Below are 115,343 nucleotides of genomic sequence, written 5' to 3'. Positions count from 1 at the left end.
AACAGAATCCGCAAGATCAGGATGTCACGCACCAGATACGCCACCAGCATGATGGCATATGAGAGGCTCACCATTCCGGAATCCAGGAACAATGACTGGCTCAAGAATTCATGCATTCCCTGCCTCGATGACCTGACCGGTCTTGGTTGATTATCCTGACGAAACTCTCGCTACCCTAGCATATTCCGCGTTTCAGCCGATCGTTAAATCGCGTGACGCTGAGATAGCACCACTCGATACACCCGATATCGACGGTCATCGGCCAGTATCTCGCAGTGACCGAATGTCGATTCCAGCAGATCGGGATAGGGCAGGAACGCATTGGCCACCAGTATCAGCTGGCCACCTGGTGTCAGGTGCTGAGGGGCCGCACGAATCAGCCGCGCCGCGGGGCCGTAATCGATCGTTCGCTCCTGATGAAAAGGCGGATTGCTGACGATCATATCGAAGCGGCGCTCATCCAGGGCCGAGTAGACATCGCTGGGCAGGACCTCTCCCGTCAGGCCGTTGGTCTGCAGCGTGCACCGGGTCGCTGCAACGGCGAATAGATTGACATCGACCGCCGTGATATTCGCACGGCGTTCCGACAACCAGGCGCTGATCACGCCATCACCGCACCCCAGATCGAGCACCGTCCCCGGGGCATCGGGAAGATGGGCTTCCAGCGTGGATAACAACAGCCGTGTGCCATCATCTAGCTTGCCATGTCCGAAGACGCCCGGGTGGCTGGCCAGGGTCAGATGCTCCGCCTCGAAGGTCTGCCAGACGGCATCGGCCGCCACGGAAACCCGCTCCAGCCGAGTCTCGAACAGCGTAGAGCGCCGCGCGCTGTCACGCTTGCGACACCCCAATCCCAGTGCCGCCAGGACCTTGAGCACCCGTTTGACACCGCCCTGATTCTCACCCACCACCTGCAGTGGCGTACCGGCCGGTAACCGCTCGCACAGCGACAATAACCACCACTCGCCCAGCGCATGGCTCTTGGGCCAGAACAGCACGGCGCCGGGAATATCCTCCAGTGGTTCCGTGGAGAGAGCCGAACCGGCGGACTTACCGCTGGCTCGCCAGGCATCGAGCACGCTCTGGTCGCCACTGATCACGCCGCCACCGGCCTCCAGCAACCAGTCATCCTGCGGTGGAGCCACCCACCACCACTGCCGATAGTCCATCGCCTGGCGTTCCAGCAACTGGCAGACAGGTGTCTGGGCGTTCATGCATTCCCCTCATCATGCCCCGCATGCGGCTTGCGCAGTGTATAGAGCAGGTAGCGCCCCAGTCGCCAGTGCGGTTCGCACTGACAGTACTGCCGCTCGAGAGCCAAGAGTTGATCGTAGGTCTCAGCAGACGCCGCTGATACGCCACAATAATCGGAAAATACCCGAATCCCCGCGACCGACTCGACCGTCAAGCCCTCCTCGGCCGCCCAGCGAGCGATCTGCGCGTGGCTCAGTGGGGAGATCGGCGTCAATCGCTGACCGCGTCCCTGTCCGGCCAGATCATCCTGTTGCACCTTGTCCCAATTCCCCTTGAGTACATTGGAGAAGCGCAAGGCATCTCTATTGAATACCATCAATGACACTTGACCGCCCGGGGCCAGCAACCCATTCAGCGTCGATAGCGCCGTACGTGGCTCGGCCAGCCACTCCAACACGGCATGGCAGACGATCAGCGGCCAGGGACCCGGCGTGAATTCGGTTAAGCGTTGCAAGGGCGCCTGCACGTAACCCTCCGCCTGTCCGCCCAAATGCTCCCGGGCGCGTGACAGCATCGCTTCAGCCGGTTCGGTGACGGTCACGGCGTGCCCACGTTCGATAAACCACACCGCCATCTGTCCCAGCCCGGCACCGACTTCCAGCACCGGTTGCGACTCGAGCGTCAGCATGCGCGGTAACAGATGATCCAGCATCGCCAGTCGCAGCGCCCCGCGCGTTCTGCCATAGAGGCTATCGGCAAACTTCTCCACCAGGTCGTCGAAATGGCGGTCGCCTTCGGGCGACAACCAATCGGCAGTGGACGGGGGGCGAGCGACCATCAGAACTCCGGCAGGAAAACAGTGGGCTGATCATTCTACCCGTATCAGGGAATGGTGCTAACCGGCAGATGACGCTGCCAGCCAATCTCTTCTTCAAGCTGAGCCGCCAACTGAAACAGACGCATCTCGTCGCCCATCGGCCCCATGGCCTGGACGCCGACCGGCAACCCGCCAGCGGTGATGTGCACCGGTAACGACATGGCCGGCTGACCGGTCAGATTGGCCAATTGCGTGAACGGCGTCTCACGCAGCGCATTCCGAGCGAGAGACGCCAAGGCACCGGCATTGAACGCCAGCCTCGACAGGCCCGGCAGCGCCAGTATCGACATCAAACGCTCCTCGAGCGGCGACGGGTATAACGCGCCCCTGCGTGGCGCCGGCGATGCCGCCACCGGCATCAATAACACATCGAACCGGCGGTGGAACTCACCCATGGTCCGCCCCAGGGTATTCCAGTAACGCTTCGCCAGCACATAGTCGCTGGCCTTGAGGTGCCGTCCCAGGCGGCCGATGGCACGGGTCGACGGCTCGATCGCCAGCCGCGAAATCGGCACACCGGTCTCTTTGGCGATCCAGGCCAGATCAGCCGCCAGATGCCCGAGATATAACGACAGATAACTCTCGGCGATGGCCCGACCGTCCAGGACGGGTTCCGCCCACTCGACGTGATGGCCCAGCGATTCACAGTGCCGGGCGGTCCGTTCCAGGGCCGTTGTGACCTCGTCATCCAATTGCGTGCCGAACGGGGAGCCAAGCGACTCGCCCAGGGATACGCCAATCCGCAACGCAGGCAGTGGACGCTCCAGAGCGGCCAGGTAACCACCTTCGTGACGTATCGGTAAAGGCCCACCTTCATCCATGCCGTTGGTCTCATCGAGCAAGGCCGCGCTGTCACGCACGCTGCGCGTCACGGCATGTTCGACGACCGCCCCCTCCCACACGTCCGCATGCATGGGCCCCAGCGGTACACGGGCACGTGACGGCTTGAAACCGAACAGCCCGCAATGGCTGGCCGGAATACGAATCGAACCGCCCCCGTCACCCGCACCGGCCAGCGGCACCATGCCGGACGCCACGGCGGTGGCCGCGCCGCCACTGGAGCCGCCCGGGGAGCGTGATGGGTCCCAGGGATTACGCGGATGCGGGAAGGCCTTGGGCTCGGTGATGCCCATCAACCCCAGCTCCGGCGTGGTGGTCTGTCCCAGAATCGCCAGCCCGGCACACCGCACCCGTTGTACCAGTGTCGAATCGCTAGCCGGACGCCAATCGGCCAGAGCGGCGCTACCGAAACTCAACGGCTCACCCTCCAAAGCCATCAACAGATCCTTGGTCAGGAACGGGACACCACAGAACGTCGCGTCGGTCGTCACAGCCGCCTGTTCCGCCCTGGCGCGTTGATAGCGTGTCCTGACGACGGCTCCCAGGGAGGGATTGTGCCGATCGATCTGACGACAAGCCGCCTCGAACACCGCCTCACGGCTAACCTCACCGTGACGAATCAGTTCCGCCAACCCCAGGCCGTCATAATCGCGATACTCATCGTCGTCCATAGGCCCTTCCACGCGGTTTCATGTTCCCTGACAGAGAGGATACGAGGGAATGCTTCATGACAGTATGATGTGAATCAAACGAAAGCATCCTGCAGCCTCCGACCGCCGATCAACAGGCCATCGACATCAGCCAGGATGTCTATCAACAAGTCAAGCAGGCGTTCGATGCCGGTCAGATCGGCTGTTCTTATTGACCGTTCACTGTGCGCGTACTACCGACGCTGTATTTACATATGATGTATGACTAATTAGGGTCAAAGTCACGCCCTTAACAGGAGGCGCCCTGATGTCGCATGACACCATCGCCAGCGCCACGTTGTCACATATCCTTCTACCCCTCGACAAACCGATCAGTGACGCCAAGGTGATGACCGGGCGCCAACGCCCCATGACCGAGGTATCGCTGACATTCGTCGAACTGGAAACGCATGAAGGACACCAAGGGCTCGGGTTCGGTTATGTCTTGCGTGCCGGAGGCAAGGCCCAATACGCCCATGCCCTGGAGCTGGCCCCTTTCGTCATCGGCGAGGACCCCAATGACATCGGGAAACTATGGGAGAAACTCGCCTGGCAAAGCGCCTCCGTCGATCGCTGCGGCGTCGCCGTTCAGGCAATCGCCGCTTTCGATACCGCCTTGTGGGACATGAAAGCCAGGCGTGCCGGGCTCTCTCTAGCCAAGCTACTCGGTGCATATCGTGATGCCGTACCGACCTACAACACATCCGGCGGCTATTTCGGCACCGCTATCAAAGAGGTCTGTGCCAATGCCGATCGTTCGCGGGCCAACGGTATTCGCGGCGTCAAAATGAAGGTCGGCCAGCCCGATCTGAATGAAGACATTCGTCGTGTCACCACCTTGCGCAAGCATTTGGGCGATGACGTTCCCATCATGATCGACGCCAATCAGCAATGGGATCGCAACACGGCCATGCGCTTTGGCCGAGGGATCGATGATCTCGGCCTGACCTGGATCGAGGAGCCTGTATCCGCTCATGACCCCGAAGGCCATGCCTGGCTCAATGCGCGACTCGACACGCCCATCGCCACAGGAGAAATGCTCTCCAACCTCCGGGAGTTGCAGCTATTGATCGATCACCGTTCGGTCAGCTTCATTCAGCCCGATGCACCACGTATCGGCGGTGTAACGCCGTTTCTGCAGATAGCTCACCATGCCGCCGATGCCGGCATCAAGATGGCGCCACATTTCGTCATGGAAATCCATCTGCATCTATCGGCAGCGTTTCCCACCGAGCCATGGGTAGAACACTTCGAATGGCTGGAGCCACTGTTTCAAGAACGGATCGAGATTCGCGACGGCTGCATGCAGGTACCGACGCGCCCCGGCCTCGGCCTGACACTGAGTGACCAGGCCCGGCACTGGACAGTGGCTCATGAAACCGTGGGGCGCCACTGACGGGCTACTGGAGAGCGGAGCTCATGACACAAGCATCCGTAGCGGCATCCACACTCCCATCGCCACCATCACCAGGTTTTCGGTCAGCGAGACAAAACCCAGCGGCACATTGCTGTCGCCACCGACACAGGCGCATTTCAACGCGCGTTTATCGATATAGACGGCCTTGAACACGGACACGGCCCCGACGGCACCGATGAAGAGCGCCAACGGCGCGGCAATCCAGATCAGTGCCCCCGCCAGCATCAGTATGCCCGCCAGGGTTTCGGCATAGGGGTAAAAATAACCATACGGAACATAGCGCTGGGCCAGCAGATCGTAATTGAGGAACATCGTACTGAAGCTCTCGACATCCTTGAGCTTTTGCAGTCCCAACAGGCACATGGCGGTGGCAATGGCATACTCCGGCATCCGCACCGTCCAGAACGAGCCGGTAGCGGCCCAACTGATCGCCAGCCCCATCAACAACGCCGTCGCAAACAGAGCGACCACCGGTCGGTACGTAGTCTCCTTCGCATTCGGCACGCTCAGCCCCAGATACGCACGCACCTCTTCATAACCGCCGATCCGCTCCTCGCCGATATAGACCTGGGGCGTGGTATCGACATTGGCGCGCGCCTGAAATGCATCGATCTCATCACGCGAGGTCAATGGATGATCCTCCACCTCATACCCCTTGCGCTTGAGCAGAGCGACGGTTTTCATCCCGAAGGGGCAAAGGTGCTCCGCCGTTTTCATCCGATAGACGCGGGCCACAGAGGCTATGCTCGTGGAGGCTGGTGTCGTTTCACTCATGGCTGAAACCTCCTGTTTCTTTGGCATCAACCCGATCAGGGGTAATGCATCGGATAATGTAACAGTTGGAGCTCCATTAATGCTAAGAGGGGTTGACAACGCCATTAGTTCGCACACGACGTTATCAATTGAAACTGGCAGCTATTCCATAGCGCCCTTAAGAGTCTGAGAACCTGGCCATCCCCCAGGTACCCTGCGTTCATCAACTTTGATGTGGATCAACGGCCAGGTAGTACCTCTGGTCTATGCTAAGAGAACCACTTCCTAACAATTTGTCTGACACCATGGCCAAGAACACTTCGACACCCCGTCTTAGTCTTGCCCACACCTTGCCATGGCGTCGTGTCGATATGACCACACTGATGCTGCTGACTCTTTTTCTGATTGCGACCCAATTCCACGCCCAATACTTCTCCGATTCCCGTCGATCCGCTGACACAAAGGTTCAGACCCTGAACCCTGGTCGTCTTTCCTCACCCCTAATGGTTGTTACATGGCATTGACCTATGTGCAGCACCTAACCGAAATAATGTAAGCAAAAGCCTTGAAAGGGCCCAATAGCTCGCCAGGAGAACGATCATGGAAATGCGCAAGCACACCCTCGTCCTCGGACTCGCCTTGGCACTCGGTGCCAGCGGTACCGGCGTCACCCCCGAGGATCACGAGTCCCATCACTGAGCATTCTCATCCATTGAGGTGGGCGGCCACCGATAGGCCGACCACCTGGCCTTGGCGATCAGGAGGAGAGCAATGGCCGATATGACCGATAACCGCATCACCCTGACGGTCCCCGGTATGGGCAGCGACCACTGTGCCGGCATCGTGCGCACGACGCTCGAGCGCCTTGAAGGTGTGGGCGATATCCACACCAATATCGCCAACCACCAGGTCAAGGTAACGGTCGAGGCTAACGGCCCCGGCGGCGATGCCCTCAAGCGCGCGGTAGAGGGGGCCGGCTACGACGTGGCCGCCGTGCAGGGAGAAGCGGAGGAAGATGACGCCGAGGCCGATGCCGAGATCGAGGAGGGCTACCTCCGCCAGGCGCGCCAACGGCTGATCATCGCCGCGGTACCCACCACCCTGATCATGCTGCTGATGATGCCGCACATGTTCTGGCAGCCGATCCCGGGGTATCTGGCGCTCATCGCCGTACTGGCCTTCCCGGTGGTGTTCCTCTACGGCGGCATCGCCACCCATCGCTCGAGCTGGCGCTCGCTGAAGAACGGCACCTTCAACATGGACGTGCTGATCTCCATGGGCAGCCTGCCGCCCTACCTGATCGGCCTGGTCGGCTTCGTCTATCCCATGACCTCGTTCATCGAGATGGCCGCCACCATCATGACCTTCCACCTGCTGGGGCGCTACCTGGAAGCGCTGGCCAAGGGACGCGCCTCCCAGGCAATCCGCCGCCTGCTGACCCTCGGCGCCAAGACGGCACGGGTCGAGCGCGACGGCGAGGAGGTCGAAGTGCCGGTCAAGGAGCTCGCCCCCGGCGACATCATGATCGTCCGGCCCGGCGACAAGATCCCCACCGACGGCGAAGTGGTCGAGGGCGAGAGCCACCTCGACGAGTCCATCGCCACCGGCGAGTCGGTACCGGTCTACAAGAGCCACGGCGACACCGTGATCGGCGCCACCATCAACAAGGAGGGGCGTCTGCGCGTCAAGGCGACCCGCGTCGGCGGCGACACCTTCCTTTCCCAGGTGGTGCGCCTGATCGACCAGGCGCAGGGCTCGCGAGTGCCGATCCAGGAGTTCGCCGACCGCATGACCGGGCGCTTCGTGCCCGCGGTGCTGGCGATCGCCCTGGCCAGCCTCGTGGCCTGGGCGCTGTTCCCGGAGGCGCTGCGGCCGATCCTGGACTGGGGCGCCACCTTCCTGCCCTGGGTGAATCCGGAGGCGGCCGTGCCGGTGCTGGCAATACTGGCCGCCATCGCCGTGCTGGTCATCGCCTGTCCCTGCGCCCTGGGCCTGGCCACGCCCACCGCACTGATGGTGGGCTCCGGCATCGGTGCCGAGCGCGGCATCCTGATCCGCTCCGGCGAGGCGATCCAGACCTTCAAGGACGTCAAGGTCATGGTGCTCGACAAGACCGGTACCATCACCCGCGGCGAACCCAGGCTGACCGACGTGGTCGCCGCCGAGGGCGTCGAGGAGGACGAACTGCTGCGACTCGCCGCCAGCGTCGAGAACGCCTCCGAGCACCCCATCGCCAGGGCCATCGTCGACGGCGCCCGCGAGCGCGATGTCCCGCCCGAGGATGTCAGCGAGTTCCGCTCCACCGGGGCGCGCGGCGTTTCCGGCAAGGTGGGTGAACAGCGCGTGCTGATCGGCAACCGCCGCCTGCTCGACGAAGAGGGCGTCACCGGCCTCGAGGCCCTGGACGAAGCCATGCAGACCCTCGAGGACAAGGGGCGCACCGTGGTGATCGTCGCCGCCGACGGCCAGGCGCGCGGCCTCGTCGCCGTTGCCGATACCCTCAAGGAGGAATCGCGCGAGGCCATCCGCGGCATGCATGACCTCGGCCTGCACGTGGTGATGATCACCGGCGACAACGAGCGCGCCGCCCATGCCGTGGCCGAGGAGGTGAGCATCGACGAGGTCCAAGCCGGCGTACTGCCGGAAGGCAAGGTCGACGCCATCCGTGCCCTTCAGGCCAAGCACGGCGAGCACGTGGCAATGGTCGGCGATGGCATCAACGACGCCCCGGCACTGACCCAGGCCAACGTGGGCATCGCCATAGGCGCCGGCGCCGACGTGGCCATCGAGGCGGCCGACGTGACCCTGGTCCGCGGCGAGCTGACCGGCGTGGTGGAGGCCATGCACCTCTCGCGTGCCACCTACGGCAAGATCGTGCAGAACCTGATCTGGGCCAGTGGCTACAACCTGGCCGCCATTCCCATCGCCGCCGTGGGGTTGCTGCATCCCATGGTCGGCGTGGTCGCCATGACTGCCAGCTCACTGTCGGTGATCGGCAACTCCCTGCTACTAAAGCGCCGCTATGCCCGCACCCAACCCGCTGGAGAATCTTCATGAACCATTCCGATCCTTCCCATGAGAACCACGAGGAACGCCCCACTTCAGGGGCGAACGGCCACACTGGCCATGGGCTGATGATGCTGATCTGCGTCGCTCTGATGGGCGGCGCCGCAGCGTTTTTGCTGTGGCGAGGAGGATCGCTGGGCAGTAGTGCCTGGCTGCTGCTGCCCATGCTGCTGTGTCTCGGTATGCACTTGCTGATGCACAATCATCTCGGGCTTCATCGGCGTGACCGGGATGAATAACGAGACGCTAAAAAGCGTCCAGCCCGCATCGACGCCAGACAGGTAGCGCATTTGGCCGTGGCCTGCAACACTCTCATCTCCCTAGCCCTGTTCTGAGTTAGCGTTTAAAAATCAGAACATCAGCCTTGGGCGCCCATGGCCTCGATCAGCGATCTTGCGACGCTCGGGAATCTCGGCCGCCATGCCTTTACGTGGCGCGAGGGTGGCCCTGGCGTAGCCGCTGCGATCTATCGACTCGGCGAAGATCGTATAGGCCGTGTCGTCTTCAGGGGCGACCAGCACGTCGTAGGTCTCGGCTACGGCAATGCGGAACTCGTCGACCGGTACTGGCTGGACCGACTGGCCGTCGGCCGCCACCACGGTCATCTTCAGGCCGGGGATGCGCACGTCGAAGTAGCTCATCGCCGAGCCGTTGATCACCCTCAGGCGGATCCGCTCACCCGCCTTGAACAGCGCCGTCCAGTTCTCCTCGGGAGAAAGGCCATTGAGCAGGTAGGTGTAGGTGCTACCGGTGACGTCGGCGATGTCGCGGGAGCTCATGCGCATCCGCACCCACATGCCACGCATCCCCGCCGTCGCCGCGAAGCCCTTTTCCCTGACATCGGCGAAGAAGTCGGCGACGGTACGCTCCTGGAAGTTGTAGTAGCCCTCGGCGGTCTTGAGGTTGCGGAACACCGCCATGGAATCCTCGAAGGTCCAGTCGGTCAGCAGCAACAGAAGCAACAGCTTCCTGGATCAACCCTGGGGATCGATGACCCCATACATGCCTGACTCATAATGCCCCGGGATGTTACACGCGAATTCAAGCTCATCCACATTGTCAGGAGCGGTCCAGACCAGACACTCGGTCTCTCCCGAAGCAATCGTGACAGCAGGCATGTTACCGCCATGTTCCCCCTCTTCCATGTCGTGACTGCTATGGCTTGCGTGATCATCATGATGCCCTTCACTGCCCGTTTCCTGCATCATCTCACGATGCTTCTCCTGAGCTCCGGTATCCCCGATGACGAACTCGTGCTCGACATCTCCGGTATTGTGAATCTCGAACTCGATGGTCTCTCCCGGCTCCACATTCAATGCTTCCGGATCGAACCACATATCACCCGCCACAACGCTGACGGTACGATCGAGTTCAGCCTCCGCCTGACTACTATGATCCCCCTCGTGCTCTCCTGTTGCCATGGCGGTGGAAGCCAGCAACCCAAAGCCCAATGTCAGAAATGATGCTCGCATGGATACCTCCCTTTCATTGTCTTGTTGACAGCAATATTCTACCTCATGAAGCTGAAACCAGCCTGAAACGGGCAAACCCTCTATTTCACACCATTATCATGCATTATTACTGAAAAATCATGTACCTATATGCTGTACCAAGGTTTATTTCAGTATATCGATCTGTTATAAACGAGTAAAATAATACCCCTAGCATAAGGTTCTGCCCCTTCCCCTGATAGAACCACCCGGCACGGGGCCATGCCCCAGAGGAGATAAGCGATGATGGCAGAATGCTTTTCAGTGATGGGCAGTATGGGATGGGTTGGCTGGATCATGCCCCTCGCAATGCTGACACTATTTGGATTGGCAATCGCTGCGCTAGTCAAATACCTGAAAACTTGACTATTGACCAGCCAAGACGGCCGCTCTCCCCCCCCCCCCTCGAGCGGCCGACCGATCCTGATGCCAGGGCATGGGAGTCCGCAGCACAAGGAATCTCAGCGGGTTTATCTCCGCAGTTCAGCCGCCTATAATACGGCGCTTCGCCCTCTTAGCTCAGTAGGATAGAGCAGCCGCCTCCTAAGCGGCAGGTCGCAGGTTCGAATCCTGCAGAGGGCGCCATCCAAGTGCTCAACGGTCCCCGACCCCGCTCCTCGCCCCTGACTCAGCCCCGTCATTGGCGGAGTAAAGGAACTCCAAGAGTAAGCAGGAGGCCCGGGACATCACCAACCACAGCAACGCCGAGTGCCAACACAGGCAAGATGCTGGCATACAGGCCGACGATGACGGATAGAACGTCTAACTGTGCATGGACGATCACCAGGGGAATCAGCCAGCAACCAGTTGCTTCGATCAATGCAGCAAAACCCTGGCGTTACGTGCTCTCTCTGGCTACTAGCCTGACACCTAGATCGAGACGGGTCTCTTGCTCCGTCAAGTCCCCCCCCAAACGCGCAAGCAACATCCGGGCGATATGCTGGCCAATTTCCTGGCTAGGCGGTTCAACGGTTGTCATGGGCGGCACGGTGCTGGCGGTGAAGTCCTGGTTGCCAAAACCCGCTACGGCGAGTCGATCGCGAATCGGCCATCCTTGACGCTGGCATTCGAGCAGGACACCAAGTGCCACTATATCGTTAGCGCAGAAAATGGCTTCCAGGTCAGCGTGATCACTCAATAATTCTCGCACCAGGTCTCCGGTCTCCGCGGTATTGCTACGTCCCTGCAACTCGCGTAGCACAACGGAGCCGCCGGCATTCGTCATATCCTCACGAAACCCTTGATAGCGTTCCTTCGCCCGTATATCACGCTGGAAACTGGTGCTAAGAAAGGCCGCTTTCCGATAGCCTTTAGCAAGAAAATGCTCTGCTACCAATTTTCCGCAGGTGCGATGGGAGAAGCCGACCACCATATCGAGTCCTTTCTGGCCGAAATCCCACATTTCCACGATGGGCGTATCGCTCTTGGTAAGCAGCGAAATCGATTTGCGGCTATGGACAAAGCCCGTCAGCACCAGTCCAGCAGGATTCCAACTCAGGATTGACCGGACCAGCTCTTCCTCGCGTGACTCATCGAATTCGCTGTTGCCGATCAGTAATTGGTAGCCCGCAGGCCGTAAATGCCGCTCCAAGGTTTCTAGCGTGGCTGAGAAGAACGAGTTGGTGATGGTGGGTACAATGACGCCAATCACGTTGGAGCGCGAAGAGGCCAACCCTCCCGCCATGGTATTGGGAAGATAGCCCAACCGATCAATTGCCGTTTGGATGCGTTCGGCTCGCTGGCTGGAAACCTTATCCGGATGGCGTAGATAGAGCGATACCGTACTAGGGGAGACGTCCGCCAATTGGGCAACCTCGCCCATGGTGGCCCGTTGAGAGTTTCGTCTTTGTCTTGCCACTGTTACAGCCCTATTCCGGTGATTCAGAGGGTTATACAAGCATCACTGTGACTACCGAGGCGCTTCGTGACACCTCGGGTGACCATGGCATGTAGTCCAAACCACTGATTGCTTTATAAAAGGTTGCGACGTATTCGTGCCTGAACGAAACGTTGATTCATAAGCGGTATAGCTAGCCATACGACGAAAGCACAACCCGATACACATTGTACCTCAAAAATCGTAGCGCTACGATATACAAGCAATATACCTTAATAAAATATATTAAGTTATTGTTAATAATGATTTTTTATAAATTCATTAAATTTCGTAGCGATACGAGGAAATTAACAATGAAGCCTGTACGTCGTTCTCTGATCCTGCTGATGCTCGCTGGCACCTCGCATTCTGCGTTTGCCCAGGACACTTTAGACATCATCGTGCCCTTTGCTGCAGGTGGTGCAACGGACATCGTCGCACGTAGTTTCGAGCCGCCCTTCTCCGACAATCTCGGTGTCACTTCGGTAGTGCGTAACGTGGCTGGCGCCAGTGCAACGGAAGGAACCGCCGAGGTCGCCAACAGCGAAGGCAACCCCAACATTATCGGCTACGAGCCGGCCGGCGCGCTCAGCATCCAGCCGTCGCTGAAACAGCTCCCCTACGGGCCGGACAGTTTCACCTACATCTGTCGGACCACGTCCAACCCGATGTTCTTGATGGTGTCCCAGTCGTCCGACATCGAAAACTTCGACCAGCTCGTCGCAGCCTCCCAAGAGGAGCCGCTGCTCTATGGCTCCTCGGGGCCTGGCACGCTGCCGCAACTGGCGGTCGCCGCCCTGGTGGGCGAAAGCGACCTCGAGGCCTCACACATTCCCTACAGCGGTTCCGGGCCGGCCATGAATGCGCTAGCGGGCGACGAGATCCAGATCATGGCCGATACCGAGACCATTCTCGCGAACTATGATCTCCGGCCGTTGGCGGTCTTTGCCGACCATCGCATCGAGGGCTACGAGGATGTGCCGACCATCGATGAACTGGGCCTTCCGGAGATGGAATTCGCCGTCTGGCAGGGCTTAGTGGCCCCCAAGGGTATTTCGCAAGAGCGGAAGACCCAGTATTCCGACGCATGCAAGGCCACGCTTGAATCTGATCGATTCAAGTCTTTCGCCGAGAATGCCAAGGCCGGCATCGCCTATCTCGGACCGGAAGACTTCGAAGCCTTCGTGAAGCAGCGTTACGACGCCAACAAGCAAGTATTACGCGATGTCGGCCTGATTGAATAAGCCCGCAACCCCATCATTCAGCGAGGTAAGCGTCATGATTGCGAGATTGGCCAACCCCAGGGTGTTGCTGGGCCTGGCCTTGTTCCTTGTCGGCATCGTGCTGGCGTTCCATGCCTGGCGCGGCCCGACCGATGCCATGCTGGTACCACGTGTCGTACTGACGCTGTGGTGTGGGGTCGCCCTGGCGATCACTCTCGTCGAGTTGTCGCACGCCACGGCGATGAGCAGCAGGTCGCTGTCGCCGTTGCCCGTGCTGATGGCGGCCGTACTCATCGCCGCCATCGCAGTGGCCAGCCTGGGATTTCTGCTTCCCTCGCTGCCACTCGTCGCCTTGACACTGTGGCTGTTTCGCCTGCGCCGCCCACTGCCGTTGGCGGTGGGCACGCTCGTAATCGCCGGTGGCCTGTGGTTCTTGTTCCACCACGTGCTGCTGATTCGGCTGCCGACACTCTTGACCAGTGGAGCGGTGTGACATGGATATCATTCTTGCCGCGGTAGGCAATGCGTTCACCTGGCAGGCGTTGCTCGCCATCGTCGTCGGTACCTGGACCGGTATCATCATCGGAGGGCTGCCGGGCCTCGGGTCAGTGGTGGGGCTAACCATCTTTCTTCCCTTCACCTTCGGCATGGATACCATTACCAGCATGGCGCTGCTGATCGGTGTCTATTGCGGCTCGGTCTACGGTGGCTCGATTACCGCCATTCTCATCAACACGCCCGGCACGCCCCAATCGGCGGCAACCACGTTCGACGGCTACCCCATGACCCAGCAGGGCCGCGTCGACGAAGCGCTGGGCTGGGCAACGTTCGCATCCTTCTTCGGCGGCGTGCTCTCCTGCGTGATACTGATCTTATGCGCGCCGCAGCTCGCCAAGTTCGCCGTCAACTTCGGCTCGATCGAAGTCTTCGCCCTCATCTGCCTGGCGATGATGTGCATCGTGGGCGTTTCCAAGGGCAGTGTCATGAAGGGACTGATATGCGGCATGATCGGCTTCTTTCTCGCCATGGTCGGCTCGGACCCGATCACCGGAGGCGATCGTTTCACCTTTGGTAGCTACACATTATCGTCAGGCTTTACGCTAATTCCGGTCGTCGTCGGTGCCTTCGCACTATCGGAAGTCTTCGTGCGCTTTTCCTCGCGCAACGATCCCGGCGCGACAATACCGGAAGCCAAGTTGCGCTTTCCCGGTCCGGGCGAGTGTTTCAAGCGCCTGATCGAACTGATCCGCGGCTCGTTCATCGGCAGTTTCGTCGGGGCGTTGCCGGGTACCGGGGCAGCGGCTGCAGCGTTCATGAGCTATGCCACTGCGCAGAAGCTATCACCGCGCCGCGATCGCCTTGGCCAGGGCGAGCCGGATGGCCTCATCGCGTCGGAGTCCTCCAACAATGCGGTGACCGGTAGTTCCTTCATCCCTACGCTAGCTCTTGGCATTCCAGGCGATGTCGTGACGGCAATGATGATGGGCGCGATGGTCATCCATGGCATTACCCCGGGTGTGCGCTTGATGGTCGACCAGGCAGAAACGGTCTACTCACTGTTCGTCGTGCTGATCATCGTCAACGTCGCCATGCTGATCTTGAGCAAGCCTTCCATCAGCCTATTTCGCTACTTGTTCCGGCTGCATCAAGGCTATGTGATGGCCGCCATCATCATGTTCAGTTTCATCGGCGCCGCGACGGTGCGCGGCAATCCGCTCGATCTGGTGGTCGCTGCCGTGACTGGCATCTTTGCCTATGCACTGCGCCGCGCGGATTATCCACTGGCGCCGCTGGTGATCGGGATGGTGCTGGGTCCGGAGCTGGAAAGCTCGCTACGTCGCGGCCTGCTGATCGAGCGCGGCGAGTTCCTCGGCTTTTTCACCCATAGCACCATTTCCATGACGCTGTTCTCGTTACTCGTGCTGGTCATCGTCTGGGCCGTGTGGTCGGCCATCGCCCAACGAAGGCGGTCATCAGTGAACACCCGGCACGTCGAAACCGACGCTGCCAAATAATCCCTTTTCCCGCATTCGTTACTGGATACGCGACATCATGATCATTACCGACATCAAGACGCACATTCTGGCCGCACCGCTCGAGCGGGCCTTCGCCTTCTCCCAAGGGTGGGTGCATCAGCGCACCGCCATGCTGGTCGAGGTCCACACAGAGGATGGGCTGATCGGCTGGGGGGAATCGATCAATCATGGCCTTCAGCCACCCCAGGTCGCCCAGGCCGTCGTCGAGTACGCCCTCAAGCCGTTGCTCATCGGCCGCTCGGCATTCGATCGCGAAGTTCTATGGGAGGAGATGTACAACCACACCCGCCCCTACGGCCAGAAAGGTGCAGCACTATTTGGAATAGCAGCGGTAGACATTGCGCTATGGGACCTTTTCGGCAAGGCGCTGGGCCAGCCGATCCATCGGCTCATGGGCGGCGCGTTTCGGCGCGAGATCCGCCCCTATGCAACCGGCTTCTACCGCCGCGAAGACGGGTGCTATCCCGAGGACATCGTGGAAGAGGCACTGCGTCACCAGGCCAACGGCTACCGCGCGATGAAGATCAAGACCGGTTTCGGTGTCGACTCGGACATTCACGACATGCGCGCGGTGAGAGAGGCGGTCGGTGACGACGTGCAGCTAATGATGGACGCCAACTGCGCCTATAGCGTGCCGGCGGCACGGCGGATCCTCATGGAACTGGAAGATACGCGGGTGCACTTCTTCGAGGAGCCACTCAGCCCGGAGAACCATCCCGGTTACCGTGAACTCAAGGGCGTGTCGCGCACTTATGTGGCCGCCGGCGAAAACGAGTATTCCAAGATCGGCTATCGAGGGCTGATCAGCGAAGGGGCGCTGGATATCGTCCAACCCGACCTGGGGGCCGCCGGTGGCTTTACCGAGTGCCGCAGGATCGCCGCACTTGCCCAGGCGTGGCACGTGCCGCTGATTCCCCATGTGTGGGGCACCGGCATCGGACTCGCCGCCGCCGTACAGTTCATTGCCACGCTACCACCGCAACCGCTGTCGCTAAACCCGGACGAGCCGATGCTCGAATACGACCAGTCGGCGCACCCCTTCCGTCAGGAGCTGATCGGCGGGCAGTTCGCGCTCAACGCCCGGGGTTGCGTGGAGGTGCCCGACAAACCGGGGCTGGGCATCGAGATCGACCGCAACGTCATCGACCGTTACCGACTCTGAAGCGCGCACGTACTCATCAAGGGAGCATGATATGCATAATGCGAAAAAGGTATTGGTGCTGGGTGTCGACGGTCTGATCCCCGAGCTGGTCGATCGTTTCTGCCACGAAGGGGTGCTGCCCAATATCGAGCGATTGCGTCATGAGGGGGGAACGACGCGACTGATGCCTTACATCTCGACCTGGGGAGATACCAACTTCGTCAACTTTCTCACCGGGCAGGCACCGGGGAACAGTTGGGTAGGGCAACGCCTCTCGCCCAGCGGGACGCGGCACTTGCTGGAATTAATGGCCGAAGCGGGACAAAAGTGTGCCTTGGTACACTTTCCCGAGTCCCTCAAGCCCAACGGTAGGGACGATCTCTGCCTGGCGCCGTTCTGGAGCGGCAAAGGCCCGGCACCGATGGAAATGGCCTCCGCCAGCCTACACAGCACCGACCTCTCGCAGTGGCCCGACGTCCCTCAGAACGAGGCGTTGGGCTGGCCACCGAGCGGTAGCCTCGCCCATCACCAGAAGCACAATCGCCACGCGATCGAACGCTCGGAGACTCACTATCATACCGCGATCCGGCTCAATGGTGGCGACACCTTGGCGATGACATTGAGTCCGGCAGCCGATGCGCGGCTGCGCCTGACAGTCAGGGAGAGCACAGCGACACTGGGTGTAGGTGAGTGGAGCGACTGGTTGCCCGTCGAGGCGGGAAATGAGCGAGGATACGTGCGCTTCAAGCTGCTGGCCTACGATGCCGAGCGATGGCACGTGGATCTGCTGCAATCGCAGGTCACCATTCCCGAACGGCTGAGTAATCACCCGACCTTGGCCGAAAAGCTGATTCAGCGTCACGGGCCGTTCATTTCCAAGTGGGCCGTGTCGGCGGATCCGGACACTCGCTATTTCGAGACCAGTTTCGAAGAGGGCCGCTATCAACTGGAGTGGCTCGTCGACAGCGCCTTGACCCTGCTCAACGAAGAGAACTTTCGGCTGTTCGCCACGGTGTTCCGTCTCAACGACGAGACCCACCACACCTGCCTGGCCTATTGCGACCCGGAATCCCCCTTTTACACCCCCGAACAGCAGGAACGTTACCTGGACACCATCCGCCGCGGATACCAGGTGCTCGACGACGCGGTAGGCCGCCTGCTGGCCGGGCGACGTGACGATACCGTGATCGTGCTCGCCTCGGACCATGGCGACGTACCGAACCATTACCTGTGCGACATCCATCGACGGCTAGCCGAGTTCGGACTCTGCGCGCTCGACGAGCACGGCCGACCGATACATCAATGCAGCCAGGCCTTTCTCAAGGATGAGCGCGGCGGCCTGGAAATCTTCGTCAATCGAGACACACTGGAAGGTGGCATTGTCCCCGAGACTGACGTGGCTGAGGTGCAGACGCGCATCCACAAGGCCTTGAGCACATGGTACATCGATACCCCGCACGGCGAACGCAACGTGGTCGCTTTCGCCCTCAAGAAGCAGGACGCCAGCGTGCTGGGTTACTGGGGCGACGCCGCCGGCGATGTGCTGTTCGCCTACGCCTCGGGGTTCGTGTGGGGCGTCAACCGGCGTGGCGATACCGTCGCTGCCGTGGAAAGTGCCGGAGCCAACCATGGCCCCCAGGTACCGTCCGCCAGCACTACGTTCGCCTCTAACCATGGCTTGGCGATCCTTCACGGTGAGGGAGTACGGCCCGGCTCCTGGCTGCCATTCGATACTCAACGCGGGATCCAGCGAATGGACAATACCGGGGCCACGTTCGCGCGCCTGCTAGGCTTGGATACCACCACGCTCGACGGCATGCCGCTGAACGCGCTCCTGGAAATAGAAAACACCTGATACTGACCGCTTGGTTGTACACACCCTGGATCGGCCAGGGTGTGTCTGGTTCCAACGAACCGAAGGCGGACCCGTCATAGATAGGCATCAACATCACCGCCGAAGGTGTCGAATACTCGGAACAAATCGACATTCTCAAGCTGGACGGATGTTCACACCTACAGAGGTTCTATTTCGGAAAACCTCGCAAACTTAGCACCTCCAATCACATCAGGACGATGTGACCCGTAAACGACTATCGATACAACGCAAGCCAACCTGTCTTTAATTATCACTGGTCATTATTCACACTCAACTTGCACTTTCACTATACAAACGTCTTTTCTTGTACCTTTTGTATAAAGGAACCAAGATTGAGACCGTCAGTAATGCACATGCAATACCTATCAACGTTGCACTGATTGGCCTTGACATAAATATCGTCATATCGCCCTGAGACATTGCAAGTGAACGACGCAATTCGCTTTCGGCAATCGGCCCAAGAACTAAGCCAAGAATAATCGCGACCAGGGGAAATCTGAGTTTTTCCAACAAGAACCCTAGCACACCGAAACCGAGCATCAACCACACGTCGAACATCGAGTTACGAACCGAATAAGTCCCCACGATGCAGCACATGATGATAATGGGGCCCAAGGCCGAATAAGGGATATTCAACAGTTTGGTAAACAGCGTGATGAAGGGTTTCGAAAATAGCAAGATCATGAAATTGACGATGAACAACCCAGCGAACACGGCATAAATCAGCTCGCTACTACTAGCCATGAACATCGGACCTGGCTGCAGGCCATGCATGATAAAGGCCCCCAGGATGATCGCTGTTGTACCACTACCGGGAATGCCCAAAGCGAATAGCGGTACCAAAGCCCCCATTGCCGCCGCATTGTTCGCTGCTTCAGGAGCCGCGATCCCTTCTGGAATGCCCTTGCCAAAGTCTTCAGGGTGCTTCGACCAGCGAACGGCTTCACTATAGCTCACCATCGCAGCGGTACTGGCCCCAATACCTGGTAATATGCCGATGGCAACCCCCAGGATGGATGACCGGGAAAGCGTGGCAGCTATCTTCCGCATGATGGTGGAATCGAATATCTTCACGTTGACCTTCGTCAATGGCTGATGAACATGCCCACCCGTTGCGCGCTTCATCACCTCGGAAATGGCAAAAAGACCGACGATCATGGGAATCAGCCCGATCCCTTCAGCCAGATTCAAGCTGCCAAACGTATAACGACTCGTCCCCGTCAGCGGATCGATACCGATCGTGGCAATGAACAAGCCCATGCCGGCACCGATCAGGCCATACATCAGCTTGCCACCCAGCGACGCGACCACTGTCAGGCCAAGTATTGCCAGAGCAAAATATTCAGGGGAGGAAAATTTCAATGCCACGGACGCCAGTAAAGGCGTGAACACGATCAACGCAATCGTGCCGACCAATCCGCCAATCGCAGAACTCAACACACCGATTCCCAACGCCTTGCCAGCTTCGCCTCGTTGCGTCATCGGATAACCATCGAACGAGGTCATTACCGCTTCCGGCGTACCCGGCGCGCGATAGAGAATCGCGGTAATCAGCCCTGAGAACACAGTCGATCCATAAATCGCCGTCAGCAGCATGAACGCCGACGTCGCATCCATGCCATAAGTGACGGGTAGCAGAATGACGACAAGGATGACGCCGCTGATCCCTGGCAATGCACCACCGACGAAGCCAATGAACACGGCTGACATCAAAATCAGCAGGTTCATGGGTTGCAGGACAACGGACAGTCCACTCAGGAAACCATCTAGCATCGTTATCTCCAAGAGATACTGGGAAAGAGCCACCGAGTTTCAAGACTGCGGTGGGTCAAGGCAATGGAATACTCAACAGGTAAACGAAGCCGATCTGGACCAGCATCGTTGCAATGACCGTCGTACTCACGATTGCCACCTTCCCTCTGGCACCCAACAGCATGGTGCACAAGAAAGAGAACATGACGGTGGCCACCAGGAATCCGATAATTTGTATCATCACCGTATAGATGACGGTGAGAACCAAGACGATCCAATGGCGGTAAGTAAACAGCAATGACAAAAGACCATTCGACGGTACAGCGTGATCCTCGTATCCCTCATGCGAGGAATCATTCTCTTCTATATCGCCTGGTTCCTGCGCATCCTTGCGTTTCCTATCTTGCACCAATGTGGTAATCATGAGTGAAACGGTCAGTACCAGTAACAGGATCAACAGGACAAGTGGCCATAGGCGAGGGCCAATGAATGTCGAAACTTCTTCAGCACCAGGCAACTGAACCGTTGGTATGAGATAGGCCAGTGATACGGCAATCAATGTGCATGAAAAAATATAGATGTGTCTGCTCATGATTCAGCTCGTTTCAACGCGAGTGAGTCGCTAACCGTCGACACCGCGAAGTATGGTATGGATCATTGCCGATTCGGAGTATAGGCTGGCCCTTCCTGGACCAGCCACATTGGAACAGGTATGACGTGATACCCGATGTTCAGGTCTGTTCGATCAGACGGCTATACAGTTCCAGGTTTTCTTCCAGCTTCTGCTGATATTCCTCACTTCCCATCCAGCCTTCGCGATAATGAAGGTTCACCTTCTCTTCATAAGACTGATACTCATCCGAGTCATAAACCGCCTTCAGTGCCTGTTCAATCTGACTGACGATTTCCGCTGGTGTCTCGGCGTTAACGAACACACCGCGCTCATTGCCATCGGTCAGATCCCAGCCCTTTTCGACGGTGGTCGGAATCTCGGGAAAGTTCTCCAGACGCTCTTCGGCAAACACCAGAATTGGCTTCATATCACCGGATTCAATATAACTGAGCGTCGAGCTGATTTCGCCGAACATACCATCGATGTTTCCGCCCAGCACATTGGATGACACACTGCCCTCTTCATCATAGGGGATGAAGCTGATATCCAATCCGCTCGCATCGCGGAATGAGAGGAAAGCCATCTTGTCAGGGCTCGCGGCGTGCGTGCCACCAATGACCACTTCGCCAGGATTGTTCTCGGCATACGTCTTGAACGCCTCGAAATCCTCGTGCTTATCGGGATTGACGATCAGTGTCATGACATCGGATTGCATGCGCGCCACCGGGGTCAGTTGATCCAGCCCCGTCGGGTTCTGCCCCGCTGCCAAGGATGTCACCAGCGTCGACGATGCAAAATCGAGAGTATGGCCATCCGGCTCGCTGTTGGCCGTACGCTGATGCGCCAACGCGCCTGACGCTGAAGGCAGATTGACGACCTTGATCGACGTATCCAATCGCTCTTCCAGCATCGGCTTGACCGTGCGGGTGAAGTTGTCGGTCCCGCCACCGGCCCCTGCAGCGACCAGAAATTCGAGATCGCCACTCGGGTAGTCCTCAGCTTCATCGCTGGCAGATACCTGAAACGCGCCCATCATCATGGCAACGCCGAGGGACGTAAGGACGACGATGTTGTTCTTGCTAGACATAATGTGCTCCTTTCAATTCATTGTTGTCACTTCACTTTGGCGCCTCGTATCAGCGCCGCAATGTGTTGGCGACTTGTTTTCTTTGCGGTTAACCCCACCTCCTTGCCGTATCGATCAGGTCGTCTCGCACCACAGGGTCTGGAGACAGGCAGCACCGAGATACGACCGACATGCCGCCCATGACATGGGTGTCACGCTAACGTTTGCTCGCATCACATCTCCCGCTGGAACATCCTGTCCTGCTCACGGCGCAAACGCAGCAGCATGGAGTCAGCGACCTCCAGGGCGGAAAACGGGATGACCTCATGCGCTGCAACCGCCCTCGTCAACCGGGCGCCAGGCAGCAGATAAAACGGTGCGGCTCCCCCCCGATCCAGCGGCTGAGCCGAATGCACTTCCGGCCGGAGTCCTTCGATATGACGATGATGTCCTCTCATCTCGAACGTATGCCCGGCAGCAAGCGCGCAGGAGGAACGAGCCACCAAATCGACCCTGGGCGCCGTGGCCTCATCGCCACCGGAGCTCAGCCCATTGATCACGATGTCGAGCAGCGATATGGGCGCTTCCAGGCCCAGCAAGTGTCGGGGCAGATAAATCATCGCGCTTTGCCCGCTACGGCTGAGGATATGCCCCTTGCCGCGCAGCAACTCCCAAGCCTCGGCATCCTTGCAACGCACCACGACGAAGACACCGCCGGCAAAGCTGACCTCATCGGGTTGGCGAAGGCAGTTGAATACCTCGAGTCGCTCACAGCCTTCCAGCAGCCCACCGTTGCCGACGGTGTCCAGTACGGTCGGAACTTCAGGGATGCGCAACACCGCGGCATGGAAATCGGGGCGATCCGGAAGTAGCCCCGTCGCATTGGCCACATTGGTCATTTCGCACAGGTCCGGAACGGAAATCAGCGGTATGGACGCCAGCGACGTCGACCGATCCATGACGCTATCGCTTTCCGCCCCTTCCGGGAGCGACCACAACTCGTCCATGGCCGGTGCGGGATAGCGGCTGCCATTGCACTCGATCTGCCGAGCTCTGGCATCCCAGACGAAGTCGTATTCACTGCTCTTGCCGGCAGCGATGATCTCGAATCCCAGCGTTTTCGCCCATGTCACTAAACCGACCAACAAGCTCGGCTGGTCACCGTCCAACGGCGTGAAGATACGCCCCTTGCTCCTGGCCAGATGGGTCAGGTACGGGCCCACGACGGACTCGGTTTCCTTGGTCGCGATGCCAACATGCTTACCCGCCATGATGGCATCGTATGCGTGCCTCGCTCCCACCTCTGGTATACCAGTAGACTCGACGAGAATATGGAATGGCAGATCAATGACTGCATCAAGCGAGCCGGATGCAATGAAATAGCCGGAATCCCAAGCTTTTTCAGCATCATTCGGCGAATGGCATACCATAATTCGAGAATTCGGCACCCCCGAACGAACCAGTGCCTGGTGTGCGGCATCGGCACTGATGTCGACAGCAACACGCGCAGATAGCGCTTTCATGTCACTCGATTGCCGCAGGATCCCTGTACCGAAATCCCCTGCTCCGGCAACGCAAACCTCAACAACGTCATAGGAATCAAAGTGTTGTAAATAATTCATGTGTCTCGCTTAGTCCCAGGGCGGAAGAGGCGACGTCACGCTCGCTCCGCGTATCCATATTCGTCCGCTGACGAAAGCAGCATGATCCAAAGACTAGTGGTATACCATTTTGACGGTCAATGGAGATATCATTCGACTTTAGTCACCCACCACTCCAGGCCATACGTAATCAGCGAATTTCTGGGACGTAGACATCGGGATACCGGTAACCGAAGATTTGAGTGGACAGTGGTGGTATGCCATTATTACCATCCGGAATACGGCACAACACGAAGACTCCGATGGACGAAGACGATCAACTCTCCCGACCCGGCCTGGTCGAAAAAGTCGCCAATTACCTTCGCGAACATATCGTGATGGATCACTTCCAGCCCGGACAGCGACTGCCCGAGCGTTCGCTCGCCGATGAGCTGCAAGTCTCACGCACCCCGATGCGCGAGGCCTTGAAGATTCTGGCGACCGAGGGGTTAGTGGAGATATTGCCCAATAAAGGGGCCGTGGTTGCCGATGTCAGCCCATCCGATGTCAAGGAAAAGGCCTATGTGCTGAGTATCCTGGAACAGGCCGCCGCCGAGCTGGCCTGTCAATTGGCAACCGACCAGGATATTTCCGAATTGCAGGCGCTCCACTACGAAATGAAAGCGGCATTTCTGCGACGAGACCGCCAGAACTACTTCCGTATCAATCAGGAAATACACAACCGCATCGTCGCCCTTTCCGGCAATGCCTCCTTGATCGAGATGCATGGCTACTTGAGCCGCCAACTCTATCGCGTTCGCTATCTTTCCAACCAGAAGACCGATAAATGGACCACAGCCATGACGGAACACGAAGCCATCATGGCGGCGCTGGAAGCGAGGGATGCCTCACGCATGGGCAGTGAGCTCCGCAATCACCTGGGCAAGACCTGGCTTAAATATGCCAATGGCGATGAAGATGCAGAGACGAATCTTCAGGAAGACAACAGGAGCTCCAGCAGCGTACTCCCGGATGCCTGATCGAGATCCCCATCATTGCATGCAACCAGCCTGAGCAGGACGTATACCCTACTGACTCGGAAGCATGACGATTATATTCACCAGCGTATCGGCTCGACGCTGGGTTGCGTAGCATGGAGGCAAACAGGTAATGACGGTCAACGTTCAAGTTTACGACCCAACCTGACGATAATACGCAAACAACGATCACGTCAGTAGGGAATGCATCATGCAATCGACAGGCCCCCTTCCCGTCACCCAGTTTGACAGTGATTATCTCGACCCCGCGGATCGCTTCAGTGCCTGGCGAGAAAGCGTCATGCCGCTATTCGATGTGGCTCTACCGGACCGGCAGAGTGGTAGCCCGTTCAAGTCTCAAGCCGAGATGTATCAGTTGGACGACATCGTTGCCGGTACCGTCTTCACTCAAGCTCAACGTTTTCGTCAGGCCCATATCTCGGAAAGAACCGACCACATCCTGATACAGCTCCACCTTTCAGGCGGCTATCGAGGCGATATGGACGGCGACAACGTACATGTCATGCCGGGGTGCGTATCGCTCATCGACTTGTCACGCCCACTGAAGACAACCGCCAGCGATACGCATATCGCCAATGTGGTTCTACCTCGCGAACATTTCGATACCCACCCCGACTTTCTGAACAACTTGCATGGCATGGTGTTATCACCGGGACGCGGTGCCTTTCTGGCAGAGTACCTCAAAGCCTTGATGGGCCGCTTGCCACATCTCTCGCAGTGCGAAGCGCCGGATGTCGCTGGGGTAACCCGCGACATGATCCTGAGCTGTGCCTATTGGGACGCTCAGGCGCAGGAACGTATCGGGCCGGACCTGAAAACCGTCGCGAAACAACGAATCCAGCAGATCGTCGAACAGCATCTGACAGCGCCCACGTTAACGCCCGATTGGCTATGTCGCACCGCCGGGGTATCGAGAGCCAACCTTTATCGTCTGTTCCGTAATGAAGGGGGCGTAGTGCGTTACATTCAATATCGGCGCATGGCCGCGATTCGGCGCAGTCTGGAAGATCCCCGGGAATATCGCAGCATTCATGAACTCGCGTTACGTTACGGCTTTGACAGCCCGCCGCACTTCTCGCGGCGTTTCAAACAGCTATACGGTATGTCACCGCGCGACTGGCGGCATATAGCACATCATCAAGCCCAGTTGGGGATGTCCGCCGATACACCGTCACTCAGTCGCTGGGCGCGCCAACTGGGTCGCTGAACCTGTCCAACCGAGACAGCCACGTCATGATCACCCGGATGGCGACATCCGCATCATCGGCAGTGATGGCTTCGTCAGGATGATGGCTCAAGCCGTCTCGGCAGCGCACGAACAGCATGCCGATATCGGTCAAGTCACACATGGCCAGGCCGTCGTGCCCCGCGCCGCTGAACAGCCGCTTCGAGGGCTCGCCGCACTCCCGGCAGGCCCGTTCCAGCGATTCGATCAGCCACGGCGCGCACTCGACGCCTTCGGCTTCGTAGGCCAGCGAGATGTCGCATTGCAGGCCGCGCGCAGCAGCGATCGGTTCGAGAGCCGCCAGGATATGGCGACGTGCGTCATGGCGAGTTACCCGCTGCGGTGAACGCAATTCCAGGGAGAACGTGACTTGTGCGGGAATGACGTTCACGGCATTGGGACGTACCTCGAGTTGCCCGACGACACCGACCATATCGTCGCGCGCGTTGAGCTGACGGTCGATCTCGACGACCATCTCGGCCGCCCCCACCAGGGCGTCGTGGCGTCCTTTCATCGGCGTGGTCCCGGCATGGCCGGCCTTGCCGGTCACCCGTATATGATGGCGCTCGATCCCGGTCAGTGACGTCACCACCCCTACGGCCAGATCCTCTTGTTCCAGTACCGGCCCCTGCTCGATGTGCACTTCGACAAAGCCCAGGACTCGCGCCGGATCGCGGGCCAGCTCGGTGATACGCGTAGGGTCGACCCCCAGGCCGGTCAACGCCTCGCGCAGACTGATGCCATCAGCGTCACGACCATCCAGCATCGCCGGATCGAACGACCCGGCCAGCGCCCGGCTACCCACCAGGGTCGAGGGGAAACGCACGCCCTCCTCGTCGCCGAAGGCCACCACTTCCACTCCGAAGGGCAAGTCGATGTTCCGTTCTCGCAGCGTTTCCAGCGCCAGTAACGGCAAAGCGACCCCCAGCATGCCATCGTACTTGCCGCCTTCGATCACACTATCCTGATGCGACCCGAGTATCAGCGTCGGTTCACCGGCGCGGGCTCTGGGGCAACGGCCGACCAGAGTACCTGCGGCATCCAGAGTGACCTCGAGACCGGCAAGCGTCATCCACTCTTCCAACAATAGCAACAGGCGACGGTGCTCTTCGGAACAGTAAAGACGCGTCACCCCCGGTCCGGGGCGTGAATACGTTGCCGCCTGGTCGAGCCGGGACAGCAGCCGCTCCCCCAGGGAAGCAGTCTCGGCAGAGACGGTCATGGCTTGGCTCCTATGATCAAGACAGTCAATGGCGATGGGGATCGTCGGCCGTAGGCAAGCGCCCCAGAAACGCCTGAAACGCGGTGTCGTCACGAATCCGCCGATGCAGGTCCACCAGCGCGGTGACGGCATCGGCGGCATCGTCGATACGCAGGTCCAGAGGTACGCCTCCAGGGGAGCGCACCTTGAGCGCGGCCGAGAACTCACCGCGCCGGTCGCCACCGGCTCTTTGCCCGTCGCTCAACGCTGCCAGCAACGCATCGGCCAGCGTGGCCGATCGACGCATCGCACGATGAAAAGCCGCAACCATGGCGGGGACGACAGTATCGCTGGCCAACATGTTGCCGGCTACCACCAGCCCCGACTCCAGTTGCATGGCGACTTCCGCTTCATTGGCTTCGCCGCTCCACCCCGCACTGCGTCCATCGATGTCCAGCAGGCCCAATTGGCGCCAAGCCTGCCCGCGATCCTCGTCGCGCAATCGCGCGATGACATCGTCGACCTGCCACCCCTCGGCCAACCAGACCAGCGCACGTTCCGCCGCCGCGACATGAGTACTGTATCCCTGGGTGATGGCCGCGCCGATACCCGGCAGCAAGTGCGGCACGAAGCCACCCAGTGCGGGTCCTCCCGTCGCACAGGCGATGCCCAGCGTGCGGCTACTCGGCTCAAGAGCGATCAGGCTAAAGGTCACCGTATTCTCCTTGGCATCAGCGCTTCCAGACGACTTGCATGGCCAGCGCAGCTGTGCCATATATATAAGGGACAATTTATCATTATAAATAAAACACTCCGTTCAGCTTAGCCGCTCTCGCTCACGAAAGACAACTCAATCCACGACGGCACACCGTCGGGAGTCAACAAGAATCAGGAGAGGCATCATGACATCCACGCTTTCCGGGTCGCCCCGCTGGCTGCTCCCCGTCATTGCCACGGCCACACTGGCTATCAGCCCCGCCGTCTCGGCACAGACGCCCCCCAATGTGCTGGTCGTCGGACAGATTGCGGAGCCCAAGGCCCTCGACCCGGCCCAGGTCACCGCCGTCAACGACTTCCGTATCATGATGAACCTCTACGATGGACTGGTCCGTTACGCCGACGGCAGTCTCGAAGTGGAGCCGTCACTGGCCACCGAGTGGGACATCAGTGATGACGGGACCGTCTACACCTTCACTCTGCGCGACGACGTCACCTTCCACGACGGGAGTGGTTTCGACGCCGAGGCCGTCGTATTCAATTTCGAGCGCATGCTCGACGAAGACCATCCTTACCACGATACGGGGCCCTTCCCGCTGGCCTTTTTCTTCGATGCCATCGATGACGTCGAAGCCACCGGCGAATACGAGGTGACCTTTACACTCGACGAACCCTATGCCCCCTTCCTCTCCAACCTTGCTTACCCGACGGGACTGATGGTCTCGCCCGCCGCCGTGGAAGAACACGGCCAGGACATCGGCCGCCACCCATCCGGCACAGGCCCCTTCACGTTCGAAGAGTGGGAAAGCAATAGCCGCGTCGTCGTCAGTCGCAACGACGACTACTGGGACGGCCCGCCCGCGCTGGAAGCCGTCGTGTTCCGGCCCATTACCGATGCCAATACCCGGGTCGCCGAGATGCTGTCAGGCGGTATCGATCTGATGGTGGAAGTGCCGCCGGACAACGTCGCCGATCTGGCCGAAGACGAGATGTTCGAGGTCTACGAACAGGCCGGTCCACACCTCTGGTTCCTGATCCTCAATACGCGCGAAGGGCCCTTCCAGGACAAGGCCATGCGCCAGGCAGTCAACTATGCGATCGATAAACAGTCGCTGGTCGACGATGTGCTGCAAGGCACCGCAGAAGTCGCCGCAGGACCGATTCCGCCAGCGTTCGAATGGGCCTACAACGACGAACTGGAGCCCTATCCCCACGATCCCGACAAGGCCCGCGAATTGATCGCCGAAGCCGGGCATGAGGGTGCCGAACTGACCTTCTACGTCACGGAAGGCGGCTCCGGCATGCTCGATCCCGTCCCCATGGGTTCCGCCATTCAGGCCGACCTGGCCGAAGTGGGTCTCGAGGTCGAGATCGAAACCTATGAATGGAATACCTTCCTCGATCGCGTGAATCCGGGACTCGAGGGCAAGGCGGACATGGCGCAAATGGCCTGGATGACCAACGATCCCGATACGCTGCCCTTCCTCGCCCTGCGTACTGATGCCATGCCGGATGAAGGCGGTTTCAATTCCGGCTATTACAGCAACGAGGAAGTCGATGAATTGCTCGAGCAAGCGCGCCGGAGCGTCGATCAGGACGAACGCGCCGAGCTGTATCGCCAGATGCAGACCATCGTCCATGAGGAAGCCCCCTGGGCGTTCGTCGCCAACTGGAAGCAGAACGCCGTTGCCGGCGCGAATGTCGAGAATTTCCGACTTCAGCCATCCTTCTTTCTGCTCCTGCATGACGTCGTCAAGAACTGATCCGAAAGGCATCGGCGCGGCCTCAGGGCGGCGCCGAGTCACCACTGCCAACCTGGACGCATCATCATGTTCCGCTATGCATTGCGCCGCCTGCTGCTGACCGTGCCGGTGCTGCTCGGGCTGTCGTTGATCGTCTTCCTGATCATGTCGCTGATCCCTGGCGATCCGGCCCAGGCGATCCTCGGCTCCTACGCGACCCCCGAAAACCTGGAGCGGCTACGCGCCGATCTGGGTCTCGATCTGCCATTGCCCCAGCAGTATCTCGTCTGGCTCGGCAATATCCTGCAGGGCGATCTGGGCCGCTCCTATGCGCTCAACCGTCCCGTTCTTGACGAAGTGCTCGAGCGCTTCGGCGCTACACTGCTGCTGGCCGGTAGCTCACTGGTGATCTGTATTCTGATCGGTGTGGCCGCCGGGATCGTCTCGGCCGTGCGCCAATACGGCTGGAGCGACCGGGTGATCACCCTGCTGGTATTGATCGGCATCTCGGTACCCGCCTTCTGGCTTGGCATGTTGATGATCATGGCATTTTCGGTCGGGCTGCGCTGGTTTCCCGCCAGCGGCATGACAGCCGCCTATGGCGGTGGCGGCCTACTGGACATTCTCAATCATCTCGTCCTGCCCGCCATTGCCCTGGCCGTCGTCGCTGCCGGCGTCATTGCGCGCTTGACCCGTTCCAACATGCTTGAAGTGCTACGCCAGGATTACATCCGTACCGCACGCGCCAAGGGGCTCGGTGAAGGCCGAGTGGTGATGCGACACGCCTTCAAGGTAGCGCTGGTCAATCTCATTCCCGTGATCGGCGTTCAGGCCGGCTTCGTGATCGGCGGCGCCGTCTACATCGAGACCGTCTTCCAATGGCCCGGTATCGGCCGAATGCTGGTCAATGCCATTTCCACCCGCGACCTGATGCTGGTTCAGGGCGGCGTACTGGTGGTCGCCGCCAGCTACGTACTCTTCAACCTGCTTGCTGACCTGCTCCAGCACTGGCTCGACCCGAGGATCCAGGCATGATGACCTTCATCACACTGATCGCTCGCAACCGTCTGGCCGCTTTCGGGGGAGTGATGCTCCTGTTGATCGTGCTGCTGGTGCTGATCACGCCCTGGCTGCCACTGGCCGATCCCAACATCACCGAGACCGCCAACCGATTGATGCCCCCCTTGAGCGACGGCCATCCATTGGGAACCGATGCGCTGGGCCGTGACATCCTATCGCGACTGCTATGGGGCACCCGCATCAGCCTGGCCGTGGGTGTCGCCGCGTCGCTGGTAGCCGCCCTGATCGGCTCCATGATCGGCATCGTTGCCGGCTATTTCGGTGGCCGCACCGACAACACCCTGATGCGCGGCATCGACATGCTCATGGCATTCCCCTATATCCTGCTGGCACTCGCCATCGTTGCCGTGCTGGGCCCGGGACTGATGAATGCGCTGTACGCCATCGCCATCGTCAACATCCCTTTCTTCGCCCGCAACATTCGCGGCGTGACCGTGGGCATCGCGCATCGCGAGTTCATCGATGCCGCGCGTCTTTCCGGTAAGGGCAACCTGCGCATTCTCGCCAGCGAGATACTTCCCAATGTGCTCCCGGTCATCGTCATCACCATGTCCACCACCGTCGGCTGGATGATCCTGGAAACCGCGGGGCTGAGCTTCCTCGGCCTGGGCGCCCAGCCGCCCCAGGCGGATCTGGGATCCATGCTCGGCGAAGGACGCAAGATGATGCTCAACGCACCACACGTCGCCACCGTACCGGGCCTGATGATCTTTCTGGTGGTGATGAGCATCAACCTGCTTGGCGACGGGATTCGTGACGCGCTGGATCCGCGCCTGAAATCCGGTGCCCTGTCGCGACCGGCACCGTTCACCCGCATTCGCCGGCGGCATAAGCCTCTCCCCGACCCCACGAACGATGACGCGCTGCTCTCGGTGGAAAACCTGCAAACCGATTTCGAAGTCGGACATGACACCTATCAAGCCGTGAACGGCGTCAGTTTTGCCATTCAACCCAATGAGTGTCTGGGCCTGGTAGGGGAATCCGGTTCCGGTAAATCGGTCACGGCGCTCTCATTGCTGGGGCTCGTGGCCTCCCCGCCGGGCGTGATCACCGATGGCCGCGTGGCATTGGCAGGGCGTGACCTGCTCGATCTGCCACACGGCGATATCCGTCGCTTACGGGGCCGGGATGTGTCCTACGTTTTCCAGGACCCGCTCGCGACGCTACACCCGCTGTTTCGGGTCGGCGACCAACTCGTGGAAGCGATCCGTCAACACCAACCGATGTCTCGCGCCGATGCCAGAACGCGTGCTGTCTCACTGCTCGGCCAGGTCCGCATCCCCAACCCGGCACACCGTGCCGAACAATACCCCCATGAGCTCTCCGGGGGAATGCGCCAGCGCGTCGGCATCGCCATGGCATTGGCCAACGATCCGCAACTGATCATCGCCGACGAACCGACCACGGCCCTGGATGTCACCGTCCAGGCACAGATCCTGGCATTGATTCAGAACCTGCGTCGGGAGAAAGGCACGGCCGTGCTGTTCATCACGCACGATTTCGGTGTCGTCTCGCAGATTTGCGATCGCGTCGCGGTGATGTACGCTGGACGCATCGTCGAAATCGGCCCCACCAAGACGATCCTCGAGACGCCTCGGCATCCTTATACGCGACGCTTGATCGACTGCGTGCCGCGACTCGGCGAGCCGGACAACGAGCCGGTGGCCATTCCTGGTCTGCCTCCCGCCGCCGATGCTCTGCCCGAGGGTTGTGCCTTTGCCGAGCGGTGCGATCTGGCCGAGGATGCCTGCCGCCAGGGCAATATCGAGCTGATCGCGACCGACACCGACCGCCAGGTGCGCTGCATCAAGCCTCTCGGTATCCCCACGCCCAGTCCGCAAGGAGTCACCCGATGAGTACGCCGCTTCTCGACATCCGCGGGCTCACCCGCACCTTCGGTGGCGGCCGACGCTGGTTCGGCCCCGATCGAGCCGGCGTGCATGCCGTGCAAGGCATCAACCTGGACGTGGCGCGCGGCGATACCCTGGGCATCGTCGGCGAGTCCGGTTGCGGCAAGTCGACACTCGCCCGATTGTTAGTCGGTCTCGACACCCCGTCAGGCGGCACCATTCACTATGCCGGCGACGACCTGCAGCAACTGCGGGCACAGGACCGGCATGCACTGGCCCGACGCATTCAGTACGTTTTCCAGGACCCGTTGAGTTCGCTCAATCCCCGTAAGCGTATCCGCGATATCCTCGCCGCCCCGCTTCGCTACCTGCGCGGCCTGGAAGGCCAGGCACTGGAATACCGGTTGGGCGAGCTCATGGAAGTGGTCAATCTGCGTCCGGAGTTCATCGCTCGGTATCCCCATGAGTTTTCCGGTGGCCAGGCCCAACGCATCGGCATCGCTCGAGCGTTGGCCGCCGATCCCGAACTGCTGGTTCTCGATGAACCAGTATCGGCGCTGGACGTCTCCATTCAGGCACAAGTGCTCCAGCTGCTGCGACGCCTGAAAGCGGAGTTCGACCTTACCTACCTCTTCATCAGCCACGACCTGTCGGTCGTGGAAACCATCAGTAACCGCATTGCGGTGATGTATTTCGGCCGGCTGATCGAACAAGCGCCTACCCGGCAGCTTTTTCACGCCCCGGCACACCCTTACACACGCGTGTTGCTCGACAGTGCGCCGATTCCCGGCGGCCCGCCGATCAAGGCCGAAGAGGGAGAGGCCGAACTGCCCGACCCGTTATCTCCGCCCCCCGGCTGCGCCTTTGCGCCACGCTGTCCACGCGCTCAGGACGACTGTCGACACACGGTACCGCCTCTGGACAACCTGGTTGCCGGCAAGGATCATCTGGCTGCCTGCTTCCATCCCATCGAAGGCCCATGGCAGCGCATCGCCACTCAGTCGGCTCAGGAACGTTAAGGATGACTTCATCGACACCGCGTAATCAGCGCCGTAAGCGGACTGCCGTCATCGGTGACGCGATCAAGGAGTATATTGCCAGTCATGGCCTCGGCCCCGGTGACCGGCTCCCCCAGGAGTCCCACTTGATCGATGTGCTCGACGCCTCTAAAGGCACGATTCGGGAAGCCCTGCGCGGCCTGGAATCGCAAGGACTGATCCATACGCGTACCGGCCCTGGTGGTGGCGCCTTCATTACCGAAGTCACCGATGACCGGGCCATGGAGTTACTGAGCAATTATTTCTTCTTCCGACCGCCGACCATTCACGATATCTACCAGGTCAGGAAACAGCTCGAACCGACACTGGTGGCCAGCCTCGATGGCCGGTTGGACGACGCTGACTTTCAACGTCTGGAATCGGTCATGTCCTTCTATGATCATCCGCCGGCGTCACTCGAGGAAGAGCGTCAACAGCGTATCAAGGAGCTGGAGTTCCACCTGCTGCTGGTCGACCATTGCCCGAATCCCTTGTTGGCACTGATGTGCCGTTTTCCGATTCGTTTGCTGATGAGCCTGACCACCTGCCAGCGCATCTACGACCAACCCTATCCGGAACTACGGCGCCAGGGTCATGACTACCAACGCCGACTCGTCGATGCCCTGCGTCGCGGCCAGGTCGAAACGGCCAGTGACATCATGGCGGAACACATGCAAGCCGCCCAGGCGTTAATGGAAGAGCGCGAAGCGATGCTGGACAAGGCCTTCTTCAAGGCCGACGCCGACGAGGCCGGCCCCAGTCACGAATATCTGGCCCTGAGCGGGCTGTTTACCCGCACCGACGAGAAGAACTAGGCGCCGACGACTCGCCATGTTGCCACCATAGAGCGATCAAGCGTGCCAGCGCGATCAGTGAATCGATGTGCACACGTTCCCAGCCATGGGATGCATCGGCCCCGAAACACGCCAACGCATTGCGTAGGTCGCTCCCCGCCTTCGTGGCCGAATCGCCATCGCAGTAATAGAACGGAAAACAATCACGCGCGTGGGGAATGGCGTGACGCCGGCACAGTTGCAACACGCGTTGTGTCGCCACCGGGTGGAGCGGACCCAGCGAATCCATCATGGCCACGGTCACGCCATCGTGGCACACGTTCTGCCCCTCGCCTTGCGCAGCAATATCGAGATTGAGCACTTCTTCGATTCCTTCGACCATCGGCGCGGTCAATCCCACTCCCAGTTCCTCGGCACACGAGAACAAGAGCCGCGTCCCCGGTGTGGCAGCCCCCGACTGCAACGCCGCCAGCACGCAAGCGATCGCTGCCTTGTTATCGAGATGCCGGGCATTGATGAAGCCGCTGTCGGTGATCACGGTCTGGGATTCGATGCTGACCAGGCTGCCCACGCCAATGCCGAGCGACGCCAGGCCCGTCTGCGACGTATCGTTGACATCGAGTCGCAGCGCGATATGTGCCCAATCCGAGGGCTGGGCGTCCACCGCCTCGTTATAGACATGGCCGGACGCTTTCTCGGGCAACAGGGTACCGACCGCCGTCACACGACCCGTTTCGTCATGAAGCCTCACCCGCGCACCGCCGGCAAAGCGAGCATTCCAATGGCCGATGGGCCGCACGGCCAGACGTCCATCGGCACGCTGCCCGACCACCATGGCGCCCAGGGTATCGAGGTGTGCGGTAATCGCGCGCCGCGGGCCATCATTCGGCAACGCCGCCATCAGGTCGCCACGCACCGTCGTGGTCACCTCCAACCCATACGCTTCCAGCCGTGGCGTCAGCCACTCCGCCATCGCCTCGCCATGCAGCGATGGCGAGGCGATATCCAGCATGGCAGTCAGGCATTCAACGAGATAATCGGTATCGATGGCAGGTGCAGTAGCGGCCATGTCGAACTCCCCGGGAACGGATGCCGCCATCATGCCCCAGACCGGCCCTCAGCGACAGAGGCGGCTGCGGCGTTGACAACGATTCCTTACAAGTGTGGCCTGATCAGGGCCTTCGATGTCGAATTTCCGCCGAACCCATCGACGGAGTGACTCAATGGACGATCATGTTGCGCCCTTGCGCCTTGGCCTTATAGCTCGCCGCATCGGCACGTTCCATGACGGTGTCGATGTCGCAGTCGCCATCGAGAAACTCGGTCATGCCCATACTGAGTGTCACACGATAGGCCTTGCCATTATGGATGACCGTGACGTCGGAGACCGCCCGTTGCAGTTCATGGGCAACACGGTGTGCCAGCTCCAGGGTACAGCCGGGCATTAGAACCGCGAATTCGTCGCCTCCTTGGCGGGCGATGACATCGCTGGTGCGGACCCGCTCGCCCAGCGCCTTGGCGATACGCTGCAACATCTCATCGCCCAGGGCATGGCCGCCTTCGTCATTGATCGGCTTGAAGCGATCGAGATCGAACATCAGTAGCACCGCCGGCGTTGCCGCCTTACGCCAGGCAACCAATGACTCCTCCAGCCGGCGCTCGAAGCCTCGCCGGTTGAGCAGGCCGGTCAAGGGGTCGTGTTCCGCTTCCCAGCGATGCATGGCTTCCTGTTCACGGCGCTGCGTGATGTCTTTGACGGTGCCGACATACCCACGCGGCTGCTCGCCATCGCGCACCAGGCTGACATGCACTTCCACCCATAACATTTCGCCTGCAGCGGTAAAGTAGCGGAACTGGCGCTGGAAATCGCGGCCCGTCGCCAGCGTATCCTGCCATAGATCGCGAATATCGCTCAGTTCATTGGTATGTAAATGCCCAGCGACACCCTCCTGTCGATAGTCATCGAGCTCGCGCCCGGTCAGATGGGCCAGGGCGGGATTGATATAGTCGATGCGCCCGCTCAAATCGCAGACGAACATGCCGACCGGAGACGACGCCAGCACCGCATCCAGGAATGCCTGACGATTCTTGATCAGTGAATCTGCCTGACGTCGCTCGTGCACGAAATAGTTGATCGTGCCGGCGACTTCCTGCAATTCACGCATGCCGGTGTCGAGTGCGATCGACTCGCGTTCACCGCGCCCCAAGCCCGCGATCTGACGTTCCAAGCGCCCCAGCGGCGCCAACAAGCCACGGATCAGCCCCCATAACACGGGAATCATCAAGCCCATGGTGATCATCCCGATCCACCACAGTTCATCGATGAAGGCTCCAATCAGCACATCGAGTTGGCTCTCCGGCAGGAAGACCCCGACGACCCAATCCGCCGACCAAACCTGTTGGTAAGCCTGCATGGCATGTTGCCCATCGAGCAGCGTTCCCTCAGCCGTGCCCGACCAGCCGGACAACGCCAGATCCAGCGCCGGGTGAGTCTCCATGCCCGGCACGCTTTCCATGACCAGCGACGTGTCGGGATGAGCGAGGATGGTGCCTGATGCCGTCATCAATGTGGCGTAACCTTCATCACCAATGCGCATCGCACGTAGCTTGGAGATGAGCTTGCCGCTTTCGATACTGACGACGCCTCCCAGCACCCCATCGAACTCACCGTCGTCCGTTTCCAACGGTACGGCGATCATCACCAAGGGCATGCGGCTCGCTCTGCCGATGAAGGGCTTACTCACGTAGGGCGTGCCGAAATGTCGAAGGTGTTTGAAATACTCCCGATCGGATACATCCAGGCCGACTCTGCCCGGCTTGGCGGGTTCGTCCGACACCACACGCCCCTGGGGCGAAATGACCGCCAGCGCATCGAACAGCTCCAGCATGCCATCCTGACTCGACAATACCTCATGCAGGTCGGGAGCATCCCATTGCACCTCGCTGGACAACCGGCGCAGGGCCCGTTTACGCACATCCACGGCCCGCTCGACATGCTGGGCGATCAGTGTGGCTTCATACTCCAGATGTTCGCGTGTCGCATCAGTCAGCATGCCGGACCCGGACACCAATGCTCCCGCCAAGCCGACAGCGAAAAGCACCAACCAGCCCAGGCCTAGTCCCAGCATCAAACGCGACTGCAGTGTTCCAAGTAACCATTTCATACGACCCGACCTAGGCAGTGCCGCCCGATTTCCATGTCCCATGCAATATCGTCGTCAAACCGATATCTGCTGAAAGACTGCATCAAGTGCCCATCACGCTCCCATCGACGAGCCATCCATTACATCTGTTGAAGAGCCATTGCCAAGATTATCACTTCAGGCCATCGCAGACGTTCATTCACATGGGTCAAAAAACGTCTCTTATTCAACACCTCGAACGCTTGTGACCCCATACACGCACCCGCCTTTTTGGCGGGTGCGCTTTTATGAGCTTATACTTAACCGTTTTGATCATGCTGTCTGCGGGGGATTCAGCACATACCCAAGCCGCAGGTATGATACATGCTGGACACGCTACAATCCCACGATAGCCAGCGAGTTCACAGGCTCGTCAAACAAGGATACTGGGCGAATGCCGACACATTGCAGTATCGACAACCAACAGCTCGCATTGGACCTGGAGAACATCCAGCGAGCCCTGCCCTTCCCCTTGCTGATGCTCGACGCACAACAGCGGCTACGACGCTTCAACCCCGCCGCCCATCAGCAACTGGGTGTCGATCAGACCCATCTGGGACAGCCCGTCGATGCGCTGAATCACATGCTCGCCGTAGGGGATCTGATCAACCGGCTCGATGACGTCAGCCGGGATGGCAACGTCAGAGATATCGTCCTTGAAGGCCACCCGCCCGGCCGACTCATGATCCATCCCTACCTTGACCATGAAGGGCGCACCCAGGGGACGCTCCTGTTCCTGAAACGCGACGCTGCCGAGGAGCACCTGGACTGGTTCGAACAGCGCTTGCTGGAAAGAGCCACACATTTCGATCCCTTGACGGGGCTGGCCAACCGGTTGCTGTTCAACGAGCGGCTCGATAACGCACTAGATTGGTCGCAACGACGCGGTACCCGCCTGGCCGTCCTGTTCATGGATCTCGACAATTTCAAACGCATCAACGAATCCCTGGGTCACGGCATCGGCGATGACTTGCTCAAGGCCGTTGCCGACCGGCTGCGTACCGTGATTCGTCAGGAGGATACCCTGGCGCGTCTCGGCGGCGACGAATTCGTCGTGTTGCTCGAACATGACATCGATATCCAGGGAGCCCGATCCGCCGCACTACGGCTCGGCGCCGCCCTGGAATCGCCCATTGTCGTGCAGGGGCATCAACTGCGTATCAGCATCAGCACCGGCATCGCCCTCTATCCTGATGATGGCACCAATGCCGATACCTTGATGCGCCATGCCGATGGCGCCATGTACGACGCCAAGCGGGTCGGCGTCGGCCAGTTTGCCTTCGTCGATCCCGGACTGTCTCATCGGCTACGCGAACAGTTGGCCATGGAGAGCGCGCTATGCCGCGCGCTGGAAACCCATACCCACGAACTGCTTCTCGAGTATCAGCCACAGATCGATCTGCGCAACGGTCAAGTCACCAGTTTCGAGGCGCTGGTGCGCTGGCAACATCCGACATTGGGGCGTTTGCCTCCTGCTCGCTTCCTGCCGTTGGTCAGGACCATGGGCCTGGGGCAGCAACTGGACCGTTGGGCACTGGATACCGCCATCGCTCAGCACCACCGATGGCATGAACAAGGCTCACCATTGGCCCGCTACGGTATCGCCGTCAACATCATGCCCGAGCAACTGCAGCCCGAACAGTGCCGGCAGACACCGCTGGATGCCTTCCTCACCGCCTACCACACCCCGCTCGATTGGTTGACTCTGGAAATCACGGAAGAAGGGTTGATCTCGGAGTCCGACATCACGTTAGCGATGCTCAAACGGCTGCGCCGGCTCGGTATCGGGCTCGCGATCGATGACTTCGGGGTCGGCTACGCCAATTTCGCCTATATAGCGCGGCTTCCTATCAACAAGGTCAAGCTGGATATGACCCTGGTTCAGGGTGTCGCCAATGAACGACGCAGTGAAATTCTGGTCGAAGGTCTCAACCGTTTGCTTTGCGGGCTGGATATGTCCTGTATCGCCGAGGGAGTGGAGGATGCGGCCCTGGCTGCCAAACTCGCCCAGCTCGGCGTGGCATCGGCCCAGGGGTTTCATTATTCCAGGGCCCTCAGTGTCGATGCATTACCTATCTGGCTCGAACGGTATCAAATGCCTACGAGTTGACGAATGCCGACACTCAAACAATAGTGAGAGGCTCAGGTAGGTAAAACGCATAACGACGGGAAAGCGTGAGATTCGCTGGCGGCCCCCTCGCACACGGAACCTTGACCGATGGAACAGCCACGTGCCTATGTCTGACGATCTGCAATCCATCTCCGATATCCTCGCCTCCCTGCCCCCGTGCCTGATGGCTCAAGGGCGCATCGACGGAGAGGGCCAGCATTCGCAGACATTGGCGCTCATGGCATTCAGCCACAGCCGTGTCGGCATTCTCGTCACCGATGCCGACCACCGGGTCCTGATCGCCAACCATGCGTTCTCGAAGATTACCGGCTATGGTTGCGAGGAAGTGCTGGGCTGGGATATCGCCCGTTTTCATAGCCGCGAACAGAAACCGGAATACTATCAGCAACGCGAACAGCTCACCCGCGACCATCACTGGCGAGGTGAAGTGCTGTGCCAACGCAAGACCGGCGAGTTCTACCCCGAGCTACTCAATATCGACGCCGTGATCGATGACGAGGGGCAGGTCACCCACTACGTCCGCACCTTCATCGATATCTCCGAACTCAAGGAAGACCAGACACGGCTGCAGATCAAGGCTCACCATGACCCGCTGACCGGGCTAGCCAATCGCTTGTTGTTCAGTGATCGGCTCGAGCATGCGCTCAAGCACGCGGAACGGCATGACACGATGCTGGCCCTGCTATTCATCGATCTCGATCATTTCAAGGCCATCAATGATTCGAAGGGGCATGCCGTCGGCGACAACTTGCTCAAGCAAGCCAGTCGGCGGCTTTCTCAGGTGCTGCGCGCCAACGACACGCTGGCCCGCTTCGGCGGCGACGAATTCGTCGCCCTGTTGGATCATGACGTCAGCGTCGAGTCGGCGCAGACCGTAGCCATGCGTCTGCTGGAAGCGCTCGAGGCGCCTTTCCAGGTACATGACGGCACCATGCCGTTATCGGCCAGTATCGGCATCGCGCTGTATCCCAGTGACGGCGACAGTCAGGAAGAGTTGCTGCGCAACGCCGATGCGGCAATGTACCGCGCCAAGCGTGCCGGTGCATCGCGTCACGCCTTCGTCGATAAGCGCCTGAGCCGTCAGATGCAGTCGCAACTCAGCGATGAACTGACATTGCGTCAGGCGCTGACGGACCCGTCGCAACACTTCAGTGTGGTCTATCAGCCACAGATGGATATTCATACGCAACAGCCGCTCGGCCTCGAAGCGCTGGTACGCCGGCAGTCGCCGAACGACCAGCACGGCCCGCGGGAATTCATGGCCCTGGCTCGCAGCCTGGGGCTGGCCGTACCGCTCGACCGCTGGATCATCCGCCAGGTGATCGAGCAGCATCGCCGCTGGCGAGAGCAAGGCTCGCCCCTGGGCGACTTGCCTATCGCGGTGAATATCGTCGCCGATCATCTCTTCGATCACCCGGACCACCACGCCTCCCTCGACCGCTTTCTCGAAGAGCAGCTCGACGATGCCCAGTGGCTGACCCTGGAAATCGCCAGCGACAGCCTGACCCATGAACCCAGCACGACACCGGATCTGCTCCATCGACTCAAGCGTCTGGGCGTCAACCTGGCGATCGACGAACTCGGCGAGGGCCATGTCAATTTTTCCTACCTGGCGCGGCTACCGATCACCCAGGCGAAGATCAACGGTGCATTGATTGCCGGGGTCGGCGAAGACGCACGCGGCCAGCAGTTGCTTTCCGGCATCGCTCAGTTGCTGACCAACCTCGGCATCGACTGCATGGTCGTCGGCGTGGAGAATCAAGCCGGGCTCACCGCCCTCACCGATCAGGGCATCCAGCATGCCCAGGGCTACCACTTCGCTCATCCGATGGCGGCCGATGAACTGGAGCGTTGGCTGGCTTCGCGCGAGTAAGGCCCGCGGTCATCAATAAGTAGGGGAAGGAAACATGCCAGACACGACAAAGCCGGCCCGAAGGCCGGCTTCTTTACGAGCGTGTCGTATAGTTCGTGAGTCGGGCTCGACTTAGAAGTCGTAGCGGACACCCACGGTAGTGATCAACTCATCGTCGATTTCGTTGATCTGTTCATCGGTGTCGAAGTCACCGTCATAAACTTCGGCGAAACCGTACATCTGGTCGCTGAAGAAGTAGTTGGTACCGAGCATCCAACGATTCATGGTCTCGTCTTCGTCGCCCTGCTCCATATCGATATGGGAATACTGGCCATAGATACCGGCGTTATCCATGTAGTCGAAGGAGAAGCCAACGCTGGCGATGTCCTGACCGATGGTACCCAGCTCTTCGTTCTGATCCTGGGTTTCATAGCCGGCGCGCAGGCTCAGCGCTGGCAGCACCTGATAGCTGGCGAAAGCGCCGATGATGTCTTCGTCGGTACCTTCGTACTCAGCGACAGTACGCTGATTCCCGCTAGTGACACGCTCTTCAGAAGTACCGTCGAAGGCACGCTTGTCCTGATCCCAGACCAGGGCGCCGTAGAATGGCCCTTGCTCGTAGGAAACGGCCGCCTGGGCACTCAGAGTCGAGGATTCGCGACCGACGGAGGTGTCTTCCATTCCATCGCCGTCAGTATCAACCATCTGGTCACTGCCGTTGCCGGAATGGTGCTTGGCCTGCAGCCAGGTGGTGAAGCCAGCGAATTCCGGCGACTTGTAGGCGATGGAATCGCCGTGAGACTGGTTACTCACGCTGCCGATCGATTCCCAACCGAGGTTTTCCGGCACATCGAACAATACGGAGCCGGCCTGGTAATAGATGGAATCGAAGTTACCGGCCCAGACTTGACCGTAGGTTTCGCTACGCACACCCGCATAGGTATTGCGGACGTTGAATTCCTGGAAGGACTGCTCGTCCATCGGGGCACGGAACTCCATGCGGCCGAAGACGGAGAAGTCCTGGCTGACCTGCTCTTCGGCGATAAAGCCGAAACGTGAACCAAGATCGACAAACTCAGAGCCATCAGACTTGGCAGCGCCTTCGACTTGCTCACCGCCAGTAGTGACAGCGAGTGCCAGACGGCCATAGACGTCCAGCTTGGTGCCGTCCTGGTCGTAAACGGTTGTTGCGGCCTGAGCAGCGGAGGCGCCCAGGGCACCGGCAATAGCAGTGGCTAACAGCGTCTTTTTCATCGCGATTGTTCCTTTCACTAGCTTTCTGTTTCGATCGTTTCTGCAGTATGCAGTTGGCTTGCCTGGCATCGAGGGCTTGAGCAACCCAAGTGAACAAACACTGTTCGACAGTTGCCCGACACCTTCTGCCGCTGCGAAGCCTTGTTATAATCCAATGCTCGCAGGGAAACCATATACCGGGATTTTCGAGAGTGCAAGAAGAAAAAACACCGTTTTCAATCTCGATACGCAAAAACCCGGGAACTTTCCCTTGGCCCCAAGGTCGTGCCACCACCCTGGCAACGCCGTGAAGCTTGCCAGCACCTTGTGACAGGCACATGACCGACATTGGCGTACGATATAATGATTCAACGCAAGGTGTTAATGCAAGACCTGCTTATCAACGCTCGTGCTTGGCCAGCAGTTCGCCGATCTTGCGCTCCAGGCGGTCCGCCCTGTCCTGCTGTTGTTGGCGCTGCTGCTGGCGGGCCTGGCGGCTCCGATCCTGGGCGCGCAGTTCCTCGAGCTGGCGGCGCGCGTACTTGGCCTCGCCTTCCGTCACCTGCCCGGCATTGTTGCCATCGAGATCGACCCGTTCCGCACCGGTACGCACGGCCTTGAGATAACGCGGCAGATGGACATAACACGCCAGCGCCCGCCTCACCAGTTTTTCCGGCCACGGCTCACGCGCCATCAGATCCTTGTGGATACCGACCTTGAGTGGCCGGGTATGGCCCTTGAAGAACGTCTCGGTATAGCGCTGGTACCACTGATCGAGCAGCGCCTGCGGCCCGGGGGCCTCACCGATCGGCAGGCGGCTCTGGGCATCGTCGGTATCGTCTGCATGGCTGGGCGCCTGCTCGGCGCGCGTTTCACTGTCTTGCTCGGCACCGGCGGGTTCCCGCTCGGGCGCCTCATCACTGGCGGACGCCACGGGCGTATCGTCAGATGTGTCGTTCGTTGCCACGCGCGGATGACCACGCCGCGCCATCAAGGCGGCCAGGCCTTGGCTGCGATGTTTCGGTGCCGACTCCGGCGCGGCCTTCGCAGCGTCGAGTTGCGTCTGCAGTTCGCTCTGGCTGGCTTGCAGCTCGCGGTTGCGGGCGGCGAGTTCCGCCAACCGCTCCTGCACCGCCAGCCATTCATGACGATGACGCTCGAGTTGCTGTTCCAGCGCTTCAAATAGCGCATTGACGCGTTGTTCGAGCATGGACCAAGCCCCTCCCTGACTAGGCATTTTCGAAAACCGGCACCCGCCGCCGACGTTTCCGACTGAGCCGAGAACCCGCGCTATGAAGATGTTGATAAATCAGTGTGTGCCAGGTTGGCCGTTCTGACAAATTCAGGCCGCCCATTCTCCGCCACCACGCCCTCATCGGCTGGGCCGGCGATCACCCTGCACGCCGCTGATAGGCAACGAAATCGTAAGCCGGCTGCCCTTCCCGTGGGGTGCCCGCCACGCGCTGCACTTCCTGCCACTCGGCATCCGAACGCTGCGGGAAGTAGGTATCCCCGGTCAACTCGGTGTCGACCTCGGTCAGATACAGCCGCTCGGCATACGGCAGGGCCTGGGTGTAGATCTGGGCACCGCCCATCACCATGATCTCTTCCGTATCATCGATGATCGCCTGTGCATCGGCCAGCTTTAGGGCACTGGGCAGGTCATGGCAGACGCTCACGCCGTCATGGCTGAACGACTCGTCACGGGTGACGACGATATTGAGCCGCCCCGGTAGCGGCCGGCCGATCGAGGCGAACGTCTTGCGCCCCATCACCAGTGGCTTGCCCAGGGTAATGGCCTTGAAGAACTTCAGGTCTTCGGGCAGGTACCAGGGCAACTTGCCGTCGATGCCGATCACGCGGTTGCGCGACATGGCGGCGATCATGGCGATGGGGGTCTGCAGAGAGCTCTCTAACATGAGTTTTCCAGCTATCATTGCGAACAAGCGCATCCTAGCGCAATCGACAGCCGAGAAACAGGACCGAGCATGGCCGAGCCTACGGTTTGCCACCTCTCAAATGACGCGTTTCCTGATCGCGGAAGAGAGTTGTTCAAAGCCGATCACGACGACCAGTATGACCAGTATGATCATCAACGCTTCGTCATAATTGAATAGCCGCATCGCGGCCGCCAATTCGACACCTACGCCTCCGGCGCCGACTAGACCCAGGGTGACGGCGGAGCGTATGGACTTTTCCACGCTATAGAGGCTGGTGGCCGTCATCGAGGCCAGCGTCTCCGGCAGAATGGCGCCACCGATGACGGATAGCCGCCCGGCGCCCGTCGCCGTAAGCGCATCGGAGGGACCTGGGTGCACTTCTTCGATACGCTCGGAGAAAAAGCGAGCGGCGAAACCGATCGTGTCCATGATGATCGCCAGAACGCCTGCCATGGGCCCGAGCCCGACGGCAACGACGAAGATCAAGGCCCAGATCAGGTCGGGCACTGTCCGCATGGCGGCAATCATCAGTCGGCTCATTACGCGTACCCAGGGCCAGGGAGTGGTATTACGCGCCGACAGCAGTGCGAACGGGATGCTCAGCAATACGCCGACCGTTACACCAACGACAGCAATATTCATGGTCTCGAGCATGGCCCAACCGATGGTGTTGATATCCGTGGGGTCCGGCGGAAAGGCTCTGCCGATGAAATGAACGAGATTGACCGCCCCCCTCAACAACCGCTCCACACTGATCTCGGTCGCGACGACACCCTGCAGAAAGAGGGCAAGAAACGTCACTATCAAGAGCCAGGCGAAGACGGGCGGTGATTTGAAACGGGTAGGTGGAGGTGTCGTTGGTGCTGCAGGACGTTTCACTTGACTCATCAGGATGGCACTCGCTTTATACGCTGGCTGTCACTGGGCGTTCGTGGTGTGTGGTCGGTACGTGATCTACTCTGACGTCACCTTGATACAGCGATGCCATACGCTGATGGTCGACAGTGTCGCGACTGGCATCCAATTCGATCCGGCCGGCTTTCATGCCGATCAGCCGATCGCCATACTCGCTAGCCAGTTCCAATTGATGCAACGAGCACAGCACGGTCATGCGTTGCTCTTCCACAATGGCCATCAACAGATTCATGACATTGCGTCCGGCGCTCGGGTCGAGGCTGGCAACAGGTTCATCGGCGATCAGCACGGATGGCTCTTGCATCAACGTACGTGCGATAGCAACCCGCTGCTGTTGACCACCTGAGATCTCACGACATTTATGTTTCGCTTTATCCGCCAGCGATACCCGCTCCAGACAGTACATGGCACGCTCGCGCAGGGCGTCGTTAGCCAGAGGGGACAGTGTGGCGAGCAGGCCGAAACGCTGCTCCCCCATCGCGCCATAGAGAACGTTCTGAAAGACACTAAGATTTTGCACCAGATTGAATTGCTGGAAGACGACACCAACCTGTCTACGTAGCTGACATAGTTGCCTGGCGTCGGCAGTCGCAATGTCAGTGCCATGCATGTACGCATTCCCCCGGTCGGGCCGCTCCAATCCGTTGAGGCAACGCATCAGTGTCGACTTGCCACACCCGTTGGCCCCCAACAGGATGACGCATTCGCCCTGAGCGATCTCGAAATCGATACCACGCAGTACATGAAGAGAATCGAACGACTTGTGAAGGTCCTGGACCTGAATGGCTGTCACTTGAGAACTCCGGGAAAAAGGAAACAACGTGAGGCGCACCGCCACGTACTTTCCCGTGACCTTGATCAAAGAATATGAATGGATAATGACAAAACAGGAAACAGGCACGTCCTTGTGCCGAATTCCACGTCCACTATGGCAAGAAAGAAACGATCAGCGATGAAGGTGATTACTCGAGCTCGATGCCTGCCGCATCGTAGGCCTGCTCGATGACTTCATAGTCTTCGGCAGTGCGATCGAAGCCCATGGACGAGTCACGATTGAGGAACTTGTCCTCATTGCGATCAGTCGCTACCAGGGCTTCCCATAGCGCATCGTCATTGGCCCGGAGCGAGTCACGCAAACCGCTCTTGCAGTCTTCCGGGAGATTGCCGCGCATGATCACGGGGTCGCCGGGCAGTACATCGCTCTTGGCAATCACTCGATAGTCGCCATCGGGATCCGAGGCTTCGATCTCTTCGATATCGCGATTGCCACCACCCATGGCGTCGACATCACCATTGACGAGCGCCGCTACCCGAGCATCACCGGCCATGGTGATCTCGAGGTCCTTATCGAGGTCAAGACCGGCTTCCACCAGCATCTTGCTAGGAATGATATGGCCACTGGTCGAGCCGGTATCCTTCAGCGCCACATGCTTGCCTTCCAGATCCTCGAGAGACTCGATATCACTGTCTTCCGGCACGAAGAAGCTGCTGCCGTAATGAGGACGCTCAATGGCAAACAGAATCTCGATATCACTGAGCCCGTCGAAAAGCACGAACTCGGAGGGACCGGCAAACACCAGGTCGACATCATCGTATTGCAGGGCATTGCCGGCTGCCGTGCGGTTACTCAGGCTGAACATTTCCAATTCCAGCCCGGTCGTGGCCTCGAATTCCTCGGCAAACGGGCCGAATGCCTCATCCAGCGGCCCCATGCCTTCGATACCGGTGTCGGCCATTTTGATGGGTGACGGACAGACATCGGTCAAGTCGTCATTGGCGGAAACGCCGGCCGTCATCATCAAGGTACTTGCAGCCACCATCGCGGCAGGCAGTCGTTTCATGGACATATGCATCTTGCATTCCTTCCAACAAGTTTCTGTAAAGCCGTGTCCCTGGCGTGGTAGGGGCGGATCGCCTCCGTGAGCGCCTGGGTCAGGATCAGAATTCGTAGACGGCACCCACTTCGTATTGGGTGTCGATCTCACCGACCTCGCTATCGGCCGGGTCATAACTGCCGTACTCGCTGTAGACGTACAGGTTGTCGACGATGGAGTAGTTCACCCCGGCGGCGAACTGAGTGTCGCTATCCCCTTGATCGGGATCGACTTCCTGTACCGCGCCGTAAACGGTGCCTTGGCCATAATCATAGCTGAGCGATGCACCATAGAATGCCGTTTCATCGCCATCGCTGGAGCCTTCGAGATTTTCCTGCACGGAATAGCGGGCAGCCAGGCCGAGATCATCGGTCAGGCTGACCAGGCCACCTACCCCATACACCGGGTCTTGCGTCGTAAACTCACCATTAGGCCCCTCGACTGCGTTGGCGCCACGATCATCGAAACCGGCATGGATCGCCCAGGTATCGGCGGCGTACTTGACGACCCCGGCGATGCCCTGATCGTTATCCCCGGTTTCCGACTCTTTGTCGCCCTTGATACGCGCCATCAGCTCGAAACTGAAACCATCGAAACTCGGGCTGTAATAGGCGATCTGGTTGTCCTCTTCGCTGACGACCTCCTCACCCAGGCTAGCCGTCTCGAACGGATCGATCAGGTCGTAAATGGCTGCGGTATAGATGTTGTCGAAAGACCCTGCACGCACCTCACCAAAATCACCACGAAGCCCTGCAAAGGCGACATCTTCTTTGACCGAGCCATCGGACTCGTTGGCATCGTGCTCGAACTCGGCAATTGCGTAACCCGTAAGGCCATTATCAAAGCGGTGCTCAACGCCCGCACCGATGCTGGAGCCATTATCTTCGTAACCGGACTCGCTTTCTGTGTCACCCTGATTATTGTCAATAACATGACTGGTATTGTATTTCAGCTCGATCGTGCCGAAGAGAGACATCGTGGTGTTCTCACCGACCTCAAAGTCTTCAGCCTGAGCGGAAGCAGCAACCAAAGTGGCCCCCAATGCCACCGCCGTTTTCATCGTCACCCTGCTCATAAAAGTCACCAAAAATAGATTCTGAAAATATTGCCAAAGGCAACCGAAGAACCCCATGGATTCGGCGGTAACTTTGCAGGGAAAATATGACGATGCAGTTAATAATTTCTTATGAAATCATAACATTAATGTTACATTAGATTTAATTAAATAATAAAAATCATGTAATAAAACTTAAAAAACCGCCTCAAAGGGCGGCTTATTGATGCAGATGCAATTCTATACACCGTGAAAAGCATACACGTGCTACACGATCAAAAGATCATACTGCCACCTTTGCCTTGATCGCCGGATGCGGGTCATACCCTTCGATGCGGATATCGTCGAAGCGGAAGGCGAACAGGTCGTTCACCGCGGGATTCAGCCAGAGCCGAGGCTGCGACTGCGGCGTACGCGAGAGTTGCAGCTCGGCCTGCTCCAGATGATTGGCGTACAGATGGGCATCGCCCAGCGTGTGGATGAACTCGCCCGGCGCCAGGCCGCAGACCTGGGCGATCATGCGCGTCAACAACGCATAGCTGGCGATGTTGAACGGCACGCCCAGGAAGATATCGGCACTGCGCTGGTAAAGCTGACAGGACAGGCGCCCCTCGGCCACATAGAACTGGAACAGGCAGTGGCACGGTGGCAGGGCCATGTTCTCGACCAGCGCCGGGTTCCAGGCAGAGACGATCAGCCGCCGCGAATCCGGGTTCGTCTTGATCTGCGCGACGACATTGGCGATCTGATCGACATGACCGCCATCCGGGCGTGGCCAGCTACGCCACTGATAGCCGTAGACCGGGCCGAGGTCACCGTTCTCATCGGCCCACTCGTTCCAGATCGACACCCCGTTATCCTGCAGATAACGGATGTTGGTATCGCCGGAGAGAAACCATAGCAATTCGTGGATGATCGAGCGCAAGTGCAGTTTCTTGGTGGTCACCAGCGGAAAACCGCGCGCCAGGTCGAAACGCATCTGATGGCCGAAAATGCTGCGCGTACCGACGCCGGTACGATCGTGCTTTGCAACGCCCTGCGCCAATACCTGGCGCATCAGGTCGAGATAAGGCTGTTCGAGTGCTGGAGAATCCATTGCGGTCAGGTCGTTTCCGGTCTAGGAAAATGGAGAGGTAGTGTACTTTTCACCAACGGCACAAGCCAGGACTGGCCATTGTTCATCCGTCTCATCACAGGTTGTTCGCATCGTCACTCCTCCCCAACACTTTACGCTAATTGGTCATCGGCTGACGACGTGACCAGGCCAGCAGCACGATGCCGAAGCCAAGCATGGGCAGTGAGAGCAGCATGCCCATGGTCAACCACCCCCCGGCCAGGAAGCCGATGTGCGCATCGGGCATGCGCACGAACTCCACGGCGAAGCGGAACACTCCATAGAGTGTCAGAAACAGCCCCGAGATCATGCCACGCCGACGCGGCGTCGCCGATACCCACCACAGGATGATGAACAGCACGACGCCTTCGAGCAGGAATTCATACAGCGACGACGGGTGGCGGGGCTGCGGCCCCATACCGGGAAACGGCATGCCCCAGGGCAGGTCGGTGACCCGCCCCGGCAGTTCATGATTGATGAAATTGCCGATACGCCCCGCCCCCAGTCCGATAGGCACCAGCGGTGCGATGAAATCGGTCAGTGTGAAGAACGCCAGGCCGTGCCGTCGGGCGAAGAACAGTGCCGCCAGCAACACCCCGAGCAAGCCGCCATGGAAACTCATGCCGCCATCCCAGACCTGAAACAGCCAAAGCGGATTTTCCAGGAATCGGCCCATGCCGTAGAACAGCACGTAACCGACACGCCCGCCGACGACGACCCCCAAGGCACCGTAAAAGAGCAGATCACCAATCGCATCCTGGCTCACACCGAGGCGATCAGCACGGCGACGGCCCAACCACCACGCCGCCACGAAGCCGATGACGTACATCAGGCCATACCAGTGGATAGTCAACGGCCCCAGAGAAAAGGCCACAGGATCGATATTGGGGTAAGCAAGCATGGAGAATCCTTATGACAACAAGAACTTGGTCCCGACCACCGCCAGCAGTGTGGCAAACCCCAGGCGCAGGACTCGTGCCGGCAGACGATGCGCCAGGCGCGCTCCCAAACGGGCAAAAGGCACGCTGGTGATGGCAATGCAGAGTACCACGGGCCACATCACGAATCCGGTCGCGATGGCAGGCAGACGGGCCTCGCCCCAGCCGATTGCCATGAATGTCAGGGTACCGAACAGGGCAATTGGCAAGCCGCAGGTTGCGGATGTTCCAACCGCCCGGGTCATGGAGGCGCCGGCACGTGACAACCAGGGCACGGTCAGCGCCCCGCCGCCGATACCGAACAGCGATGAGATAGCCCCGATCACGACGCCGGCCAGTACCATGACGGCCCGCCCCGGGGCACGGTGACCGACGCGCGGCGTGAATCCCACGGCCAACCGTATGGCCATCAGCCAGACGAACACGCCGAACAGGGTGCCCAACAAGCCACTGGATAATGCCCCAGCGATGAAGACACCGGCAATCGCCCCGAGTATCAACCCCGGCAATAACGCCAGAAACCAGGGCCAGTGCAGACTCCCTCGCCGGTAGTGGCTCCAGGCGGAAGAGGCGCCCGTGATCATGATGGTCGCCAACGACGTGCCCACGGCCAGGTGCATGATCACCGCTTCGTCGATCCCTTGCAGGCCAAAGCCCATGACGAGAACGGGCACGATGATCAGGCCACCCCCGACACCGAACAGACCGGCCATGGTACCCGCCAATGCGCCCAGCACCAGGTATGCACCCCATATGACCACGGCCGTCATCATGTCGAGCGAGCCTGCAGTGCCTGCGGTAACCAGCGCTGGATCATGTCGACGAGTTCACTCGGCCGATACGGTTTGGCGATGCAGTCATCCATACCGACATCGGCGAAGCGCCGACGGTCCTCGTCAGTGGCACTGGCGGTCAGTGCCACCAGCACACTGCGCCTCGTCTGCTCGCCCGTCGCTTCTCTGGCACGCCAGAGGCGGCTCGTTTCAATGCCATCGGGGTCGGGCATGAAGATATCCATGAACACCAGGTCATAATGCATCTGGCGCGCTTTTTCCAGCGCAATGCGACCATTATCGGCCGTGTCGACGGTCAATCCCTGTGATTCGAGCACGTTGTGCGCCAGCATGGTATTCACTGGCCCGTCATCGACGACCAGAATCCGGTACTCGACCGGCTTTGGTTCGGGCTCTACCGTCGGCGACTGGCTCTCCGGCGTATCGACCAGATTGGCAACCAGCACTGCGATATCCGCCAGACGTTCGCGCACCAGCAAGTTTTCATCGGCCATGTCGAGCCGGGCAAAGAGCTCGTTGAGCTCGACCACCAAAGGGTTCAGCTCACGCTGCAACAGTTCCAGATAATTCGATTTCAGCCGCGACTCCTCGCGCGCATGGTCACGCGAGAGGGTCAATTGAGAGATGCGCTGACGAATCTCCTGCACGTCTTCAAGCACACCGAGCTGGTAGTCCTCCCCGTCCTTCAAGGTCACCAGACGGAAAACGTGCCACTGTCCCTGGGCATCGTGAATCCGCACGATATTGGCATCTTCATCACGCTCGTCATGGCGCAACAGATAATGCGGCCCGATACCCCGCAGGTCGCTTCGGGTGCGTCCGACCAATTGCTCGAATGCTGTGTTGGTTTCTACCAGCGTATCGTGACGCACGATAAAGGCGGGTTGACTCGCCGCAGACAGCATCTGCTCGAGCCGAGGGCGTTTGCCAAGGCGGTCCAGCAGCGTTTCGAGTCCATCCAGCAAGGTCTCGAAACGGGACAAGGGGCCCTGAGGTTCGGTTTTGACCGGCAGCAACCGCTGGGGTTTCAGCCAGAAAGGGAGATCCTTCTGTACCTCGCGCAGCAGATGTTCAAGGCGATCACAAGGGGTATCGATAGCGGCTTCCCAGTGCCTCAGGCGTTGGCGTAGCATCACGAAAAAGATGGCAACGATGGTCCCGGTGCCCGACAACAGGGCCAGAACCAGCCAGGTGTGCGCCTGCCAGACCAGCGCCGGAGGCATAGAAGCAATCCAGATCGCTCCCCACCCGATGACGCATAACGTGATCAGCACCCCTTCAGCTAGCAGCAACCGCCACAGTATCGGCCATACCAGCCGGTGCCAGAGGCTTTCCGTGCGTGCCTCGACGCGCATATGCTTCCCTGTTATCGGTCGAATCGAATCCCTGAGTGTACTTGGCGACGACGATGATGTCATGGCATGGCAGCGCCTTTGACGCTATGGTTCCCTCATGTGCTTGATCGCTTTTGACTTCCGCCCCGAGGCCGCCATCAGGCTGCGTCTCATCGCCAATCGGGATGAATTCCATGCCCGTGACACGGCACCGTTGTCACCCTGGCAAGAGACACCCGATATCGTCGGTGGCCGGGACCTGGTTGCCGGCGGTGGGTGGTTGGCCGTTCACCGTCGTGGACGCTTGGCGGCAGTCACCAATGTTCGCGACACGGCACTCGTCCCCCCGGCCGACCCACCCAGCCGCGGCCAACTCGTCCGCGACGCACTCGAATGCGACGACCTGCCGGCCTGGCTGGATCAGTTAGCCACCCGCCGGGCGGCGGCATATGCGGGATTCAACCTGCTGACCAGCGACGGTGAGCATGTCTGGCACTTACACCATGGACACGGCACTCCCCAACTCTTGCGAGTGCCCCCCGGCCAACACGCCATCTCCAATGCCTCGCTCGATACGCCCTGGCCGAAGACCGAACGCGCCAGACGCGGTCTGGCTTGGTGTCTGACATCGGGCCGCTGGCCCGACGATGCCCTGGACGTCATGGGTGACAGCCACCAGGAGAGTGATGACTCACGACTCCCCGAGACGGGCATCGGCCTTGCACGGGAACGGGAGTTGTCCCCCCTCTTTATCGTCGGTGACGATTACGGGACACGCGCAATGACTTGGCTTACATGGCATGCCGACGGCCATATCGATATGGCCGAGCGCCGTTATGGGCCGGGCGGTCAATGGCTGGGGGAAACCGCACTCTCGCTGGACATGAATAACCGCGCATGACACCGCCTTATCGCGGTTGAAACCGCTCCCACGCCCCTCACAACCTCACCATCCCGGTGGCACGGGTTCCATGTGGGAGCGACGTCAGTCGCGATGGGCGTCGTCAGGCGCCCGGCGGTGGAACATCCAGCAGGGCTCAACGCCCTGCATCGCGGTTGAAACCGCTCCTACGACCCCCACAATCTTACCACCCAGGTGGCACGGGTTCATGTGGGAGCGACTTCAGTCGCGATTGGCGCCGTCAGGCACCCGGCGGTGGCACATCCGGCAGGTAACGATTGAGAACGTGCCTACAACTCCGACAATCCTGCATAATCAATCCTTCGGCGGTAGCAGGTGGGTCAACTGCCATTCTCCGAGGCGGGTTTCCAGATGTTCCCTGACGGCTTTCGGGGTGGGCAAACACAAGGTTTCCTCCACCAGCGACTTGGCAGCACTCATGGGAACGCGTCGAATGGCGGCGCGTACGCGTGGCAGGCTGGGGGCGTTCATCGATAGCGTTTCGAACCCCATTCCCATCAACAGCAAGGCGCCGGCAGGATCGCCTGCCAGTTCGCCACACACCGATGTGGGGACGTTCAATGCCGAGGCTTCATCGGCCAGACGCGCCAAAGCGGCAAGCACCGCCGGGTGGCAGGCATCGTAGAGTTCGGCGACACGCGGATTGTTGCGGTCCACCGCCAGCAGATACTGGGTCAAGTCATTGCTGCCCACTGAAAAGAAGTCGGATCGTTGCGCCAGCGCTTCCAGCTGGTATAGCGTCGCCGGCACTTCGAGCATGATCCCGACCTTGGGCCGATCGACGTTGACGCCGTCTTCGGCGAGTTCGACACGCGCCCTGTCCATCAGCTTGAGTGCGTCATCGACCTCATCCACGTTGGTGACCATGGGCAGCATGACCTGGAGGTTATCCAGCCCTTGTGAGGCGCGCAGCATGGCGCGCAACTGGACCATCAGCACTTCCGGATGGTCCCGCGTGACGCGGATGCCGCGCCAGCCGAGGAAGGGGTTGGCCTCCTCGATGGGGAAATAGGGCAAATCCTTGTCGCCACCGATGTCCAGGGTGCGCATGATCACCGGTAGTGGCGCGAAGCTTTCGAGCTGTTCGCGATATAGCCGTGTCTGCTCCTGTTCGCCGGGAAAGCGATCGGTGATCATGAACGGCACTTCGGTACGGTAGAGACCGACACCGCTGATACGTGTCTTCAACGACGCGACAGCATCCACCGCCAGACCGGTATTGACCATGAGCGGCATGTCATGACCATCCGGGGTGCGGCAGGGCAGATCCTGCTCGTGCTCGAGCACTTCCGCCAGGGCCTGCTCCTCGTCGATCAGCATCTGATAATGATTTTCCAGCTCATTGCTGGGCCGTACGAACAAGCGGCCACGGTGGCCATCCAGAATCACCGGAGCCCCATTGAGACGCGGCAGCGGCAGATCGACCATGCCGAGCACGGTGGGGATGCCCATGGCACGCGCCAGGATTGCCACATGCGAGGTGCTGGAGCCACGTATCGCGACCAGGCCGGCCAGCTTGCCACGCGGCACTTCGCCCAACGTGGCGACACTCAACTCATCGCCGACCAGAATCGCCCGGTCAGGGAAGGTATCCGGTGTCTGAGGCGCTTCCTCCTGAAGGTGGGCGAGTACGCGGCGCCCCAAATCGCGAACGTCGGCCGCGCGTTCACGCAAGTAGCTGTCATCGACCCGTTCCAGATACTGAACGTGGCGGCGCACGACATCGGCAAGCGCCCCTGGAGCCCACTGCCCTTCGCGGATACGTTTCTCGACCTCCTGGCCCAGTGCCGCCTCGCTGAGCATCTGTTGATAAACTTCGAACAGCGCCAGTTCCTGGGCACTGATACGGCTCGCCAAACGCTCACCGGTGGCGCGAATCTCGTCACGCACACGATAGATGGCTTCCTTGAGGCGCTGTATCTCGTAATCGATATCGGTGGGAATCAAATCGGGGACATTGTCGAGATCAGCAGGCGGCGCGATCACCAAGGCCTCCCCGATCGCCATCCCCGGCGAGGCTGCCACCCCTGTGAAGACCGCCTGACCGTCGGTCTGCATCGGCCGGCTCAAGGTGCCTGTGGCCAGGGCATGGGCCAGCACCCCGGCCAACTGTGCCGCCATGGTCACCAGAAAGGCTTCGTCGCCTTCGTCGAAACGTCGCTTGTCCTGTTGCTGCACGACCAGCACGCCAAGCATGCGTCGCTGATGAATGATGGGCACCCCGAGAAAGCTCGAGAATCGCTCTTCGCCGGTTTCCTCGAAGTAGCGGAAATGCGAGTGAGCCGGCGCATCCTCGAGGTTGAGCGGTTCTCCGCGTTCGGCGACCAAACCGACCAGCCCCTCGCCGAGCGCCATGGTCACATGCCCTACGGCCTGGGTCCGCAACCCGATCGTCTCCATCAACACCAGGCAATCCTGTTCGGTGTCATACAGATAGAAGGAGCAGACATCGGTACGCATCGCCTTGCGAATGCGGCGAACCATGGTCGCCAACGCCGCATTCAGCGTGCGCGCGCTATTGACCTCCTGGACGATGCGGCGAAGAACCTCAAGCATAGATTGTCTTCTTGTCGTTACATTATTGTCGGTGTCTAACCATTTCGCTCAAGCGCCAAGCGTTGTGCCCGAGGCGCCAATTCACGCAACGCGCGACGATATACCTCGCGTTTGAAGGGCACCACCTGGCCAAGGGGATACCAGTAACTCACCCATCGCCAGCCATCGAACTCCGGCTTGGGTGTCGTATCCACGCAAATCCGGCTCTCCTGACACCGGATACTGAGCAGAAACCATTTCTGCTTCTGGCCGATACAAACCGGCCGCGAATGCGTTCTTATCATGCGTCTCGGTAGACGGTAGCGCAGCCATCCCCGGGTACAGGCGAGCACCTCGACATCGGCCTCGGTCAGACCGATCTCTTCTTCAAGCTCGCGGAACAGCGCCTGTTGCGGTGTCTCGTCAGACTTGATGCCTCCCTGAGGAAATTGCCACGCATTCTGTCCTACCCGACGCGCCCATAGCAGCTGGCCCTCGCAGTTGGCAATAATGATGCCAACGTTGGGGCGAAAGCCGTCAGCGTCGATCACGGACATCACCTTTGAATCCAGTATTGCAGCCATTCTTCCACAAAGCTCGAAAGGGCATCAATACGAGCTTCGAGCGACTCGCCGCTGTCCACCGTTTCTGCCATACTCCGCGGCGTTGCAACATAACCATGCGATGCAGGGAGGTAGCGTGAGTCTGGCCATTTTTGATCTGGATAATACGTTGATCGATATCGATAGCGATCATGCCTGGGGAGAGTTCCTGCTCGAGCAGGGAGCCGTGGATCCCGTGGCTTATCGTGAGGCCAATGAGCGTTTCCTGCGTGACTATGAAAACGGCACCTTGGATATCCATGCGTTTCTGGAAGTGGCCTTGAAGCCGCTGGCGGAAAACTCGCCGGAACAGTTGGCGGCCTGGCACCAGCAATTCATGGCCGACAAGATCGAGCCTCATATTCTGGCCAAGGGAGAGGAGTTGCTGGCCCGTCACCGTATCCAGGGGGATACGCTATTGATCGTGACTGCCACCAACCGTTTCATCACCGGCCCCATCGCACGTCGGCTGGGTGTCGATGACCTGATTGCCGTCGAGCCGGAGATCGTCGACGGACGTTATACCGGCCATGTGTCCGGTACACCGAGCTATCGCGAGGGCAAGGTGGAGCGTGTCAACGAGTGGTTGAAGCATCGGGAACAGACGCTGGATGAGGCCTGGTTCTACAGCGACTCCCATAACGACTTGCCGCTGCTGGAACAAGTCGCTCACCCCGTTGCCGTCGACCCTGACGAGAGACTGCGGGAGACGGCACAAGCCAGAGACTGGCGCATCATGAGCTTGCGATAGCGCCTGGACCGATGCAGGCAATGCGTGGGCTATCGGTAAAATCGCTTTTTTTCATATTGCAACGCACCACGGCAGACCGGCCAACATGGCTCATTAATTCATTGATCATAAAGGTATTTTCCGCCAATCATTGGCCCAAGGTTTTCCTTATGGTCAAGTGCTTAGACATAAAGTATAGCTTTTGCATGGATTTTATTTATCGCTAAAGCGTCTATAATGCAGCTATTCGACAAATGACGAGGACCCCAACGGCGATCGATCATTGCCGACAGGTCCGGGCCTCCGGGCACGCCTCGGAGACAGGTTCGTACAGCATAGTGAGAGCATCTCCATGTCCACATCATCACCGACCTATGACGTCCTGATCGTGGGAGGCGGCGTTTCCGGCACTGCGCTTCTCTACGAACTGGCCCGCTATACCGACCTCAAGGCCATCGGCTTGATCGAGAAATACGATCATGTGGCCATCGTGAATTCGCATGGGCGCAACAACAGCCAGACCATCCATTGTGGTGATATAGAGACCAACTACACGCTGGAGAAGGCCAAGGTCACCAAGCGTACGGCCGGCATGGTGGTCAATTTTGCCTCCAAGCTGGCGCCGGAGATTCGTGACCGGATCATCTACAAGTATCCCAAGATGGTACTTGGCGTGGGAGAACATGAATGCGATTTCCTGCGTAACCGCTTCACGAGATTCCAGGAACTGTACCCGAAGATGCGGCTCCTCGAACGCGACGACATCGCCGAACTCGAACCCAAGTTGGTCGAGGGACGTCGTCCGGAAGAGCCCATCGTCGCCCTCGGCTCCACCGACGAATACTCCGCGGTCAACTACACCACGCTATCGGAAGCGTTCGTCGACCAGGCCCAGAAGAACGCTGAAGAGAAAGATGCCACGTGCGATCTGCACCTCTCGACGGCGGTGGAAAAGATCGAGAAAGAGGGCGATCTGTTCAAGATCAAGACCCCCAACAAGGGCACTCTCAGCGCACGTTACGTCGTGGTCAGTGCCGGTGGTCACTCGCTGCTATTCGCCCACCAGATGGGCTATGGACTGGACAAGTCCTGCCTGCCGATGGCCGGCTCCTTCTATTTCACCCCCAAGGTGCTCAATGGCAAGGTCTATACCGTGCAGAACGAGAACCTGCCATTCGCTGCCGTACACGGTGACCCCGATGTACTGGTCGAGGACAAGACCCGTTTCGGCCCGACCGCCCTGATGTTGCCGTTGCTGGAGCGCTACAACATGCGCACCTTCGGTGAGTTCCTGCGTGTACTGCGCCTGGATAAGCGTGTCATCAAGGCACTGTGGGATCTGATGAAGGTCCGTGACATTCGCCGTTACATCATCAAGAACTTCATGTTCGAGGTGCCCTGGTTGCGCGAGCGACTCTTCCTCAAGGACATCAAGAAGATCGTTCCGAGCCTGACGGTCAAGGATGTCAGCTTCGCCAAAGGGTTCGGCGGCGTGCGTCCGCAGTTGATCGATAAGGAAAAGCAGAAGCTGGTCATGGGCGAGGCCAAGATCAATCCCGGCACAGGCATCGTATTCAACATGACGCCATCGCCCGGTGGCACCAGTTGCCTGGGCAATGCCGAGAAGGACATGTATCTGGCGCAGGAATTCCTTGGCTTCACGATTGACGAGGAAACCTTTGCAGAGGATCTGCTGACGGGCGAGATTCCCCTGACCGAGCTGGAACGGCCAGAAGCCAGTTCACTCATGTAAGCCGAGCCGCTTACCATTTTCCGTCATGCTCGCATCGCCGCTTCGGTTTTCGCCGGGCGGCGTTTTTCGTTTCGCGGCCAGCGTGGCAAGATGCATGACGTGCGTTATGCTGTCGACTGACCTGGTAATGCTTGATTAGCGACTAGCCCAAGGAAGGCTTCTCATGTCCATCAAACGCCCTTCGACGCCTGTGTTGCTGGCCTTGGTGCTAGCGCTGCTGCTGGCCTTGTGGTTGGCGTTTGGCGATCTCCAGCGGTTTCGTAGCGAGGCCCCCGACGCAACGCGCGCCCCCAGCGATTCATTGACCCGTGTGGAAGTCGTCACCAGTCAGGCAGACGCCTATGCCCCCCGCTTGGTTACCCAAGGACAACTGGTCGCTAGCCGGGAAGTCGAACTACGTGCCCGGGAAGCCGGTACCGTGGAATCGCTGTCCGTTGCCGAAGGCGACGTCGTCGAGGCCGGCAGCGAACTCTTGCGGCTCGACCAGGAGGACCTTCCCGCGCAACTCGAACGCGCTCAGGCAGAGCTGGAGAGTGCCCAGGCGGAGCTGGACGGCGCCGAACGCCTGCGCGAACGCGAGCTGATATCACGCAATGAGCAACTCAACCTGGCAGCTGCGCTGGCACAGGCCGTAGCGGAAGTCGCCAGCCTCGAGCAAGCGCTGTCCCATACACGACCCAAGGCGCCGTTCGCGGGCACCGTCGACCGCCTGGATGTCGAAGTAGGCGACCTGTTGCAGGTGGGTGAAACCTACGCGTTGATGATCGATAACCGTCAGCTCGAGGCACAGGCGCATGTCGCCCAGCGGGATGTACTGTCGTTGGAACCAGGGCTGCCGGTCACCGTGACGCTACTCAACGGCAACCGATTGGAGGGCGAGCTCAGTCATGTGTCGAGCCGTGCCGATGAGAGCACGCGCAGTTTCGCGATCGAGGCCCGACTCGATAACCCTGACGACCTGCGCATTGCCGGCGCGAGCGCCACCTTATCCATTGCCCTTCCCGAGCGTCAGGCCCATGCAATCTCGCCGGCACTGCTGGCCCTCAACGACGAGGGCCGGCTGGGTGTCAAAGCCGTCGATGATGACGATCGCGTCGTCTTCCAGCCCGTCACGCGCCTGGCGACCAACAGTGACCGCGCCTGGGTCACCGGGCTGCCCGAGCAGGTACGGCTGATTACCCTGGGCGGCGGGCTCGTCGACCCCGGAGAGCGCGTCGACGCCGTGACGCTGGACGACTCGCCGTCATCCGCCGACGATCTCGACAGTTTCTCAGCCAACATTCGGGACTCGTGATATGCGGGCGCTGATCGAAGCAGCACTGGATCGTTCCCGGACCACCCTGCTGCTGCTGATATTCCTGCTGCTGGCCGGCGCCATGGCATACCAGGCGATTCCCAAGGAAGCCAATCCCGACGTGCCGATCCCGATGATCTATGTCTCGATGAGCCTCGAGGGAGTCAGCCCGGAGGATGCGGAACGCTTGCTAGTGCGCCCGATGGAACAGGAACTGCGCACGATCGTCGGGGTCGATCGCATGACCTCGCAATCCAGTGAGGGGCACGCCTCGGTGACGCTGGAATTCGATGCCGGGTTCGATCCCCGTCAGGCGCTCGCCGACGTTCGCGAACGTGTCGATATCGCGCGGACCGACCTGCCGGATGAAGCCGAGGATCCACGCGTCATCGAGGTCAATGTGTCGGAGTTTCCCGTGTTGTCCATCGGCTTGTCGGGAGAACTGGAACAGAGCCAACTGCAAACCATTGCTCGACGGCTCCAGCAGGAAATCGAAGGGATCCCCGAAGTGCTGGAAGCGGAGATCGGCGGCGAGCGCGAGGAGTTGCTCGAAATCATCGTCGACCCGGTGGTGCTCGACAGCTACAGCGTGGACTTCGAAACGCTATTCAATCGGGTCTCCCGCAACAATCGGTTGGTCGCTGCCGGAAGTCTGGATACCGGCGCCGGCCGCCAGGCACTCAAGGTGCCGGGGGTCATCGAAGACCTCAATGACGTCATGAGCATGCCGGTCAAGGTCGATGGCGACCAGGTCGTGACGTTCGGCGATGTGGCGTACATCCGCCCTACCTTCAAGGATCCCACCGGCTTCGCCCGGATCAATGAAGCTCCAGCGGTCGTTCTGGAGATTTCCAAGCGGGCCGGCGCCAATATCATCGAGACCATCGATTCCATCGAGGCCCTGTTCGAAGAGGCCGGCGCCATGTTGCCGGAGGAACTCGATACCACCACCATCATGGATCAGTCCGAAACCGTCGAGGACATGCTGTCGGAGTTGTTGAACAATGTGCTGACGGCAGTGGTGCTGGTCCTGATCGTGATTCTGGCCAGCATGGGACCGAGATCGGCGTTAATGGTGGGCCTGACGATTCCCGGTGCGTTCCTGACCGGTATTCTGCTGATCTGGTCGTTTGGCTACACCCTCAATATCGTCGTGTTGTTTGCACTGATTCTGGTGGCCGGCATGCTGGTGGATGGCGCCATTGTGGTCAGCGAACTGGCCGACCGCCATTTGCGTGAGGGCCGTTCAGCTCGCCAGGCCTGGATCGATGCAGCATCACGCATGTCCTGGCCGATCATCGCTTCGACGGCGACCACCGTATCGGTGTTCGTCCCGCTGCTGTTCTGGCCAGGTGTGGTCGGCGAGTTCATGAAATACCTCCCGGCCACCGTCATTCTGTGCCTGTTGGCATCGTTGGCCATGGCCTTGATCTTTCTTCCCACGCTGGGCGGTGTCTTCAGCCGTAGTGCGCCGCGTCATGCAGTACTCACCTCGGCCGGCGGGCGTCTCTATCGTCGTCTACTGGCCACGCTGCTGACTCGTCCCGGCCTGACGTTGCTCGGTGCACTGGTCGTCATGGGACTGATCTATGGTAGCTATGCCCGCTTCAATCACGGTGTGGAATTCTTCCCGAGCGTCGAACCGGACAACGCTCAGGTACTGGTTCGCTCGCGTGGCGACTTCTCCGCCGCAGAGCGTGATGCCATTGTTCGGCGCGTCGAAAAGCGTCTGATCGGCATGAGTGAGGTGAACAACCTCTACGCCCGTTCGTTCGCGATCAGCAGTGAGCAGCTCGGGGCGGACGTCATCGGGCAACTGAGTTTCCGCTTGGATGATTGGCAGACCCGACGCCCCGCCTCGACGATTCTGAACGAGATGCGAGAGCGCACCAGCGACCTGCCAGGGATCGACCTGGAATTTCGCGAACAGGAACAAGGCCCCGTAACCGGCAAACCCGTCCAACTGGAACTCAGTTCCACGGACCCATCAGCGACCCACCAGGCTGTCGAGCAGATACGCCGCCAGATGACCGAACTGGGCGGTTTCCGGGATATCGAAGACAACCGGAGCCTGCCCGGCGTCGAGTGGCGAGTTCATGTCGATCGCGAGGCCGCCGCCCGCTTCGGTGCCGACGTTGCCAGCGTCGGCAACGCCGTACAACTGACGACGAATGGTTTGCTTGTCGCCGAATACCGGCCGGAACGGGCCAATGACGAGGTCGATATACGAGTCCGCTTACCGGAGGCTTGGCGCAATCTCGACCAACTCGGCCGGCTGACGCTGGCCAGTGAGCGCGGCCAGGTTCCGATCAGCCACTTCGTGGAACTGGAATCGGCGCACAAGGTCGGTACCCTGCATCGTATCGATGGCCGGCGCGCCATTACCGTCGAGTCGGACGTCGCTAGCGGCTATCAAGCCAATGAGCGTATTCAGACGCTGCTGACATCGCTCGACGACCTCCCCGAGGGGGTGCAGCTGGAGGTGGCCGGTGAACAGGAGGACCAACAGGAAACCGCCGACTTCCTGGTCACCGCCTTCATGGTGGCCATTTTCCTGATGGCAATGATTCTGGTGACTCAATTCAACAGCCTGTACCAGGCCATGCTGGTGTTATCGGCCATCGTCTTCTCGACCGCCGGCATCCTGTTGGGTCTGCTGATCAATGCTCAGCCATTCGGTATCGTCATGGTGGGCATGGGCATCATTGCCCTGGCGGGCATCGTGGTCAACAACAATATCGTTCTGATCGATACCTACAATCAGCTACGCGGCGACGGCATGGCACCACGGGATGCGGCTCTGGAAGCGGGTGGGCTGCGTTTGCGCCCCGTTCTGCTTACCGCCATCACCACGGTGCTTGGATTGATGCCGATGGTGTTGGGCGTCAACGTCAACCTGCTGGCACCAAGTCTCGGTATCGGCGCGCCCTCGACTCAGTGGTGGACGCAATTGTCGAGCGCTATCGCCGGCGGGCTCACGTTCGCCACCCTGCTGACACTGCTCTTGACGCCCTGCATGCTGGTACTTGGCAGAGGGCGCGCTCGCTAGGGTAACGGGTTAGCCCGCCTCAAGATGCCGGCGATGCCCGGGGGGTCTGCGCGGCTCCCGGCGGTGGTGAATGTGCGGCATGGAGCCTACCGATCAGTTGATCTTCCAGCGCAAAACGTTCGTTCAGCCCTTTCGACAAACGATCCAGCCAGGCCGGGAGCCGTGCGATGTAATGCTGGCAGCGACTGGATGTCGCGTAATCGGCATCGAACGACAGAACGAGTTCGGTGGACATATCCAACCGCTCCAACAGCCTGTCGGCCAGGACCAGAGCTTCGGCATCATCGAACGCCTTGGCTTCTTCGCGAAGTTGAGGGTAGATCTCGAAATGACCGGCGCTGATGTAATCCATCAATAGCTCACTGAATGCGTCGATACGCGCTTTCTCGACCGCCTCCAGTTCGGACTCGCATGCTTCCTGCAACTCGACGAAATTCACCAGCATCTCACGACGTTGGCCGAGCCAACGGTCGATCAGCTCGTGCACGCCACCCCAGCGTTCCAACGCTGACTTGCAATCTTCCAGCATGGGCACCTCCTCGCTCAACCGCATACCCCGAACACGATGCCCGGTTTCCATTGCGGACTGTCAGACTCACGCTACCAGGAGTCGCTGTCAATCCCACTCATGGTTGATTCTTCGCTGGTGCTACCAACGCACGTGTTGCCATGCCTAACGGTACGAGCAAAAGTATGAGGAATCCCAGCAAGGTCCACCCCGGCAGGGAGACGCCGAGAAACAGAAAATCGATCTCGGCGCATTCACCGGAACTGGTCAACACCTGAGAGAGCACCTCACGCAAAGGCATGACATCCATCATGTAGTCAAGACCAGGGCCGCAAGTCGGCACCTGATCGGCAGGCAGCGATTGTAACCAGATATGACGACCGGCAAGACCGATTCCGACCAGGACGGCCAGGGCAGACACACCGGCATAGACCAGGCCGCCTCGGCCACGCGGATTGTGTAGCGCCGCCAGCACGAACACGGCCGCCGCCGACATCACCGCAACCCGCTGAAAGATGCACAACGGGCAGGGATCGAGGCCAACGACATGCTCCAGCCCGAGGGCGACTCCCATCATCGCAATGCAGAAGGCCAGGCCCGCCAGACTCCAGTGACGCAACGTCCCTTGCTTGAATACGGCCATCATTGGCGATTCTCCACTCACATTGCCTTGGCGGCGCGCTGTTCGCGGGCGCGCGCGAAATAGGTTTCCAGAAAGGCGTCGAACGATTCCCTATCGGCTTCCTCGATTTCACGCTGCTGCTGATGCGAGGTTGACGATAATTCATCGAAAAGCGTCTCACGTGCCCGACTGATCGGGGTTTCCCCCAGCTCGGCGGCTTGCCGGCGAGCCAATTCGAGCGTGGATTCAACGAACTCCTGACCCGACTCCCGCAGCAGGGCCTCGACCTGCCCCGCCGGCGTCATACCGGGGTTGTCCAGACGTGGCTCGAGTTCCGTCAACGCCTGCTGATGCAGGTCGTCGCCCTCGATGATATCCAGCAGCTCGGCCACACGACGCAGTTCGGCAAAGATTTCCCGACCACGTTCGGCCAGGGGGCGCTGACCGTCGTCAAACATCAGCTTGAGTGCCGGATCGCGTCCATGTTCGACCACCAGGGCACGATTGTCATCGAGACGGTCGCACTCGTCATCGGGAATCCATGGACTGTCGGCCAGCAGGCACCACATCAGGAAGGTATCGAGGAAGCGCATCTGGGTTTCGTCGATGCCCAGCGGCAAGAATGGATTCAGGTCCAGACAGCGCACTTCGATATACTCGACGCCACGCGCCTCCAGTGCCTGGCTGGGCGTCTCGTCATGACGCGCGACCCGCTTGGGACGAATGTCACTATAGTACTCGTTCTCGATCTGCAGGATATTGGCATTGAGCTGACGCCATTCATTGTCCTCGTTGACTCCCATGGTCTGATAGGCGGGCCAGGGTGTCGAAATGGCATGACGCAGGGTGCCGACATAGTTCGACAAGGAGTTGAAACAGATCTTGAGTTGGGCCTGTACCTTGTTCTGATAGCCGAGATCGGACATGCGTAATGTCGTGGCATGTGGTGATAACAGGGTACGCCGACCATGCGTCTCCAGCTTGTCGGGAGTGGATTTGCCCTCCAGAAAGCTGTCATCGAGTGCCGGCGAGGCTCCGAAAAGGTACATCAACAACCAGCTATTGCGACGGAAATGGCGAATCAGACCGAAATAGCGCGACGAGCGATAGTCATTCAACGAGATATTGCCCTGCCCGTCCAATTCATGCAGCAACCGCCACAGGTCGTCCGGAAGGGAAACATTGTAGTGGACACCGGCAATCGCCTGCATGATGCGCCCATAGCGCACATCCAGTCCCTTACGATAGACATGCTTCATGGTGCCCACATTCGAGTGGCCATAATCGGCGATCGGTATGCTGTCGTTGCCGTTCAGACGAGACGGCATACTGGCGGGCCAGAGCAACTCGTCGCCGAGACGCTGATTGCTGAAGCGATGCAGATCACCGAGAAACGCCATGGCATCCTGAGGACGGCAGTACACTGGCGTGATGTATTCCAACAGTGCTTCCGAATAGTCGGTCGTGATATGCGGATGCGTCAGTTTGGACCCCAGGCTACGCGGATGCGGCGTCTGAGCGATATGCCCGCGTGGATCGACACGCAGTCCCTCTTTCTCGATGCCGCGCCGCAAGCGGCCTATCAATCCCTTTCGGGCCGGCCCCTTGAGCCGATCGATGACGCTTTCGAGTTGCTCGGACAAGGTCAACACCCCATGTCGTGGAGACAGCCACTGGTGCGGCGTCTCGATCTTGATTAGCGAGCGCAAGGCGCTGGCGCGAATGTGGTCAGATTATGGTGCTTATGACCGGGGTTTCAAGGTATAAGCGGCGAGCTCCGAGCAGGTCACTGCCAGATTGCTGCCGTTGCTCGTCACCGTCATTTCCCCTTACGAGCCTGCTTCAAGGCTTCACCGAGTGCCCCCATAGGCTTGTCATCCTGCTGACGCTGCTCCCCCTTGCCGGATTTGGAACGCGCCTTGCGAGCTCCCGTGTCGTGTCGTTCCGCCCGTTGGCTAGCGCCGGAACGTTCTGCATCGGGGTCGTCGGTCAGGCGCATGGAAAGGCCGATGCGAGACCGCTCCCGGTCCACGTTCATCACCTTGACCTTGACGATATCGCCGGCCTTGACCACGGTTCGCGGGTCCTTGACGAAGCTGTCCGACAGCGCCGAGATATGTACCAGCCCATCCTGATGGACACCGATATCGACGAAGGCGCCGAAGTGCGTCACGTTCGTGACCGACCCTTCCAGGATCATCGAGGGTTCGAGGTCCTTGATGTCCTCCACGCCTTCGCGGAATTCAGCCGCCTGAAAGGCCGGACGGGGGTCGCGCCCCGGTTTGTCGAGCTCCGCGAGGATATCCTTGATCGTGGGGACACCGAAGCGATCATCGGCGAAATCCGCTGGATCCAGCGCCTTGAGTGTGCCGCTATCCCCGATCAAGCTGGCAAGATCACGTTCACTGCGTGCGGCGATCCGCTCGACGACGGGATAGGCTTCAGGGTGTACGGCACTGGCATCGAGCGGATTGCCACCGTTCATGATGCGCAGGAAGCCCGCACACTGCTCGTAGGTCCGCGGCCCCAACCGGCTGACCTCAAGCAACGCCCGCCGATTGTTGAACGGCCCTTCGCTGTTACGACGCGCCACGATGTTGTCCGCCAGGCCCGGATTCAGCCCCGCGACACGTGACAGCAATGCCGGCGATGCCGTATTGAGATCGACACCTACCGCGTTGACACAATCCTCGATGACCGTTTCCAGACTCTTGGAAAGCTGCAACTGGGAGACGTCATGCTGATACTGGCCAACGCCGATCGACTTGGGTTCGATCTTGACCAGCTCGGCCAGCGGATCCTGCAGACGGCGAGCGATGGATACCGCGCCACGCAACGTCACATCGAGATCGGGAAATTCACGCGCGGCATACTCCGACGCCGAATAGACGGAGGCGCCCGCCTCGCTGACCATGACCTTGGATAGCCGCCGTTTGCCGGACAGTGCTTTGACCAGCTCGCCGGCCAGCTTGTCGGTTTCCCGACTCGCCGTGCCGTTACCCACCGCGATCAATTCGACCGCGTGCGTCTCGACCAGTCTGGCCAGCACGCCCAGCGCATCGTCCCAGCGTTTCTGGGGCGCATGCGGGTATATGGTGTCATGATCCAGGAACTGACCGGTCGCATCGATCACCACTACCTTGCAGCCGGTGCGCAGACCGGGATCGATGGCCAGGGTCGGTTTGGCGCCGGCGGGAGCGGCCAGCAAAAGGTCCTTCAGATTGGCGGCGAAGACGCCGATGGCTTCGGTTTCGGCACGCTCGCGCAGCCGAGCCATCAATTCGGTCTCCAGGTGAGTATAGAGCTTGACCCGCCAGGACCAGCGCACGACTTCGGCGAGCCAGCGATCAGCGGGGCGGCCTGCATCGTGAATCCCGAAATGCTTGGCGATGGCCGACTCCATCGGATGCATTGGCGCCTCATCCTCGCCCGGCAGTCTCAAGCTCAGTGCCAGTACGCCTTCGTTACGCCCACGGAACATCGCCAGCGCCCGATGAGAGGGAACGCGTGCCAGTCGTTCGTCGTGCTCGAAATAGTCGGCGAACTTGGCGCCTTCCTGCTGTTTGCCGTCGGTGACGCGTGACCTGAGCTCGCCCTCTTGCCAGAGCCGTTCGCGCAAGCGGCCGACCAATTCGGCATCTTCGGCAAACCGTTCCATGAGAATCTGCTTGGCACCATCGAGCGCTGCCTTGGCATCGTCGATGGCCGGAGTGTCGCCCTCTGCAGCACGCAAGTACTGCTCGGCTTCGCTCTCAGGATCGAGCCCCGGGTCAGTCAGCAGTGCGTCAGCCAACGGCTCCAGCCCTGCTTCACGAGCAATCTGGGCTTTGGTGCGACGCTTCTTCTTGTAGGGACGATACAGATCCTCCAGACGCTGCTTGGTATCGGCCTCACGTAATTGCGCCGCCAGCGATTCGGTCAGCTTGCCCTGCTCGTCGATGGTGGCAATGACCATCGCACGGCGCTCTTCGAGTTCGCGGAGATAGCGCAACCGCTCTTCGAGCCGGCGTAGTTGCGTATCATCGAGACCACCGGTCACTTCCTTACGGTAGCGGGAGATGAAAGGCACGGTAGCACCGTCATCGAGCAATGCTACCGTGGCGTTCACTTGCTGGGGACGAACCTCGAGTTCTGCAGCGAGGCGAGCGGTAATTTGGGCGTGTGCGTCCATGAAATCCTTGACGTTAGACCGACATAAGATCGCGACAAGGTATCACAAATGGCGCGGCGAGCCACGAGCTACGAGTGGCAGGGCGACTGCCGTTGCCCAGCGCTATGCTGCCGGCACGAACGTCAGCGCCAGCCCGTTATTGCACCAACGCAGCCCTGTCGGCTCAGGGCCATCGTCGAACACATGCCCCTGGTGACCACCGCAGCGGGCGCAGTGATATTCGGTACGCGGCCAGATCATCTTGTAGTCCGCTTCGGTCAACAGGTGGCCATGGATATGATCGAAGAAGCTCGGCCAGCCGGTGCCGGAGTCGTATTTCATGGCGCTGGTGAACAGGGGCAGATCGCAACCGGCGCAGCGATATTCGCCCTCTCGGGTTTCCTGGTTGAGTTCGCTGGAAGACGCTGGTTCGGTCCCATTGTCACGCAGGATGCGATACTGCTTTTCGTCCAGACGCTCACGCCATTCCTCTTCCGATAACTCCAGCACTTCGATATTACTGGCCCGCTCCACATCCGGCTTCGGGCGCGCGCTGACCATGCTCGGCAGCACGCCAATCACCCCACCGACCCCAAGCAGACTCAGAAAATAGCGTCGTTTCATGCCAACCACCTCCATACGCCAGCGGCATAGGAACCCGTTCGTCATGCCGTTCTTGTTTGGACCGCACTGGCGCACTCCAGTTCTCGGCGCTGTCAGTTGAGTCTCGGTCCCGCTGCAACGATGGCCGGATCGACGCCGGAGAATTTCTTGAAGTTGTCGACGAACTTGGCCACCAGCGACTGCATCTGCCGATCGTAGGCCAGCCTGTCCTCCCAGGTCTGGCGGGGGTCCAGCAAGCTGGAATCGACACCGGGAACGGCGACGGGCACGTCGAGATTGAGACCATCGATACGCCGAGTTTCCACATCACGCAGCACACCGGACTGAATGGCACTGATGATCGCCCGGGTAGTGGGAATCGAAAAACGTGACCCACCTTCGCCATAGGCACCGCCCGTCCAGCCGGTGTTGACCAGATAGACCCGAGATCCATAGGCCGTTACACGCTTGATCAGCAAGTCAGCGTATTCGCTGGCGGGCCGCGGAAAGAAGGGAGCGCCGAAGCAGGTCGAGAAGGTAGCTTCCAGGCCGCTGGAAGCCCCCATTTCCGTCGACCCGACCTTGGCGGTGTAGCCGGAGAGAAAATGATAAGCTGCCGCCTCCTTGGACAGCACCGACACTGGGGGCAGCACGCCGTTCATGTCGCAGGTCAGGAAAATGATCGCATTGGGCTCACCGGCACGGTTTTCCAGTACGCGCTTGTCGACATGCTCCAGGGGATAAGCCGCACGCGAATTCTGAGTCAGGCTGCCATCGGCATAGTCCGGCTCCCGGCGATCATCGAGTACCACATTCTCGAGCACCGCACCGAAACGAATGGCGTTCCAGATCACCGGCTCATTCTTTTCCGACAGATCGATGCATTTGGCATAGCAGCCTCCCTCGATGTTGAAGACGGTGCCTTCTCCCCATCCATGTTCATCATCACCGATCAGGTAACGCGCCGGGTCGGCGGACAGCGTCGTCTTGCCGGTCCCGGAGAGCCCAAAGAACAACGTGGTTTCGCCATCTTCACCGACATTGGCACTGCAGTGCATGGGAAGCACATCGACGTCCGGCAGCAGGAAGTTCTGTACCGAGAACATGGCCTTTTTCATCTCGCCGGCATAGTGCAATCCGGCAAGCAGGACTCGGCGGCCGGCAAAGTCGATGATCACAGCCGCTTCCGAGTGCGTGCCATCCCGTTCGGGATCGCAAACGAAATGTGGCGCGTTGAGTATCCGCCACTCGTCGTTGCGTGCGCTGTTGTAGACACTGGGACGCACGAACATGGTGCGCCCGAAGAGATTGTGCCAGGCCATTTCCGTCGTGACACGAATCGGCAGATAGTGAGTCGGATCCGCTCCGACATGCAGCTCGGAAACGAAACGATCGCGTGCCTCCAGATAGGCATCGACTCGTGACCACAAGGCATCGAACCTGTCGGCATCGAAGGGGCGATTGACGCTGCCCCAATCGATGCTGCCACTGGTCGTAGGTTCATCGACAATGAAGCGATCTGCGGTGGAGCGCCCCGTACGCCTGCCTGTTTTCACCACGAGCGCCCCGTTGGAGGCCAGGCGGCCTTCGCCGCGCAGCACGGCATGTTCGATCAGTTCTGCCTGGGTGAGATTGGTGAAGCATGGGGCGGCGCCGGTATCGGCAACTGCCGGTTGAGTCGTAGTCATGTCGGTGTCCTAAGGCCTTGCGGCCGATTCTCTCGTTAGCCCGTAGATCGTCGTCCAAGCAACGCGACAGCGATGCTGGTACGACACACTCCATGGATTGCAGGCCGAGCCGCGGGTGAGTGAACTCACTTCTGTTGTCTTGGCGGATACGACTCGGCCCCTGTCTGGGGCCGACATTATTACAAAAAGAATAGCAGGGGGAAACGCCGTAATTCACCGATTTTCTTGTAGTTTTACTACTACATGGAATCATTTGGCGACGAATGGCGTCATCAATGAATCGTCGGGGACGGCGAATCCGGTGACTCGATGAGCGACTCGATCTCGGCCGCGCTGAAGTGGTAAGCGGTGTGACAGAAATGGCACTGGGTCTCTATGGCCCGCTGTTCTTCAAGGATATCGCGCAGTTCCTCGGCCCCCAGGCCAAGCAAGGCAGACGCAATGCGTTCACGCGAACAGGTACAGCCGAAACGGAGCGGTTTGGGGTCAAAGACACGAGTCGTTTCCTCGTGATAGAGCCGGAAGAGCAACTCACGCTGCTCCAGCGTCAGCAACTCCTCATCGCTCAGCGTCTCCGCCAACTTGACGCATCGATTCCAGGCATCGGCATCCTGTTGATAACGCTCGTCATGTGGCAGCCGTTGCAACAGCAAGCCACCCGCCATTTGGCCATCGGCCGCCAGCCACAAACGGGTCGGTAACTGTTCGGAGCGAGCGAAATACGCTTCGAGGCAACCGGCCAGGGTATCGGCATCCAACGCCACGATGCCCTGATAGCGATTGCCTTCACGGGGGTCGAGAGTGATGACGATCTGGCCGTCGCCGACCAGATGGCGAAAGTCGGTATTGTCGGCAGGCAGGGCCTGTTCATCGGCAAGCCGCGCGATAGCGCGTAGTTCACCACCGGGATTGGACTCCGCCATGAGCAACGATAGCGCTCCCTGACCTCTGACTTCGATGCTCAGGGTGCCATCAAGCTTGACGGTTTCCGTCAGCAAGGCCACTGCCGCCAGCAACTCGCCCAACAGCCGGGTAACGGGCTCCGGGTGCGCCTGCCTTGTCAGGACTTCCTTGTAGGCAGACTCCAAAGTCACGAGTTCGCCGCGCACATCCGTGTTATCGAAAAGAAAACGTTGAATCTGATCCGTCATGGTTCTCACTCTTCACCACCGCTATCCATGCCGCCACCGCGCATGAATTGCTTGATTTCACGTCGCTGCTTGCGATCCGGGCGCTTCAATGGATGCTGCATTGCCTGATTGGCGAGCCGGCGGTTTTCCGCCTCGCGTTGGCGATTTGTCGCGCTACGTTGGGTTTCGCGATACAACTCGCGAGCTTGGGGGGCACCACGGCGCTGCCCAGAGAGCGCCAGCACCTCGACTTCCCAGGTGTCCCACCCCTGGGGCACCTTGATCAAGGCACCGACTTCGACATTCTTGCTGGTCTTGGCACGCGCCCCATTGTAGTGAACCTTGCCGCCTTCGATAGCTTTCTTGGCGACTTGGCGGGTCTTGAAGAAGCGCGCGGCCCACAGCCACTTGTCGAGCCTGACTGTCTCCATGTTTACCTCGATGAATATCCCGAGTGAAAAATGGCGTTACACCGGTGGATGCTCCCCCGGCAGGATGCTGGCGAAATGATCGAGCGCGATGAACTCCTCCAATTCACGCTCGGGGCGCTGGCTATCGGGCTGCTTGATACCGAGCAGATAGCGGATACCATATTCGCGGGCGCTTTCCAGCACCGCCGGGTTGTCATCGATGAACAGGGTACGCTGCGGATCGAAACGCTCGACTTCCTGCAACGCGAACCAGAACTCAGGCGCCTCTTTGGGAGTGCCGACATCCGCCGAGGAGACGATGGCATCCAAATAATCCTCGAGACCGGTCAGCGGCAATTTCAATGCCAGGCTCTCGCGATCCGCATTGGTCGCCAACACGACACGTGGGTGGGAACGCTTGAGCCATTGCAGGAAATCCAGTGCATCACTCCGCAGTCCAATCAAGTGCTGAACTTCACGCTTCAGCGCGACGACGTCGATACCCAGTTCCCGGCTCCAATAGGCCAAGCTGTACCAGTTCAGCGTGCCTTGCTCGCGTATGATGCGCGCACGAATTTCATGCTGGGTCGAATCGTCGAGACGATGCAGTTCGACATAGCGACGTGGCAAGTGTTCAAGCCAGAAATGGCTGTCGAAATGCAAATCCAGCAGGGTACCGTCCATATCCAACAGTACGGTATCGATCGCTCGCCAATCGATCATTGGCCCAAGCTCCACAGTAAAGGTCGATGACATGCTATTGTACGGGATCGAATGATCCGACGACATAAGCTGCAGGAGGCTGCATGGGGCACTCATCCCACGACAAACCGCGCATACTGGCTCAACGGGAGGTCGCCAGAAGCCGCCTGTTCGCCATCGAAGAGCTGGAACTTCGTTTCTCCAACGGCGCCGAGCGCACATTCGAGCGGCTGATGGGAAGCGATCACGGTGCGGTAATGATTGTCGCCATGCCCGATCCGGAGCATGTCCTCCTGATCAGGGAATACGCCGCCGGCTTCGATGACTATGTGCTCACCCTGCCCAAAGGACTGGTCGACCCAGGCGAGGATATCGTCGGCGCCGCCAACCGCGAGCTCATGGAGGAGTGCGGTTTCGGCGCTCACAACATCGAACCGCTGGTCGAACTCTCGTTGGCACCCAACTACATGCGGCATCGCATGCAGGTGATGCTGGCCAGCGAGCTGTACGAACAACGGCTCCCGGGCGACGAGCCGGAATCATTGATCGTCGAGACGCATGCCATCGACGACCTCCCTGCCCTGTTGGCACGCAACGACTTCCATGAGGCCAGAGCCATCGCCGCGCTCTACATCGCGCGTGACAAACTGCGCGATGAGTATCAACGACTCTCGCTCTGGTGACCAGGCATCGCGTCGACGAATCCGCTATCCCTTGGCGGAGCGTCGATGGCTGTTACCTTCTTTCAAGCGCACCCAACGCCCTTGACGATAGCTATCCAGGCCGGCCTCGATCAGTACCATGACATCCAGGGCCTCATCCACGGGCACCGGGACGTCGGCCTCGCCACGCAAAGCGGCCACTATTCCTTGATAATAAGCCAGATAATCGCCGGGAATCGTCGGGTGAGTACGCACCTCGAGTTCGGCGCCGTTCTCGCTCACGGTCAAGGTGCCATCGCGATTATCGACGCCCCATTGGGGTGCCGGTGCCTCGCCGTCCTTGAGCCTATCTTCCTGCGGATCCAGACCGTACTTGACATAGCTGCCATGCGTGCCGTGCACGGCGAAGCGTGGCGTAGGCTCAGCCACCAGCGTACTGGCCTGTAACGACACGCGCATGCCTTCGTAATCAAGCAGCGCGAGGAAATCATCATCGACCTTCGCACCCTCGCGACGCACGCCGAGATCGAGCAGAATGGAACGCGGCATACCGAACAACTCGCGGGCCTGATCCAGCAGATGCGGCCCCAGGTCGTACCAGATGCCGCCTCCGGGTTTGGGTTGTTCACGCCAGCGATCCCGCACATCGGGACGGAAACGGTCGAAACGGGACTCGATATTGGTCACCCGCCCCAGCGTTCCATCCTGGAGCACGCCGCGTAGTGTCAGGAAGTCGCTGTCCCAGCGACGATTATGAAACACCGACAGCAGCCGTTCAGCATCATCGGCATGCTGCTTGAGCATCCGGGCCTCGGACATCGTTACCGTGAATGGCTTGTCCAGCACCACATGCTTGCCGGCCGCCAAGGCCGCCTTGGCCAACGGGAAATGCGTATCATTGGGCGTCGGAATGACCACCAGATCGATATCCTGGCGCGCGAAAAGCGTCTGTGCCTTGGCCTCCACATCCATGTCCGGCAGATCCGCCTGTACTCTGGCCGCATCACTGGACACGATGGCTCGCAGTTCGAATCCCTCGGTCGCTTGAATCAATGGAATGTGAAATGTCTTGCTGGCGAAGCCGTAACCGACCACGCCTACAGTGAATACTTCCTTCATGATGATCCTTGACTATCCCGGATGTAATCTCGTCGTCTCTTTAACCGTCCAGGACGACGTGGTTTCCACGACGGTGGTGCCAGATGGCCAACATCAACGCTGCATTGGCTCTGGCAACGATGCCCTTAGTCGAGTTTCGACAAGTCGCGAACGGCGCCCTTGTCCGCCGAAGTGGCCAACGACGCATACGCCCTTAGCGCACCCGACACCTTGCGCACTCGCTCGATGCCCGGTTTCCAGGCAGCGGCACCACGCGCTTCCATTATTTCACGCCGGCGCGCAAGCGCGTCGTCAGAGAGTTGGACGTCGATACGCCGATTGGGGATATCGATGCGTATGCTATCTCCGGTCTCGATCAGACCAATCGCTCCCCCGGCAGCAGCTTCCGGTGACACATGACCGATCGAGAGTCCCGACGTTCCCCCGGAAAACCGGCCATCGGTCATCAATGCACACGCCTTGCCCAACCCCTTGGATTTCAGATAGGACGTCGGATACAGCATCTCCTGCATGCCCGGTCCGCCCTTCGGTCCTTCATAGCGAATGACGACGACATCGCCTTCGTTCACCTGGCCCGCCAGAATGTGCTCCACGGCCTGGTCCTGGGATTCGACCACATGAGCCGGCCCTTCGAACACCAGAATCGACTCGTCGACACCGGCAGTTTTGACCACGCACCCATCAAGCGCGATATTGCCATGCAGCACGGCCAATCCCCCCTCGCGAGAGAAGGCATGGGTCAGGTCACGAATGCACCCTGTGGCGCGATCACCATCGAGACTCGGCCAGCGGGCACTCTGCGAAAATGCCTCCTGAGTAGGAGTGCCGCCCGGCCCGGCCTTATAGAACTCGATGACTTCGGGACTCGGCGAACGCATGATGTCCCATTCATCGAGCGCCTGTCCCAGTGTGTCGCCATAGACAGTGGGTACGGAGGTATTGAGCACGCCGGCGCGGTCGAGTTCGCCGAGGATAGCCATGATGCCGCCCGCCCGATGACAGTCCTCGATGTGATACTGCTGGGTATTGGGCGCCAGCTTGCATAGCTGCGGCACTTCGCGTGACATGGCATCGATATCGCTCATGCGAAAATCGATGTCACCTTCCTGTGCCGCTGCCAGCAAATGGAGAATCGTATTGGTCGATCCGCCCATGGCAATATCCAGCGTCATGGCATTCTTGAAGGCATCTTTCGAGCCGATCGCCCGTGGCAGCAGATGTGCTTCGTCACCCTCGTAATAGCGTCTGGCCAATTCGACGATGCGTGCCCCTGCACTTTCGAACAGCCGACGGCGGTCGGCATGAGTGGCCAGCATGGTGCCATTACCCGGTAGAGCCAGCCCCAACGCTTCGGTGAGACAGTTCATGGAGTTGGCGGTGAACATGCCTGAGCAGCTGCCGCAGGTAGGACAAGCACTGCGCTCGATCTCGTCGATCTCTTCGTCACTGTACTTGTCGTCGGCGGCGGAAATCATGGCATCGATCAAGTCGATGCCGTGATCGAGCAGCTTGGTCTTGCCCGCTTCCATGGGGCCGCCGGATACGAAGATGGTGGGTACGTTGAGCCGCATGGCGGCCATCAGCATGCCCGGGGTGATCTTGTCGCAATTGGAGATACAGACCAGCGCATCGGCACAGTGGGCATTGACCATGTACTCGACGCTATCAGCGATGATATCGCGACTCGGCAGCGAATAGAGCATGCCGTCGTGACCCATGGCAATCCCGTCGTCTACTGCAATGGTATTGAATTCCTTGGCCACCCCGCCAGCCTGCTCGATCTCTCGCGCGACCAGCTGCCCCATATCCTTGAGATGGACATGGCCCGGAACGAATTGCGTGAACGAATTGGCCACGGCGATGATCGGCTTGTGGAAATCGTCATCCTTCATGCCGGTGGCACGCCACAAGGCGCGTGCGCCGGCCATGTTACGGCCGGCGGTGGTAGTGCGGGAACGGTACTCGGGCATGGGCGTCCTCAATGCTCAGTCACACCGCCATGGCCGCCTTTCTAGACGGCTCGGCGAACTCGGTCTCCAGGTCGAGACTAGATTCTGGCACGGCTGGCACAACCTTGCCACAGGGCAAGAGTGCAACAGACTGATCATTCGAGGAAGCGCCACGCCCCTTCCCTGGGCGCTACGGCCTACCCCGACCACGGCTCGACATGTCCGACGACGAAAGCGCAACTCGCTCCTTGCTGTCGAGCGGCTCTTACAGCTTCAAGCTCATGGCTGACCGCTCCAGCGCAGCCGATCACCCAAACACCACCTTGGCGACATCCTTATATCGCTTGGCGAAGTGCACTTTCATCCCTGCTTTCAAGTAGTCCGGCAGTTCTTCGAAATCACGCCGGTTGGCATCGGGTAGTATCACTTCAAAGATATCGCTGCGACGCGCGGCAATGATCTTCTCACGGATACCCCCCACCGGCAGCACCTGGCCGGTCAGGGTCAATTCCCCCGTCATTGCGAGTGGACGGTCGACCGCCTGATGCTTGGCCAGCGACAACAGCGCGGTCGTCATGGTGACACCGGCCGATGGACCATCCTTGGGCGTAGCGCCTTCCGGGACGTGCAAGTGGATGAAGGCATCGTTGAAGAAGTCGGCATCGGCACCATACTCGCCAAGGTGACCTTGCACATAGCTATAGGCAATGTTGGCGGATTCCTTCATGACATCGCCGAGCTTGCCGGTCAGCCGGAAGCCACGATCCAGGGCATGCACCTTGCCCGCTTCGACCGGCAAGGTAGCTCCCCCCATCGCGGTCCAGGCCAATCCTGTCACCACCCCTTCGCCTTCCAGGACATGTTCCTTGCGGAACAACGGTGCGCCGAGAAACTCTTCGAGATTCTTGACCGATACTTTCACGCTCTGCTGATCGTTTTCCAGCATCTTGACCGCCGCCTTGCGCACGATACGGTGCAGCTGTTTCTCCAGTTGACGTACACCGGCTTCACGCGCATACCCTTCGATGATCTGCTTCAGGGCCGCGTCGGTCAGGTTGATCCGCTTCTTGGGAATCTTGTCGCGCTTGAGCAGCTTGGGCCAGAGGTAATGCTTGGCAATCGCCATTTTCTCTTCGGCGATGTATCCCGACAGACGGATCTGCTCCATGCGATCGAGTAGTGCACTGGGTATCGAGTCCAGCGTGTTGGCGGTGCAGACGAAGAGCACCTTGGACAAGTCGAGGCGCACGTCCAGATAATGGTCGAGGAAATCGACGTTCTGCTCTGGGTCGAGCACTTCGAGCAACGCCGATGCCGGGTCGCCCTGGAAGGACTGCCCCATCTTGTCGACTTCATCGAGCATGATCACCGGATTCTCGACCTCGACCTCCTTGAGCGCCTGCACCAGCTTGCCGGGCATGGCGCCGATGTAGGTACGGCGATGCCCCTTGATCTCGGCTTCATCGCGTATACCGCCTACCGAGAAGCGGTAGAACTCACGCCCCAACGCTTCCGCGATGGAACGCCCCACCGAGGTCTTGCCGACACCGGGAGGCCCCACCAGCAGAAGGATGGAACCGCCGACATCGCCTTTGAACGTGCCTTCGGCGAGGAATTCGATGATCCGATCCTTGACGTCCTTCAATCCGTCATGATCGCGATCAAGAATCTGACGCGCATGCTTGAGATCGAGCTGGTCGTCGCTGGTGATGCCCCACGGCAGTGAGGTCAGCCAATCCAGGTAGTTGCGAGTGGTGCCATATTCAGGCGAACCGGTCTCCAGGACGGATAATTTATCGAGCTCATCGTCGATGCGCTCCATGACCCGTTCCGGGACATGCAGTTCGGTGAGCCGCTTCCTGAAGGTATCGACATCGTTCTCACGATCGTCCTTCGATATGCCCAGTTCACGCTGGATGACCTTGAGTTGTTCGCGCAGGAAGAATTCGCGTTGACGCTCCTGCATCTGGGCATTGACCTGCTCGCTGATCTCGCTCTGCAGCTGGGCGACCTCGATTTCCTTGTGTAGCAGCGGCAGCACCTTCTGCAACCGCGCCATGACCGGCAGAGTCTCGAGAATTTCCTGCAGTTCATGCCCTTTCGCCGAGGTGATCGCTGCCGCGAAATCGGCCAACGGCCCTGGTTCGTGCGGACTGAAGCGATTGAGATAATGCTTGAGTTCCTCGCCGTAGAGAGGATTGATCGGCAACAAGTCCTTGATGCCATTGATCAACGCCATCGCATAGGCGCGCGCTTCATCTTCCTCGGCATCGACCGGTTCATGGGGATAACTGACTTCTACCAGATAGGGAGGTTGCTTCGAAAGCCAGCGCTGGATCTTGAAACGGCGCATGCCTTGAGCGATGAACTGAATCTGCTCGTCCTCACCCTGCACCTTGTGCATGCGAACCGCCGTGCCAATCGCCGGAAAATCCTGCCGATCCAGTTCTTCGACACTGGCATCGCCGACATACGCCAAGCCAACGGTATGGTGAGGCGTATTGCCGACGCGCTGGATCGTTTCTTCCCAACGTTCCCGGTGGATGACCAGAGGTTGGACCTGCGCTGGAAAAAAGGGCCGATTATGAATCGGCAACAGATAAAGGCGTTCCGGTAGATAGTCGTGGGTCGGGACAACGGCCCCTGAATGGCTCTGCTGTTGTTCGCCCTCTTGAGAGCCGGCATCCCCACCGACAGACAACACATCCTGAAGATCGTCACGTTCGCTCATCATGCATCCTTTGGCTGAGGGGGCAGTCTGGCCCTTTGCCAACAGGAATGCGGGCGAGCAACAGAAACTTCAAGTCATGCGACAAAGAGTCGTATCGCCATTGCCGACGACAAAGCGCCTTTACCAGGCAACCGATCGGCCATTCAAGGAGATCTCGCCGCTGTCGATCTCGAGATTGAGGTCGTCGCTATCTCCGGGCAGCCCCAACTGGAAGAGCAATAGCGTCGGTACGTCCCGCCAGATGACATGTCCATCGAGTCTCGCTCGCCAGGCTGCCACCCCTTCTGAAGACGACCAGTCATCCAGTGACAGTGTTTCGACGTCCTCGCCATCGAACACCAGTTCCCCTTCAATATCCACGAGCATATCGAGCATGGCACTCTTCAGATCCACCGTGTCGAGCGTCAGGCGTGGAGAGTCGGCCAGCATGGCATGAACGTCTGGCTCGAGGCGTTGAAGGAATTCACGACGTTGAGACGCATCCCAACGGTCCCCCTGTTCGAGGCTATCGCGAATGAGCATCGAGACTTCCCGGGCGGCGTCGGCATCCAACCGGGACAACGTCATTTTCACACCGCCACCGACCAGCGACTGATCGCCCATGCTGGCGTCGTCGAGCGAGAGGCTGACAGCATAGCGCAGTTGATCGTCATCCATTTGCATATCTCCCTGATAACGCCAGCGCTCGATCGCGATGTCGGGCATCAGGGGGCCACTGTAGGCTAACGAGGCGAGTCTGACGTCATCCTGCTGCTCGACGTTTCCCGACTCACTATCGACCCGGTAATGACTGTCGAAGGCCAATACGCCGCTTTCCAACTCGCCACGTCGCGCATTGAGGGTCCAGGGTGAGACTTCTCCAACCATGGTGATGTCATCACGTCGACCACTGATATCCCACTCGGCGCCTTGCGTTTCCAGTTTCCACCCGGCGTCATCGTCCTCCATAGTGAATGATGCCAAGGTGAGTTGGGCATCGAACTCGCCGGAAAATGACGCGTAGCTGGCATTCCAGCGAGGCGGCGCGACTGGCAGGTGGTCGCCGAACAAGCGTTCCTGAGCTTCTCCCAGGGCAATGTCCAGATCCCCTTCGGCGTGGGTATTCACAATACCGTGGCGAGCGGTATAGGGGATGGTGACCTGCCATTCCTCGCCCTGGGCCGACAACAACTTCACCCGCCCCCGGGAAACGAACCAGCCGCGTTGGATATCCTCGCGTTCGACACGCAGATTGTCGTCGTTTTCCAGATCATCCAGCGTTCGCGTCAACTCGCGTTCGAACAGCATACTGGACCACGCCTGGGCTCCCAGATACCCCCCACCGGCAAGCATCAGGACAATCACGATGAGCCATCCCTTGCGCATGATTGATCTCCGTCACTGTCCGGCCGGCTCAATGCAGCCAAAGCCAGAGATGAATGGTTCCCCAGGCATAGAGACCCGCCATGACATCATCGATCATGATGCCGAAGCCTCCCGCCACATGGCGATCGGCCCAGCGAATCGGCCAGGGTTTGAAGACATCGAAGATTCGGAAAACCAGGAACCCCCAGAGGGCGGCTTCCCAGGAGAAAGGCACGGCAGCCATGGTCAACCAGTACCCCACGAATTCATCCCAGACGATCCCGGAGTGATCGTGAACGCCGAGATCGTGAGACGTCTTGTCGCACAACCAGATGCCGATCACCATCGTCACAGCAACCAGACTGAGATACCAGGTCAGCGGAAGGTCCGACATCAGCCAGTAGAACGGAATGGCCCCCAACGTGCCGAACGTACCCGGCGCCCAGGGAACGGCGCCACTCCCCAGGCCAAATGCCAGGAAGTGGGTCGGGCGATGCCAGACGGTTGCCGGAGCGCGTTTCATGGCGCCGCTCCCGGAAAATGCTGCCAACCGCCCGGGCCGTCGCAAGGTACGCCTCGAATGCCCGGTCGTCGGGAAAAGCGACCGATCGGGGTAAGAGGTACATCGATACTGGCCAACGCCGCGCGTGCCTCCTCCAGCCGTTCGGCCGGCAGGGCAATCAGCAACTCATAGTCGTCGCCACCGGCGAGCGCCGACTGTAACGCTTGCGTGTCGCCCAGCCGCTCGATGAGTGCATCGTCCCGCGGTATCGCCTCCTGCTCGATGTCTGCGCCGACGCCACTGGCCGCGCACACATGTCCAAGATCGGCCAGCAAACCATCGGAGATGTCGATAGCCGCAGTCGCCAGCTCACGAAGCCTATACCCGGCTTCGATACGTGGCTGCGGCAACAGGTAGGCGGCAAGCAGCGGATCCGCGAGATCACGCAGTCCCGCCTGCCAAGCTGCAAGCCCGCCATTCGCGCTGCCCAACGCCCCTGTCACGGCTATCAGGTCGCCGGGGCTGGCACCACCACGAGTCAGTGCCTGTCCCGTCGGCAACTCACCGTGCACGGTCACCCCGATGGCCAGAGTTCCACGTGTGACATCCCCACCTGCCAAGCTCACACCATGCGTGTCAGCCAAGGCATGAAAACCACGCGCAAACTCGGCGAGCCACTCATCATCCGTCTCGGTCAGCATCAGGGCCATCAGACACCAGCGAGGCCAGGCCCCCATGGCAGCGAGATCACTGAGACTCACCGCCAGTGCCCGGTGACCAATGGCATGAGCCGGCGCATCCGGCGGAAAGTGGACACCGGCCACGGAGGTATCGACACTCACGACCAACTGATGTCCAGGCGTCGGCAGTAGCAGTGCACTGTCGTCACCGATGCCCAGATCAACCCCATCGCCTGCCACAGGGCGGGCAAAATAACGGGCGATCAGCTCGAATTCGCTGGTCATGGGAGCCGACATATCAACGACGGGCATTGACCTCGGCATAGCGCAGGCGGGCTGCCAGCTTGTCGAGAATGCCGTTGACGTATTTGTGACCGTCGGTGGCACCGAACGATTTCGCGAGTTCGACGCCTTCGTTGATCACTGCGCGGTAGGGCACATTCAGGCGGTGTGATAATTCATACGCCCCCAAGCGCAGGATCGACAGTTCGACCGGGTCCAGATCCACAATGCGACGGTCGAGCACTGGAGCAATCGACTCATCTAGCTCGTCCCGATGCTGTATCACGTTGTGCAGCAGCTCATGGAACAGCGCCAGATCCGCAATTTCCATGATCTTCGACCAGTTTTCATGGTCTTCCAGATCATCGTCCGCCGTCTGGGTTCGGAATTCGGATTCAATGGCAGCGGCCGATTTGGCAGTCAGGTGCCACTGATACAATGCCTGTATTGCCAATTCCCTGGCCGCATGACGAGACTCCTGCGCCGCGGAACCGCGGTGGGAACCACTCATGCCTCACCTCCGAACTGCCTGAGCAGCGAGACCATTTCCATGGCGGCCATCGCTGCCTCGGCCCCTTTGTTGCCGGCCTTGGTTCCCGAACGCTCGATGGCCTGCTCGATGGAATTCACCGTCAGGACGCCATTGGCGACCGGGGTATCGTAGTCGAGTTGCAAACTGTTCATGGCCGAATTGCAGTTACCTGCCACATGCTCGAAATGCGGCGTCCCACCTCGGATTACCGCACCCAACGCGATTACTGCATCCGGTTGAACGACCTTGAGCACTCGCTTGACTGCCAGGGGCAGTTCCCAGGCACCCGGCACATGCACGAGATCGATGTGCTCGGCATCCACACCATGGCGCACCAGACAGTCGACTGCGCCTTCTACCAGGCTATCGACCACATGGTGATTGAAGCGCCCTACCACGATCACATAACGGCCGCCGACGTCGGTGAAGTTGCCTTCGAGTTGGGATATGGGTTGCATTATCTCTCATCCTGCTGATGGCGCGCCGTGTCGCTGATACGGCGGCGTATGGTCTTAGGACTCGACTCAGGGACTCAGCCGTTCGACGACTTCCAGATCAAAGCCTGACAATGCCGAGAATCTCCATGGCGAACTCAAGAGTCGCATCTTGCCCACGCCAAGATGACGCAAAATCTGCGAACCGGTACCGATGGTAAGATAGTTGCCGGCACCATCGGATTCACTGCTGCGAGGCGCACGACGACGTTCCAGCACGAGATCGAGCTGGTCCTTGAAATCCTGCTGCGGATGACCGTCATCCAACAGCACGAACACCCCGCTTTCGGCTTTGGCGATAGCCGACAACGCCGCTTGAGCCGTCCAGCTCTGACTGTCGCTGCGCGAGAGCGTCAGCAGATCACGTAACGTGTCAGCCAGGTGGACACGTACCGTGGTCAGGGAATCCGGGGCGGGCTGCCCTTTGACCAGCGCCAGGTGATGGGCCCCTTGAATGCTGTCACGGAAGACATGCAGCATCAGTTCGCCATGTGCCGTGGACACGGGCGTCGCCTCGACATGTTCAACGGTCTGTTCGTTATGTATGCGGTAATGAATCAGATCGGCAATCGTGCCCATTTTCAAGTCGTGCTCGGCGGCAAAGCGCTCGAGCTCGGGACGGCGGGCCATACTGCCGTCATCGCTCATCACTTCACAGATCACACCGCTGGGTTCGAAGCCGGCCATCGCCGCCAGATCACAGGCCGCTTCCGTATGTCCCGCGCGACGCAATACGCCACCGGGTTCAGCCATCAGCGGAAAGATATGTCCCGGTTGCACGATGTCTTCGGCTCGCGCATCTCGCGCCACGGCGGCTTGAATCGTACGCGCTCGGTCGGCAGCGGAAATGCCGGTCGAAACGCCTTCTGCCGCTTCGATGGACAGTGTGAACTTGGTCCCGAAACCCGAACCATTATCACTGACCATCAATGGCAGGCGCAGCCGTTCGCAACGATCACGCGTCATCGGCAGGCAAATAAGCCCACGCGCATGCCTCGCCATGAAGTTGATGTGTTCCGCCTCGACCATTTCGGCGGCCATGATCACATCCCCTTCATTCTCACGATCCTCGTCATCCATGAGGATCACCATCTTACCGCGACGGATATCGTCAATCAGTGCTTCGACAGGGGCCAGGCCCGAAGGCGAATCCGTGGATGTTGCCACCATGGGTTCTCCCAAATGATATTGCGTGCCTGTCGTCGTTGAATCGCGACGAATGCGTTACTGTCATGCCGGATTCAAACGACAACGTCTGCACCGAATCGGCGCTCAGGGTACCTTGGTGGAAGGCTGTGCGCCAGTCTCCTTCGCGACTGTCGCCTGGGTGCGACGATTGCGAGGGGTTGCAACGATTCGCCAATCATTCCCCAAGGCACGAATGTCACTGATGTCCAGCGGCTTCTGTTCCGCCATGCGGGTCAACCCCGGCAGCTCGAACAGTGGCCGTGCCGCTCCCCCCAGCAAGGTCGGTGCCACGAACAATACCATGTCATCGACCCACCCGGCATCGAGCATCGCTCCCGCCAGCGTGGCGCCCGTTTCCAGCAAGACATCATTGATCTCTTCCACTTCGGCCAGATGACGCAGTAACCGTTCCGGTTCGACACGACCATCCGGACCGGGAGGCAATACCAAGACGTCGGCCCCCTGGCTTTCAAGGTGCTGGCGACGTTCTTCGTCCTGTGAACAGGTCGCTACCACCGTGCGCCCCGGCTGACGCAGACAGGCTGCGGCCAGCGGCATACGTAGACGGGAATCGACGACGACGCGCAACGGTTGTCGTGTGGCGATCGTCTCCGCCTCAGCCAGGTCGAGCTGTTCGGCACGTACCGTCAAGCGGGAGTCATCGGCGATGATCGAGTCGATACCACTGATCACTGCACCGGCTCGCGCGCGTAAACGCTGGACGTCGTTACGCGCAGAGGGACCCGTGATCCACTGCGACTCCCCCGATGCCATGGCCGTACGGCCATCGAGGCTCATGGCCATTTTCAACCTGACGAAGGGACGACCCAGACTCATGCGCGAGACGAAACCGCGATTCAGGGTGTGAGCATCGGCTGCCAGCACACCACATTCGACATCGACCCCGGCATCACGCAGCATGGCCAGGCCCCGGCCAGCGACTTGCGGGTTGGGATCCCGCATGGCGGCAACGACACGTACCACGCCGGCATCGATCAACGCCTGAGAACAGGGGCCCGTGCGTCCGTGGTGGGAACAGGGTTCCAGCGTGACATAGGCCGTCGCCCCCCTGGCAGCGTCTCCGGCAGCCTCAAGTGCGTGGATTTCGGCATGGGGTTCGCCGGCACGGGCATGAAAGCCTTCGCCCACCACTTGCTCGTCCTTGACCAGCACACAACCGACACAAGGGTTGGGGTGGGCGGTGTAGAAGCCGCGATGTGCCAATCGCAGCGCACGTGCCATCCAGACTTCAGGGGTCACGTTCGCCATGGGGTCTTCAGCTCATCTCACTGATCGTCATTGGGAGGAATCGTCGGTTCTTGCGCCAAACGATCGATTTCAGCACGGAATTCATCAAGGTCCTGAAAACGCCGATATACCGAAGCGAAGCGAATATAGGCGACCTGATCGAGCCGTTTGAGCGCCCGCATGACTTCCTCGCCCACTTCACGCGCTTCGACTTCTCGCTCACCACGAGCCCGCAGGCGCTGACGGATGCGTTCTACCGCCGCCTCAATCGCCTCGGCGCTGACAGGACGCTTTTCCAGCGCACGCAACATGCCGGCCCGCAGTTTGATCTCGTCGAACGTTTCACGCGACCCATCCCCTTTTATCACGCGGGGCATGACCAATTCAGCCGTTTCATAGGTCGTGAAACGTTCACTGCAAACATTGCATTGACGCCGGCGCCTAACCTGGTCGCCATCTGCGACCAGACGAGAGTCGGTCACCTTGGTATCCTGCGTACCGCAAAAGGGACAATGCATCAGATGGTGTCCAGGTGCCTCGGTTGGATCGACATTGCGTGTCAGTATTCGCTGCTACCGCGATGTTGTCACGACATTACCGATATTGTAACGAATCACCAGATAGTGTAACGGCTTGGCTCCGGAGTAAACAGCCTTGACCGAGAATCCGGCTTGCCCGACTGGCATGGCTTCTGCATCTTGAAAGTATGCGTTCGTCACCAAACGGCGCATGCCGTCACTGCCGGAGATCGATCATGACAACGCCTACGTCTTCCGACCCCATCAAGGCGCTCGATGAGGCGAGCTTTCAGGCTATCGCCCATAGCCGCTTGCAAGAGGTCTATGGCCCGCGTGCCGATGAGGTCATGCGACGCCTGTCGACACTTCTCATGCACCGTCGTGACGCACTCGAATCTGTCTCGTCGACCCATGAGGGACCACTCTGGAACGAACGTGATCAATGGTTGATCACCTATGGAGACACGCTCATCGATGGCGATCGCACGCCGCTCGCCGTGCTGGACGACTTCCTCGAAGCACGCTTGGGGAAGACATTCAGTGGCGTACACATTCTGCCCTTCTTCCCCTGGAGCAGCGATGACGGCTTCTCCGTCATCCACTACCGCGAAGTCGATCCCGCTCTGGGCGATTGGCCCAATGTGCAACGACTGGCAGCGCATCGTGACTTGATGGTCGACCTGGTAATCAACCATGTATCACGCGAGTCCCTGTGGTTCACCGATTATCTCGCCGGTACCCAGCCGGGACGCGATTACTTCATCGAGATGGATCCGACGACCGACCTGTCCCAGGTCGTCCGACCGCGTAATTCCCCCTTGTTGATCCCCGTGCCCACACGCCGCGGCACTCGTCATCTGTGGGCCACGTTTTCCGAGGACCAGATCGATCTCAATTTCGCCAACCCCGATGTCCTGCTCGAGTTCATCGGGATTCTGCTGTTCTATGTGGAACAGGGAGCGCGCATCATTCGTCTGGATGCCATCGCTTACTTATGGAAAGAAGTCGGTACCGCCTGCATTCACCTACCGCAGACCCATGCCATCGTACGACTGCTTCGGGCCATACTCGATCACATGGCGCCCGGCACCCTATTGATCACGGAAACCAATGTCCCTCATCACGAAAATCTGAGCTATCTGGGACTAGAGCGGGCATCGAGCGAACGGCACGAGCCTGATGAAGCTCACTTGATCTATCAGTTCACTCTGCCCCCACTGCTGGTACATACCTTGACCAGCGGAGAAGCGATGACCCTGGCGGGATGGTTACGTACACTGCCCGATCTGCCGCCCGGATGCAGCTACCTGAATTTCACCGCCAGCCATGACGGCATCGGAGTCAGGGCCCTGGAAGGCCTGCTTCCGGATCATGAAGTCGAAGCTCTGCTCGAATTGATGCATCGCTTCGGCGGATTCGTGAGCATGAAGGCCAATGCGGATGGCCAGGATTCCCCCTATGAGATCAACATCACCTACTTCGAGGCGCTGAAAGGAACTCGGCGCGGCCCCGATCCCTGGCAGGTCGAACGCTTTCTCTGCAGTCAGAATCTGATGATGGCGCTGCAGGGCATTCCGGCCTTGTACCTGCACTCTCTTACGGCGACCCTCAACGACCATGAAGGGGTCGAACGAAGTGGGCGACTCCGTTCGATCAATCGACACCAATGGGACATGAAAGAGCTCGACGAGCTACTCGACAGTCGCAACACGCCGACCCGGGAAGTCTTCCTGGCACTCAAGCGCCGCCTGGACATTCGTCGCCGCGAACCCTGCTTTCATCCCGATGCGTCCCAGCAAGTGATCGATGCCCCGTCAGAACTGCTCGCCATCCAGAGAGGGCCCCTCGCGGACGGACGACGCTTGCTCGCTATCTACAACGTGACCGACAAACGCCAGCCCCTGGCCCTCGATGCGCTCGATGACACCGAGTGGTTCGATCTGCTCGACGATACACCTTGGCAACCCCAGGCTACCTTGGCTCCTTACCGCAGCTTATGGTTAGTCACCAGCACATGACGGCATCGCTGAATGACGCTACAGTACCTGCCGATCGAATGATCACCGGCGTCATCCATCCGTGGTGGGGAGTCTTCATGCGAGTACGAGCACGGCACGTTACGGGGGCCCTGGTGGGGTTACTCTTGCCCCTGACGACCATGGCGCAAGAGTGGCCGGCCCCGATCCAGGCATTGGAGGCGCAAGGCCTGACGATTCATGACGCCTTCGACGCACCGGCAGGCATGACGGGCTACGCCGCCAGTGCGCAAGGCAGGGAGGTGGCAATCTACCTGACTGAAGATGGCGAACATGCGATTGTCGGCAACATGGTCGATGCGGAAGGCAACAACCTGTCAGAAGATCCGCTGCAGGAGATTGTCCGCGGCCCCCAGGAAGAGCGGATTTGGCAGGACTTGCATGATAGCGCCTGGGTCGCCGACGGTAGCGACGACGCCGACCGTGTCATTTACATGTTTTCCGATACCCATTGTCCCTACTGCCAGGAATTCTGGGAAGCCTCGCGCGCCTGGGTCGAGGCGGGCCATGTCCAGATTCGCCACATCCTGGTAGGCATCCTCGATCGCGAGAGCCCGCGTCAAGCCATGACGATTCTGGAAGCCGACGAGCCCGCCGAGCTGCTCGACAGGCACCATCGAGGCAAACCGATCGACTGGTTGGAGACCATCCGTCCTGCCATGGAGGACAGGGTCTACGGCAACCAGCAACTGATGGAGAGTCTTGGGCTGGTAGCGACCCCGGGCCTCATCTACCACGTCGACGGACAGCTCGAGATGACTCAGGGTATCCCTGAGGACATGGCGACCGTCATGGGCTCACCGCAGCCCGCCGGTGGGCTTGACGACGACTGATCAGAAACCCCCTTCACGAGTCATGGGCAAGCGTACCCGATCCCTCGCGACGCTATGCGTCCAAGGAATGTAACAAACTCCTGATATAACCCTGTCATCCGGCGACCAACCCGACCTTGGCCGCCTGTTATCACGGCAGAGACAGGATTTGATCTTCCATGCGACTTCTCGATCGAATGACGGTACGACTCAGCAGCTTTCTGGTGCTGGCTGTCTTCACGACACTAATACTGGGTATCGGTGCCTTTGGGCTTTTCGCCAACCAGAATGGGCGTGATGCTTTCGAGCAATTGCGGCAGATCCAGGTAGCGCAGTCACGAGCACTCAATCAGGCCTATATCGCCAGCCTCAGAGCGCAAGTCACCATGGATCGTGCGGCCCAACTGATCCGCACCCCCTCCTTCGATCGGCCAGGGCCGGTGATCGAGCAGGCCGACGCTCACATGCAACAGGCCCGTGACGCCTTCGAGACTTTCCTGTCCATCCCGCCACTGGCGGCACAGGCCGAAGCCATCGACGTCCTGTCGTCTCGCTTTCAGTCGCTGGTGGATACCGGCCTCAACCTGCAGTTGCTAATGCTGCAGGAAGGCGATGTGAGCGGTTATGCGTCCGGCCAGTCACGTGTCAGCAACATGAGCGAAGCCTTCATGGAGAGTGCCGATGCGTTCTCCTCGCAGACGGCAAAGCAGGGCGATGCCTGGGCGGCACGTTTCGATACCCTGACGGATTGGCTCAACGTGGCACTGGGCGGTGCCCTGGTACTGGCTCTCGTCACCGTGCTGGTCGTGGTTTGGGGCATCCAGACCAAAATCCTGCACCCCCTGCGCCGCATCGTGAATCACTTCCGCCGTATTGCTGACGGCGATCTATCAACCCCGGTGGACAACCCCGGCCACAACGAAATCGCACGTCTATTTCAAGAAGTGGAGGTCATGCGCCGCTCCCTGGCAGATATCGTTCGTCAATTACGCAACAGCAGCACCTGTGTGGGGCAAGGGATGCAAGCGATGAGCACCAGCAACCAGCAACTGGCAGAACGCACCCACCAACAAGCCGCTTCGCTGCAGCAGACGGCTGCCAATTTCGACGATTTGACGACTACCGTGTCCGATAACGCCGGCCATGTTCATCAGGCCGATTCTCTCTCTAGCGAAGCCACCGGCAAGGCACATCACGGCAGCCAGGGGGTCACCGCGTTCGCCGACACCATGGAGGAGATCCATCAACGTGCAGCGCGTATCGGTGAGATCGTCGGAGCGATCGACGCAATCGCCTTCCAGACCACCCTCCTGGCACTCAATGCGTCCGTGGAAGCAGCGCGTGCCGGCCAATCAGGCCGCGGTTTTGCCGTGGTTGCCGGCGAAGTGCGCACACTCGCCGCGCGTTCAGCTAGTGCAGCCCGCGAGATTCGCGAATTGAGCGAGTCGGCACAGGAAAGTGTGACTCGAGGCCATGCCCTGTCCGATCAAGCCCGACAGGACATGCAGGCCATTGTCGAGGCGATTCAGGGCGTCAGTGGCTTGGTCAATGAAGTGGCCAGGGCTTCGGCAGAACAGCAACAAGGCTTGGAACAGGTCAACCAAGCCATGCACCAGATAAAGACCGTGACGCAAAACAACAACGCCATGGTGGAGCAAGTCAGTCACACTGCGGACGACCTCGACAAGGAAGCCGAGGCAATGCAGGACTTTGCCAGGCGTTTCATCCTGCCTACCGACGTGGAGCCGACCGCATGAGTGATCCTTTGACTCAGGAACTGGATGGCATTCTGTCCACCGAAACACTGACTCCACTGTTCCAGCCCATCGTGGCAGCCGACGACCAGTCGATCTACGGCTATGAAGCCCTGATCCGCGGCCCTTCCGATTCGCCGTTGCATTCGCCACTCACCCTCTTCGATACCGCCCACCGCGCGGGACGGCTGGTGGAACTGGACTTGCTGTGTCGACGGCTATCCATCGAGGCATTCAGTACACTGGCATTGTCGGGGCATCTCTTTCTTAACGTGATGCCGACCTCGCTGCTGGAAGATGACTTCCGCGAAGGGCTGACGAGCCGTTTTCTTGCCGGCGTGGAACTGTCACCGAAGCGGGTCGTGATCGAGCTCACCGAGTACATGCCCATCCATGACTATGCACTGATGCGCCAAGCCGTAGCCCACTACCGCGAGATGGGGTTTCGAGTAGCACTGGACGACCTTGGCGCGGGCTATTCGAGTCTCCGCCACTGGACGGAGCTACGCCCCGACTTCGTCAAGGTGGATCGTCATTTCGTCCAGGAACTGGACCGCGACCCCGGGAAACGTCAGTTTTTAGGCCATTTGCTGGACGTTTCGCAAAGCCTGGGCTGTCAGTTGATAGCCGAAGGCATTGAGACGGCCGGAGAACAGCACTCGCTTCAGGACCTGAATTGCCGGTTGCTACAAGGTTACCATTTCGCGCGCCCCTCGCAGGAGCCACCACGCCACCTGCACACATCACCCCCTGGTACGACACCGTTACGCTCGTCCACAGGGGCACTGGGAACCAATGCCGCCATGCTGTGCCGGCACCTGGATCCCGTGCTGACAGGCACCCTGGTTCCTGACGTGCTGCAGCGCTTCAAGCATGAACCGGGCCTTCGCTGCCTGGTCGTACTGGATAGGCAACAGATCCCGCTGGGGCTGGTGCATCAACAAGACCTGCTGGGTCAATTCGCCAATCCCTTCAGCCATGCTCTCTATGCACGTCGGCCCATCGACGAACTCATGAATACCCGTATGCTGGTGGCTGACGCCGCCTTGCCACTGGACATTCTCAGCGAGCGCATTACGGGGGCCCCCGAATCTCTGCAGGAAGACTTCGTGATCGTCGACGATACCGGTCGCTATCGTGGCATGGGGAACATCATCGACCTGCTGCGGGAAATCACGGCCCTGCAGGTTCGCAGCGCCCGTCAGGCCAACCCGTTGACGGGACTACCGGGCAACCTGGTCATCAATCAGACTATCGCTGCACGCCTGGAGAAGAGCGAAGCCTTTATCGCCGTCTACTGTGACCTGGACAATTTCAAGGCCTACAACGATGTATACGGCTATGCTCAGGGTGATCAGGTGATTCTGGCTGTCGCCCGCCTGCTCCAGGAGCGCTGTCGCGAGGAAGACTTCGTGGGTCATGTAGGCGGCGACGATTTCATGCTCATTCTCGGCGGCGATCTGACGGCGGCTCAGCATCTATGTGAAACGATATTGGACCGCTTCGCCCGCTTCGTGCCCCGCTTCTATCATGACGAGCACCGACAGGCGGGCGGGCTGAACGTGACGAGTCGGCGTGGCGAGAACGTCTTTTTCCCGCTGATGAGCCTCTCGATGGCGCTACATCCCGTAGGTACCGATACCGAATTCAATGCCCTGGACATCGCCAATGTATTGGCCGAACTGAAGCATCAGGCCAAGCAAAAGCCCGGTAACAGCCTGTTCGTCGATCGACGCCACCATGACCACACTGCCCGGCTCGCCGAGCGAGACGTCGAGCCCATGATCGCCCGCGCTGCGAGGCGATAGATCGAGGATACACAGCCTGGCATCCCTATTGCGCTCACCCGCCCAACCGGTCGATCGGCACCTTGAGATAGATCTGTCCATTATCCTCGGCCGGGGGCAGGTGCCCGGCGCGCATGTTGACCTGTACCGAAGGAATGATCAGTTTTGGCATGCCCAAAGTGGCATCGCGTTCGGTTCGCATCCTGACGAATTCGTCTTCTCCGATTCCCTCATGGATATGCACATTATGAGCCCGTTGTTTTGCGACGGTCGTCTCATGCTGATACTCGTCTCTCCCCGGCGCCTTGTAGTCATGGCACAAGAACAACCGTGTCTGATCAGGAAGCTCCAGAACTTTCTGGATCGACTGATACAACGCCCTAGCATCCCCGCCGGGGAAATCGCAACGTGCCGTGCCGTAATCCGGCATGAACAAGGTATCGCCGACGAAGGCAGCATCGCCGACCACATACGTCAGGCATGCTGGCGTATGGCCCGGAGTGTGTAAAACGCGCCCTTCGAGATTGCCGATGTGGAACGTATCGCCTTCCTCGAATAGCCGGTCGAACTGACTGCCATCACGCGCAAATTCGGTACCGGCGTTGAAGACCTTGCCGAAAATCGCCTGGACGTCGGTAATCTTGGCACCGATACCGGTCTGTCCCCCCAGTTGCTCATGCAGGTAAGGGGCAGCAGATAAATGGTCGGCATGCACATGGGTTTCGAGAATCCACTCGACCTCAAGGTCTTCACTATCGATAAAGTTCAGGATTTGGTCGGCTGAACGGACATCGGTACGACCGGCGGCATAGTCGAAATCCAGTACCGAGTCGATGATCGCACAGGTGCGACTATCAGGATCGCGCACGACATAGCTGAATGTGTTGGTAGGTTCGTCGAAAAAATAAGTGACCAATGGGGAGCCCATGACCGTACCTCCTGACTCGGTGACGTCTCCGATATCTGGAGGCAGTGTAGTGTCAATTAAAGTTATCGATATATATTAATTTTTCATAAGTTGATCGGTGTCATGATCGCCTGCTATGCCTTCAACGTGGCAAACCTCATTATACCTTGCCTTTATTATCCAGCTCGACGGCGGCATGCATACGTTCCAGGAAGTCGGGAATCGCCGCTTGTACGCGATTCCAGCTGGGGATGAAGGGCTTGTCGCGGGGCTTCTCGAGAAAGGCATCTCCGGCCTCCATGATATTCGTCGCGAACAGTTCCACCGCCTGCTCTTCACTGTGCCGGTCGAGCTTGAGCCCGTTCATCACCGCATCGTTATCGTAGGTCTCTATCAGATCCAGAGCGATTCGGTAGTAGGTCGCCTTGATGGTACGGAAACTCTCGGCATTGATCTGAACGCCCAACGTTGCCAGCTTGCGGTACAACGCCTTGGCAATGTCCAGGCTCATTCGATTGAGGCCGGCGTCGGGATCGCCTTCGGATACCGGTTGGTGCTTGTGATCATAGATATCGGCGATGTCCACCTGGCACAAGCGCTTGGTGGAGTAGTTGCGATGCACCTCGGAGAGCACGCCGATCTCGAGCCCCCAGTCACTGGGAATGCGAATACCGTCGAGCACATCGGCCCGCATCGAGAATTCGCCTGAGAGCGGGTAGCGATAACTATCGAGGTAGTCGAGATACGGTAAAGGACCGTAAATCTTTTTCAATGCCCGAATCAGTGGCGTTACCATCAGGCGCGCCACACGGCCATTGAGCTTGTTGTCGGCGATACGGGAATAATAGCCCTTGCAGAACTCGTAATTGAACTGGGGATGGGCAACCGGGTAAATGAGGCGCGCCAGCAGCGAGCGATCGTAGGTGACGATATCGCAATCATGCAGCGCTACCGCCTCGGCACGGCGAGACGCTTGTATATAGCCGCCACAGAACCAGACGTTGCGTCCCTTGCCGGGTTCCTGAGGTGAGATGCCCTCCTTCGCCAGCTCGTCATCCAGCGCTTGCAGGCGTGGGCCATCGTTCCAGAGGATACGGTGGTGCTGAGGCAAATGGGAAAAGAATTCGCGGGCATGCAGAAACTGATCACGATCGGCTCTATCGAGCCCGATCACTATTTCGGACAGATACGGCACCTCCGCCAACTCTGCGACGATACGAGACAGGGCTGGTCCTTCGAGTTCAGCGTACAGAGAAGGCAGGATCAAACCCATGGGGCGACGCATGGAGAATTTCACCAAGTCGGCTTCGAGTGCCTCGACAGGGCGTCGGGTCAAATTATGGAAGTTGGTGATGATGCCATTCTGGTAAAAATCGCTCATGCCGGGTTCTCCTTTCCACCGCTGTGATCGGGGAGTTCCTGCCCCCACCAATGTTCCATACCCTCGGCCCAACCGGTAGGCCCGGGTGAACGTGCTCGATATACATGCTCGCTCTGCACAGCGATCGGCTGGCCGTGATAGCCGGGAATCAGTACGGCACGATCGACTCGCTCGAACATCGAGACATCGTTGGGTCCATCACCCAGCGCCAGCGTATGTGGTGCCTGCCCGCGCAACGCCCGAAATCGATCGATCAGCCAACCGACCGCATCTCCCTTGTGACTATGCCCCATGACGTGCCAGAAACGTCCGCCTCGCGTCAGCAGCAGGCCATCGCCCTCCAACGCCTGCCGAAAGCGGGATAGCCACGCCTCGTCATCTCGCCAGAGCAGCGGCTCGCTGCCTTCGCGAATCCGCGCTTGCCGTGCCGCGGGTTCGGCAAGCCCCGTCATCGCCATGATCTCGTCGAGATTCATCTCCCCCATGCACCGATAAGAGAGCCCCAGACGTTCACGGATCACGTCCAGGCGTTTGCGTATGAAGCCAATATCAAGCCCCGGCGTCTTGATGCACAGCCCGTTGATGTTCTCGGGATTACGATCCAGACGGGCATGCTGCCAGTCGGGAGGCAGGCCAATGATGGCCCCGTTTTCTGCGATGAAAGGGCTACGTTCGAGACCCAACTGGACGCGCAGCGCAAGCAATTCGGCGCGGGTCTTGCTGGATACCGGAATGACCGGCACATTGACGTGGCGCAGGCGCTCCAGCCAGCGGCGTGCCGGCTGCCAATCGTAACTGACGTGGTCGAGAAGTGAGCCGTCAAGGTCGGTGAATACCAAGCGTGCACTAAACGGTATCGGCTGTGTCATAGGGCCCACCGGATGCAATTGACTGTCTACATCCTGAAGCTAGCACGTTGCATGCCATCCCACCTACACCGGTGCCTGGACCGATGCCGACGGCATACGAGGCGACGAGTTGGCACCAGTATTGCCCATCGCCCTACCCTGCGCACGGGCTACCGATTCATCGTGGTGCGTATGGCATCGATCTGGCTCAAACCGGCCATACTGGCCGCATCGCTATCGATACGCGTCGATGGCATGCCTAACGCGTCCAGAGCCAGTTGATACGGCTCGTTGAGGGTGTGGGAACCGACCAGCAGCAAGTTCTGCCAATCAGCGGCCTGACGATGTGCAACGCGTACTTCACTCCCTATCAGCACCCCCGAAAGAAAGCTGGCGATCCGATGGGCGGCCAGTCCGGCATACAGATGCCGACTGCGTCCCTCGAACAGGGCATGCAGGAGACCTGCCTCATGACCCGATGCCACTACCCCTTGATGGAATGCGGCCGTGTCGAACTCGGCATCCTCGACAGCCGGTCTACCGGGCAAGGTATGAAAGCGGACGGCATGGTAGAGTTCCCCCGTCATCATGGTGGTAAACGTACGCATCGCGCCTCCTTCCAGACGCGCCCACTTGCTGTGTGTGCCCGGTAGACAACAGGCACCGCTGTCGCGCCCGGCCAACGCCAGTGCACCAAACGCCTGAACTTCCTCACCTCGCATGACATCGACGTGCTCGGACGTCACCATTTTGACACCGGGAACGATCCAGGCATTGGCCAGACCGGGTGCCGCCATCAGGTTCTCGGTCAGGGCGTCGGGACCGACAGGCAACTCCAACTGTGCCGCTTCACACCACCCATTGCGCGAACCGACCATACCGGCCAGATACACCGGCACGGCCTGGTCGCCACCAGCGGTTTCACGCCAATCGCCGATTTGAGCCCGGCAATAATGAGGAAACTCGTCGGTACTCAGCGCCTTGAGACCGGCGTCCGAACGTCGGCTTTCCAGACACTCACCGGAGACGGCATCGACGAGAAAGGCGCGAAAATTGCTCGTGCCCCAGTCGACGGCGATGAAATGGCGACTCATGCATCTTCCTCGCGTTCGGAACGATCGATCTCGGCAGCCAGCATTTCCAGTCGTTGCCACTCAGCGACCAGTGCCTTCGCCATGGTGCCGACCTCCTCGGGATGGCGACCAGGCTTGTAAAGATTGCTACCGAAACCGAAACCGCGTACGCCGGCCGCATGCCAATCCGCCATGGTGTCCCGGTTGACACCGCCCACAGCAAACACTGGCAGCTCGGGAGGCAGGATTGTCGAGACATCATTGAAATAACCGACCCCGAGTCGCGCGGCCGGGAACAATTTCAGCGCCGTCGCCCCGGACCGGGCAGCCACCAACGCTTCGCTGGGTGTCATACAGCCAATGAACGAAGCCAACCCCTGTGCCTCACCCGCCGCGATGACATCGGTATCGGTATTGGGTGTGATCAGCAACGACGCACCGAGCGACGCCAACCGCTCGACATTCGCTGTATCGAGCACGGTACCGGCACCAACCAGCACATCGTCGGGCATTCTGGCGACCAAGCGTTCGAGACTCTGCCATGGCCGCGGAGAATTCAGCGGCACCTCGATCATCTTGAAACCGGCATCGACCAGTGCATCGCCAACGGCTTCTACCTCTTCGGGGCTGATTCCCCGCAGGATGGCCACCAGGGGGCAGTCCCGCATGGCTGATTCCAACGCGGCCTTCTGTTGCGCATTCATGGACTCGTACTCCTCATGTTCACCACTCGGTTGACCGACTCACCATTCGGCAATGGAGCCATCCTCATGCTGCCAGACAGGATTGCGCCAACGGTGACCGACCTTGGCACGTTCCTCGACGAACGCTTCGTCGATTTCCACACCCAGCCCCGGTCCATTGGGAATGGCACAGAAACCATCCTCGATAGTCAGTGCGGATTTATCGACCAGGTAATCCAGGACGTCATTATCACGATTGTAGTGAATGCCCATGCTCTGCTCCTGGATGAACGCATTGTGACTGACAGCATCCACATGCAGCGACGTCGCCAGCGTCAACGGCCCTAGCGGGCAATGGGGAGCCAGCGCCACATCATAGCAGGATGCCAGACCAGCGATTTTCATCCCCTCGCTGATGCCACCACAGTGGGATAGATCGGGCTGAATGATATCGACCATGCCATCGGCGAGCAGGTCGCGGAACTGATAGCGGGTATGCAGCCGCTCACCGGTGGCAATGGGATAGCCGAGGCCCGCAGCGATATGCTTGAGGCAAGGTAGATGCTCGGGCAGAACCGGTTCCTCGACGAACATTGGATGATAGGGCTCCAGTTCCCGCAGCAACGACTTGGCCATCGGGCGATGCACCCGACCGTGAAAATCGATGGCGATGCCGACTGTCGGTCCAACGGCTTCACGCGCTTCCGCGACCCGAGCCACGGCCTCATCCACCTTGGCATGCGAGTCGACGATCTGCATCTCGGGAGTCCCGTTCATCTTGAACGCAGTAAAGCCCTGGTCGACCAATGCCTTGGCCCCGACACCGACATCACCGGGACGGTCACCGCCGGTCCAGGCGTACATTCGCATCCTGTCGCGTACGGCGCCACCCAGCAATTGATGCACCGGAACCCCGAGATCGCGTCCCTTGAGATCCCATAGCGCCTGGTCGATCCCTGCAATGGCCGACATCAGAATCGGGCCGCCACGGTAAAAACCGGCTCGATAGAGGGTATTCCAGAGATGTTCGATGCGACGAGGATCCTCACCGATCAGGTAATCCGAGAGTTCGTGTACAGCCGCTTCAACAGTGGCGGCACGTCCTTCCACGACAGGTTCACCCCACCCATAGACCCCGTCATCCGTCTCGATTTTCAGGAATAGCCAGCGGGGCGGGACCTGCCATGTCTTGAGTCGAGTAATTTTCATCGTTTGCCTCTGGTCAACTATCGGGTTCCTGGGTACATGAGTACGACATGGCATTGGGCCCACGCATCACCGCCAGCCCGGCGGTCGGACATGCCATACCCAAATCACGCCCTGTGCGTTCCAATACCGAGAGCGCAGCCGTTTCAGCCTCGTCGGGTTGCCGCAGCCGAATGGCATCCATCAGGCGACGGTGACGCTCCATGCTGTCATTGAGTTCATCGGCACTCTGATTGGAGGTTTCCACCAACAGGGCAATGGCCGGTTTGAGTACATGACTTATCTGCAGCCACAGCACATTGTGGGTCGCGGCGAAGATCGCTTCGTGGAATGTCACGTCATAGTCATCGTAGCTGATACCCTGATACTGTTTATCGGGTTGCTCCAATGCCGCGAGCATGCCGTGATAGGCTGTCTCGATAGCCAGCAGGTCGGCCGCAGCGGCATTGTCGGCGGCAAGGCGGGCCATGAAAGGCTCTACCGCCACCCTGAACGCGAAGATATCGCGCTGGAAGCGAGGATTAGGGCGGGCGAAACGGGCCATCCAGTCGCTGACGCGTGGATTCAGCAGGTGCCATTGAGGCAGTTCCGTAACACGACTTCCCTGCCCGGAAATGCGCGTAATCATGCCAGCGGATACCAGTGTCTGAAGCGCACTGCGAACGGTACTGCGGCTGACGCCATAGTGTTCGCAAAGGTCCAATTCCTTGGGGACGAAATCACCCGGCCCGTAGTGACCACTAAAAATGGCCTCTGCCAGGTGTTCGGCAATATCGGGTCTTGGCTGTCGGGAGGGCGTCGTTGCCATACTCATGCATCTCATATCGACATAGCGAGTTATCTTTGTAGGACTTAACATAATCTATGTATGACATAGTCTCAAAGCATAACGGCTATTTGAAAACTAGACCATCGTCTAGAGACATCGACGCCCGGCCATAAAAAAACCGGCGGCCCCGTTCCCGAGGCCGCCGGTCGCTTACCGACTACGGCAGCGAGTTTCAGTCACGATACACGGGAAGCCGTGCACATACCGCCTCGACTTTCGCCTTGACGTCAGCCTCGATAGCACTCGTGTCTTCGCCTTTCGCCATGACATCGAGGATATCGCAGATCCAGCTCGCCAGCTCACGGCATTCGGCTTCCCCGAAACCGCGTGTCGTTACCGCAGGCGTGCCGATACGCAAACCGGACGTCACGAAGGGACTCTGCGGGTCATTCGGTACGGCGTTTTTATTGACGGTGATGTGGGCACGCCCCAGGGCAGCATCGGCATCCTTCCCGGTCAACTCCTGCTTGATCAATGACAGCAGGAACAAGTGATCCTCGGTACCACCGGATACGATGTCGAAGCCACGTTCCATGAAAACGCTCGCCATGGCCTTGGCATTTTGTACCACTTGGCGCTGATAAGCCTGGAACTCGGGTTCCATCGCCTCCTTGAAACAGATCGCCTTGGCGGCAATCACATGTTCCAAGGGACCGCCCTGGCCACCGGGGAATACCGCCGACTGAAGTTTCTTCTCGATATCGGCATCGTTCTCACTGGACAGGATCAAGCCGCCACGCGGCCCGCGTAGGGTCTTGTGCGTCGTGGTGGTCACGACATGGGCATGCGGCAACGGACTGGGATAGACACCGGCGGCCACAAGGCCGGCGATATGAGCCATATCGACGAGCAGATAGGCACCGACATCATCGGCAATCTTACGGAAGCGGGCCCAGTCGATGATCTGGGAGTAGGCCGAGAAGCCTGCAATGATCATTTTCGGCTGGTGTTCTCGAGCCAGTCGAGCAACTTCATCGTAATCGATCTGGCCCGTGTCATCGATGCCGTACTGGATGGCATTGTAGTGCTTGCCCGAAAAGTTCGGCTTGGCACCATGCGTCAAGTGACCACCGGCATCCAGACTCATCCCCAACACGGTATCGCCGGGTTTGATCAAGGCCTGAAATACGGCGCCGTTGGCCTGCGAGCCGGAATGGGGCTGCACGTTGGCATAACTGGCATCGAACACCTGCTTGGCATAATCGATGGCAAGTTGCTCAACGACATCGACATACTCGCAACCACCGTAGTAGCGCTTGCCGGGATAGCCCTCGGCATACTTGTTGGTCAGCTGGCTCCCCTGAGCCTCCAGCACACGAGGGCTGGCATAGTTTTCCGAAGCGATCAGTTCGATGTGCGCCTCCTGACGAGCGACTTCCTTTTGCATCGCATCGAGCAGGGCATCATCAAAACCGGCAATCTGCATTTCACGGCTGAACATCGTCGAACATCCTCGAATCAAGAGAAAAACGAACGGCCGCCATCATAGCGCAGGGTCGCTACGCTTTCATATGAAACCCAGTCATTCCCTCCCCTACAATTTCTCACGTTGGGTTTAGGAATACTCAAGCTTCACCCAGTAACCCCAGGCTTGCCATGGGGGTTTGACGGCGTACGCTACGTGACAGCGCATGTCCGATCACACCGATCAGCACGGCCCCTCCCAGGGGCAGAACTCCCCATAACGCCCAATGGATACGCGGTGGCAAATCGAGCCAGCCCATGTAGAGCCCCGCTGCTGCCAACTCCGCCAGCAACGCTCCCATCACGCCACTGACCAGCCCCAGCAGAGCGAACTCGGCGCCCTGGATACGGGAGATCAAGCGATCTCCCGCGCCGAAAACGCGCAACAACCCGCTTTCATGGGCTCGCATCGGTCGGCTGGCGATCAACGCCGCGTACAGGACACTGATGCCAGCCAGCAAGACCAGCAACAACACCAGTTCCACGGCTCGCGTCACCTGACCAAGCAGGTCACGGACCCGTTCGAGGATTGCCTCGACATTGATCAGCGATACCCCCGGAAATGCTTCGGCCAAACGGTTTTGCAGCTCTCTCTCGTCACTGCCGAGATGGAAGGCGGTGATATAGCTGTGACCGAAACGCTCCAGCACATCGGGCGGGAAGATCACGTAGAAATTGGGACGAAAGCTATCCCAGTCCAGGTCACGCAGGCTAGTGATCTCACCGGAAATGTCAGCACTGCCGATAGTGAAAGTCAGAATGTCGCCCACCCCGAGTCCGAAGCGGTCGGCGAGCCCATCTTCCATGGAAATAGGTACGACCTTGTCCGAGCCTGAGCTGCTTGATTCCACGGCGCTCAACCAGTCGCCAGCGCTGTTCTCGCCGAACCAGTCACCGGCCACGATCCGGTTTCCCTGCGGCAGTTCGCGTCGCCAAGTCAGGTTCAGCTCTCGCTGCAGTGCGTTATCTCCTCGCGCCTCTTCGGGCACTGCCTGTTGCGGCTCATTACCGTTGATGGCGCTAATACGCCCTCGAACCATAGGATACAGAGAGCTGCGTGAGTCAGCGGCACCCTCCAGCATCGACGTGAAATCATTCCGTTCGTCAGGTTGAATGTTGATAGCGAAATAGTTGGGGGTATCTGCCGGTAACTGCGCCTGCCAAGTGGTCAGCAAGTCGCCCCGTACCAGAGCGATCATCGCCATGGCGGAAAATGTAACGGCAAACGCCAATAGCTGGCCGAGGCTGGCCTGACGGCGGCGTGCCAACTGACGGGCACCAAGCCGAATCGCTCGCCCCTTGCCGTAGGCACCACCGGGTAGCCGCGATGCGAGATGCAGGACGCCATTCAATAGCAGGCCCCCTACTGCCCACAGCAGGATCAACATGACCAGCCCGCCGGCAAGCAACGCCATCGACAACAGCAGATCCCCGGAATAGAGCCATAACAGGCTACCGAAGACCAGACTGGCCATTAGAACCACGATCCAGGCCGAGGCTGGCATGGGATCCAGTTCCCGACGCAGTACCTTGAGGGCACTGACGCGCTTCAGTCGTAACAGTGTCGGTCCGGCGAATCCGACCAGAACCGCCATGGCGGTCAGGATACCGAGCAGTAACGGTACCGGTCCCGGTGGCGGCAACTCCATGGGCAGGAAGTTGCCCAACAACATCAAGAGACCCGCTTGGCCTGCCAGCCCGAGCCCTGCACCCACCATTGAGGCGACCAGGGCCAACCAGAGCAATTGTAGCGTGAACAGCCGGGTCAATTGACGCTGAGTGGCACCGAAACAACGCAATAGCGCCGCCGTGTCCAGGTGACGATCCACGTAACGGCGGGTCGCCATGGCGACGGCAACTCCGGCCAGCAGCACGGCTGCCAGGCCCGCCAGACTCAGATACTGTTCGGCCCGGGCCAGGGCATTGCCGAGTTGTGGCCGATCGCGACGCACATCCTGCACCTCGACGCCCTCGGCCGCGAGCGACGCCAGCCAATCCTGCAACGTGGCCACCGCCTCCGGCGGGCCCTTGGCCAGAAGCTCGAATTCAACACGCGAGCCTTCCTGAACCAGTCCGGTTGCCTCGAGATCATCGAGATGCATCATCAGGCGCGGGTTGAAGCTGCCAAAACCGCCTTGTTGATCCGGCTCTCGTTCAATCAAACCAGTCACGTCGAGAGACGTTTCACCGAGTCGCAACGAATCGCCCACGTCGATATCGAGCAGTTGCGCCAAGCGTGGGGCAATCCAGGCACTGCCCGGTGCAGGACCTCGCTCCAGCCGCTCGACCCGTCCCTGTCGTGCTACGTGGACCTCACCATAATGAGGGTAGGTGTCGTCGACGACCTTGACGCTCGTCGGTTGGAACGAGCCATCGCGACTGGCCATCGAGACCATGTCGACTTGTTCACCGACCGTCAGGCCGGCCTCGATCAGACGCTGACGAATATCGTCATCAAAGGGGCGGCTTTGTTCGAGCACCAGATCGCCCCCCAGTAACTGGCCTGCCTGTCGCTCGAGACCACGTTCCAACCGATCCAGGAAAAAACCGATCATGGTCGAAGCGGCCACGGCCAATGCCAGTGCCACGAACAGCGCCCTGACATCAGGGGCTCTCAAGTCACGCTTGAGGCCGCGCCAGGAAAGTCGTAACCAGTGCATCCTACGACTCCCGACGCTTGCGGTGGCCAAACTGTCCGTCGTCGCTGTCATGCCTTCACCTCATCGAGGTCCAGCGGCGCAAGCCGACCGTCGTCGAGTTGCAGGCAGCGCTGGCAACGACCGGCCAACGCATGATCATGCGTTACCAGCACCAGCGTGGTACCCGATTCATGGTTCAAATCGAATAACAGGTCGATGACCCGTTTGCCGGTCGCCGGATCGAGATTGCCGGTCGGCTCATCCGCGAACACCAATGACGGCGAGGTGACGAATGCCCTCGCCAGCGCGACCCGCTGTTGCTCTCCCCCCGATAGTTGCTTGGGCAGATGATCGAGCCGCTCTCCCAGGCCGACTCGCTCCAACCATTCCCGCCCTCGTGATTCGGCCTCCACGGTCGGTGACAACTCCAGAGGCAGCAGCACGTTCTCCAGTGCCGTCAACGTGGGCAGCAGTTGGAAGTTCTGGAATACGAACCCGACACGACCGGCACGCAATTGTGCGCGACCGTCCTCGTCGAGCTTGCCGAGTGAGTGTCCGAACATCGACAGTTCGCCCGCTGTCGGTGTATCGAGCCCGGCCAAAAGACCCAGTAGCGTCGATTTCCCCGCCCCACTGGCGCCCAGGATCGCGACGCTTTCACCGGCAGCGATCGACAACGCCAGATCACGCAGAATGGTCAAAGGACGGTCGCCGCTGACGACCTGCTTGCCGAGCCCTTGCGCATGTAGTATCGGTGTCGCATTGGATCGAGAGGAAGATGACATGTTGCTGGACGAACGATTCGGAACGGGCTCGCTGTATGACATACGTCACAAACTCCCTGGATTGTATTGGCCTGCCGGGGTCATGGTTACATTGTTCCTATGGCTGCTGCTGTCCGCACCGGTTGCCGCCAACGAGCCCACTCGCCTACTGGTCGTCGGTGACAGCCTGAGCGCAGCCTACGGCATCGACAAGGAAGATGGCTGGGTCAGTCTGCTGGCGGAACGGCTGGGAGACCAAGCCAGCGTGATCAACGCCAGTATCAGTGGCGAAACCACCAGTGGTGGCGCTGAACGACTTCCCGACCTGTTACGACAACATGAACCGGAGATCGTGCTGCTGGAACTGGGTGGCAACGACGGCCTGCGCGGTCTTCCCCCGGGCCAGATGCGCAGTAACCTGGCAGACATGATCGAACGCAGCCAATCGTTCGGTGCCGAGGTTCTCCTGCTGGGTATCGACATTCCTCCCAATTACGGTCAAGCCTACCGCGATGCCTTTCAGACCGTATATAGCGAACTGTCCGACGAGTATGACGTCCCGCTGGTCCCTTTCCTACTGCAAGACATCGCGACGCAGGAAGCCTTGATGCAAGAGGACGGCATTCATCCTACCGCCAAAGCGCAACCGACCATCATCGACAATGTCTGGCCGACGCTCGAACCTCTGCTGGAAGACGAACTCCAGGTCTCTCAGGATCAGGAATGATCGACAGCGACATCGGGGGCTTGCTGGGATTGCTGGAGCGCAAGCCCCCCGAGAATCAATACCAGGCCAATCAGGGTCGATGGCAGAATAGGCTCCCCCACCACCAGATTGAGCAGCAGTAACGACACAGGTGGCGACAGGAATATCAGATTCGCCACCCGTGCCGTGCGAGAAATCCGTTGAACGGCGAACTGCCACAGCACGAATGCCACCCCCATCTCGAACAGCCCGACGTAGATGCCGGCACCAAGCGCCATGAAACCGTGCCATTGAATGCCGGGCCCCCATAGCAGCAGCAGTATCAAGACCGGCAATCCGATGCTGAAATTCTGCCACTGAGCAATCAGTGGCGGACGAGGGTCACGAGCATTGAGTAGCCAGTACAGTGCCCAGACCAGCGTAGACGCCAGGGCGCAAGCCACCCCGAGTGGATCGGCAAAAGCCACATCCATGACGGCACCGCGCGTCGCAATGACCCAGACCCCAGCATAGGCAATCACACCCGCCAGAATATCGGTGCGAGTCAGCCGCTGGCCCAGGATCGGTACGGCAAGGAAGGCCATCGCCAAGGCCCACGTATAATTGAGTGCCATCGCCTCTTGTCCCGGCAGGCGATCATAAGCGGCAAACAGTATCAGGTAATAAGCGGCCGGATTCATCAGCCCGGCCCACGCTGCCGTTCGCCACCCTTGGCGGAGAGCCTGCGTCATACCGCCATCGCGATAGACCAGCACCCCCATCAGCAGCCAGGACACCAGTGCCGCCAGACACATCAATTCCAGCGGGGACATGTATGCCAAGGCGACCTTGAAAGCCGTCGCCACGGTCGACCATAACGCGACGGCGCCCAGGCCGCACAGCATCGCCTGACGTTCCACTGTCATGCTCACTCCCAACTCTGTCTCTCGAACCGCACTGCCGGGCTACCGGTGAAGTCTCCTATATCGAGGCTCGTCGTCAGGTCAGCGATCGATATGCCCCAGATCCCGGTCGGGATCCAGACGGTCACGTACCTGTTGCTTGAGCCACTTGATATCCGGAAACCCCTGATCACGCTTCCGCTCCCATAGTGCGTCATCGGCATAGCGAATCTCGAAGTGCCCACCATGGCTGGGAATCAACGCCACTTCATCGAGCTGTTCGCCAAACGTCGACAACAACTCCTGAGCATACCAGCCGGCGCGCAGCAGCCACTGGCACTGTGTGCAGTAATGAATCTGGATTCGCGCCATTAACGTCATCACCTGTCTTCACTCACGGATTCAGGCATCATATCAGTTAGCCACTCTCGCCTCATCCAGACGACCGGGATGTCGCATGCCCCGACACGGCATCAGGCTCAAGCGACTTGTTCGAGCGGCTTACCGGATGTCGAATCCAGCGAGTAAGGCGTTCAACACGTTGAAATCCATTCCCTGGCTGGTCATTATGTGTCATGAAGGGTATCGACAGGGATATGCAGCACATGAAAAGACCGTCCATGATTAGTCCGGCCCTGCTGGAGCGTATCGTCGATGCCTCCGAAGATGGCATCGTAGTGGCCGAACAGGAAGGCGACGAAAACATCCTCATCTACGTCAATCGGGGGTTCGAGCGCCTGACCGGCTATCATGCCGATGAAATCCTCTATCGCGACTGTCGGTTCCTACAGAATGACGACCGCGATCAGCCTGCACTGGCGTGCATTCGTGAAGCGTTAACGGAAGGACGCGCTTGCCGAGAAGTTCTGCGCAATTACCGTAAGGATGGCTCCCTCTTTTACAACGAGCTGTCGATTACTCCCGTCTACGACGACGCCGATCAACTGACCTATTTCATCGGCGTGCAGAAGGATGTCACTCAGCGAATCGAAGCACAGCAGGAAGTCGAACGGTTGAAAGCCCGCCAAGGCGACATCTAGCCAACGGACAACGCTGGCCTTTCCCTCGACCTGAGACTATCATCGGGGTCCATCGACACATTTTCCAACCAAGTGGATTTTCATGGCGCAATACGTCTATACCATGAATCGGGTGGGCAAGGTCGTACCGCCCAAACATCAGATTCTCAAGGATATCTCCTTATCCTTTTTCCCTGGCGCCAAAATCGGCGTTCTGGGTCTCAATGGTGCGGGTAAATCGACTCTGCTGCGCATCATGGCCGGGGTCGACACTGAGTATGAGGGTGAAGCACGCCCCATGCCGGGCCTCAACGTCGGTTACCTGCCTCAGGAACCTGAACTCGACGATGAGAAGAATGTCCGGGATACCATCGAAGAAGCGTTGTCCGACCTCAAGGATGCCCAGGCCAAGCTGGACGAAGTCTACGCCGCCTATGCCGAACCGGATGCCGACTTCGATGCACTGGCTTCGGAACAGGCGCGTCTGGAAAACTTTATCGAAGCGGCAGACGCGCACAACATCGATCGCAAATTGAACGTTGCCGCCGAAGCCCTGAGGCTGCCTCCCTGGGAAGCCAAGGTAGGCAATCTGTCCGGTGGTGAACGACGCCGCGTCGCACTTTGCCGGCTTCTGCTCTCCAACCCCGACATGCTGTTGCTCGATGAACCGACCAACCATCTCGATGCCGAATCGGTGGCTTGGCTCGAGCGTTACCTGCATGACTACAGCGGTACGGTCGTCGCCATCACTCACGACCGTTACTTCCTGGACAATGTGGCAGGCTGGATTCTGGAACTGGACCGTGGCCAGGGCATTCCGTTCGAAGGCAACTACTCTCAGTGGCTCGAAGCCAAGGATAAACGCCTGGAACAGGAAGCCAAACAGGAAGCCTCACGCCAGAAGGCGATCAAGCAGGAGCTCGAGTGGGTTCGCAGCAACGCCAAAGGACAGCAGTCCAAGAGCAAGGCGCGTCTCGCCCGCTTCGAAGAGATGCAGTCCGGTGATTTCCAGAAACGTAACGAGACCAACGAAATCTATATCCCTCCCGGCCCGCGCCTGGGTGACAAGGTCATAGAGTTCCACGACGTCAGCAAGAGTTTCGATGGGCAACTGCTCTACGAAGACCTCTCCTTCAAGGTACCCAAAGGGGCCATCGTTGGTCTGGTCGGTGGCAATGGTGCCGGTAAGTCGACACTATTCAAGCTGATCACTGGCAAGGAGCAGCCGGACAGCGGTGACGTCGTTCTGGGTGACACCGTGGACATCGCCTATGTCGAACAGCTGCGCGATGCCCTGGACAACAAGCAGACCGTCTGGGAAGCCGTTTCCGATGGCCAGGACATGCTCAACATCAACGGCTATGAAGTCTCGTCGCGTGCCTACGTCGGCCGCTTCAACTTCAAGGGCAACGACCAGCAAAAACGTCTGTCCGAACTGTCCGGTGGCGAACGGGGGCGGTTACAACTCGCCCAGACACTGAAACAGGGCGCCAACGTCCTATTGCTGGACGAACCCTCCAACGACCTCGATGTGGAAACCCTGCGCGCCCTGGAAGAAGCGCTACTCGCCTTCCCCGGCTGCGCCCTGGTCATCTCGCACGACCGCTGGTTTCTTGACCGTATCGCCACGCATATCCTCGGTTTCGAGGGCGATTCCAACGTGGTGTTCTTCGAAGGTAACTACACCGAGTACGAAGAGGATCACAAGAAACGGGTCGGCGACGACACACCGCATAGAATGAAGTACAAGCGCATCGACGCTTGAGTGCATCCAAGGGCCTTCGCTCGTCACCTTCCGTGACTCGAGTGCCCTGTTCGAACCGGCAACCCCGCTGACCTGACAAGCAGCGGGGTTTTCTCATGGCTGACAGCTTATGGCCCCGTCTACCGACGCTTCGCATCAGTAGACGCCGGGTTCTCCCTCGGGACGCGTCTTGAAGCGGCGATGCAGCCACAGGTACTGCGAGGGTTGCTTGCGAATCGCTTGCTCGATGAACGCATTGATCCGTGTCGCGTCGGCGACTTCATCGTCACTGGGGAAATCCGTCAATGGCGGTAGGTACTCGAGTGTATAGGTGCGATCATCAGGGTTACGATGGAACATCAACGGCATCACCGGTGCGCCCGTCATGCGTGCGATCTTGGCCGTCAACTTGACCGTGGCCGCCTCGATTCCGAAGAACGGGGCGAAGACACTGGCGTGACGTCCGAAGTCCTGATCCGGTGAATACCAGACCGCATGGCCGGCTTTGATCCGACGTATGACACCGCGCAGATCGTGACGATCGATAGCGGTCCCGAATATGCGGTTGCGCGCCCGGGTCATGAATCGTTCGAACAGCGGGTTATCGTGTGGCCGGTAAACCGCATCCGCAGGAAAGAAGAGCGAGTGCAGTGCTCCGCCTAGATCTAAGGTCGAAAAATGTACGCCGACGATCAACGCCCCATTGCCTTCCGCCAGGGCACGATGCATGTGTTCCTGCCCCTTGAAGGTAACCCGGTGTCGGAGATGCTCCGGGTCACGACACCAGCCAGTCGCGGTTTCCAGGATTCCGATTCCATTATCCACAAAGGTTTGCCGCACTAAATGACGGCGCTCTGCCGTGCTTTTTTCAGGGAAACACAATCGCAAATTGGTTTCGGTGATGTGGCGTCGACGTCGTGCCAACCGCCAGGTGAGCAGTCCCAGCCCTTTACCGATGAGCAACTTGATGCGCCAGGGTAACCAGGCCGCCACACGCATCGCGGCAATGGCCAGCCAAGTGGGCCAATAACGGGGATGGGCGAAGGACGACGGATAGACGGTCTTTGCCATAACGGGTAACGGCATCTCCAATGACAGGTTAGAAGTCGGCTATTGTAGACCGCTCGAATACGTCCGTCAGGCACGATTGCCGTGATATCGTCGAGGCACGCGCGGCAATACTCCGGTCAGCAGGGTATAGCTGATGGTATCGCAGTAGCGTGCGACGTCATCGATCGACAATACCGCGCCATTGTCAGCGCGCCCCCATAACACCACCGGGCTTCCGATAGCCGCGTTGGGGATGTCCGTAACATCCACGGTGAGCATGTCCATCGATACCTTGCCGGCAATGCAGGTTGGTTGGCCCTCGACAAGTACCGGCGTGCCATCAATGGCGTGCCGGTCGTATCCATCGCCATACCCGCACGCCACGACACCGACACGGGACGGCCGTGGCGCCCGCCAGCGACCGCCATAGCCCACGGGTTCGCCAGTCGCCAGTTCCTGAACCGCAATGATCCGCGAACGTAATGTCATGACCGGCTTGAGCGCGCGACTGGCACCATTGGCGGCTTCCAACGGGTCGCTACCATAGAGCATGACACCGGGCCGGTTCCAGGCACCATGCGCCTGAGGCCACGCCAAGGTGGCGGGAGAATTGGCTAGACAGGTAGGCGCTCCCAAACGCTCCGACAGCATCTTCATGAGCTGCATCTGCCGATGGAAGTATTCGGGTTGCAGCGAGTCGGCCGTCGCAAAATGGCTCATGAGATGCAGGTCGGTGACCTGGGCCGTGGCGGATTGCAAGCGTCTCCAGAGAGTCTCCACCCGATCCGGCGAAAAGCCCAGGCGGTGCATGCCGGAATCCACCTTGAGCCAAGTCGGAATCGGCTGTCGTGGTCGAAACGAGAGCAGTGCCTCGATCTGCCACTCGCTATGGACGGTAAGCCATAGCCCATGTCTGTCGACCAGTTCCAGTTCGCTGGTTTCGAAGATACCTTCCAGGAGCAGAACCGGGGTGGCGATGCCAGCCTCGCGCAGCGTGACGGCTTCTTCAATGCTGGCCACCGCCAGTGCCGGCGCCAGATCCTCGAGTGCCCGTGCACAAGGTATCGCCCCGTGCCCGTAAGCATCGGCCTTGAGTACGGCAACGGCTTGACTGTCAGGGGCGAGATCTCGCGCCAGCATGTAGTTGTGACGCAGTGCATCGAGATCAATATCGGCGACTAGCGGACGGGACATCACGCGCTCCAGGAAGCAGAATCAATAGAGAAAAGGAGACACGATTATTTTCCATTCGGCACGCAATATCACGCCATGAAACGCTAAATATACCCACTATCGCAAAATAATAACCTGGGAATACGGGCGATATCCCGGACGAAAGACTATGTGACTGTCGACAGGCCGCCTCCGGTGTTCCGCGATCCCCCGAAGGCGTGCCTGCCGCGCGTAGCCCGTTCACTCAAAAATGGCGTCGAGCGATAATCCCTGCTTTTCCAGCACACGGCGCAGTTTCTTGAGCGCTTCGACCTGGATCTGACGGACTCGCTCACGAGTCAGTCCGATCTCTTCGCCGACCTCCTCCAGCGTGGCCGCTTCATGGCCTCGCAGCCCAAAACGCCGCACGACGACTTCCATCTGCTTCTCGGTCAGTTCGGCGAGCCATTCATCGACATGCTGCTTGACATCGACATCCACCAACGACGACTCGGGACCCAAGTCGTTATCGTCGGTCAACGTCTCGATCAGTGGCTTGTCACTTTCGTTACCCATCGGGTAATCCACCGATGAGACGCGTTCATTGAGCCCAAGCATTTTCTTGACCGTGCCCACAGGCTTGTCGAGGAACTCGGCAATTTCTTCGGGTGTCGCTTCGTGGTCGAGCTTTTGCGTCAACTCACGAGCCGCACGCAGATAAATATTGAGTTCCTTGACGACATGGATCGGTAGTCGAATGGTCCGCGTCTGATTCATCAAAGCGCGTTCGATGGTCTGCCGAATCCACCAAGTGGCATAGGTCGAGAAACGGAAACCACGCTCAGGGTCGAATTTCTCCACGGCGCGGATCAAGCCAAGGTTCCCCTCTTCGATCAAGTCGAGCAGGGATAGGCCGCGATTGAGATAGCGCCGTGCGATCTTGACGACCAGACGCAGGTTGGACTCGATCATCCGGGCGCGTCCTGCCGGATCGCCCTGCTGCGCCAGACGGCCGTAGTGAACCTCTTCTTCAGGGGTCAGCAACGGCGAAAACCCGATTTCATTCAGGTAGATCTGTGTCGCATCCAGACTGTGATGGTAGTTGTTCTCCTCACGGTTGAGCGCCTTCTCGAACTCCTCGTCATCCTTGGTGGGGGTGTTATCGTCATTGTCGAGGATCTCCTCGACTTCCAGATCCATTTCTTGCAGGTCTCGTTCGAGTATGCTCATGTCGCTACCCCATCCTGTGCTGCTCAGACATATCACCAATGCCAAGAAAGATTGACACGGCAAGCAGCCAACGGCTCATGGTTGTTATTGTGTCTCGCCGTCGCTAACGCGACGGCAGAAAGTCCAGGGGATCCTGCGGTTGGCCATTCTGTCGTACCTCGAAATGCAGCATGACCTCGTCAGCGTCGGTATCACCCATCCGAGCAATGACATCACCGGCTTCAACCACATCGTTTTCTCCAACCTGCAGACTATCGTTGTGGGCATAGGCACTCAGGAATTCATCATTATGCTTGAGAAGAATCAAGTTCCCATATCCACGTACGCCATCGCCTGCATAGACCACGATGCCCGGCCCGGCCGCCTTGACAGGTTGCCCCTTTTGGCCACCGATATCAATCCCGGCGGTGAGTGACGAATCATCCTCGAAGCGTCCAGTCAGTTCCCCATCGGCAGGCCACTGCCAAGGCACCTCGTCGACGGGAGTATACGTTCTCTGACCACTTTCCCGAGTGTCGTCATCTTCACCAGCCACGGACGTCCCTTCATCGTTGTTGGCGACTTCCGTACGCTCAGTATCACCCGAAGTTGATGACGATGTCGTGTCATCTGACGATTCGTCACTACGACTTTCGTTCAATTCCGTTTCGTCACGTTCGGCTTCCTGACTGGACGCGCGAGATTCTTCAGACGCCGCCTGCTCCTGGCGAGCCAGACGAGCAGCGCGTTCCTCTCGATCCCGTTCGCTCAAGGAACCATCGGCGCCGGGCGTGTCATACTCGAAGATCGGTCCCGGCGCCTCACTGCCGCCGGCGACAGCCGCCGAACCCAAGGCTTCGTTGCGTGTACCGGAATCATCGACATCCCCTCGCGGCAAGGCTTCCAAACGGCGGTTGCGCTCGATCGCCTCCTCGTCAGGAGCCAGCCAATCGGGATTGGCGCCCTCCCGTTGCGCCTCGGCCGCGCCACTCACACCGGCCGAGGCCGACGTGCCGCCGGTCGCACTGTCAGCGGAAGCCTGACCGTCAGCGCCCCCTCCCGGCGTCAGCTGCAATGTCTGCCCCGGCTCGATGTGATACGGCGGAGACAGGCCATTGCGCCGAGCCAATTCACGGAAGTCCATATCATGCCGCCAGGCTATCCCATACAGCGTATCGCCCGGCTCAACGGTGTGAGTACTGGCCGGCGACGCATCACGACTGACCGAAAGATCACGGATCTGAGCGCGCGAATTTCCATCCTGCTGGGCAGCACAACCGACCATTGATAGCGCCACGGCAGACACCAACAACGTCTTACGCATGGGAATCATCCTCCTTGTGGGAGTGGCCCGGCGACTCGGCATAACGACCAATCGCCAGAACCAGAATCAAACCGACCAGCATCAATGCCAGTGCGGGATACACTTGTGCCGACTCACCAGTCAATACGGCATAGTCGTGCGGTAGTAAATAACGGTATTCCAACGGAATCATCTGCTTGTCAGGTCCCAACTGATAACTCAACAATTCACGCCAGGGCCAGAGCGCAGGCAACGACCCCAGTATGAAACCGATCAACAGCTGCAGTGTTGCCGAATGATACCGCACCAGTAGCCACGACAGTATACGGGAGAAACACAGCACACCGAGCAGGCAACCTAGCCCGAACGGCACCAGCAACGCCAGATCGCCTCCTTTAATGCCTTCCATGACCGTGCCATACAGCCCCATGGTCAACAACAGGAAGCTCCCCGACACACCGGGTAACAACATGGCGCTGATAGCGATAGCTCCTGCTGCTGCCATCACCAGGGACGGCGTACCCAGCATCGCCACGCTGGGCATCAGAGCCGGCAGCCACTGCGCCAGGACCACGCCCGCCAGCAGTGCCGGAATGTGTCGCCATTGCCACGAATCCAGGCGATTCCTGACGACGAAGACCGACGCCAGTACCAGGCCGAAGAAGAAAGCGTTGAGTAGAATGACTTGAGTGTCCAGCAACCAGGTGACCAGATGCGCGACACTGACCAGACTGACCAGAATCCCGGCGACGAGCGGTAACAGGAATGACAGATTGAGATAGGCGGCAAGTGCCCGCCACCCATCACGACGCCAGACAATGATGGCTCCGGGCCCGAACTGCTTGATGGTATGAATCAGGTCTTCGTAAATCGCGGTGACGATGGCGATCGTCCCACCGGAAACGCCCGGCACCGCATCCGCGGCCCCCATTCCGGCTCCCTTGGCGAAGGTCGAATAAGAGAACTTCAACGAATGACTCCTTGCAGCAATGGCACGAAGCGAACTTCCTCGAGCCGCTCACGCGTATACCCCGACCCTTGACGCCGGACTCGCGTCAGCCATTGCTGTCCATCGTCATCGGCAACGGGAGCGATCAGAACACCTTCCTCGGCCAACTGTTCCATCAGTCCTTCAGGAAGCTCGCTGGCACACGCCGTCAACAGGATGACATCGAATGGCGCCGCTTCCGGCCAACCTTCACCGCCATCGGCCAGACGCAGGCTGATATTGTAGGCCTTGAGCCGACGCAGGCACTGCGCAGCACGGCGATGGAGCGCAGAAATCCGTTCCAGGGACCAGACGTGAGGCACCAAACGCGAGAGGATCAACGTCTGATACCCCGAACCGGTACCGACTTCCAGGACACGCTGCGGGGACTCTGCAATCACCAGTTCGGTCATGCGCGCCACGATGGCCGGTTGCGATAAGGTCTGTCCCGACCCGATAGGCAATGAGGTATCCTCGTAGGCGCGATGCGATAACGCTTCATCGAGAAACAAGTGGCGTGGTTCACGACCAATGGTGTCCAGCACTCTGGGATCCCGAATGCCGCTCTCCATCAGACGCGCAATCAATCTGTCACGGGTGCGCTGCG

At 59.5% G+C, this 115,343-nt stretch carries 97 protein-coding genes and 1 tRNA gene (2 of these 98 cut by a window edge); 31 read left to right on the top strand and 67 right to left on the bottom strand.

The window, feature by feature from the left end:
* The 4 genes from FVV99_RS06140 to FVV99_RS06125 all read right to left on the bottom strand — a co-directional run.
* Positions 1 to 116, bottom strand: the 5' portion of a protein-coding gene (locus tag FVV99_RS06140) for a cyclic nucleotide-binding domain-containing protein (RefSeq protein WP_148253140.1). The gene continues 538 nt to the left of window position 1, outside the view; 116 of the gene's 654 nt are visible here — the first part of the coding sequence; the start codon lies at positions 114 to 116; its stop codon lies off the left edge, out of view.
* Positions 117 to 203: 87 nt separating this feature from the next.
* On the bottom strand, positions 204 to 1,214 hold the full coding sequence (locus tag FVV99_RS06135) for a methyltransferase (protein ID WP_148253139.1): 1,011 nt from the start codon (positions 1,212 to 1,214) through the stop codon (positions 204 to 206).
* Positions 1,211 to 2,032 (bottom strand): methyltransferase domain-containing protein, encoded by an 822-nt coding sequence (locus tag FVV99_RS06130; RefSeq protein ID WP_148253138.1) that lies wholly within the window; start codon positions 2,030 to 2,032, stop codon positions 1,211 to 1,213. Before FVV99_RS06130 ends, FVV99_RS06135 begins: the two co-directional genes overlap by 4 nt.
* A gap of 44 nt (positions 2,033 to 2,076) precedes the next feature.
* Positions 2,077 to 3,582: an amidase gene (locus tag FVV99_RS06125; RefSeq protein WP_148253137.1), complete on the bottom strand. Its 1,506-nt coding sequence runs from the start codon at positions 3,580 to 3,582 to the stop codon at positions 2,077 to 2,079.
* A gap of 286 nt (positions 3,583 to 3,868) precedes the next feature.
* Here FVV99_RS06125 and FVV99_RS06120 point away from each other — a divergent pair, with 286 nt between their 5' ends.
* Positions 3,869 to 4,996: an L-talarate/galactarate dehydratase gene (locus tag FVV99_RS06120; protein ID WP_148253136.1), complete on the top strand. Its 1,128-nt coding sequence runs from the start codon at positions 3,869 to 3,871 to the stop codon at positions 4,994 to 4,996.
* Positions 4,997 to 5,017: 21 nt separating this feature from the next.
* Here the strand turns inward: FVV99_RS06120 and FVV99_RS06115 are convergent, their stop codons facing one another.
* Positions 5,018 to 5,791 (bottom strand): MauE/DoxX family redox-associated membrane protein, encoded by a 774-nt coding sequence (locus FVV99_RS06115; RefSeq protein WP_148253135.1) that lies wholly within the window; start codon positions 5,789 to 5,791, stop codon positions 5,018 to 5,020.
* A gap of 750 nt (positions 5,792 to 6,541) precedes the next feature.
* Here FVV99_RS06115 and FVV99_RS06110 point away from each other — a divergent pair.
* Together FVV99_RS06110 and FVV99_RS06105 are read left to right on the top strand one after the other, a co-directional pair.
* Entirely contained in the window at positions 6,542 to 8,827 is a 2,286-nt protein-coding gene (locus tag FVV99_RS06110; RefSeq protein ID WP_148253134.1) for a heavy metal translocating P-type ATPase, read from the top strand.
* On the top strand, positions 8,824 to 9,075 hold the full coding sequence (locus tag FVV99_RS06105) for a hypothetical protein (RefSeq protein ID WP_148253133.1): 252 nt from the start codon (positions 8,824 to 8,826) through the stop codon (positions 9,073 to 9,075). Before FVV99_RS06110 ends, FVV99_RS06105 begins: the two co-directional genes overlap by 4 nt.
* Positions 9,076 to 9,186: 111 nt before the next feature.
* Here the strand turns inward: FVV99_RS06105 and FVV99_RS06100 are convergent, their stop codons facing one another.
* Both FVV99_RS06100 and FVV99_RS06095 read right to left on the bottom strand, forming a co-directional pair.
* Positions 9,187 to 9,798 (bottom strand): hypothetical protein, encoded by a 612-nt coding sequence (locus tag FVV99_RS06100; protein WP_456236713.1) that lies wholly within the window; start codon positions 9,796 to 9,798, stop codon positions 9,187 to 9,189.
* 12 nt (positions 9,799 to 9,810) lie between these two features.
* The gene (locus FVV99_RS06095) at positions 9,811 to 10,308 is read right to left on the bottom strand and encodes a cupredoxin domain-containing protein (protein ID WP_148253132.1); all 498 of its coding nucleotides are present in this window, start codon (positions 10,306 to 10,308) and stop codon (positions 9,811 to 9,813) included.
* A gap of 526 nt (positions 10,309 to 10,834) precedes the next feature.
* On the opposite strand from FVV99_RS06095, the gene FVV99_RS06090 reads away from it, so the two are divergent.
* Positions 10,835 to 10,911, top strand: a tRNA-Arg gene (locus tag FVV99_RS06090).
* 253 nt (positions 10,912 to 11,164) lie between these two features.
* On the opposite strand, the gene FVV99_RS06085 is transcribed toward FVV99_RS06090, so the two are convergent.
* Positions 11,165 to 12,148, bottom strand: a complete 984-nt coding sequence (locus tag FVV99_RS06085) for a LacI family DNA-binding transcriptional regulator (RefSeq protein ID WP_148253131.1) — start codon at positions 12,146 to 12,148, stop codon at positions 11,165 to 11,167.
* 368 nt (positions 12,149 to 12,516) lie between these two features.
* On the opposite strand from FVV99_RS06085, the gene FVV99_RS06080 reads away from it, so the two are divergent.
* From FVV99_RS06080 to FVV99_RS06060, 5 genes are read left to right on the top strand one after another with little or no spacing between them, the layout of a single operon-like run.
* On the top strand, positions 12,517 to 13,446 hold the full coding sequence (locus tag FVV99_RS06080) for a Bug family tripartite tricarboxylate transporter substrate binding protein (RefSeq protein ID WP_161598968.1): 930 nt from the start codon (positions 12,517 to 12,519) through the stop codon (positions 13,444 to 13,446).
* A 34-nt stretch (positions 13,447 to 13,480) separates the two neighbouring features.
* Positions 13,481 to 13,918 (top strand): tripartite tricarboxylate transporter TctB family protein, encoded by a 438-nt coding sequence (locus FVV99_RS06075; protein ID WP_148253129.1) that lies wholly within the window; start codon positions 13,481 to 13,483, stop codon positions 13,916 to 13,918.
* A 1-nt stretch (position 13,919) separates the two neighbouring features.
* Positions 13,920 to 15,440, top strand: a complete 1,521-nt coding sequence (locus tag FVV99_RS06070) for a tripartite tricarboxylate transporter permease (RefSeq protein ID WP_148253128.1) — start codon at positions 13,920 to 13,922, stop codon at positions 15,438 to 15,440.
* A gap of 37 nt (positions 15,441 to 15,477) precedes the next feature.
* Positions 15,478 to 16,623 carry a mandelate racemase/muconate lactonizing enzyme family protein gene (locus FVV99_RS06065; protein WP_148253127.1) on the top strand — a complete coding sequence of 382 codons (1,146 nt, stop codon included), beginning with the start codon at positions 15,478 to 15,480 and terminating at the stop codon, positions 16,621 to 16,623.
* Positions 16,624 to 16,654: 31 nt separating this feature from the next.
* On the top strand, positions 16,655 to 18,457 hold the full coding sequence (locus FVV99_RS06060; RefSeq protein ID WP_148253126.1) for an alkaline phosphatase family protein: 1,803 nt from the start codon (positions 16,655 to 16,657) through the stop codon (positions 18,455 to 18,457).
* A gap of 291 nt (positions 18,458 to 18,748) precedes the next feature.
* On the opposite strand, the gene FVV99_RS06055 is transcribed toward FVV99_RS06060, so the two are convergent.
* The 4 genes from FVV99_RS06055 to FVV99_RS06040 all read right to left on the bottom strand — a co-directional run bounded on the left by FVV99_RS06055 (position 18,749) and on the right by FVV99_RS06040 (position 23,531).
* Positions 18,749 to 20,251, bottom strand: a complete 1,503-nt coding sequence (locus tag FVV99_RS06055; protein ID WP_148253125.1) for a tripartite tricarboxylate transporter permease — start codon at positions 20,249 to 20,251, stop codon at positions 18,749 to 18,751.
* A gap of 55 nt (positions 20,252 to 20,306) precedes the next feature.
* Positions 20,307 to 20,822 (bottom strand): tripartite tricarboxylate transporter TctB family protein, encoded by a 516-nt coding sequence (locus FVV99_RS06050; protein WP_148253124.1) that lies wholly within the window; start codon positions 20,820 to 20,822, stop codon positions 20,307 to 20,309.
* Positions 20,823 to 20,961: 139 nt separating this feature from the next.
* Positions 20,962 to 21,930 (bottom strand): Bug family tripartite tricarboxylate transporter substrate binding protein, encoded by a 969-nt coding sequence (locus tag FVV99_RS06045; protein WP_148253123.1) that lies wholly within the window; start codon positions 21,928 to 21,930, stop codon positions 20,962 to 20,964.
* 212 nt (positions 21,931 to 22,142) lie between these two features.
* Positions 22,143 to 23,531, bottom strand: coding sequence for a flagellar biosynthesis protein FlgA (locus FVV99_RS06040; protein WP_148253122.1), 1,389 nt, complete (start codon positions 23,529 to 23,531; stop codon positions 22,143 to 22,145).
* 281 nt (positions 23,532 to 23,812) lie between these two features.
* Between FVV99_RS06040 and FVV99_RS06035 the strand changes: the two genes are divergently transcribed.
* Positions 23,813 to 24,529, top strand: a complete 717-nt coding sequence (locus FVV99_RS06035; RefSeq protein WP_148253121.1) for a GntR family transcriptional regulator — start codon at positions 23,813 to 23,815, stop codon at positions 24,527 to 24,529.
* Between the two features lie 208 nt (positions 24,530 to 24,737).
* Positions 24,738 to 25,754 carry a helix-turn-helix domain-containing protein gene (locus FVV99_RS06030; protein ID WP_148253120.1) on the top strand — a complete coding sequence of 339 codons (1,017 nt, stop codon included), beginning with the start codon at positions 24,738 to 24,740 and terminating at the stop codon, positions 25,752 to 25,754.
* Here the strand turns inward: FVV99_RS06030 and FVV99_RS06025 are convergent.
* Together FVV99_RS06025 and FVV99_RS06020 are read right to left on the bottom strand one after the other, a co-directional pair.
* On the bottom strand, positions 25,723 to 26,994 hold the full coding sequence (locus FVV99_RS06025; RefSeq protein WP_148253119.1) for an allantoate amidohydrolase: 1,272 nt from the start codon (positions 26,992 to 26,994) through the stop codon (positions 25,723 to 25,725). The genes FVV99_RS06030 and FVV99_RS06025 overlap by 32 nt on opposite strands.
* A 25-nt stretch (positions 26,995 to 27,019) precedes the next feature.
* A complete protein-coding gene (locus FVV99_RS06020; RefSeq protein WP_161598967.1) occupies positions 27,020 to 27,688 on the bottom strand; it encodes a DUF1028 domain-containing protein in 669 nt (222 codons plus the stop codon).
* Positions 27,689 to 27,875: 187 nt separating this feature from the next.
* On the opposite strand from FVV99_RS06020, the gene FVV99_RS06015 reads away from it, so the two are divergent.
* The 5 genes from FVV99_RS06015 to FVV99_RS05995 all read left to right on the top strand — a co-directional run bounded on the left by FVV99_RS06015 (position 27,876) and on the right by FVV99_RS05995 (position 34,214).
* Positions 27,876 to 29,453, top strand: coding sequence for an ABC transporter substrate-binding protein (locus FVV99_RS06015; protein WP_148253117.1), 1,578 nt, complete (start codon positions 27,876 to 27,878; stop codon positions 29,451 to 29,453).
* Positions 29,454 to 29,519: 66 nt separating this feature from the next.
* Positions 29,520 to 30,467, top strand: a complete 948-nt coding sequence (locus tag FVV99_RS06010) for an ABC transporter permease (RefSeq protein ID WP_148253116.1) — start codon at positions 29,520 to 29,522, stop codon at positions 30,465 to 30,467.
* Positions 30,464 to 32,368, top strand: a complete 1,905-nt coding sequence (locus FVV99_RS06005) for a dipeptide/oligopeptide/nickel ABC transporter permease/ATP-binding protein (RefSeq protein ID WP_201745031.1) — start codon at positions 30,464 to 30,466, stop codon at positions 32,366 to 32,368. Before FVV99_RS06010 ends, FVV99_RS06005 begins: the two co-directional genes overlap by 4 nt.
* Positions 32,365 to 33,381: an ABC transporter ATP-binding protein gene (locus FVV99_RS06000; protein WP_148253115.1), complete on the top strand. Its 1,017-nt coding sequence runs from the start codon at positions 32,365 to 32,367 to the stop codon at positions 33,379 to 33,381. Before FVV99_RS06005 ends, FVV99_RS06000 begins: the two co-directional genes overlap by 4 nt.
* A 2-nt stretch (positions 33,382 to 33,383) precedes the next feature.
* Positions 33,384 to 34,214 (top strand): FadR/GntR family transcriptional regulator, encoded by an 831-nt coding sequence (locus tag FVV99_RS05995; protein ID WP_148253114.1) that lies wholly within the window; start codon positions 33,384 to 33,386, stop codon positions 34,212 to 34,214.
* On the opposite strand, the gene FVV99_RS05990 is transcribed toward FVV99_RS05995, so the two are convergent.
* Positions 34,189 to 35,262, bottom strand: a complete 1,074-nt coding sequence (locus FVV99_RS05990; RefSeq protein ID WP_161598966.1) for a zinc-binding metallopeptidase family protein — start codon at positions 35,260 to 35,262, stop codon at positions 34,189 to 34,191. The genes FVV99_RS05995 and FVV99_RS05990 overlap by 26 nt on opposite strands.
* Before the next feature lie 151 nt (positions 35,263 to 35,413).
* Positions 35,414 to 37,357, bottom strand: a complete 1,944-nt coding sequence (locus FVV99_RS05985) for a sensor domain-containing diguanylate cyclase (protein WP_236645315.1) — start codon at positions 37,355 to 37,357, stop codon at positions 35,414 to 35,416.
* A gap of 412 nt (positions 37,358 to 37,769) precedes the next feature.
* Between FVV99_RS05985 and FVV99_RS05980 the strand changes: the two genes are divergently transcribed.
* Both FVV99_RS05980 and FVV99_RS05975 read left to right on the top strand, forming a co-directional pair.
* Positions 37,770 to 39,485 carry a putative bifunctional diguanylate cyclase/phosphodiesterase gene (locus tag FVV99_RS05980; RefSeq protein WP_148253111.1) on the top strand — a complete coding sequence of 572 codons (1,716 nt, stop codon included), beginning with the start codon at positions 37,770 to 37,772 and terminating at the stop codon, positions 39,483 to 39,485.
* 127 nt (positions 39,486 to 39,612) lie between these two features.
* Positions 39,613 to 41,379, top strand: coding sequence for a putative bifunctional diguanylate cyclase/phosphodiesterase (locus tag FVV99_RS05975; protein ID WP_236645323.1), 1,767 nt, complete (start codon positions 39,613 to 39,615; stop codon positions 41,377 to 41,379).
* A gap of 111 nt (positions 41,380 to 41,490) precedes the next feature.
* Here the strand turns inward: FVV99_RS05975 and FVV99_RS05970 are convergent, their stop codons facing one another.
* The 11 genes from FVV99_RS05970 to FVV99_RS05920 all read right to left on the bottom strand — a co-directional run bounded on the left by FVV99_RS05970 (position 41,491) and on the right by FVV99_RS05920 (position 52,575).
* Positions 41,491 to 42,612: a porin gene (locus FVV99_RS05970; RefSeq protein ID WP_161598965.1), complete on the bottom strand. Its 1,122-nt coding sequence runs from the start codon at positions 42,610 to 42,612 to the stop codon at positions 41,491 to 41,493.
* Positions 42,613 to 42,991: 379 nt separating this feature from the next.
* Positions 42,992 to 43,801, bottom strand: coding sequence for a ProQ/FINO family protein (locus tag FVV99_RS05965; protein WP_236645314.1), 810 nt, complete (start codon positions 43,799 to 43,801; stop codon positions 42,992 to 42,994).
* A gap of 181 nt (positions 43,802 to 43,982) precedes the next feature.
* Positions 43,983 to 44,510, bottom strand: coding sequence for a dihydrofolate reductase (locus FVV99_RS05960; RefSeq protein ID WP_148253108.1), 528 nt, complete (start codon positions 44,508 to 44,510; stop codon positions 43,983 to 43,985).
* 96 nt (positions 44,511 to 44,606) lie between these two features.
* Positions 44,607 to 45,419, bottom strand: coding sequence for a phosphonate ABC transporter, permease protein PhnE (gene phnE / locus FVV99_RS05955; protein WP_148253107.1), 813 nt, complete (start codon positions 45,417 to 45,419; stop codon positions 44,607 to 44,609).
* 16 nt (positions 45,420 to 45,435) lie between these two features.
* On the bottom strand, positions 45,436 to 46,239 hold the full coding sequence (locus FVV99_RS05950) for a phosphonate ABC transporter ATP-binding protein (RefSeq protein WP_148253106.1): 804 nt from the start codon (positions 46,237 to 46,239) through the stop codon (positions 45,436 to 45,438).
* Positions 46,240 to 46,408: 169 nt separating this feature from the next.
* Entirely contained in the window at positions 46,409 to 47,299 is an 891-nt protein-coding gene (gene phnD, locus FVV99_RS05945) for a phosphate/phosphite/phosphonate ABC transporter substrate-binding protein (protein ID WP_148253105.1), read from the bottom strand.
* Positions 47,300 to 47,384: 85 nt separating this feature from the next.
* A complete protein-coding gene (locus FVV99_RS05940; RefSeq protein WP_161598964.1) occupies positions 47,385 to 48,395 on the bottom strand; it encodes a porin in 1,011 nt (336 codons plus the stop codon).
* Between the two features lie 262 nt (positions 48,396 to 48,657).
* Positions 48,658 to 49,470, bottom strand: coding sequence for a thymidylate synthase (locus tag FVV99_RS05935; RefSeq protein ID WP_201745030.1), 813 nt, complete (start codon positions 49,468 to 49,470; stop codon positions 48,658 to 48,660).
* 136 nt (positions 49,471 to 49,606) lie between these two features.
* Positions 49,607 to 50,389, bottom strand: a complete 783-nt coding sequence (gene lgt / locus FVV99_RS05930) for a prolipoprotein diacylglyceryl transferase (RefSeq protein ID WP_148253102.1) — start codon at positions 50,387 to 50,389, stop codon at positions 49,607 to 49,609.
* A 9-nt stretch (positions 50,390 to 50,398) separates the two neighbouring features.
* Entirely contained in the window at positions 50,399 to 51,196 is a 798-nt protein-coding gene (locus FVV99_RS05925; protein WP_148253199.1) for a sulfite exporter TauE/SafE family protein, read from the bottom strand.
* Positions 51,196 to 52,575, bottom strand: coding sequence for a response regulator (locus FVV99_RS05920; protein WP_161598963.1), 1,380 nt, complete (start codon positions 52,573 to 52,575; stop codon positions 51,196 to 51,198). The genes FVV99_RS05925 and FVV99_RS05920 overlap by 1 nt, the downstream gene beginning before the upstream one ends.
* 97 nt (positions 52,576 to 52,672) lie before the next feature.
* Between FVV99_RS05920 and FVV99_RS05915 the strand changes: the two genes are divergently transcribed.
* Positions 52,673 to 53,455 (top strand): NRDE family protein, encoded by a 783-nt coding sequence (locus tag FVV99_RS05915; RefSeq protein ID WP_148253100.1) that lies wholly within the window; start codon positions 52,673 to 52,675, stop codon positions 53,453 to 53,455.
* Between the two features lie 315 nt (positions 53,456 to 53,770).
* Here FVV99_RS05915 and ptsP read toward each other — a convergent pair whose 3' ends face one another.
* Positions 53,771 to 56,032, bottom strand: coding sequence for a phosphoenolpyruvate--protein phosphotransferase (ptsP, locus tag FVV99_RS05910; RefSeq protein ID WP_148253099.1), 2,262 nt, complete (start codon positions 56,030 to 56,032; stop codon positions 53,771 to 53,773).
* 35 nt (positions 56,033 to 56,067) lie between these two features.
* Positions 56,068 to 56,562, bottom strand: coding sequence for an RNA pyrophosphohydrolase (locus tag FVV99_RS05905; protein ID WP_148253198.1), 495 nt, complete (start codon positions 56,560 to 56,562; stop codon positions 56,068 to 56,070).
* 148 nt (positions 56,563 to 56,710) lie between these two features.
* Between FVV99_RS05905 and FVV99_RS05900 the strand changes: the two genes are divergently transcribed.
* The 4 genes from FVV99_RS05900 (at position 56,711) to FVV99_RS05885 (ending at position 63,439) form a co-directional block, all read left to right on the top strand.
* Positions 56,711 to 57,364 carry a histidinol-phosphatase gene (locus FVV99_RS05900; protein ID WP_148253098.1) on the top strand — a complete coding sequence of 218 codons (654 nt, stop codon included), beginning with the start codon at positions 56,711 to 56,713 and terminating at the stop codon, positions 57,362 to 57,364.
* Positions 57,365 to 57,695: 331 nt separating this feature from the next.
* Positions 57,696 to 59,096 (top strand): FAD-dependent oxidoreductase, encoded by a 1,401-nt coding sequence (locus FVV99_RS05895; RefSeq protein ID WP_148253097.1) that lies wholly within the window; start codon positions 57,696 to 57,698, stop codon positions 59,094 to 59,096.
* Positions 59,097 to 59,259: 163 nt separating this feature from the next.
* Positions 59,260 to 60,390 (top strand): efflux RND transporter periplasmic adaptor subunit, encoded by a 1,131-nt coding sequence (locus FVV99_RS05890; RefSeq protein ID WP_148253096.1) that lies wholly within the window; start codon positions 59,260 to 59,262, stop codon positions 60,388 to 60,390.
* Between the two features lies 1 nt (position 60,391).
* The gene (locus FVV99_RS05885) at positions 60,392 to 63,439 is read left to right on the top strand and encodes an efflux RND transporter permease subunit (protein WP_148253095.1); all 3,048 of its coding nucleotides are present in this window, start codon (positions 60,392 to 60,394) and stop codon (positions 63,437 to 63,439) included.
* Between the two features lie 19 nt (positions 63,440 to 63,458).
* On the opposite strand, the gene rsd is transcribed toward FVV99_RS05885, so the two are convergent.
* The 9 genes from rsd to yrfG all read right to left on the bottom strand — a co-directional run bounded on the left by rsd (position 63,459) and on the right by yrfG (position 73,273).
* The gene (gene rsd, locus FVV99_RS05880; RefSeq protein WP_148253094.1) at positions 63,459 to 63,968 is read right to left on the bottom strand and encodes a sigma D regulator; all 510 of its coding nucleotides are present in this window, start codon (positions 63,966 to 63,968) and stop codon (positions 63,459 to 63,461) included.
* A 97-nt stretch (positions 63,969 to 64,065) separates the two neighbouring features.
* On the bottom strand, positions 64,066 to 64,593 hold the full coding sequence (locus tag FVV99_RS05875) for a disulfide bond formation protein B (RefSeq protein ID WP_148253093.1): 528 nt from the start codon (positions 64,591 to 64,593) through the stop codon (positions 64,066 to 64,068).
* A 14-nt stretch (positions 64,594 to 64,607) separates the two neighbouring features.
* Positions 64,608 to 66,221 carry a glutamate--cysteine ligase gene (gshA, locus tag FVV99_RS05870; protein ID WP_236645322.1) on the bottom strand — a complete coding sequence of 538 codons (1,614 nt, stop codon included), beginning with the start codon at positions 66,219 to 66,221 and terminating at the stop codon, positions 64,608 to 64,610.
* Between the two features lie 167 nt (positions 66,222 to 66,388).
* Entirely contained in the window at positions 66,389 to 68,740 is a 2,352-nt protein-coding gene (locus tag FVV99_RS05865) for a Tex family protein (protein WP_148253092.1), read from the bottom strand.
* Between the two features lie 102 nt (positions 68,741 to 68,842).
* Positions 68,843 to 69,343: a peptide-methionine (R)-S-oxide reductase MsrB gene (msrB, locus tag FVV99_RS05860; protein WP_148253091.1), complete on the bottom strand. Its 501-nt coding sequence runs from the start codon at positions 69,341 to 69,343 to the stop codon at positions 68,843 to 68,845.
* Positions 69,344 to 69,435: 92 nt separating this feature from the next.
* Positions 69,436 to 71,010, bottom strand: coding sequence for a phosphoenolpyruvate carboxykinase (locus tag FVV99_RS05855; protein WP_148253090.1), 1,575 nt, complete (start codon positions 71,008 to 71,010; stop codon positions 69,436 to 69,438).
* A 272-nt stretch (positions 71,011 to 71,282) separates the two neighbouring features.
* Positions 71,283 to 72,161, bottom strand: a complete 879-nt coding sequence (gene hslO, locus FVV99_RS05850; RefSeq protein WP_148253089.1) for an Hsp33 family molecular chaperone HslO — start codon at positions 72,159 to 72,161, stop codon at positions 71,283 to 71,285.
* Between the two features lie 5 nt (positions 72,162 to 72,166).
* Positions 72,167 to 72,571, bottom strand: coding sequence for an RNA-binding S4 domain-containing protein (locus FVV99_RS05845; protein ID WP_148253088.1), 405 nt, complete (start codon positions 72,569 to 72,571; stop codon positions 72,167 to 72,169).
* 36 nt (positions 72,572 to 72,607) lie between these two features.
* Positions 72,608 to 73,273 (bottom strand): GMP/IMP nucleotidase, encoded by a 666-nt coding sequence (yrfG, locus tag FVV99_RS05840; RefSeq protein WP_148253087.1) that lies wholly within the window; start codon positions 73,271 to 73,273, stop codon positions 72,608 to 72,610.
* An 83-nt stretch (positions 73,274 to 73,356) separates the two neighbouring features.
* Here yrfG and nudE point away from each other — a divergent pair, with 83 nt between their 5' ends.
* Positions 73,357 to 73,935, top strand: coding sequence for an ADP compounds hydrolase NudE (nudE, locus tag FVV99_RS05835; protein ID WP_148253086.1), 579 nt, complete (start codon positions 73,357 to 73,359; stop codon positions 73,933 to 73,935).
* A 24-nt stretch (positions 73,936 to 73,959) separates the two neighbouring features.
* Here the strand turns inward: nudE and FVV99_RS05830 are convergent, their stop codons facing one another.
* The 11 genes from FVV99_RS05830 to nrdR all read right to left on the bottom strand — a co-directional run bounded on the left by FVV99_RS05830 (position 73,960) and on the right by nrdR (position 86,501).
* A complete protein-coding gene (locus FVV99_RS05830) occupies positions 73,960 to 75,033 on the bottom strand; it encodes an oxidoreductase (RefSeq protein ID WP_148253085.1) in 1,074 nt (357 codons plus the stop codon).
* Between the two features lie 125 nt (positions 75,034 to 75,158).
* Entirely contained in the window at positions 75,159 to 77,003 is a 1,845-nt protein-coding gene (gene ilvD / locus FVV99_RS05825; protein WP_148253084.1) for a dihydroxy-acid dehydratase, read from the bottom strand.
* 286 nt (positions 77,004 to 77,289) lie between these two features.
* Complete coding sequence (gene lon / locus FVV99_RS05820) at positions 77,290 to 79,713, bottom strand: endopeptidase La (RefSeq protein WP_148253083.1); 2,424 nt, start codon at positions 79,711 to 79,713, stop codon at positions 77,290 to 77,292.
* 120 nt (positions 79,714 to 79,833) lie between these two features.
* Entirely contained in the window at positions 79,834 to 81,078 is a 1,245-nt protein-coding gene (locus FVV99_RS05815; protein WP_148253082.1) for a DUF945 family protein, read from the bottom strand.
* A 28-nt stretch (positions 81,079 to 81,106) separates the two neighbouring features.
* Complete coding sequence (locus FVV99_RS05810; RefSeq protein ID WP_148253081.1) at positions 81,107 to 81,580, bottom strand: phosphatidylglycerophosphatase A family protein; 474 nt, start codon at positions 81,578 to 81,580, stop codon at positions 81,107 to 81,109.
* The gene (thiL, locus tag FVV99_RS05805) at positions 81,577 to 82,524 is read right to left on the bottom strand and encodes a thiamine-phosphate kinase (protein WP_148253080.1); all 948 of its coding nucleotides are present in this window, start codon (positions 82,522 to 82,524) and stop codon (positions 81,577 to 81,579) included. The genes FVV99_RS05810 and thiL overlap by 4 nt, the downstream gene beginning before the upstream one ends.
* 13 nt (positions 82,525 to 82,537) lie before the next feature.
* On the bottom strand, positions 82,538 to 83,032 hold the full coding sequence (gene nusB / locus FVV99_RS05800) for a transcription antitermination factor NusB (protein WP_148253079.1): 495 nt from the start codon (positions 83,030 to 83,032) through the stop codon (positions 82,538 to 82,540).
* Complete coding sequence (ribH, locus tag FVV99_RS05795) at positions 83,029 to 83,511, bottom strand: 6,7-dimethyl-8-ribityllumazine synthase (protein ID WP_148253078.1); 483 nt, start codon at positions 83,509 to 83,511, stop codon at positions 83,029 to 83,031. Before ribH ends, nusB begins: the two co-directional genes overlap by 4 nt.
* 66 nt (positions 83,512 to 83,577) lie before the next feature.
* Positions 83,578 to 84,717: a bifunctional 3,4-dihydroxy-2-butanone-4-phosphate synthase/GTP cyclohydrolase II gene (gene ribBA, locus FVV99_RS05790; RefSeq protein WP_148253077.1), complete on the bottom strand. Its 1,140-nt coding sequence runs from the start codon at positions 84,715 to 84,717 to the stop codon at positions 83,578 to 83,580.
* Positions 84,718 to 84,819: 102 nt separating this feature from the next.
* The gene (ribD, locus tag FVV99_RS05785; RefSeq protein WP_148253076.1) at positions 84,820 to 86,004 is read right to left on the bottom strand and encodes a bifunctional diaminohydroxyphosphoribosylaminopyrimidine deaminase/5-amino-6-(5-phosphoribosylamino)uracil reductase RibD; all 1,185 of its coding nucleotides are present in this window, start codon (positions 86,002 to 86,004) and stop codon (positions 84,820 to 84,822) included.
* A gap of 17 nt (positions 86,005 to 86,021) precedes the next feature.
* Positions 86,022 to 86,501 (bottom strand): transcriptional regulator NrdR, encoded by a 480-nt coding sequence (nrdR, locus tag FVV99_RS05780; RefSeq protein WP_148253075.1) that lies wholly within the window; start codon positions 86,499 to 86,501, stop codon positions 86,022 to 86,024.
* A gap of 236 nt (positions 86,502 to 86,737) precedes the next feature.
* Here nrdR and FVV99_RS05775 point away from each other — a divergent pair, with 236 nt between their 5' ends.
* The 4 genes from FVV99_RS05775 to FVV99_RS05760 all read left to right on the top strand — a co-directional run bounded on the left by FVV99_RS05775 (position 86,738) and on the right by FVV99_RS05760 (position 92,911).
* Positions 86,738 to 88,519 (top strand): sugar phosphorylase, encoded by a 1,782-nt coding sequence (locus FVV99_RS05775; protein WP_148253074.1) that lies wholly within the window; start codon positions 86,738 to 86,740, stop codon positions 88,517 to 88,519.
* Between the two features lie 77 nt (positions 88,520 to 88,596).
* Complete coding sequence (gene dsbG / locus FVV99_RS05770; protein ID WP_148253073.1) at positions 88,597 to 89,370, top strand: thiol:disulfide interchange protein DsbG; 774 nt, start codon at positions 88,597 to 88,599, stop codon at positions 89,368 to 89,370.
* Between the two features lie 158 nt (positions 89,371 to 89,528).
* Positions 89,529 to 91,106 carry a methyl-accepting chemotaxis protein gene (locus FVV99_RS05765; RefSeq protein WP_148253072.1) on the top strand — a complete coding sequence of 526 codons (1,578 nt, stop codon included), beginning with the start codon at positions 89,529 to 89,531 and terminating at the stop codon, positions 91,104 to 91,106.
* Positions 91,103 to 92,911, top strand: a complete 1,809-nt coding sequence (locus FVV99_RS05760) for a bifunctional diguanylate cyclase/phosphodiesterase (RefSeq protein WP_148253071.1) — start codon at positions 91,103 to 91,105, stop codon at positions 92,909 to 92,911. The genes FVV99_RS05765 and FVV99_RS05760 overlap by 4 nt, the downstream gene beginning before the upstream one ends.
* A 34-nt stretch (positions 92,912 to 92,945) precedes the next feature.
* Here the strand turns inward: FVV99_RS05760 and FVV99_RS05755 are convergent, their stop codons facing one another.
* The 10 genes from FVV99_RS05755 to FVV99_RS05710 form a co-directional block, all read right to left on the bottom strand.
* A complete protein-coding gene (locus tag FVV99_RS05755) occupies positions 92,946 to 93,818 on the bottom strand; it encodes an MBL fold metallo-hydrolase (protein ID WP_148253070.1) in 873 nt (290 codons plus the stop codon).
* Positions 93,819 to 93,957: 139 nt separating this feature from the next.
* On the bottom strand, positions 93,958 to 95,178 hold the full coding sequence (locus FVV99_RS05750) for a glycosyltransferase family protein (protein WP_148253069.1): 1,221 nt from the start codon (positions 95,176 to 95,178) through the stop codon (positions 93,958 to 93,960).
* On the bottom strand, positions 95,175 to 96,047 hold the full coding sequence (locus tag FVV99_RS05745) for an HAD-IIB family hydrolase (protein WP_148253068.1): 873 nt from the start codon (positions 96,045 to 96,047) through the stop codon (positions 95,175 to 95,177). The genes FVV99_RS05750 and FVV99_RS05745 overlap by 4 nt, the downstream gene beginning before the upstream one ends.
* 149 nt (positions 96,048 to 96,196) lie before the next feature.
* The gene (locus tag FVV99_RS05740) at positions 96,197 to 97,120 is read right to left on the bottom strand and encodes a 2-dehydro-3-deoxygalactonokinase (RefSeq protein WP_148253067.1); all 924 of its coding nucleotides are present in this window, start codon (positions 97,118 to 97,120) and stop codon (positions 96,197 to 96,199) included.
* Positions 97,117 to 97,803 carry a 2-dehydro-3-deoxy-6-phosphogalactonate aldolase gene (locus FVV99_RS05735; protein WP_148253066.1) on the bottom strand — a complete coding sequence of 229 codons (687 nt, stop codon included), beginning with the start codon at positions 97,801 to 97,803 and terminating at the stop codon, positions 97,117 to 97,119. Before FVV99_RS05735 ends, FVV99_RS05740 begins: the two co-directional genes overlap by 4 nt.
* 39 nt (positions 97,804 to 97,842) lie before the next feature.
* Positions 97,843 to 98,991, bottom strand: coding sequence for a galactonate dehydratase (gene dgoD / locus FVV99_RS05730; protein WP_148253065.1), 1,149 nt, complete (start codon positions 98,989 to 98,991; stop codon positions 97,843 to 97,845).
* 13 nt (positions 98,992 to 99,004) lie between these two features.
* Complete coding sequence (locus tag FVV99_RS05725) at positions 99,005 to 99,802, bottom strand: FadR/GntR family transcriptional regulator (RefSeq protein WP_148253064.1); 798 nt, start codon at positions 99,800 to 99,802, stop codon at positions 99,005 to 99,007.
* 187 nt (positions 99,803 to 99,989) lie between these two features.
* Positions 99,990 to 101,258 (bottom strand): serine hydroxymethyltransferase, encoded by a 1,269-nt coding sequence (gene glyA / locus FVV99_RS05720; protein WP_148253063.1) that lies wholly within the window; start codon positions 101,256 to 101,258, stop codon positions 99,990 to 99,992.
* A gap of 124 nt (positions 101,259 to 101,382) precedes the next feature.
* Positions 101,383 to 103,941: an ABC transporter permease gene (locus tag FVV99_RS05715; protein ID WP_148253062.1), complete on the bottom strand. Its 2,559-nt coding sequence runs from the start codon at positions 103,939 to 103,941 to the stop codon at positions 101,383 to 101,385.
* Positions 103,942 to 103,988: 47 nt separating this feature from the next.
* The gene (locus tag FVV99_RS05710) at positions 103,989 to 104,705 is read right to left on the bottom strand and encodes an ABC transporter ATP-binding protein (RefSeq protein WP_148253061.1); all 717 of its coding nucleotides are present in this window, start codon (positions 104,703 to 104,705) and stop codon (positions 103,989 to 103,991) included.
* Between the two features lie 82 nt (positions 104,706 to 104,787).
* On the opposite strand from FVV99_RS05710, the gene FVV99_RS05705 reads away from it, so the two are divergent.
* Positions 104,788 to 105,411, top strand: a complete 624-nt coding sequence (locus FVV99_RS05705) for an arylesterase (protein WP_148253196.1) — start codon at positions 104,788 to 104,790, stop codon at positions 105,409 to 105,411.
* Here the strand turns inward: FVV99_RS05705 and FVV99_RS05700 are convergent.
* Both FVV99_RS05700 and FVV99_RS05695 read right to left on the bottom strand, forming a co-directional pair.
* Entirely contained in the window at positions 105,402 to 106,295 is an 894-nt protein-coding gene (locus tag FVV99_RS05700) for a DMT family transporter (RefSeq protein ID WP_148253060.1), read from the bottom strand. The genes FVV99_RS05705 and FVV99_RS05700 overlap by 10 nt on opposite strands.
* A gap of 78 nt (positions 106,296 to 106,373) precedes the next feature.
* The gene (locus tag FVV99_RS05695; protein ID WP_148253059.1) at positions 106,374 to 106,643 is read right to left on the bottom strand and encodes a SelT/SelW/SelH family protein; all 270 of its coding nucleotides are present in this window, start codon (positions 106,641 to 106,643) and stop codon (positions 106,374 to 106,376) included.
* Positions 106,644 to 106,876: 233 nt separating this feature from the next.
* Here FVV99_RS05695 and FVV99_RS05690 point away from each other — a divergent pair, with 233 nt between their 5' ends.
* Complete coding sequence (locus tag FVV99_RS05690) at positions 106,877 to 107,311, top strand: PAS domain S-box protein (protein ID WP_148253058.1); 435 nt, start codon at positions 106,877 to 106,879, stop codon at positions 107,309 to 107,311.
* 82 nt (positions 107,312 to 107,393) lie between these two features.
* Positions 107,394 to 109,055 carry an energy-dependent translational throttle protein EttA gene (gene ettA, locus FVV99_RS05685; RefSeq protein WP_148253057.1) on the top strand — a complete coding sequence of 554 codons (1,662 nt, stop codon included), beginning with the start codon at positions 107,394 to 107,396 and terminating at the stop codon, positions 109,053 to 109,055.
* Between the two features lie 135 nt (positions 109,056 to 109,190).
* On the opposite strand, the gene lpxL is transcribed toward ettA, so the two are convergent.
* The 6 genes from lpxL to FVV99_RS05655 form a co-directional block, all read right to left on the bottom strand.
* The gene (gene lpxL / locus FVV99_RS05680; protein WP_148253056.1) at positions 109,191 to 110,105 is read right to left on the bottom strand and encodes an LpxL/LpxP family Kdo(2)-lipid IV(A) lauroyl/palmitoleoyl acyltransferase; all 915 of its coding nucleotides are present in this window, start codon (positions 110,103 to 110,105) and stop codon (positions 109,191 to 109,193) included.
* Positions 110,106 to 110,171: 66 nt separating this feature from the next.
* A complete protein-coding gene (gene alr, locus FVV99_RS05675; protein WP_148253055.1) occupies positions 110,172 to 111,278 on the bottom strand; it encodes an alanine racemase in 1,107 nt (368 codons plus the stop codon).
* A 219-nt stretch (positions 111,279 to 111,497) separates the two neighbouring features.
* The gene (gene rpoS, locus FVV99_RS05670) at positions 111,498 to 112,466 is read right to left on the bottom strand and encodes an RNA polymerase sigma factor RpoS (RefSeq protein ID WP_148253054.1); all 969 of its coding nucleotides are present in this window, start codon (positions 112,464 to 112,466) and stop codon (positions 111,498 to 111,500) included.
* A 103-nt stretch (positions 112,467 to 112,569) separates the two neighbouring features.
* A complete protein-coding gene (locus FVV99_RS05665) occupies positions 112,570 to 113,769 on the bottom strand; it encodes a peptidoglycan DD-metalloendopeptidase family protein (protein WP_148253053.1) in 1,200 nt (399 codons plus the stop codon).
* The gene (locus tag FVV99_RS05660; protein ID WP_236645312.1) at positions 113,762 to 114,718 is read right to left on the bottom strand and encodes a DUF368 domain-containing protein; all 957 of its coding nucleotides are present in this window, start codon (positions 114,716 to 114,718) and stop codon (positions 113,762 to 113,764) included. The genes FVV99_RS05665 and FVV99_RS05660 overlap by 8 nt, the downstream gene beginning before the upstream one ends.
* Positions 114,715 to 115,343, bottom strand: partial view of a protein-L-isoaspartate(D-aspartate) O-methyltransferase gene (locus FVV99_RS05655; RefSeq protein WP_148253052.1) — the 3' portion only. The gene runs 37 nt beyond the window's last position; 629 of the gene's 666 nt are visible here — the last part of the coding sequence; the start codon falls outside the window, past its right edge; the stop codon is at positions 114,715 to 114,717. The genes FVV99_RS05660 and FVV99_RS05655 overlap by 4 nt, the downstream gene beginning before the upstream one ends.

It is taken from the genome of Aidingimonas lacisalsi (genome assembly GCF_008079445.1).
GTDB lineage: Bacteria > Pseudomonadota > Gammaproteobacteria > Pseudomonadales > Halomonadaceae > Aidingimonas > Aidingimonas lacisalsi.
This window is presented reverse-complemented; position numbering and strand designations above follow the sequence as displayed.

Excerpts from the sequence above, each read along its gene's own strand:
- FVV99_RS06070 (WP_148253128.1), top strand. The coding sequence starts at position 13,920 with ATGGATATCATTCTTGCCGCGGTAGGCAATGCGTTCACCTGGCAGGCG.
- FVV99_RS05890 (WP_148253096.1), top strand. The coding sequence starts at position 59,260 with ATGTCCATCAAACGCCCTTCGACGCCTGTGTTGCTGGCCTTGGTGCTA.
- glyA (WP_148253063.1), bottom strand. The coding sequence starts at position 101,258 with ATGTTCAGCCGTGAAATGCAGATTGCCGGTTTTGATGATGCCCTGCTC.
- FVV99_RS06110 (WP_148253134.1), top strand. The coding sequence starts at position 6,542 with ATGGCCGATATGACCGATAACCGCATCACCCTGACGGTCCCCGGTATG.
- FVV99_RS05710 (WP_148253061.1), bottom strand. The coding sequence starts at position 104,705 with ATGTCATCTTCCTCTCGATCCAATGCGACACCGATACTACATGCGCAA.
- FVV99_RS05915 (WP_148253100.1), top strand. The coding sequence starts at position 52,673 with ATGTGCTTGATCGCTTTTGACTTCCGCCCCGAGGCCGCCATCAGGCTG.
- alr (WP_148253055.1), bottom strand. The coding sequence starts at position 111,278 with ATGTCCCGTCCGCTAGTCGCCGATATTGATCTCGATGCACTGCGTCAC.
- FVV99_RS06000 (WP_148253115.1), top strand. The coding sequence starts at position 32,365 with ATGAGTACGCCGCTTCTCGACATCCGCGGGCTCACCCGCACCTTCGGT.
- FVV99_RS05775 (WP_148253074.1), top strand. The coding sequence starts at position 86,738 with ATGACAACGCCTACGTCTTCCGACCCCATCAAGGCGCTCGATGAGGCG.
- dsbG (WP_148253073.1), top strand. The coding sequence starts at position 88,597 with ATGCGAGTACGAGCACGGCACGTTACGGGGGCCCTGGTGGGGTTACTC.
- FVV99_RS06030 (WP_148253120.1), top strand. The coding sequence starts at position 24,738 with ATGCAATCGACAGGCCCCCTTCCCGTCACCCAGTTTGACAGTGATTAT.
- lgt (WP_148253102.1), bottom strand. The coding sequence starts at position 50,389 with ATGCTTGCTTACCCCAATATCGATCCTGTGGCCTTTTCTCTGGGGCCG.
- FVV99_RS06130 (WP_148253138.1), bottom strand. The coding sequence starts at position 2,032 with ATGGTCGCTCGCCCCCCGTCCACTGCCGATTGGTTGTCGCCCGAAGGC.
- ribH (WP_148253078.1), bottom strand. The coding sequence starts at position 83,511 with ATGCAACCCATATCCCAACTCGAAGGCAACTTCACCGACGTCGGCGGC.
- FVV99_RS06035 (WP_148253121.1), top strand. The coding sequence starts at position 23,813 with ATGGACGAAGACGATCAACTCTCCCGACCCGGCCTGGTCGAAAAAGTC.
- FVV99_RS05750 (WP_148253069.1), bottom strand. The coding sequence starts at position 95,178 with ATGAGCGATTTTTACCAGAATGGCATCATCACCAACTTCCATAATTTG.
- yrfG (WP_148253087.1), bottom strand. The coding sequence starts at position 73,273 with ATGATCGATTGGCGAGCGATCGATACCGTACTGTTGGATATGGACGGT.
- FVV99_RS05940 (WP_161598964.1), bottom strand. The coding sequence starts at position 48,395 with ATGAGCAGGGTGACGATGAAAACGGCGGTGGCATTGGGGGCCACTTTG.
- hslO (WP_148253089.1), bottom strand. The coding sequence starts at position 72,161 with ATGACGGATCAGATTCAACGTTTTCTTTTCGATAACACGGATGTGCGC.
- ettA (WP_148253057.1), top strand. The coding sequence starts at position 107,394 with ATGGCGCAATACGTCTATACCATGAATCGGGTGGGCAAGGTCGTACCG.
- FVV99_RS05695 (WP_148253059.1), bottom strand. The coding sequence starts at position 106,643 with ATGGCGCGAATCCAGATTCATTACTGCACACAGTGCCAGTGGCTGCTG.
- FVV99_RS05700 (WP_148253060.1), bottom strand. The coding sequence starts at position 106,295 with ATGACAGTGGAACGTCAGGCGATGCTGTGCGGCCTGGGCGCCGTCGCG.
- FVV99_RS06010 (WP_148253116.1), top strand. The coding sequence starts at position 29,520 with ATGTTCCGCTATGCATTGCGCCGCCTGCTGCTGACCGTGCCGGTGCTG.
- FVV99_RS05690 (WP_148253058.1), top strand. The coding sequence starts at position 106,877 with ATGAAAAGACCGTCCATGATTAGTCCGGCCCTGCTGGAGCGTATCGTC.
- FVV99_RS05920 (WP_161598963.1), bottom strand. The coding sequence starts at position 52,575 with ATGCGCGTCGAGGCACGCACGGAAAGCCTCTGGCACCGGCTGGTATGG.
- nrdR (WP_148253075.1), bottom strand. The coding sequence starts at position 86,501 with ATGCATTGTCCCTTTTGCGGTACGCAGGATACCAAGGTGACCGACTCT.
- FVV99_RS06025 (WP_148253119.1), bottom strand. The coding sequence starts at position 26,994 with ATGACCGTCTCTGCCGAGACTGCTTCCCTGGGGGAGCGGCTGCTGTCC.
- FVV99_RS06115 (WP_148253135.1), bottom strand. The coding sequence starts at position 5,791 with ATGAGTGAAACGACACCAGCCTCCACGAGCATAGCCTCTGTGGCCCGC.
- rpoS (WP_148253054.1), bottom strand. The coding sequence starts at position 112,466 with ATGAGCATACTCGAACGAGACCTGCAAGAAATGGATCTGGAAGTCGAG.
- FVV99_RS05740 (WP_148253067.1), bottom strand. The coding sequence starts at position 97,120 with ATGAGTCGCCATTTCATCGCCGTCGACTGGGGCACGAGCAATTTTCGC.
- lpxL (WP_148253056.1), bottom strand. The coding sequence starts at position 110,105 with ATGGCAAAGACCGTCTATCCGTCGTCCTTCGCCCATCCCCGTTATTGG.
- ilvD (WP_148253084.1), bottom strand. The coding sequence starts at position 77,003 with ATGCCCGAGTACCGTTCCCGCACTACCACCGCCGGCCGTAACATGGCC.
- FVV99_RS06015 (WP_148253117.1), top strand. The coding sequence starts at position 27,876 with ATGACATCCACGCTTTCCGGGTCGCCCCGCTGGCTGCTCCCCGTCATT.
- thiL (WP_148253080.1), bottom strand. The coding sequence starts at position 82,524 with ATGACCAGCGAATTCGAGCTGATCGCCCGTTATTTTGCCCGCCCTGTG.
- FVV99_RS05865 (WP_148253092.1), bottom strand. The coding sequence starts at position 68,740 with ATGGACGCACACGCCCAAATTACCGCTCGCCTCGCTGCAGAACTCGAG.
- ribD (WP_148253076.1), bottom strand. The coding sequence starts at position 86,004 with ATGGCGAACGTGACCCCTGAAGTCTGGATGGCACGTGCGCTGCGATTG.
- ribBA (WP_148253077.1), bottom strand. The coding sequence starts at position 84,717 with ATGGTGGCAACATCCACGGATTCGCCTTCGGGCCTGGCCCCTGTCGAA.
- FVV99_RS05925 (WP_148253199.1), bottom strand. The coding sequence starts at position 51,196 with ATGACGGCCGTGGTCATATGGGGTGCATACCTGGTGCTGGGCGCATTG.
- FVV99_RS05755 (WP_148253070.1), bottom strand. The coding sequence starts at position 93,818 with ATGGGCTCCCCATTGGTCACTTATTTTTTCGACGAACCTACCAACACA.
- FVV99_RS05715 (WP_148253062.1), bottom strand. The coding sequence starts at position 103,941 with ATGCACTGGTTACGACTTTCCTGGCGCGGCCTCAAGCGTGACTTGAGA.
- FVV99_RS05960 (WP_148253108.1), bottom strand. The coding sequence starts at position 44,510 with ATGTTAGAGAGCTCTCTGCAGACCCCCATCGCCATGATCGCCGCCATG.
- FVV99_RS06050 (WP_148253124.1), bottom strand. The coding sequence starts at position 20,822 with ATGAGCAGACACATCTATATTTTTTCATGCACATTGATTGCCGTATCA.
- FVV99_RS05935 (WP_201745030.1), bottom strand. The coding sequence starts at position 49,470 with ATGGATTCTCCAGCACTCGAACAGCCTTATCTCGACCTGATGCGCCAG.
- FVV99_RS05885 (WP_148253095.1), top strand. The coding sequence starts at position 60,392 with ATGCGGGCGCTGATCGAAGCAGCACTGGATCGTTCCCGGACCACCCTG.
- nudE (WP_148253086.1), top strand. The coding sequence starts at position 73,357 with ATGGGGCACTCATCCCACGACAAACCGCGCATACTGGCTCAACGGGAG.
- FVV99_RS05810 (WP_148253081.1), bottom strand. The coding sequence starts at position 81,580 with ATGAAACGCGCTCCGGCAACCGTCTGGCATCGCCCGACCCACTTCCTG.
- FVV99_RS05965 (WP_236645314.1), bottom strand. The coding sequence starts at position 43,801 with ATGCTCGAACAACGCGTCAATGCGCTATTTGAAGCGCTGGAACAGCAA.
- dgoD (WP_148253065.1), bottom strand. The coding sequence starts at position 98,991 with ATGAAAATTACTCGACTCAAGACATGGCAGGTCCCGCCCCGCTGGCTA.
- FVV99_RS06065 (WP_148253127.1), top strand. The coding sequence starts at position 15,478 with ATGATCATTACCGACATCAAGACGCACATTCTGGCCGCACCGCTCGAG.
- nusB (WP_148253079.1), bottom strand. The coding sequence starts at position 83,032 with ATGAGTGGTTCCCACCGCGGTTCCGCGGCGCAGGAGTCTCGTCATGCG.
- FVV99_RS05765 (WP_148253072.1), top strand. The coding sequence starts at position 89,529 with ATGCGACTTCTCGATCGAATGACGGTACGACTCAGCAGCTTTCTGGTG.
- FVV99_RS06085 (WP_148253131.1), bottom strand. The coding sequence starts at position 12,148 with ATGGGCGAGGTTGCCCAATTGGCGGACGTCTCCCCTAGTACGGTATCG.
- FVV99_RS05895 (WP_148253097.1), top strand. The coding sequence starts at position 57,696 with ATGTCCACATCATCACCGACCTATGACGTCCTGATCGTGGGAGGCGGC.
- FVV99_RS05725 (WP_148253064.1), bottom strand. The coding sequence starts at position 99,802 with ATGAGTATGGCAACGACGCCCTCCCGACAGCCAAGACCCGATATTGCC.
- FVV99_RS05845 (WP_148253088.1), bottom strand. The coding sequence starts at position 72,571 with ATGGAGACAGTCAGGCTCGACAAGTGGCTGTGGGCCGCGCGCTTCTTC.
- FVV99_RS05875 (WP_148253093.1), bottom strand. The coding sequence starts at position 64,593 with ATGATGGCCGTATTCAAGCAAGGGACGTTGCGTCACTGGAGTCTGGCG.
- FVV99_RS06045 (WP_148253123.1), bottom strand. The coding sequence starts at position 21,930 with ATGTCTAGCAAGAACAACATCGTCGTCCTTACGTCCCTCGGCGTTGCC.
- msrB (WP_148253091.1), bottom strand. The coding sequence starts at position 69,343 with ATGAAACGACGCTATTTTCTGAGTCTGCTTGGGGTCGGTGGGGTGATT.
- FVV99_RS06005 (WP_201745031.1), top strand. The coding sequence starts at position 30,464 with ATGATGACCTTCATCACACTGATCGCTCGCAACCGTCTGGCCGCTTTC.
- FVV99_RS05705 (WP_148253196.1), top strand. The coding sequence starts at position 104,788 with ATGGTTACATTGTTCCTATGGCTGCTGCTGTCCGCACCGGTTGCCGCC.
- phnD (WP_148253105.1), bottom strand. The coding sequence starts at position 47,299 with ATGCATATGTCCATGAAACGACTGCCTGCCGCGATGGTGGCTGCAAGT.
- rsd (WP_148253094.1), bottom strand. The coding sequence starts at position 63,968 with ATGCTGGAAGATTGCAAGTCAGCGTTGGAACGCTGGGGTGGCGTGCAC.
- FVV99_RS05990 (WP_161598966.1), bottom strand. The coding sequence starts at position 35,262 with ATGGCCGCTACTGCACCTGCCATCGATACCGATTATCTCGTTGAATGC.
- FVV99_RS06075 (WP_148253129.1), top strand. The coding sequence starts at position 13,481 with ATGATTGCGAGATTGGCCAACCCCAGGGTGTTGCTGGGCCTGGCCTTG.
- FVV99_RS05985 (WP_236645315.1), bottom strand. The coding sequence starts at position 37,357 with ATGAAATGGTTACTTGGAACACTGCAGTCGCGTTTGATGCTGGGACTA.
- FVV99_RS05745 (WP_148253068.1), bottom strand. The coding sequence starts at position 96,047 with ATGACACAGCCGATACCGTTTAGTGCACGCTTGGTATTCACCGACCTT.
- FVV99_RS05735 (WP_148253066.1), bottom strand. The coding sequence starts at position 97,803 with ATGAATGCGCAACAGAAGGCCGCGTTGGAATCAGCCATGCGGGACTGC.
- phnE (WP_148253107.1), bottom strand. The coding sequence starts at position 45,419 with ATGAGTCAAGTGAAACGTCCTGCAGCACCAACGACACCTCCACCTACC.
- FVV99_RS06040 (WP_148253122.1), bottom strand. The coding sequence starts at position 23,531 with ATGAATTATTTACAACACTTTGATTCCTATGACGTTGTTGAGGTTTGC.
- FVV99_RS05980 (WP_148253111.1), top strand. The coding sequence starts at position 37,770 with ATGCCGACACATTGCAGTATCGACAACCAACAGCTCGCATTGGACCTG.
- FVV99_RS05830 (WP_148253085.1), bottom strand. The coding sequence starts at position 75,033 with ATGAAGGAAGTATTCACTGTAGGCGTGGTCGGTTACGGCTTCGCCAGC.
- FVV99_RS05855 (WP_148253090.1), bottom strand. The coding sequence starts at position 71,010 with ATGACTACGACTCAACCGGCAGTTGCCGATACCGGCGCCGCCCCATGC.
- FVV99_RS06055 (WP_148253125.1), bottom strand. The coding sequence starts at position 20,251 with ATGCTAGATGGTTTCCTGAGTGGACTGTCCGTTGTCCTGCAACCCATG.
- FVV99_RS06095 (WP_148253132.1), bottom strand. The coding sequence starts at position 10,308 with ATGCGAGCATCATTTCTGACATTGGGCTTTGGGTTGCTGGCTTCCACC.
- FVV99_RS06080 (WP_161598968.1), top strand. The coding sequence starts at position 12,517 with ATGAAGCCTGTACGTCGTTCTCTGATCCTGCTGATGCTCGCTGGCACC.
- FVV99_RS06120 (WP_148253136.1), top strand. The coding sequence starts at position 3,869 with ATGTCGCATGACACCATCGCCAGCGCCACGTTGTCACATATCCTTCTA.
- FVV99_RS06105 (WP_148253133.1), top strand. The coding sequence starts at position 8,824 with ATGAACCATTCCGATCCTTCCCATGAGAACCACGAGGAACGCCCCACT.
- lon (WP_148253083.1), bottom strand. The coding sequence starts at position 79,713 with ATGAGCGAACGTGACGATCTTCAGGATGTGTTGTCTGTCGGTGGGGAT.
- FVV99_RS06135 (WP_148253139.1), bottom strand. The coding sequence starts at position 1,214 with ATGAACGCCCAGACACCTGTCTGCCAGTTGCTGGAACGCCAGGCGATG.
- FVV99_RS05665 (WP_148253053.1), bottom strand. The coding sequence starts at position 113,769 with ATGCGTAAGACGTTGTTGGTGTCTGCCGTGGCGCTATCAATGGTCGGT.
- FVV99_RS05970 (WP_161598965.1), bottom strand. The coding sequence starts at position 42,612 with ATGAAAAAGACGCTGTTAGCCACTGCTATTGCCGGTGCCCTGGGCGCC.
- FVV99_RS06125 (WP_148253137.1), bottom strand. The coding sequence starts at position 3,582 with ATGGACGACGATGAGTATCGCGATTATGACGGCCTGGGGTTGGCGGAA.
- FVV99_RS05815 (WP_148253082.1), bottom strand. The coding sequence starts at position 81,078 with ATGCGCAAGGGATGGCTCATCGTGATTGTCCTGATGCTTGCCGGTGGG.
- FVV99_RS06060 (WP_148253126.1), top strand. The coding sequence starts at position 16,655 with ATGCATAATGCGAAAAAGGTATTGGTGCTGGGTGTCGACGGTCTGATC.
- FVV99_RS05975 (WP_236645323.1), top strand. The coding sequence starts at position 39,613 with ATGTCTGACGATCTGCAATCCATCTCCGATATCCTCGCCTCCCTGCCC.
- ptsP (WP_148253099.1), bottom strand. The coding sequence starts at position 56,032 with ATGCTTGAGGTTCTTCGCCGCATCGTCCAGGAGGTCAATAGCGCGCGC.
- FVV99_RS05995 (WP_148253114.1), top strand. The coding sequence starts at position 33,384 with ATGACTTCATCGACACCGCGTAATCAGCGCCGTAAGCGGACTGCCGTC.
- FVV99_RS05760 (WP_148253071.1), top strand. The coding sequence starts at position 91,103 with ATGAGTGATCCTTTGACTCAGGAACTGGATGGCATTCTGTCCACCGAA.